The following is a 115,055-nucleotide window of genomic DNA, read 5'->3' as shown; positions in this document are numbered from 1 at the left end:
GCACGGCCGTCACCAGCACGCTGCCGGCGACAAGCAGCCCCAGCAACAGCAACAGGCCGTGTTCGGTGACGAACTGGCCCCAGCTGAGCATCACTTGCGACATCCACGGCAGGTTGCGCCCGGCGCCCTGGTAAACCTCGGCGAAACGGGGCACCACATAACTGATCAAAAAGGCGCTGACGCCGCCGCCTACGGCCAGCAAAATGGCGGGATAAATGGCGGCGCTGACGATTTTTGAGCGCACCGTGTCGATGCGCTGCTGGTAATCGATATAGCGCGACAGCGCGCGCGGCAAGTCGCTAGTACCCTCGGCCGCCTTGACGATGCCGATGTACAGCGGTGGAAACAATTCCGCCTGCTCGGCCAGCACGGCGGAGAAACGCTTGCCTTCGCGCAAGCCTTCCAGCAGGCGCGTGAGCACGCTGCGCGTGGCCGGCGACGCCTCCTTTTCCAGCAGCGCTTCCAGTGCCTCGACGATGCCCAGGCCCGCGTTCAAGAGCGCCAGCAATTCCTGGCTGAACAGCAGCAGGGGCAAGGCCCGCGCGCCCCGGCGCCCGGCGGCGCTAAATGGCGTGGTCCGCAGCGGCCGGATGGCGCTGACAAACAAGCCCCGCGCCTCGGCCTGGCGGCGCGCGTCGGCTTCGTCGCGGCCGTCGATCACGCAAGTCGACAAGGTTGCTACTGCCTGGTCCGTGGAGAGCGCGCGTACTTCAAACTGCATGATGGCGTGTCCGTATGAGGAAAAGTGGCGCTGGCGCTATTGCGAGCTGATGTCGGCGCTCTCGCCGCTGCCGCCCGGCTGGCCATCCTTGCCCATGGAGACGATGTCATACTCGCCCTTGCTGCCAGGTGCGCGGTATTGATAGGCGTGGCCCCACGGGTCGAGCGGCACGGCTTTTTTCAGGTACGGCCCATTCCAGCGGGTGCCGGCGGCCGGCGGCGCAACCAGCAGCGCGCCCAGGCCCTCTTCCGTGGTCGGGTAGCGCCCCACATCCAGGCGATAGGTGTCGAGCGACTTTTCAAACGCCTCGATCTGCGCCTTGGCCACCGTCACTTCCGACTTGCCCAGCTGCGCGAAATATTTGGGACCCACATAGGCGGCCAGCAAGCCGATGATGACGATGACGACCAGCAGTTCGAGCAATGTAAAACCACGCGCGCTGCGCGCTGCCGCCAAGTTCTGCCTGTATGCTGCATGCATCCGCTAACTCCCTATTGCCTACCTTCAATACATTGCGCCCGTATGCGCCGCTGATGGCGGCGCACAGGCGGCGCGCGCTTGCCTGATGCTGATCAGCCTACCATGCCGGTTATGGTTAATACAATCTTTTGTTTGTACTGCGAACAACAAATTCCAGGGGAAACCATCAAGCTTGGGCGAAACGATCATTTTGTGGCAGGCGTTCTTTTGCAAGCGCCGCCTGCCACGCGGCGTGGCGTACAATCGGCGCACGGGCGCTTGCCGCCGCCACGCACCGAAGGAACGTTCATGTCTGCATTCCGTCTGAGCCTTGCCATCCTGGCCGCTGCCAGCGTGCTGCCCGCCGCCGCGCAGGTGGCATCGGCGCGCCAGGCGTACATCGTGCAACTGGCCGCCATGCCATCGGCTGACGCGAAGCAGCGGGAGGCGCGGCAGCGCACCGTGCTGGCGTTGGTACCCGATGCCACCGTGCAATACCACTATACCGCCGCGCTGAACGGCTTTGCCGCCATGCTGACGGCAGCCGAAGTCAAGCGCCTGCTGGCAAGTCCCCTCGTTGCACGGGTATCGCCGGACACCGAAGACCATGTCAACGATACTGGCACGCGCAAACCCGCCGCGCCCGAGCCGCAGCGATAAGCCAGCGATAAGCACAAGCGCACAAGCAGCCTTGATTCCTTAGCTGGCCAGCAGGCGCAGCGCGATGCCGCGCGAGACGGCTTGCGTGCGGTTGCTCACGTCCAGCAATTTGTAGATGCGCTGCAAATGGCTTTTCACGGTCCCGCCGCTGATGCCGAGGATTTGCCCAACTTCCTGATTGCTTTTGCCAATACTGACCCAGCGCAACACTTCCAGTTCGCGCGCACTGGCCGCGCGCGTCGTACCGGCCGGGGCCGGAATGGCGCTGTCCAGCAGCGCCAGCCAGTGCAGGTGCAGATAGGGCAGCAGCAACTCCAGCAGATACGCCTGGCGCGCCGCGTCCGCCGCCGGCATGGCGAACAGGGCAAAAAAGCTGCCGCCGCTTGCCGTCGTGCTGCCATGCACCAATACTTCATCGATGACGGCCGCCTGCCCGCCGCCTGCATGCCAGGCCTGCGCCAGGCGCGCCACTTGCCCCCGGCGCGGGTCGCCGAGGGCCTGCAAGTCAGTCTCAACGAGTACCGCGCTGTGCCACGCTTCGCTGCGCAGCACGGCGCCATTACGACCCAGTTGCGCGCACACGAGGATGGCGTGCGGCAACAGCGCTTGCAACGGCCCCTGACTCCACAGGAAGAAGTCACTGCGCGCGGCGATGCCATGCGCGCCAACGATGGCATGCAGCAAGTACTCCTGCTCGCGTCCCGTCAGAAAAATCATGCGCAGACGGCGGCGCCGGCCGCCAGATAGCGGTAGCCGCTGCCGCGCACGGTTTCGATATGGTGGCCGCAGCCGCCCGGCTGCAAGGCGTGGCGCAAGCGCCCCACATGGGCGTCGACCGTGCGTTCGTCCAGATAGGTGGCGTGGCCCCAGACCTGGTCCAGCAGTTGCGCGCGGCTATGCACGCGGCCCGGATGGTCCATCAGGAAATGCAGCAGCTTGAATTCCACACGCCCCAGGGCGATCGGCACGGCGCCCGCAGTCACGCGCAAGGTGTGCGGATCGAGCCGCAGCGCCGCCATGACCACGGACGCGGCTGGCGGGCTACGCCGGCGCAGCAGGGCATGCACGCGGGCCAGCATTTCACGGGGACCGTAGGGTTTGCAAATATAGTCATCGGCGCCGCTTTCCAGCGCCAGCACTTTGTCCTGTTCGCTGTCGCGCACGCCAAGCATGATGATGGGCAAGTCGCACAGCAAGCTGTCGCAGCGCAATTGGCGCAACAGCGCCATGCCGGACTCCCCCGGCAAATCCCATTCCAGCAACAACAAGTCCGGCGCATCGGCAGCGATCAGCACCAGCGCGCTGCGCACCTCGCTGGCACAGCTGACGCGATGGCCGGCGCTCGTCAGGTTGTGCGCCATCAGCGCCTGCAAGGCGGGCGCATTTTCAAGCACGACAATATGGGCTGGCATCGATGCATCCTCCAAAAAAGTTGGCGCCCCTTAAAAACTAGACGGCTCGACAAGTTTTTTACTATGCATCAAGCTTAAAACGCTGACTAATACAATTTAGTTTCCTGATTTATAGCTATTTCAAATAAATAGACGAAAAAAGACTATGTCACTGTTAAGTGTGGGAAGACGCCGAATGTGGCCCTGAGCAAGCTTTCCGGCGAGAGGATCCGCCTGGCATCGAGTATCCAGCGCCAGCCCAGGTAGTTGGGTAGATAACGCGTGGCCACGCCGTGGAACGCGCTCAGCCATCCACGTAGACGGCGGTGATAAGCGCTTACATTCTGCACATGCACGGTGCCGCGCACGCGGATGCCTGCGCGTAAGTTCACCGCTGCGTGCAGGATGCCGGCTTCCCTGGCAAACACCGGATAGGCCGGATGGCCATCGGTCACCAGCAGAATATCGCGGTCGATCACGGGGGGCAGGCAGGCGTGCCGTTTCGCCTTGCTGAGCGGGCCCTTGCCGGTCACGAAATCGAGGGTTTGCCCGGTACGGTCGCGTACGACAAGGATGCATACCTGTTGATTGGAAATGCCACGCTGGCGGGCGCGGCCGCCACGGCGGCGCGCTGGCCGCGTCATGTGCCGCGAACCTTTCTGCGATTCCAGGACATACATTTCGTCGGCCTCGGCAATGCCATGCAGGCAGCGCGGCCGGTCGGTTTTTGCCAACGCGAGAAAGCGATGGCGCCAGCGAAAACTGGTGTTGCGATGACTATCGAGCAGTTGGGCGGCCTTGCGCACGGAGTAAGAATTGAGCAGGCAGTCGGCGTAGGCCAACCAACGTGTCTTGTAGCGCAAGTGCGCCAGCGGCGTGCCGGTCAAGGCATTGAAGGTTTTGCCGCAGGGTACGCAGCGATAGCGCTGCAAGCCATGCGCCTGGCCATGCCGGTGGACGTGATCGGATCGGCATACAGGACAACGTGACTGCGCCTGCGCCGCCTGTTCGATCAGGGCGGTGGCGGCATCCTGTACTGCACCGTTGTTGCGTAGCAAGTCGATGCCAGCGAGTCGCTGGCGGGACGACAGTTGCGTGCAGAGCTTGATGAATATCTGCCACTGGCTTGGACGCATGATGTGCTCCTGGGCGGTAAGGTCTGATCTTTAGACCTCGGCCGTCCAAGAACATTCCCACACTTACAGTGGACAGAGCCAAAAAAAACAGCGAACGCGCGTCCGCTGTGTCGCGACGGCTAAACGGCTGCTGACGCCACCGGCAAGGTCTGGCGACGACGCAGGGCAAAGCCGATCAGCGCCAGGCCGCCCGTCAGCATCATCCACTCCGACGTTTCCGGTACGGCCGAGACCGATGCGATGCCGGCGTAGCTGCTGCCGACGATCGAGGCGGGCAAGCCGCCATTGACCGGCGTCAGCTCGAACTGCAGCAGGTTGCCATTTACATTGCCCAGGTAGGACATCGTCGTGGCATCGAGCAAGCCCACGCCGAACGTGGTGCCCGCGTTGCCGGCCGTATTCAGGAAGTCGCCGCCAAAGACGATGTTGAAACCGAACGTACCGCCCAGCGTCACGTTATGGAACCAGTCGTTATAGGCGCCGCCATTGCCAAAACTCAAGGTGCCCGGCAAGCTGCCGCTGACCTCGCCGTCCTGCGATTCCAGCACGCCAAAGGCGCCCGTGAACTGGCTCAGGATGGCCGTCGCGCCCGGCGCGGGACTATTGCCGGCGATAAAAGCGAAGTCGAGGAAACCGGCGCCGGAAAACTGGCTGGTGTCGATTTCCACGTGGTAGCTGAGCGGGTCCGCCAGCGCCAGGCTGCTGCTGCCGGCAAGCAAGGCGGCCAGCACGGCGTGGCGCAGGGTGAGGTTGCGTTTCGTTGCAAACATGGTCTTATCCTTAGAAATTGCCGGCAAAAATGCTGGCCGAGTAGTTGATCGTCACTTTCGACGGATTGGTGAAGCTGACGGCGAACGAGGCCGTCGCGCCTGGCGCCAGGCTGGCCGCGTTGACGCTCACATACGCGGCGCCCGCATGGCTGCCCGTGGCGTTGGCCAGCGCCACGCCGGCCGGCAAGCCGCCAAACACCACCTGGAATGGGCCATTGATGGCGGATGCGCCCGTGTTGGTAAAGGCAAACGTGCCCGTGTATTTCTGCGTCACGCGGTTGAACGCCAGGCCCGAGCTGGCCGTCGAGACGGCGGCCGTGATGTCGCGGTAGGCGGGCTGCAAGTCCAGGCTGATGACGACCGGGTCGTGGTCCGAGGCGCGGTAGGGCAAGGCGTTGTACAGGTCTTGCGGCTTGGCCGGGTCGATGTTGTAGTCGATCACTTCCGGCTCGTCGGCATTCACATGCCACTCGGCCACGCCGGCCACTTGCGCACTCAGCGAGGCGCTGGCCAGTGCATGGTCGAGGTAGCCGCTCTGGCCGCCGAACACATACGAATACGGCATGCCCGACGGCCGCACGAAACGCTCGAGCTCGTTGACGAAGCCGGCACCCGTGATGACCTGGATCGGGTCTTCCGCGCCATACGAATTCAAGTCGCCGATGACCAGCACGTCGGCGTCGCCGGCGGCGGCGGCCACTTGCGGCACGAAGCTGCCCACCAGGCGCTGCGCCTGCTGCACGCGGGTGGCGTTCCAGCAACTCTGGCTATCGTTGTTGTCGGCGTCAGGCCCACTGCCGGATGGGCAACTGCCCTTCGATTTCAGGTGGTTGACGATCAGCGAGAATTTCTCGCCATTCGCCGCTTGAAACGTCTGCGCCATCGGCGGCCGGTTGTTGATGGCGTTGGCGTCCGCCAAGGCGCTCCCCACCAGGCCCAGCCTGGCTGGCTTGTAGATCATCGCCACGCGGATGGCGTCCGTACCCGTGGCGGCCGGTTTCGGCACCACGGCATAGCTGACGGCGCCGATGGCGGCATTGAGTTGCTCGACCAGGTAAGTGACGGCTGTCTCGCCATTGTTCTGAATTTCCATCAAGCCCACCACGTCCGCGTCGATGGCTTTCAGCTCGGCCACAATCTTGTCGCGCTGGCGGATGAATTCGGCCAGGTTGTCGGCCCCGCGGCAATTCGACTTGGTGGTCGATGCACCCAGGGTGCAGCCCTGCCCCGTCTCGCCAAAGACGTTATTGCCATTCGTAAAGGTCGTAAAGAAATTGAGCACGTTGGCGCTGGCCACTTTCACGTTACCAGCTGGCAATTCCGGCCCGGCCGTGCGGGGATTGTCGCGCGAGAACTGCGGCGCCTGCGTCGGCTGCAGCTTGTACGCCGCGCCGCCACCGCCGATGGCGCCAAAGTCCACCACGCCCGTCAGGTCGGCCACCGTGTCGCCGCTGCGCACGGTGCCATCCTGGCCAATGTACGGAATGGCCGGCGGCGCAACGAAGATGCCATCGTCGAGCACGATCAGGTTGTTCCCATTGGCCGCGATCAAGGCTTGCGCCTCGGCCGATCCGGCCCGATGGCGGTTGGTCGGCACTTCGCGCCGTCCCGCCGACAGGGTCAGCTCGCCGCGCGCGCCCAGGTAGGCGTTTTGCGACACGGTCAACGGTTGCGTGAAGCGCACCAGCATGCCTTCCACTGCGCCCAGGTTGTCATTCGGCAAGGTCACATTCGCCGGCACGATGCTGTGGCCCGCGCTTTGCGTGAGTATCGCCGTCACGTCCTTCAATTCCGTGTAGGAATTTTTTGCGCCCGTCGGCGTGTACTCGAAAACCGTGCCTGTCACGCGCACCAGTTCGCCCGGCTGCACGGTGTTCGCCGTGCTGCCCGTGTAGACGAAGATGCCGTCCGAGGTCGACGGGTCGCCATCGCCGGCGGCATCCTGGATGAAGAAGCCGGTGCCCACTTTCAGGGTCACCACGCCCTGTGTCGTCTGCACGGAATTGGCATAGGGGCTGCTCGCGCCCGGCCCCTGGATTTGCGGAATCGTGTGGCTGATGGCGGCCAGGCCTTGCACGGCGACATCGACCTGGCACGCCGCCGTCTGCTGCTGGTCGTTGCTGAAATTGACGACGACGGGGTAATTGCCCACTGGCACGCCTGCGGCCACCAGCAGGCTCACGCTGGCGCTCTCGCCGGCCACACCGGCGGCGCTGAAATTGGCCAGGCTGATGCCGGCCACGGCTGGCGACGTCAAGCTGGCCGCATTGACGACGCCGTCCACATCGGCGGCGCGCAGCACGGCATTGCCGCCATTGCCCACGGCCAGCGCCAAGCTGGCCGGGCAACTGGTCATAATCTGGTGCACGACAGGGCCGCCGCAGACGTGGCGTTCGGAAGCCGTATTGCGCGGCGTCACGCTGCCTGCGGTAAAGTCGGCGCTGTTATCGTCCGTGTCAATGCAGCCGCCATTCGCGCGCAATATCGACAAGGTGTTCGATGGTGCGGGTGCCACGGCGCCCTCAAAACCATTGGCAGTACCGAAGCCGACCAGATCGATGACGGCACCACCGGTCGGGCCGGCGCCCGTTTGCGCCGTCTTGCTATTGCTCAGCAACACCTTGCCCGCCGTTCCCGACATGGCCAGGCTGCCCGATGCATCCGGTGTCGGTAGCGCGGCGGTGCCGCCAGTGCCCTTGGCTTGCTGGACCAGTAAATACTGGCCAGCTTGCAGATCGATAGCCGGCAACGCCGTCACTGCCCAGGTAGTGCCCGCTGCGGAAGCATACTGCACGCTCCAGTTGTTCAGGTTCACGGGACTGGCGCCGCGGTTGAAAATTTCGATGAAGTCGTTGGTATACAGGGCGCCGTTATTCCCGCCGCCGCCATACACTTGGCTGATGACGACATCGGAAGCGGCCAGGGCAGGTACCGACAGGCTGGCCAGCACGGCCGCCATGACGGTCAGGCGCAGGGGCGTGCGCAAAGAGGAGAACGAGGTTTGCATGATGATCCCGGTCGGTAAAGAAATGGCGCCGGACCAGGATGACCGGCCGGCGCGCCACAATTAACAAAATTATTTCAGACTTGTTATTTGCATATTAAAGGCCGAGGATGACGACTTGATGACATTTGATTAAGCCGAATGGCGTAAATGTCTTGCAGCAGTGCGCTTGGTTGCTAGCTTATAAACAACAAAAAAATCATCCGATTTACTCAAGGGAAGCATTGATGGGAGAAATATGATATATTTCATGCAAATAAGTTTCAATCCTAATAAGAATTAATACTTTAAAGCTAAATGCAAGAGGATCGCAGGAGCAGGCCCCATCCACGCCAGCACCTTGAGTTGCCGATCTGACGATGCCCATAAAGGCGGCATCGCCGATTCCGGCAGAAATCCCATCTGGACGGCGTGCGCACGCGGGCCCGGATACACATTCAAAGAGATCAGCCATGCTAACAACCCTTACCCGACGCCCGACGAGCGCCCTGGTGCTTGCCACGGCACTAGCACTGTGCGGCGGAAATGCCCAGGCGCAAAGTGCGCAGCAACCGTCCACGACGGATGACAAGGGGTGCCAGGCAAATACATCTGGCGCGAATGGCAAGGCCAACGATGCCGACCTCGACGGTACCTACAGTGCCTGCAGCCTCGTCAATGGCTTCATTGGCTTCGGCGCACGCACCAATGACGGCACGAACCAGGCGCAGGAGTTTGGCACCGGCGAGTCCGATCAGGTACTGCGCAATCCGCAATTCGGCAAGCAGGACCATCGCATGGCGAACCTGCTGGCACAGCAGGGTGATGACAGCGCTGGCGCCGGCTCGCGTACCGGACGTTCCGGGGGCCAATACCGCTTCGGCGCACGTGATTTTGTTGCCGGGCAAGAGCAGCCACCGATTGACGATGCCGGTGGCTACCGCGGCGCGGCGCGCACCTACGCTGACGCGGGTAGCGCATATGCGCCACTGCTGTTTTCTTCCAGCAGCGAAACAGGTGCGCCTGACGGCCAAGCCGACGTGGGCGGTGGCGGCTCGGCTGGCGGCATCGACAGTGGCGGCAACACCATTGGTGGAGGCGGCGCCGTCGTGCCGCCCATCACTCCCGCCGTCCCGGAACCTGAAACCTGGGCCATGCTGCTGGCCGGCCTCGGCTTGCTGGCCTTTGCCGGACGCCGCAAGGCGGCCCGCACAGCATAAGAAAAAAGGCTCGCAAGAGCTTTTTTTCGTCTACCTAACCTGATCAGCGCTGATCAGCGCCGATATGTCGCATATGGCGCCGCCAGGGGATCACCGATAAACAATCCTTGCGCCGGCCACGCGACACTGCCCCAATAAGCTTCCAGCGCCGTCATGCCCGCCAGGTAGCGGCGCAGCAGGACGGTCGAATTGGGAAACTTTTGCCAGTAGTTGCAGGGCTCGCTGACGGTGCCATAACTGGCCGTCGCACCGGCTTCCAGCCAGCGCTGGCTGCTCATCTGCGCAGTCCCCTGCAGGTCCCCGCCAAACGAGGTCAGGTGGTCGGCCAGGGCGCCAGGCAGGAAGCGCAGGGTATCGAGCTTGGCAACCTTCGCCACGCCGGTCTGATACACCATGATGTCCTGCGCCCCTTCGAGAACGTCCGCCTTGAGGTTCTTGATCGTCAGCTTGCGCTGGCGCACGACCCCGGCCGGCGGAAAGAAGGCGGCACGGCTATTGCGCGCACCTTCGCTGGTGGTCAGATAATACGCACTGGCGGTCGGCACGGAAAAGCCGATGACCGTGCCGCGATCCACCACGGCCTTGGCTTCGTCCACAAAATCGACAGGCAAGAGCATCGACAAGCGCATGCCCATCTGGGTAAACGGTTGCTGCACATTGCTGTTGAAATAAGTGCTCGGCTTGCCTGGGCCGCAGGTCTTGCTGCATTGCGCGCCATCATAGCCCAGGGTATACGCGGAAGTAATGGCATTGCACTCGACCGCATAAGGGGCGCTCCACACCATCAGCACGGCCTGGATACCCGGCGTCAATTGCGCGTCGATGCGCTCCTTCAATTGCGCGAACTGATCTGCGCTGAGCTTGCGCGGACGGTTCGGGATATTCACGTGCACAACGTTCGCCACAGGGATGGCATGCGCCTGGCGGTAATACTCGCCCACTTCGATACTATTCGGCTCGGCATCGTTGATGACGATGGCCAGTTGCGACGGCTGCAATCGTGGCGCCGCTGGCGGCGCCTCGGCATGCGCGATGCCGGCGACCAGCGCCAGCGAAAAACAGAAAAAGTTACGCAATGGTGAATCTCGCCCGATGAGGTGGAATCGAAGCCGCCACGTGGCAGCCGCCAGCTGTGCCAGATGATTATAGCGCCATGCAATCGACAGGCGAAAAAAAGCTCTGTCCACGTCAAGCAGGGGAACTCCAGGTTTTTTCCCTGTGCCCCTGCTGTCTGACTGTGCATGTATCGAAAAAGTATGTTTCTTCATACGATTCCACCAAATGTGATGGCGGATGACGGCGTACCCACATAAACTTATCTTATCAAATCAGACATGGAAATAGCATAAATCAATTTTTTATGCTGCACTATTTTTAATTATTAATTTCCTTATGGCATCATTTCTCGATAGGTTAACAATGCTATTCGTTCAGTACAACAATATGGATAAGGTTATAATTATTAAAATAATACCAACCCGTTTTTAATGTACTGGGGCGCACATGTCAGCATGGATGGAGTTACAGGCAGATACCTATCGTCAATATGGCCGCAGCAGCGCGCTATTGACGCTTGCGGGCGTGATACGCAATCGCGCATTCCGAGTGGTGGCAACGGCCCGGCTGTGCCAGGCAGCGCGCAATGCCAAAGGTGCGGGGAAGTTGCTGCTGCCAGCATGCAAGCTACTACATCGATGCACTTCCTCGATGGCCGGCGTGGATTTCCCTTGGCAAACAAAAATTGGGGCCGGTTTTGCCCTGACGCATGGCTGGGGAATGGTCATGAGTCCTGCCGCAGTCATTGGCCGAAATGTGACATTATTTCATGGCGTAACGCTGGGGCGACGTGACCGCATTAGCGCAGATGGGCAGCGCATGACGGGCTACCCGACACTGGAAGATGAAGTATGGGTCGGTCCGCATGCGATCATAACGGGCGGCATCACTATCGGGCGCGGCAGCCGCATTGCGGGCGGCGCCGTCGTCAGCGAAAACATCCCCCCCTACTCCATCGTTGCAGGAAACCCTGGGAAAATCATCAAGAGCGACTGCATTCCCGACGTCATGCATCCGGCTCCGCTTGACGAGTAGTGCACCGCACAGCCCCAGGCGCACATCAGACACGCCGATACACATCCTCCAGGCGCACGATATCGTCCTCTCCCAGGTAACTGCCCGACTGCACCTCGATCAGGTGGAGCGGCAGCTTGCCCGGATTTTCCAGGCGATGCGTCATGCCGATGGGGATATAGGTCGATTCGTTCTCCGTTAGCAAGGTCACCTTGTCACCGCAAGTCACGCTGGCCGTGCCGCTGACCACCACCCAGTGTTCGGCGCGGTGGTGGTGCATTTGCAAGGACAACTTGCCGCCCGGATTGACGATGATGCGCTTGACCTGGAAGCGTTCGCCGATGTCGATGCCCTCATAACTGCCCCACGGGCGGTACACCTTGCGGTGCTGCTGGTGCTCGCTGCGGCCGGCCTGCTTCAAATGATCGACCACCTGCTTGACGCGCTGTACCTGGTCCTTGTGCGCGATCAGAATGGCGTCGTCCGTTTCCACCACCACCAGGTCTTGCACGCCGAGCACGGCGACCATGCGGCTTTCGGCGCGCACCAGGCAATTGCTCACGCCATCGAGGTACACGTCGCCGCGGACCACGTTGCCGCTGGCGTCGCCCGCCTGCACTTGCCACAGGGCCGACCAGGAGCCGACATCGCTCCAGCCGATGGCGGCCGGCAGCACCACCGCGTGCGCCGTCTGTTCCATGACGGCATAATCGATCGAGTCCGACGGACAGGCGGCGAAGGCTTTTTCTTCCAGGCGGCAGAAATCGAGGTCGCGGTAGCCGTCGCGCACGGCCGCCTCGCAAGCGGCCAGCATGGCTGGCTGGAAAGCACCCAGTTCGCCCAGATAGCGCTCGGCGCGGAACATGAACATGCCGCTGTTCCAGAAATAATTACCAGCAGCAAGGAAAGACTGCGCCGTGGCCAGGTCCGGCTTTTCCACGAAGCGCTCGACCTGGCAGCCCGCCCCGCCCTGCGCCACGGGCGCGCCGCTGCGGATATAGCCATAGCCCGTTTCCGGCGCCGTCGGCACGATGCCGAAGGTGGCCAGGGCGCCATTGCTGGCCAGCAGCGCCGCCTCGGCGATCGCCAAGTGGAACGCGGCGACATCGGTGATGACGTGGTCGGCCGGCAAAACCAGCATCAGTGCCTGCGGATCGATGGCCAGCAGGTAATGCGCCGCCACCGCCACGGCTGGCGCCGTATTGCGTCCCACCGGTTCGAGCAGGATACCCAGCGGCGCCAGGCCGATCTCGCGCAGTTGCTCGGCCACCATGAAGCGGTGCTCATTGCCGCACACCACCAGCGGCGGCATGATGTCGAAGTCGGCCAGCGCGCTATCACCGGCGCGGCGGTTGGGCAAGCAGTGCACGCGCAGCGCCGTCTCTTGCAGCATGGTCTTGTCCGTCACCAGCGGCAACAATTGCTTGGGCAACAGGGCGCGCGACAACGGCCACAAACGGGTGCCCGAACCGCCGGACAGGATGACTGGATAAATTTTCATGGTTTCACTTCGCAAACAGTTTATTGGGCAGCATACAGCGCCGCCGGCGCCTCCTTAGCGGCCGTCCTTGCTCAGCGTCACCGACGCGGCGGGCACGGCGCCGGGAAACAGGCGCGCATATGCGGCCAGCAGCTTCGGCGCCTCATATTCCCACTCCAGTTCATTGATCACGCGGTGGCGGCCAAACGCCCCCATCTGCTCGCGCAGGACCGGGTCATCGAGCAATTCGACGATCTTGCGTGCCATGTCGACGGGATCGTTTTTCAAGGCATACAAGGATGCCTGCTGCGCTGAAACCTTGCCCTCGGCCAGGTCAAACTGCACGATCGGCTTGCCCAGGGCCATGTACTCCATGATCTTGTTCATGGTCGACTTGTCGTTCATGTCGTTGGCCACATCGGGATTCACGCACACGTCGGCTGTATTGAGCATTTCCAGCAATTGCTGGTCAGGCACGCGGCCCGTGAAGGTGACGTAGTCGGCGATGCCCATGTCCTGCGCCATCTGCTGCATCTGTTCGAGCGACGTGCCGCCCCCCACCAGGCCGAACTGCACATCCTGGCGCCCCAGGGTCTGCACGATGTATTGCGCCGCCTGCAGCAGCAGGTCGATGCCTTCCTGCGCCCCCATCACGCCCACGTAGCCGACCAGGTAGGCGCGGCCCTTCTTGAGTTCCGGCACGGGCGGCAGCAAGCGCAAGCGGTCCAGCTTGGGACCGCTGCGCACCACGTACACGTCGTTCGGGTCCATGCCGCCCCGCTCGATGGCGATCTTCTTGTAGGACTCGTTGGTGGCGATCGACACGTCGGCGCTCTGGAACGACCAGCGCTCGAACAGCACCATCAGCTTGTAAAAGAAGTCGCGGCGGCCAAACTTGGCTTCATACAGCTCCGGGTTGATGTCGTGATGATCAAACAGGAAACGCTTGCCCATCGTCAACTTGAAGAAGCCGCCGATGAGGAACAGCAAATCGGGCGGATTGCAGGCGTGGATGACATCGAAGCCGCGCGCAAAATGCACTTTCCAGGCCAGGCGGAAGGTGTGGAACAGCGCCAGCGAGTATTCCACCAGGTAGCCCTTGGCCCCTTCCGCTTCCAGCGGCAGGTTGTAGCGGTAGATATGGATGCCGTCGATGGCTTCGTAACGCGACTCGTAACCCTTGCCCGTGGGACAGATGATCGACACTTCATAGCCGTTCGCATGCAAGGTAGTCGCTTCCTGCCACACGCGCCGGTCGAAGGGCGACGGCAGGTTTTCCACCAGGATCAGCACCCGCCGTGGCGCGCCTGCCACGTTCTTACCAGCAGATGCCGTCATATTGCTCTCCACTTTGTTCCTTGCTGATGCGCACCAGGTCGACGATGTGCTGGTGCGGCTTCAGGCTGCCTGGCACTGTCTTGAATTCGGCCGCGCCGTTGCCGATGACGATGGTGTCGGCAAAATCGAGCACGTCCTGCATGTTGTCCACCATCAGCTTGGAAATGTGCGGGATCATGTTCAGGATATAATCCTGGTTGGCGCCCGTCAAGGCCGCCAGATTGACGTTCTTGTCGTACAGCTTCAGCTCGTAGCCTTTGCCCAGCAGATACTCGATCACATCGACCAGCGGCGACTCGCGCAAATCATCCGTGCCGGCCTTGAACGAGAAGCCCAGGATGCCCACCTTGCGCGCCCCCTTGTCGGTAATCATCTTGATGCCCTTTTCCACCTGCCGCAGGTTCGACGGCAGGATGGAGTTGAGCAATGGCAAGTCCAGGTCCAGGGTGCGCGCCTTGTAGGTCAGCGCACGCACGTCTTTCGGCAGGCATGAGCCGCCGAAGGCGAAGCCTGGCTTCATGTAGTACGGCGACAGGTTCAGCTTGGTGTCCTGGCAGAAAATCTCCATCACCTTGTGGCCGTCGATGCCGACCGCCTTGCAGATATTGCCGATCTCGTTCGCAAACGCCACTTTCACGGCATGCCAGGTATTGTCCGTGTACTTGACCATCTCGGCCGTTTCGACATCGGTGCGCACCAGCGGCGCATCCATTTTTGCGTACAGCTGCACCAGCAGCGCGCCGGCCTTTTCATCGGATTCGCCGATGACGGTCTTGGGCGGATGGTAGTAATCGTGGACGGCCGTGCCTTCACGCAGAAATTCCGGGTTGTTGCACACGCCGAAATCGACGCCAGCGACCTTGCCCGACGCCGCTTCCAGGGTCGGGATCACCAGCGAACGCATGGAGCCTGGCAGCATGGTGCTGCGCGCCACGACAACGTGGAAAGTGTCCTTTTCGCGGATGGCGGCGCCGATTTCCTCGCATACCTTGCGCACGTGGCGCAGGTCCAGGTTGCCGTTCAGCTGCGACGGCGTGCCCACGCAGATCAGCGACATGTCCGAGCCGAAGACGGCGTCGCGCACGTCCGCCGTGGCGCGCAGATGGCCGCTTTTCACGGTGGCGGCGATCATTTCGCCGATATCTTTCTCGATGATGGGGGTGTTGCCCTGGTTGATCAGGTCCACCTTGGTCTTGTTCGGATCGACACCGATCACTTCATGTCCATCCGTTGCCAGGCAGCCTGCCGATACCGCACCCACGTAGCCGAGGCCAAAAATACTGATTTTCAAAATATTCTCCCTTAATAAATAGCCGGCGACGTCAACGCCATCAGCTCGATGTGCGTCACGATTTCAGTTGTCCCTTGCACCTTCACGCGCCAGACGGCGCTGGCAATCGGTGATTTCTCATCGAAACGGCGCGAGATCCACCCGCCAGGCGGCGTATCGCTGCCGACCATGATTTCCGGCGCGCCATGCGAACAGCACATGCGCAAGCCGGAGCGTTGTCCCTGTGCCTGCAATTGCCCATCGTCAACAGTCACCATACAGTGGTCGCCGAACTGCCAATGCACGGCAATTTCATGTACATTTATACATTGTAATATGTCTTTTACAACAATGCATTTATTATTAAGGTTGAACTCGATACGACGCCGGTGCAGCACGGGATCGGCCAGCCGGCGATAGCCGTCGTGCTCGCCTTCAAAAACTTGCACATCAGAATTCGTTTCATGAGCAATCATGCGCGCATTGGCTTTTTTCAGCCACATGAAATTGCCGCCGATTTCAGACTGGTCCACACCATCGACAGACACCGTGTTGTGCGCCGCCGTGCTGCGGAAGTAGTCGCGCCACTTTTTTTGCGTGTGGTAGGCGTAGGTGCCCGGATCGGTCAGCAACTCCTCGCCGCCGACGGAAAGAGTGAACGCCAGCGCATCGGCATGGCCGTGCGCGGCGATCGACAGGTAGCCGAGCGGTGCGCAGTCGACCACCAGACGCACCTCGTTCGACGTGCCGAAGCCACCGCCGAGCAGGTAGTATCCCCCCTCGGGAAAGGCCAGCACGGGCGCCTCCGGCACGCTGGCGTCGAGCGCCATCCACTGTTGCAAGCCCGCGACACCGAATAGCCAGCGGTTCTTGTCGTCGAAAGCGCCAGCCTTGCGCTTGAAGTCGGCGCGGCCAAACAGCACGGCGCAGCTGGCCAGCAGCGAGCGGTAGGGATTCCAGCCCGATTCGTGCGCCAGGCGCACCATCTGCGCATCATCGGCGTCGCCCGTCATCGGCACGTTGCCGCCCACATCCATCAGCGCGGCGATGAAGCCGGCCAGGCGCTCCAGGCGCGCCAAGTAGGCGGCAGAAAAGCCGGCGCCATTCGCGCGCCCGATCAAGTGACACAACAGCATCATGTCCATGACTTCATGCTGATAGTAGACGGCTTGCTCGCGGTTCACGCCATCGGGCGTATTTTGCTTCAGCGCCTCTTCTTCCAGCCCCTTGCGCGCCAACGCCTGCCACTGCTTGCTGATGGGCCAGCAGGGCCACACGGTACTGGCGACAAACAAGCCCATGTACTCACCGAACAAATGATTGTTGGCCGACGAATGACGGGAAAAATAACCGGCGATAAAGTGACCATGCTGGTAAATGGCGTCCAGCCACTGGCGCTGGAAGCGCTGGCCCGCTTCGCCCTGGAACAGCGGCGACGCCAGGCCGCCGAGCAATTCCCAGGCGCAAGCCCAATTCAGCAGGCGCAGCGCCAGTTCAAGCGAGCTGGTCCAGTGCACGCCCAGGGGATACGGGCATTGCTCAAACCAGGATTCCAGCAGCACGCGCGCGCCATCGGCGTAGCGCTGCTCGCCCGTCGCCTTCCAGGCCTGCGCCAGCGCCACCAATTCCAGGTGGCGGTTCGGCTCCCACAGATATTTGATGTCGCCAACCACTTTTTCGCTACGGTAATCGATCTGCTTGCCCAGCATCAAAGGCGCGACCGTGCCCGTCTTCGGGTCGCGGTTCCATTGCGGCGGGAAACCTAACGCCGCGCCGCGCAGGGCAAACACATTCCAGCGGCCCGCCAGTACGGCGTCGGCGGCGGCGCGCAAGGCGGCGATATCGGTATCGCAGCCATTACCAGCCAGAAACGGCTGGCCCATGCGTGCCAGTTGCGGCGCCGGCACGCTGCGCAGCAAGCCGATACCGAACTTGCTGGCTTTTTTCTGTAACAGCTGCTGCACGCGCCAGGCGATTTCTGGCGCGCCCATCAGTTTCAAGCGGTTGATTTTCCACGCTAAAGTTGTCATACAGCAGGCATTCCCAAGTCGGCATACATTTTTTCCAGCAGCGGCATGACCGCAGTGGTGGCAAACTGGCGTTCCACCTTGCGGCGCGCCGCCGCGCCCATTCTTTGCGCCAGCGCATCGTCAGACAACAGCTGTTCGATCCGCTGGGCGAGTCCCGCGACATCGCCGGGCGCAAGCAAATACCCTTCCACGCCATCCTCGATGGCTTCGGGAATGCCGCCGACGGACGTGGCGATCACCGGCACGCCGCAAGCCATCGCTTCCAGTATGCTCATCGGCAAGCCCTCGAAATACGAAGGCAGGACGTAGATGCGGCAACTATCGAGCAAACGCGTCTTTTGCTCGCCCTGTACCCAGCCCAGCAAGTCGACGTGGCGCGCCACGCCGAGCGCCTCGACTTGTTGCTGCACGGCAGCACGGTCGCCATCGCCGCCCAGCGCCAGGCGCAGCGATGGACAACGCTGCGCCAGCCCGGCACACGCCAGCAACAGATCATCGACGCCCTTGGCTTTACCTAATTTACCAAGAAACAAGACACTCCCCGCTGCGCGCGAGGCCCAGGCTGCGACACCGGCCGGCAGCGCCACCGGGTTGAAGATGGTCTCGACGTGCGGATTGCGGCTGATGCTGCTCACCCACGCCTGCCAGCCGCTCGACAGCACCAGCACGCGAGAAACATGATTGAAAATGTAGCGGATATAAGCTTGCCGCAAGGGGCCGCATTGCTGCCCATAAAAGACGGCAAAGCCGCCACCGTGCAAATGCAGGATGCTGGGAATCCGGCACAGGAAAGCGAGCAGGAAAAAGCCCGACTTGCGCCAGAAACTGGCATGCGATGCGACATGCACATGGATCAGGCCCACCTGGCCTGTCAGCAGCATGCCCAGAAAACGCGCATAGGCGCACAGCATGATGCGCAGCTTGGCAGCGGGGCCGCCATCGCAGTGCGTAGCCAGATAATGCACGCGATAGCGCTCGAACAGGCCCGTACTTTCATACACCCGCGCCACGGCGGCAATGCCGCCCATGGTGTTCAAGCTGGTGCCAACCATCAGAATTTTTTTCATCTCGACCCAGGTAATGTATGCATCGGCCACCAGCAAGCGGGGGCGCTGTCTAGGCGTTTACGGGCGCCTGCGTCTCGTTGACCACCCAACGGAATTTTCCCGCGGCCGTATTCGGCAAGGCGTCTTTCAGCACCACGTCCACATTCACGCCGGCATCGACCATGGTATGTATATTCTCAAGCAACTTGCGCTTGTCGGCATCGCAGAAGGCGGGGGCGGGCAGCAGGCGCACTTCCCAACGCGCGGCACCGACCTGCGCTACCTGCGACTTGAGGATGTGGTCGACGCCCTTGAAAGCAAACGTCAGCACCGACGGGCTGATCACGGCGCCACCGCTGCCGGTGATGCTGTCCTCGAACTTTCCCGTTACCGGTTCGATCATGGGAAATGGCCTGCCGCACGCGCAGCGGCCCGGTTTCCAGCGGCTGCGGTCGCTGAGCCGGTAACGCAGCAGCGGCATCGCCAGGTTATGGTAGGTGGTTCCCACCACGAAGCCTTCGCCAGCCGTCGCGGCGCCATGTTCATCGACGATTTCAACATGGGAATAATCGCTGTTCACATGCATATTGCCATGCTCGCATTCGGTGGCGAAGGCCACGCGCTCGGCCATGCCATACATATCCATGATGGTCACACCCAGCCGCTCGACTATCAGCGCCCGCTGGTGCGGATACAAGGGTTCGGATGCCGTAAACACATACGGGATGGCGAGGCGCCGGCCGCGCCGCTGCAACAAGCCGGCAAGGGTATAGGCCGTCGATGGATAGGCTTGCAACATGGCCGGCGCCGCCTGTTCCAGGCGGTCGATGATGGCGTCGGCATGCGCTTCGGTCAGATGGCGCGACGACAACAGCAACTGGCGGTTGTAGCGGTTCCAGAACCAGAACGGCGGCGTGCTCTGGTTAATGCCGGCAACCATGTCACCGCGCAAGGTGGCCCGCGTCATCCGTGGCGTGTAGCCGGACCAGCTCCAATGGCGCTGGATGAAGGCGTTTTCCATCAACACCGACTGCATGCTGCGAAAGATCGTCAACGGCGTGCCGGTGGTGCCACTGGTCTGGCCCACCGCCTGCCACGGCAATTTGCGCCCCTGCTGCGGATATAGCGCGGCACGCTGCGCAAGCAGGGTCGCCTTGTCGATCACGGGAAAGTGTTCGCGCAGCACCTGCGCCGCCTGGGCGGGCGTAAAACCGCTGGGCGCGGCCGCATAATACGGCAGCGTGCGGATCGCATGCTGCATACTGGCATGCAAGCGCAACTGCGCGTCATGCGCCAATTCATCCACGCTCATGCGCTCATGCGCCGCCAGGCGGTGCATCGCGCGCTGCAACAGAAAATTATCGCGCAACATCGCCCGCATGCCAAAACGCAATTCGTTCTTGATCGAAGACATCGTCACAGTGGCCCCCGCAACGGCACTTCCTGCAGGAAAGGGTGCCTGGCCATCAGAGCAGCAGGAAACGGTGAATTTCTTCACCTGGGCTGCCACTATGGGCCAGGCGGCGTTCTGCCTGCATGATGGCGTCGCTGAGTACCTGGCGGAAGGCGCCATCGGCAATGGCGCGAGCGAGCGTGGCGCGCATGGCCTCGACATCATCGTGCGGCACGAAGCCCGGGTAGTCGCTGCCAAGATAGGCTTCGATCGCCTCATGGCGCGTCGCCACAAGCGGTTTGCGATTGCGCAACACGCGCAACAGCACGCTTTGTCCGCACGCTTCGCCCTGACCTTTCAAGGGCATGGCTACCACGCGGCTGGCGGCCAGCAGACTCTCGAACTGGGCCTCCGGCAAATCCAGGTGCAGCGTCACGCGACTCTGCGCTGGCACGACGACATGATTGCGTTCCGTGGCCACGACTACCAGCGGCGCATCGACGCCCGCCATGGCCTGCAGCAGCAAGTCGTAGTCGCGGTTGGAATAGCCGCCGGCAAAAACGTAATCACCTTCAACCGCCGCGTCGGCGCCGCCAAAACCGTAGAGTTCCTGCCGCCACTGGTGGAGATGCACATCTTGCGGCGCCATGCCGACCGCCTGGATCAGATTATCGCCCTCGCCTTTCGAAAAGGCGATGAAACCCATGCCGGGAAAACGCAAGGCACGCCAGACCAGGTTGACACAGCGGCGCGCCCGCATGGAATGGACGAAACACGCCATCACCAGTACCTTGCGCGGACGCCATACCAGGCCGCAGCGTATCATCGCCAGGATCGGCAGCGCTTGCCAGCCTAGCAGCAGCACAACATCGTCCTTGCCCCACAGCTTGCGCACGCCCCACAGCTTGGGCGAGACCATGCCTACGAGGATCGACAGCTTGCCGCGAAACGATGAGCCGCGGACCCGCTCCGGTCCCACATTGCAGACCTGGGCGCCCTGTTGCTGTAGATAAGCAATAACGTCCTGATAACCACCAGCTTGGGAAAGGATAATTTGAATCATGAGAGAAACACTTTCAAAAAAACATTATCACATAGCATAACGACATCGTCCACCGTTTTGCTGGTGCACAGAATTACTACATATTATGAATTTTTGGCAATTGTTTCCTTGTAGGTAAACGACAAATGCTGCGCCAGCACGCGGTAACTGCGCGTCGCGTCGATGTAGGCCGGGCCACTGGCTGCGCGCAAGCGCGCTGCTGGCAAGTCAGCAAGAATGGCGCCCATTTGCGCGGCCATCGCATCGGCGTTGCTGAGACTCAGCCACCCCGCAGCGCTGGTGCACAGCACGTTTTCCTGATCCGGGCTATCGTTGCCGACGCTCGGCATGCCCAGCGCCAGGTATTCGAGCAGCTTGGTCGGCGAACTGTAGTCGAACAGCACACCGCGTGGCACATAAGACAGCGCCACATCGGCGCCACGCAACAGTGACAGTGCCTGCAACGATGGCAGCCAGCCTGTCACGTGCACGGCATCGGCAAGGCCCAGCCGGCAGGCATGGGCCAGCAGCGCTGGCACATCGGCGGCGGTCGGCGAAGCACCGATCAGCAACAGGCGCGCGGAAGGATGATTGCGGCGCAACACCTGCAGGGCCTCGAGCAGCATGCCCAGCTCACGCGAACGATCGAGCGTGCCCAGGTAGGCCAGCACGGGAACATCTTCCCAGCCAGCCAGGCGCCGTGGCGCGATCGCATCGGCGTGCAGGATTTCCATGTCGACTCCCATCGGCACGGCCGTCAGCTTTTCCGCCGGAATGCCACCTTCCACCATCAGGGCCTTCATGGCTTCGCTTTGCACGAAGACGTGGTTCGCCCCCTTGAGCACGACCTTGTACAGCAGGAAACGCTCGATCAATCCCTTGAGCAAAACAACATGGTAGCGGCGCCCGCCGCCTGCGGCAATTTCCGCGCGCGCACGCGCGATACGCCCCTCGCTCATCAGAAATGATACCCAGTATGCAAACGGAATGCCCTTGCAGCGCGCAAGCAACATGGAGAGCAAGCCGATCGACACCATGTCGCGCACCTGTATCAGGTGGCACTGGTCCTTGCGGGCAGTGCCAACGCGCCGCAGGCAGAGCTTGAAAAATGCCCATTCCTGGCGCATGCGGCTGGACTGCACGGCCGGCCGCGCCTGGCTCGCATAAGCGCCATCGGGCAATGCCCCCTCGCCGGCCTTGCCGACGATATCGCAGACCACGCCGTGGCGCGGCAGGTACTTCCCGAACAGGGTAGCAACATCGGCACGGAAAGTCGGCAAAGGCTCTGGCACCAATTGCAACAAACGAAAGACGCTGTGTGGTTTCAAAGTAAGACACCATGACAGGCCCGCAAAAAACGGGCGCACAAAAGAAAGAGCGATGGCTGAGAATCAGCCATCGCTCGCGAGGAGCACGCCCATGATAACCGTGGCTCCGTTTTATGTTAATAAAAATTAGTTATTTGGAATCACAATTGACTGTCCGTCAATCGTCAGCGTGCGTCCGGTAGTGCTCGGTGCACTGAGCTTGTAGGGCAAATTATTGCAGCCCACATCAAGCAGCACGAGGAACTCGCCGCTCGTTGCTGCAGGCTTGACGAAGGCGCCATGCGCTTCGAACTTGCCCGCCTTCGGCGGCGGCCCGCTGCGCGCCTGGTAGGTGACCGGCTCGCTGGAGATGGAGCGCGCGCACAATTTGCGATCCACGTTGAGGATGGAAACGGAGCCATCGGCTTGTGCCACGATAGGCGCGGCCGCGTGCAAATTCCATTCGAACTTGTGGGGCGCCGGCGCGGCCAGCAGGTCTTGCACCACCACCACGTTCTTCGACCGGAAATACCACACTTTGCGCAAAGCTTTGCTCAGCACGCTGCCATAGGCATTGAGCGCGTCGCCGGCCGTATAGTCGAGAGCGGGCGTGGTGGCGAAACTGAGAACCTTGCCATTGCGCCCCAGATTGACCGTATTGCCGTCAATCAGCTGACCGATGCCGCCATCGAAAGTAATGGCATTGTGCGCGCGAGTCTGGCGGTACCAGGAATGGAACAGCGGGGAGCCGTACCAATCCATATAGCCGCTGTCGATCAGCAGAGGGCGTCCGCCGCTGGACAGGAGCAGGCTGTTCTGGTCGCCGTGACTGTGATTGTAGGAACCAAACGGACTGGACTTGAAATACACGGAGGTGCGGGCGCGATCGCCCAGATCGCTATGCATGGCAACCCAGCCTATGCTCGGATACAGCGCGGCATTCGGCGGCGCGACCGATGTTGCTGCCCGCGTGTAAGGCAGCGGATAGGGAGCTTGCAGCAAGGTGAGGAAATCCTCGTCGCCAGCGATATTACGCGCATACCAGGCAGCAGTGGGGGTCGAGGAGCGCGATGCAAAAGCCTTCATGTAGCGGAAATCCGGCGTCAGCTCGCTTTCATCGCCAAAGGCGTGGGTCACCGCACCGGGCGGTACGAAATGGGCGAAGAATTGCAGGAAGCCGTTGGACCAGGGTTTGGCAAAGATGTTCACGCCCGTCGCCTCTAACAAGGGCTGCCATATCTGCAAAGCGAGATCAGCCGTGTATTGCCCATACGCAGTGCCATTCGCAAAACCGCCTTCCGGGCCGCTCCATGCATACACGGTGTTGACGTAGGAACGGAAGGAGAAGTCAAACCAGGTGCTGGCCTGAGGCAATTCACCCAGCGCCAGCGTTGAAATCAGCGCCAGAAAACCCAGGTTGGTGCCACCGTGCGAATCATACGGATACTGGTCCAGCCGGTTATTACTGCCACTCAGGTCATTGTAGATATCCGTGGTGCGCAAGTTGACCGTATTGAGCCAGGCGGCGCGGCGCGGCGCATCGATTTCGGCGGACAAGAAGTCGATTGCCTTGATCAGCGACAGCGCAATCACGCGCGTGCCCTGGTCCTGATTCACATAGCTGGTCGGGCCGGTGGCACTGAGACGGGAAAACTGATCGCCGCGCACGAATGCTTCTTTCAGGTAGCGCGCCTCGCCCGTCAGGCGGTACAGCAATGCCGCCGATTCCAGCTGGCGCCCCGTCGTATTGATGCGCGTGCGGATATTCGCGTTCTGCGCACTCAGCGCAGCCGTCGCCACGCCCGTGTTCACCAGCGGCCAGTCGCTGTCCTGCACGGCAGCCATGTTGCTTATCTTGTAGCTCACTTCATTGATCATGTTGGCCAGTGGCACGGCGCGCTCCGTGCGCATGGCCGCAGGCCATTGGGAGGCCTTGAGGAAACCCGGCGCCAGCATGCGCGGCCGCGCGTGTTTCTTGACGTTGTCGCTCACAACCTTGCTGTCTGGCAGGATAAACAAGGCAACGCTGCTATCGATGGTGAAAGTGCGCGGCGTCGACCATTCCGTCGTCGTGGCAGGGCGAACGCGCCAGGAGTAGTTGCCAGGAGCATACGCGGCAGTGGGCAAGAACCAGTTGCGCTCAGTCGTGTAGGTATACACCACTGCACCCTTCAAGCTCACTTCCAGCACATAGGAAGCAGGCCGGGTTTTATGCTGGGACCAGGAAAAACTGGGGGGATTCTGTGGCTGTCGCTGATTATCATTGGGCAGGGGTTTGATTGCCTCGATATCGGGTGCGATGACCCAGTCTGCGCGGCTGGCGCCGCTGACACTCAGGCTGGCAAGGATGAGCAAGCGAAGCAGCGTCGCTGTAGGAAACGTCATGAGAGTAGCTCCAAATAAGGAAAACCAAAAGCACACCACGTGGCACGCGGCACCATACCTGAATTATTGCAATGCAAAATCAGTCAAAAATGGGAAGCTGGAAGTGTCGCCTGGCACGCCCGATGCGCACGATGCAGTACATATTTTCCTGCATTGAAGCAACTATACAGGAAAGGGTATCAGCATCAAAAACAAAAAATCAAAAACTCGCCGAATTTGTTGTATAGCGATAGTACCAGTCATTTTTGAAGAAGTTGATAATATTATCGAAGAAGTTACATGAACTTAGGATAATATTATTATGATGAAATTGGTTCCAACAGGCGTGAAAATCGCGGCGAGATACGTGCCAGGGCTGGCAGCTCCGCACGCTTGAACAAGCCCACGAAACGCAGGGCCAGCACGTAGGCCCCCACGCACAGCAGCAGCGCAAGAACGATGATGAAATGGCCGCCAGGCAGCAGCAACACCAGGCGCGCCGCCAGTGCGGCGCCAGCGATGGCTGCGGCAAGGCGCAGCAAGACTGGCAAGCCGATACCAAAGCCTTTTTGCAGGCTCGGCTCCCGGTTCACCCAACGCAACCAGCCATAGATGATGAAATACGGCATGGTGCTGACCAGCACCAGCATGAGCGGGCTGCGCAAGTAGGCACACAAGCCGAGCAGACCCAGGAAGGGCAAGGAAAACCATATCCACAGCCGATTATGGTGGGAGATGCGGCCGATCGGATTCAAGCTGAGGAACAGCGATTCACCCAGGCTCATCCCTGCCAGCTGGATGAGGATCAATATAGCCAACAACATTTCGCCACCATAACGCCCGTGGGTCACCCAGTTAATCAGGGGCTCGCCGCAGCCGAGCAGGCTGGCAATGCCGAGGCCGATGATCACATAATTGAAACGCAACAGCAGCGACACGGCTGAGCGTATGCGCTCGATATCGTGGTGCTTGCTGTAATCGCTGGCCAGGGCCGGCTCAACAATGCCCTTGGCCAGGAAAATGGGCATGAACTGATAGGCACGGTCCGACAGGGTCTGGAAGAAGCCGAACGATGCCGTCACCAATGGCGTGGCCACCGCACCGACGATGAGCTTTAGCAGCGCGCCACGAAACGGCAGCCCCAGCATATATGCGGCCTGCGTTCCCAGGCTGTCGCGCCACAGGATGCGGAACGAAAAACCAAAACTGAGCGGCAAAGGGGGGGGCGCATGGCGCCGCAATTGCACGAATTCGCGCACCAGCACCAACAGCAAGGCCAGCGACAGCACGCATTCGGCACCGGCAAACACGTTGGCGACATCGACCACGCTAAGGTCATGGATGAATACCAGGCTTGTCAGACCGGCAAGGCGCACGCAGCCGGCCAGCATGAACAGCACGGCCTGGCGCTTCTGCAAGCCCAGGCTGTTACAAAAAATAAGCAAACTGTCATTACAGGCCGAGCTGAGCCCATAGGCAATATACTGCAAGGGAATCGAGGAGGACTGTTCAATGATTTGCTGGGGCAATACCAGCGATGAGAAGAAATACAGGCCCAGCAACAATAGCAGCATGAGCGACAGGCGCGCCGAGATCAAGCCCAGCATCAGCAGCAGCACTTCACGCCATTTGACGGCTTCGCGCAAGGGCGGCATGAAGCGATAGACCACACGGTCCATGCCGAACATCGTCACGTAGACCAGCACGGCGGTGCCGGCGACAAAGATCGTATAGGCCGCGTAGTCTTCCACGCCCAAGTTACGCACCAGCACGAACTGAGTCAGCAGCGAGGCAATAGCCCCCCAAACCTTTGCTAACGCGAACCATTTTGCTTGCGAAACCATACGGGAAGCAACGTATGGATTATTCCCCATGCGTGCTCCACTGCATCGCGGCCGCCGGGGTGGCCACTCGGCGGCGCCCACGCACAGGCGTGTCCGCGCCAGCTGGCGTAGCCGGCGCCACGGGCGCCGCGTGGCCATACCGGCAAATCTGGATCACGCTGCCCAGGCAAAACAGGTACAGCAGTTGCACGGTGGGTTCGTCCAGCATGGTGCGGTTATACACCAGCAAGGAGACATAAATCACCAACACCGCCACGCTGGCCTCGACGATCGCCATCTGCGCCGCACTCCCCTGCCCGCGCCGGATGTAGCGCCAGCCGAGGATGACTCCACCCAGCGCCATCAGGCTATACGCGGCCGCCCCCAGTATGCCCACATCCCATAGCAGTACTGCCACGGTGGTAGCATCCACGTTCAGTGGCGCGTAACGGCGGGCGATGACGCCGCTGCCGCCAATGGAACTACTGGACTTGCTCGCCCCCGGACCATAGCCCAGCAAGCGCTTCGGCAGGCTCGCCGTGGCATCCTTGGCCCACAAGGCCAGCGACGCGCCGCGGCTGATCTCTCCCGTCAGGTAATTGACACCATGGGTATCGAAAAAGTAGCCGCCGGCCGCATCGAACTTGCCTTCCAGGCTAGCGCTACGGCTCTGGCTCTGGCCCCAATACAGCGCGTTGTACACGAAGTAAATACTGCCAATCAGCGCCACTGCCAGGATGCCATAGGCCATGACGGAGAACAGGTTTTTCATGATCCGCTGGCGCAAGACGATGAACACGGCCAGCGGTAGCCAGATGAACGCCGCCTTCACCTCGCCCAGCAGGATGACGGCCAGGCCGATGGCAAATATCAGCAGCGCCAGCGGGCGCGACATCAGCCCCCGGTTCCAGCGCGCCAGCGCATACACGCTGACAGCCACGATGAACAACACCAGCATGGAACTCAGGCCGCCGCCCAGGGGGGTGCCGCCGAACGTCCCGACGACCGAGTCGAAACCATTGTCGCGTTTACTTGAGACAAAAAAATGCTGATACAGCACCACCGGCAGCTGCAATACGCCGATCCAGATCAGCGCCTGCCACAGTTTTTCCAAAGCCACCGGGCGCCAGGCAAACCAATAGAAGGCCAGGAGCACGCTAAACACCGGCAAGTTCGACTTCAATGCCGACATCAGCTGCCCCGTCGAGGGGCGGTTCAGGACGATCGACACCATGTAGCACAGCAGGTAGGCACAGAAAGGCAGCATGACCAGCCTCACCGACTTCCCTTCCTGCGTCGTGCGCCGTGACTGTTGACGGTTCTTGAGCACCAGATCCATGAAGGTGCGCATGCCGAACAGGCCAGCCATGCCGACGGCGATCCAGGTGGCCGAGCGCAGGCCAAAGAAATACAGCGCGGAACCCTGGATGACGAACGTCACCAGGAATAGCAGATGCAACAGGATATTTGCATTGACCAGGAAAAACGCCAGCATGGCAAAGACGGCACCGCTGACGATCACCAGCAGCACGGGCGAATCGAGGCCGGCAACGGCGCCAACCAGCAGGGCCAGGAACAGCAAGGGGATCAGCAACAGCAGCGAGAGGCGCGTGTTAGCGGCCTTGCGCCTGGCAAACGGCGCAGGAGCGGCGCCAGCCTTGGCGCGGCCAGCGAAAAATGGCATCTTCATGATTATTCTCTTTTACGCAGCAACTAGCCGCTGAACACGCCAACCAGTCTGGTGCGAGATGCCGGTGATAAACTACGCAACATTTCATTGACGAAGGCATCCTGCATTTGATAGGCGGCAGCCCGGTCGGTATCGATGCTGGACACGCGAACCAGCATGCCATCGGGCACAGTGCCGCTCAAACCATAGCGCAACTGCTGCAAGCGCTGTTCCATGCCGGGCTTGGTCGCCTTGTTGCCGATCGTAATCCAATAGCTGATCGGCTCATTGCGGCTGCCGTTGACGGCCATCAGGCGCTTGATCGGCAGGCTGCCATACGCGGTCTGCAGCCGCTCATTGCTTTCCTTGCTGATTTCAAAGCCCTGCGCGCCATAGCAAATCTCGGGCTTGTGCACGCCCATGTTGTCGCCCTGGTCACCGCCGTAGGCCAGCGACAGCATCACCCGCCGCCCATGGCTGTCGATATACGTGCGCGACAGCGTCTGGTTGTAAATCTTGTCCAGTTTTGCCTGCACCTCGGGATCGACCTGCAGCGGCGCGATCGACCGGTCGACCTGCCAATCGCCAAAACGCTCGGGTATCATCGTTTCCAGATTGAACTTCGCCTGCAGGTCGGCAATCTTGACAGTCGGCGTGACGGCCTTGGTCAGGACAGCCGAACCAGCCATCAAGACCCCCAGGATCAAACTCGTCAACAGTGGCTTTTTCATGCTTTTTCCTCTCTCGACACGGTGGAGCGCCGTTCACGGCGGCGGACGATCCACTGCAACAGGCTATCGGTCGCCAGGATCAGCGACAGCGCCGTCATGAACAGCACCATGCCGGCAAAGCCGTGCAGGAATCCCTGTCCGGCGGCATCGCCGAAGTGATAGGTGATGAGCGTCAGCACGATCACGCGTATGACGTTGGCAGTAAACGAAATCGGAATGATCAGCAAGGCCAACACGACATTGCGCAGCACGGCCGTATGCCGCACCACATTCAGATAAAACAGGCCCAACGCTTCGAGCGTCAGCAAGGTCTGCAGCCCTGCGCAGGCGTCGGCCACGAGCAACTGGTATTGCCCCACTTGCAAGATCACGCCCGTACGGGCAATCGGATAGCCGGCCCAAAACAATATGTGCTCGGTAACGTACGACACGGCCATCTTCATCGGCATGGTCAGCAGGCTGACCACCTGCCCAGGCAAGGGCACCATGAACAGCATGAAGAAGAACGGGAACCACACCTTGCCAAAGCCATGCCAGCCAAAATTGAGCAGCACGATGGCTATCAGCAGGATGATGAAGGAAGAAATCTCAAAGGCCAGCACCTGCTGGGAACGGCCCAGGATATACAGCAGCAGGCCGGCGGCGACAAAGACCCAGCCCCAGGCGCTCTTGACACGGATGCTGTCCTGGGTCATGCGCGGCCACTGGCGATACAGCAGCCACAGCGACAAGGCCAGGATGATCGGGCCATGCGCCTGCTCTTCCGTCGCCCAGATGCCATGCATCAAGCCGTAGAAGGTCGGCACGAACAGGATCGCCATGCCCAGCGCGATCGGCCACCACTCCTCCACTTTATGAAAAGCGGGGAATTTTTGCAGCGTCGCCGAATTCATGGTGCGGTCCATCAAAAGTCGACAAGCACGGAACCAACGACTTCGGCGCCCGCATGGGTGACCTGGTCGCACATGGTCATGATATCGTCCAGGTGAGTCTTGTTCTTGCGCACCACCAGCAAGACGCCACCCACCCGGCCGGCGATGGCCAGCGCATCGGCCGCCGTGGCAAAGGCTGCGGTATCGTACAGCACCACGTCATAGCGCGATTCGATCTGTGCATTCAGGCTGCCAAAGGAACTGCGGCTGAGCAACTCTTGCGGGTTCGGCGGCAAGGTGCCGGAGGACAGCACGGACAGGTCGACAAAGGAGTCGATCCTGGTGACCACGGACAGGTCGGCGCGCCCCGCCAGCACGTCGGACAGGCCCTGGCGGCCCTTCAAGTCGAAAATATCTTGCTGGTTGGGCTGGCGCAAATTGGCGTCGACCAGCAAGGTCTGTTCGCCCAGCTGTGAAAACACCACCGCCAGATTGGCAGCGAACAGGCTGGCGCCATCGCCGGAATCGACGGCGACAATGGCCAGGGCCTTGCGTCCGCGGGCGAACCAGCGCAGCATCAATTGACTACGCACGGCACGCAACGTTTCCACCTGCGGGCTGAACGGATCGAAGGCGGCCACCAGGCGCGGCGAAAAGTTGGACTCGCCCGGCTGCAGGTACGGATACTCGAATTGCTGCGCCAGCACCTGCTGGATATCGGCCTCGGTAATCAGCCCCAGGCGCAGAGCCGCCTCGCCAAAGCGGATACCCAGCTCCTTTTGCATGCGCAGCACGCGCTCGGCATTTTCTGCCGTAATCTTGCCTGACTCTAGCAGCAAGCCGCCGATGCTCGAATCGCCACGTTTCAGCGCGGCATCTGGCGGGATAGGGAGTGCGGGATGATTCATCGTCATATCCATAATAAGATTAATTCAACCGCAGGCGGCGGGGAAGAATGGCACGCAACAGGCGCGAACGTGATCGCGGGCGTTTCGTGGCATTCCAGGCGATCGAACCGAGGACCGGAATTTGCACCGCTTCGGACAAGTCACTTTCGGAACGCACGCGGCGGTCCAGCATTTCCGCCAACATTGCCAGGCCCAGTCCCAGCAGCACACCGAGGAAAACGGACAGGACCGTATTGAGCAGCACTTTCGGACCAGCTGGCTCGATCGGCGGCACGGCCGGATTCAACACGGCAATATCAGACTGGTCCGACTGCCCTTCGATCTTCGTCTGTGAGAAGCGCTGCGAGGCGACATCGAACGCGCGCTGCGCGCTTTCCACATCCTTGTTCAGCACATTCATCTCGTCGCGCGTGCGGTTCAATTCCAGCACTTTCGCTTTCTGGGCTGCCAGGGCCGACCTGATGGACCCCTCGCGCTGGGCAAAAATCTGCGCATTGCCGCCCACGCTACGCGATGCCACCTGCAGTTGCTCGCGCAAATCTGCGCGCAGCTTGTCCACTTCCGCCTTCGCGCTCTGGAATTGCGGGTGATTCGCGCTCAAACGCTGCGAGATTTCGGCAAATTTCGATTCCGCCGCCCCGAGGCCGATTTTCAGGTTTTGAATCAGGGGATTCGAAGCGACGTCCGGCGACTCGGCGCCGTTCACGCTTTGCGCCATGCGCTGGCGCGAAGACGCTTCCATCGATTGGCCCTGCGCCACCACCAATTGCGCCGACAGGTCGTTGAGGCGATTGGACTCCACGTCAAGCCGGTTGTCGATGCTGACGATGCCATTGTCCTGCTGGTATTTCGACAGGCGGCTCTGCGCAATCTCGACATTATCGCGCAGCAGCTTGGTCTGTTCGCTGAAATAGGCCGCAGCCTTCTTCATGGGCTCAACCTTCAGCTGCACATTGATCTTCTGATACTCATCGGCAAATGCATTCGCAACGGCCGCCACGAATTGCGGATCGGCGCCCTTGAAGCTGATGTCGACGACACTGCTTTCGCGCGACGGCACAATTTCCAGCTTCTTCAGCAGCAGGTCGGCCAGCCAGTCGCGGATCGTGCCACGGCCGTTGGCCGCTTCGCTAAACTGGGCCATCACGGCGGGGCTATCGGCGAGACGCAACTGATCGACGACGCGCAGCGCAACATTCTTGCTGCTGATGATATCGATCTGCGTGGCCATATATCCTGGCAACAGTTGCCCGGGCATCGTCAGCCCCGTCAGCGGATCGACGCCTTTGTAGTTCAAGACCAGAGAACTGGTGGCCTTATACGTTTTCGGCAAGATCAGGCTGACGATCAACGTGGTGGCCACCGTCAGCAGGAGCGTAATAAAGACGATCCTCTGGCGCGCTCTCAGGACAAGCAGGAATTGTGAAAAATTCATCTTTAAACTCTCATTCGATTAAATAGCCATACAACGTGACGTCAGCGCTGGCAAACAGGCGCTGCTTAAAACAGACTTTCCTGGACATACACCACATCGTCCACTTGCAGCAAATCGTCGTGCTTGGCGGTAATGACCTCGATCTTGCCATCGGCATCGCGGCGCTTGATGCGCATGGCCCGCTCCGTACCACGCGCCGTCAGGCCTCCGCCCACCGACAAGGCCTGCAATACAGTCATCGAGCGTTCGAGGCGGAAGGCGCCGGGACGCTGCACTTCACCATAGATATAGAAACGCGGTGCACGTTCGACATAAATGACGTCGTTGCCAGCCAAATCAAAGTCACGGTTCAAGTTTGCATCACGCACCATTGCGACGATGTCGATCTCTTCCTTGGTGGACTGGCCATTGCGCTTGCGAATCAGGTTCACCGTCTCGCTGCCATCGCCGGCGATGCCGCCGGCCATGGCCAGGATATCCATCACGCTACGCTTGCCTTCCAGCGGATAGCGTCCCGGCCGGTTTACCTGGCCCAGCACGGATACCTGCTGGCTCTGCAGCGAGGTCACGATGATGTTGACCTGCGCCTTGCGCAGAAAGCCGCCGCCTTCCAGCAAACCGCCGAGTTTCTTTTCCGCCGCAGAGACGGACAAGCCACCCATTGCCACATTGCCAACCAGTGGGAAAGTGATCTCTCCCGTCTCGCTGATGCGCGTCTCCAGTGCCAGGTCGGGACTGCCATACACGGAAATTTTCAGCACGTCGCCGGCGCCCAGCAGCACGTCGGCAGCACCGGCAAAGCCGGCGCTCATTGTCAGCAGGAGCGCCATGCACCACATCGAAAGTCGTTTCATGATTGGTTCATTTTCTAAATAAAGTACTCACTAAAAGCTGCGGCTTACTTCAAGCCTGCAACACCACGATCATTGGCCTCCGAGGAGCTCGACGCTGCCGGTGGATTCGCGGCCGGCGCCGGGGCACTGACTGGCGCCGGAGCATTCGCCGCTGCGGGCGCTGGCGCGCTGGCGGCAGCCTTGCCGCCCGCGTCCTTGTTCAGGTACTCGATCTTGGCGGTGGCGCGCAGTCGTTTCAGTTCAGCATCGGCGGCATCCTTGTTCTTTTTATTGAACAGGAATTGCTCGATCTGAGGTGCTGCCTGCGCCAGGCTGGTCGGATTGTCGCGAATGTCTGCCAGCGAAATGAGCAGCGTGCGGTCACCTTCGCGAATGATGAACAACTGCCCTTTCGGCATCGTCAGCAATTTCGCGGTCAGTTCCGGCGCCAGGTCGGCGCTGGTGCGCGACAGTTGCGTACGCGCATACTTGACCTTGTTGGCATCGAGCCATGCGGCCACATCTTCCAGCGATTTGGCGGCATCCATCGCGGCCTTGAGCTGATCATTCATGTCGGCGCTGGCGATCACCAGCTCGCGCATGTCAAACTGCTTGCGCTGGCTGAAGAATTGCGGATTCTTGTTGAAATAATCTTCCACTTCTACCTTCGTCGGCCGCACAATGGTGCCGATGCGCTTTTGCATATACGCTTGCGCAACAATCAGCGCCTTGGCGCGCTCGACGGCCTGCACCACTTTCGGATCACGGTCCGCTTTTTCCTTGACGGCTTCATTGAGCAGCAACTGGCGGTCAATCAGGGATTCCAGCAACTGCTTGCTGGCTATTTCCTGCTGAGCAGCTTGAACATTGGCGCGTTGCAATTCTTCATTCAGCTGTAACACGGTAATTTCCTCGCCATTCACACTGGCCAAGGCCTGGCCCGGCTTTTTCTCCTTGGCGCCACAGGCGGACAAGCCAGCCGCAGCCAGCAAGACCAAGGCCGCACACAGCAAACGTGAGGGAAGTACGGATTTGTGCGCAATCAAACGGGCGTTGTGCAAATGGTTCAAAATTACTCCTTCAGTTCAGGTAAGGAAATCGAGTGCTGCCAACTATATGCATAGAAACAACGTTCACGCATAAAACATTGCCAAAAAAACACAAACTTCCCGCGAGATCATGTGATCCGATCGCATAATTGTCAATATTATAAATAATATACACAATGCACATGAACATCTGGTAAATATTTGCTTAAAAATCTATTAAGAAGCTTTAAAAACAACTGTTTCCAAAGAAAATTTACCGTAGTGAACTATTGTTCATCTGTGCATAGTTTTAATAGAATAGCATTTTTTGTGCGTAACACGAATGATGCTTGCTTGCGTGCACGCTGCGGGGAGCGTGTTCAAACACAAGATCGGCGAGGATGGAGCCGTATCCTGCTGCGCGGCATGGAAAAGCTCAAAATGATGGCCCAGGCGAGACAGTGACCGCACCCGGCTGGCAGCCTGCAAAAGGCATGGCCCGGCAAAAGATGCGTCGCCAGATGCCGTCACACGATGTTGTCGCGCCTGTCTCATATCGTTCTTTGCATTGCCGCCTGGTGTGCCCGGTGCGGGCCACGGACCCGCACTTTGAATGCTGCTTCATTTTAACGCGTATTGATCTTGAGCAAAAGATATTCCCACACGCTGTTGCCTGGCAACTTCGTTCAATGGGCATTGTCCCGCTTGAGCACGACTTTCACCGTACGCAAGATAATCCACAGATCCAGCCATAGCGACCAGTTGCGCAGGTAATCGAGATCAAAATGAATGCGTGCCTCCATCTTGTCCAGGGTCTCCGTCTCACCGCGCAAGCCGTTGACTTGCGCCCATCCCGTGATGCCAGGCTTGACCTTGTGGCGCAGCATGTAGCCTTTGATCAGCTTGCGGTACTGTTCGTTGTGCGCCACCGCATGCGGACGCGGACCAACGATACTCATGCGCCCTTGCAGTACATTGATAAATTGCGGCAATTCGTCAAGCGAACTCTTGCGCAGAAAAGCACCGATGGGTGTCAGGCGCTGGTCACCCTTGGTTGCCTGGGTCACCGTGGCACCATCCTCGCTGACGCTCATCGAGCGGAATTTATAGACGATGATTTCCTCGCCATACAGGCCATAGCGGCGCTGACGGAAGATCACCGGCCCTTTCGAGGTCACCTTCACGGCAATGGCGACAAGCAGCATCACAGGCAGCAGCAGTATCTGGATCAGCAAGCCCAGCACGATATCGCTGCCCCGCTTGACCATGCTGTTAAAGCCCGTGAACGGCGATTCTCGGATGGCAATCACCGGCATGCCGCCCACATTGTCGAAGCGCGCCTGCATCAGATCGAAAATATAGATATCCGGCAAGAAGTACACGGACGCTGTCGTATCCTGCAATTCATCGAGCATCTTGCGAATGCGTGGCTGGGCCGAAATAGGCTGGCTGATGAATATCATCTTGATATTGTGCTCGCGCACATAGGCGGCAATGCCGGCCATCTTGCCCAGCATGGGCTCGCGCATCGTCCCTGGCCAGCGGTCATCGGTGCGGTCATCAAAAAATCCCCGCACGCTCATGAACAGATTCGGATTGCACTCCACGGTGGTGGCAAACTTGAGGCTGGCGTCATTGGCGCCGATGATGACGACGGAGCGCACTTCACTTTCGCGCCCGGGATCGGCCACCATGCGCCGCGCGGCGAGATGACTGAGCAACAGTAGGAACGGGGTCAGCACGAACCAGGCCATGACCAGGTCATGGTCATAATGAAAAGCCAATCCCGTTGCCGAACCCAAAAAAATGAGAATCAGTGCCGTGATGGCCCAACTGACGAAGATATCACGGGCATACGCCAGCATCCGGCCGCTGCGCCATGTGCGGTAAGGGTCGACATACTGAAACACGGGCGAGGAAATAAAAAAAGCCAATATCATCAGCACCAGCGAATAGCCGGTAAAGGGCGAACCCGACAGGATGCACAGCAAATACAGCGTTCCCATGATGATCAGGGGATCGAGTATGCGCTGGAAAAACGAAATCATGGGTATATCATTAACCGTCATGATGCTCTTCAAAACTGGGCGCTGGCATTGAAAGAAATACCATTGGCGTGATAGGTGCCGGTATTAACAAATGGCGCGCCCTTGCGCTCATCTCGAAAGGCGTTGACACCCAACTGGATATTGGGGCGCGGCGCATAGGTCAGGCCGATGGTCGTTGTGCGTGTCGTATCGCTCACGTCGCCTGGAAGGATGAGGCCACTTGCGGCGGAAAAGTCGCGTTTTTCGCGTCGCACCTGCGCATCCATCCTCACTTTGGCAGAGATATCCCAGGCAGCAGCCAGGCTGGCGCCATTGTTCAAGCTGCTGGAAATCAGTGAATTTTCCACCGCCGCAAATTCATGCCACAAACTCCCCGTAAAGCGCACCTTGCCGAGCGGTGCCCAATACACCACGATGCGGCCATTGGCACCACTGGCATCGCGCCCCGTAAATAGCTCGTTCTTGCGTTTCACCCAGCCGCCGAGTAATTGCACTTGCGTAACGCCACTGAAACGCCAATAGATATTAGCCTTGACCTCGTCCTGCTCATACCCCTGCTCAACGCCAAAGGCAGCCAGGTTTGCCCGGTTCGGATACGTCCCTTTTAAATGGCGTAACTGGATTCCTACCCGACTTTCGCTGGCGGGCAAGTAATCGAAGCCAAGCTCAAGCGCATCTTCCTGGCGATCGGAGATCTTCTGCGCGATGGAGTCATAGGTATATTTATCGCGCGAGAAGCCGCCGCGCACGCGCCAGCTTGGATGGAAGCGCCAGCCGCCATTCGCATACTCACGGCGAATCGTGCGCAGGTTACGGTCCGTGCTTTGCAAGTCGCTAAAAGGGGTCAACGTCTGCGAGTAACTGGCTCCCACGTGACCCTCAAGATGATTGGCAATATGCCACTCCAGGTCGGCCAGATAGTCCTTGCCCGTGTAATCGAGCTGGTCAAAATGGTTAAAAAAGACGCGCGACCACTTTAGCTGGCCCGTCAACAATTGCCGGCCTATCGGACGATTGATCAAAAAACCCGCTTGTACCTGGCGCGAGGTATCGGAACGCTCCCCATTAAAACCGGGCACATTCTCATCGAGTCGGAATAAATTATTATCATATGAGTACGATGTCGCAATAAATGGCGAGATCGTATCGCTGATTGCTGCCCAGGCAGGCAAGCTGCATGCCGCACCACCGACAAGCAGCAGCGAAGTGGGTAATATGCGCGCAAGGGCCGAGGCCAAACGGTTGCGCTGCATTCCTGGTTGCCCAACAGGGGCCTGACAGTGATACGGGGAAGTCAACATGAGCATTGTCTTTGAGAGAGCAAACAGTCGATAGGCAATATTACCAGTAAGTCCAGTGTCCACCGGAAATAATCCAGAGGCCCAGCACGCCATTTGTCACGCCATGCGCAAGAATGGGCGACCACAAGGACTGGCTGCGCATGTACAACAGGCTATAGGCGGCGCCGGCAACGATGCCGGCCAGCCACAAATTATGTTCAAAGCCGAACAACACCACGCTGATGATGAACGCCTTGGCACTGGCCAGGCGCGGGTTGAATTTCAGAAAGTCCGGGGCGTCGATCCAGCGCAGCAGGAAGGAGCGCCAGAACAGCTCTTCCATCACGGGCACCACCAGTGCTGCGCCAACAATGCGCAGCACCACCAGGCTCCACTCGATCTGGCCGCCATTGCGGGGATCGAAGCCGTCGGAACTGCCGATCATCATCCAGCCAGCGTTGAGATTAATCCACAACAGAAAAACAACAATCCCGACAACGAGCGCCACCACAATGGCGCGTGCGCCCAGCGGTGTCCAGACCAGTTCCGTGTAGCTGCGGCGCCAGTACAGCAACATGCCCAGCACGACGCCGATCTTGACGGCGTACAGCCAGCGCAAGTCCTGCGCGGAAAAACCCAGGCGGCCGAGCATGTCGGCGATGAAGATGAAGGAGAGATAGGCCAGGAATGGCACTACCCGGGGCAAGGCGGCGCGGTCAAACATACTGCCGCGCATCCAGGACCGGACCACGCGCCGGACGCCGTGGTCCGGTACGCGTGTTTTTCATAACAAACATGCATCCCCCGATGTAAAAAATATAATTATATAATTATATCAAGCTGAACAGTTGCCGTGGCAAGTAATCCTAACTTATTTACAACAGGAATGGGGAAAACGATCAACCGTTGGTGCGTGCCTCGATCTGTTCCCACTTTTCCAGCGCTTCCAGCAGGTCGCTCTCGATCTGGGCCACGCGCGCGTTCAGGCGCTTGCCTTCGGCCGGTGTCTTCTTGTAGAAGTCAGGGTGCGACAGTTCGGCCGCCAGGACGGATTGCTCGTCTTCCAGCTTGGCGATCAGTTTCGGCAATTCGTCGAGTTCGCGCTGTTCCTTGTAGCTGAGCTTTTTCTGCTTGGCGACGGGTGCCGCAGCCTCTGCCTTGACAGCGGGCTTGCTGGCCGGCGCGGTCGCCACCGGCAAGGTGCGCACGCGCTCCCAGTCCGTGTAGCCGCCGACGAATTCGCGCCACTTGCCTTCGCCTTCGGCAACGATGACTTGCGTGACGACGTTGTCGAGGAAGGTACGGTCATGGCTGACCAGGAAAACGGTGCCGGTGTATTCTTCCAGCAACTCTTCCAGCAGTTCCAAGGTATCGATATCCAAGTCATTGGTCGGCTCATCGAGCACCAGCACGTTGGCCGGCTTGGCGAACAAACGCGCCAGCAGCAAACGGTTGCGCTCGCCGCCGGACAGCGACTTGACGGGCGAACGGGCGCGTTCCGGGGCAAACAGGAAATCGTTCAGATACGTCATCACATGGCGGCGCTGGCCATTGATCTCGACCCAGTCGCTGCCCGGGGCGATGGTTTCCATCAAATTCGCTTCCTCGTTCAGCTGCGTGCGCATCTGGTCGAAATACGCCACTTGCAGCTTGGTGCCGAGGCGGATGGTGCCCGTGTCCGACTCTTCCTGGCCCAGGATCATCTTCAGCAAGGTCGTCTTGCCGGCGCCATTGGCGCCAATCAGGCCGACTTTGTCGCCGCGTAGGATGGTGGCGCTGAAATCCTTGACAATAACCTTGTCGCCATACACCTTCGAGACGTTTTCCAGATCCGCCACGATCTTGCCCGAGCGTTCGCCGGCCGAGACGTCCAGCTTGACCTGGCCCTGCTGGTCGCGGCGCGCATTGCGCGTCAGGCGCAGCGCTTCCAGGCGGCGCACGCGGCCTTCGTCGCGCACGCGGCGCGCCTTGACGCCCTTGCGTATCCACACTTCTTCCTGCGCCAGGAACTTGTCGAACTTGGCATTTTCCACATCTTCGATTTCCAGCTGCTCGGCCTTGCGTACCTGATATGCCGTGAAGTTGCCCGGATACGACAGCAAGCGGCCGCGGTCGAGTTCGATGATGCGCGTAGCAACGTTGTCGAGGAAGGAACGGTCATGGGTAATGAACAGCACGCTGCCCTTGAAGTCGCGCAGCAAGCCTTCGAGCCACAGGATGGAGCTGAAATCCAGATGGTTGGTCGGCTCATCGAGCAGCAGCACGTCCGGCGCCGAGACCAGCGCGCGCGCCAGCGCGACGCGCTTTTGCATCCCGCCCGACAGGGTTTTCATCAGCATGTCGCCCGTCAGGTTCAAACGGTCGAGCACGGTTTCCACCTTGTTCGGCAAGCTCCACGCGTCGGCCGCATCGAGTTTGACCTGGATGTCATGCATGCGTTCCAGCAATTCGTCGTCATTGCCCTGGCCAAACTGGCCCGTCAACTCATCGTATTGCTTCAGCCATGCCTGCGACTCGCCCATGCCGGAGGCGACCGCGTCGAACACGGACATTTCCGGTTCGAATTGCGGTTCCTGCTCCACATACGCGATCTTGATGCCTTGCTGCATGACCAGCAAACCGTCATCGAGCTTGAACTTGCCCGAAATGACCTTCAGCAAGGAGGATTTACCCGTGCCGTTGCGGCCGATCAGGCCTACACGTTCCGTGGTTTCCAGTGAAAATTCCGCGTGATCGAGCAGCGCGACGTGACCGAACGCAAGTTGCGCCGATGAAAGAGAAATGACAGCCATAATGAGTAAGAGTGCTCGGGCGCCGTCACCTGCACACCGCGTGGTGCGCAAAACAGCCGCCGATTAGATGAATGAAGCACGCATTGTACCGATAACTCGGACTTCAATCGCTATCGACCAGTAAATTGTGCCCGCATGAAGTCAGGCCGCCGACGCGCGCTGCGTGGGAATCTGGTGTCGCCAGCAGGAATCGAACCTGCATTTAAGTCTTAGGAGGACCTTGTACTATCCATTGTACGATGGCGACACGCGCTGCGGCATTATACAGGCAAGCGCTGGCCATTAACAGTCTGGCAGGCGGCCCTGCTCATGGCAGCTCAGACCAAGACGGCCGAACGCTTGCGCAGCTGCACCGCGGCCAGCATTCCCAGCCCGGCCAGTAGCAACGCATAAGTACCAGGTTCCGGCACGGCACTGATCGAAAATATTTGCATGGCGCCATAGGTAATGTCGGCTCCTTTCCAGATAGATCCATCCAGAAGGCTGTAGCCCTGTGCGGGCTGTCCATGATAATTATAAGAGTAGAGGAAGGAGGACCCTCCGTGCGTCAAATCGTGTGGCACATATAAGTCGTGACCCACGCCAAAGGTAGGTCCGACGTTGGCGTCGTTGAAAGTCTGATCCATGCCGATACCATCGCCGCTGAAATACTGCTTCAATTGCGGCAACATGAAGCCCGCCGTCAAATTGAACAGGAAGCCCGTGCGCTGGCTGTCATCCACGGTCACGTGCATGCCATCGGTGGAACTCCAGCTTTGCGGATTGTAGCCGCCGACCAGCCAGGTCTGACCTGATGCGTTGGTCGCCTCCATGACGGAAAAAGTGCGTCCCTTGCCATCGGACGCCTCGTGAAAATCCAGCGATGTATCGCCGGCCACCTTGGTATAAATATTGCTCAGCGCCAACCGACCTTCGCCCAGCCAGGTTTCCAGTTGCGCCTGATAGCCGGGAGAGAGTAGTGACGTACCGGAATCGGCCTGGGCACCCAGGCAAAAACACACGCCGGTCACCGCCAGCACCACACTTCTTGCTGCTCTGAAATTGTTTTGCATCCACTACCTCGACTATCAATATTTTAATCCAGCACATCTTAAGATTGTTAAATATAACATGATAGATACTATTTTTATATTTATTATTTAAATGCCAATGCACAATATTTCATGGCAGAAACTCAGGCAGGCAGCACCGCCGTCACCTCGATCTCTACCCTCGCCCTGTCCTCGATCAGTCCGGCCACCTGTACCGCCGTCATGGCCGGAAAATGCTTGCCGATGATGTCCCGGTAGGCCTCGCCGATGGCTCGATAGGCGGCCACATATTCCTTCTTGTCGAGCACATACCAGTTCATGCGCACGATATGTTCGGGCAAGGCGCCCGCCTCGGCCAGCACGGCGACAACATTTTGCAGCGCCTGGCGCACCTGGCCCGCGAAATCGTCCGTATGGAACTGGCCCTGCGCATCCCAGCCGATCATGCCGCTGACATACACCGTGCGCCCGCTGGCGGCAACGCCATTGGCATAGCCGCGCGGCCGGGCCCAGCCCGCCGGTTGCAACACTTGCATCTTGTTCTCCTGATTATTCATGCGTGGCCCGCCTCGCGCAGCAGTTCGCGCGCGATGATCAACTGCTGCACCTCGCTGGCGCCCTCGTAGATGCGCAGCGCGCGGATTTCGCGGTACAGGCGCTCGACCGGGTGCTCGCTGACCACGCCCAGGCCGCCAAACAGCTGCACCGCCGCATCGATCACCTGCTGCGCCGTCTCGGTGGCCGTCAGCTTGGCCATCGCCGCCTCCTTGGTCACCTTGCGGCCCTGGTCGCGCTGCCAGGCGGCGCGGTAGGTCAGCAAGGCGCAAGCGTCGATGCCGGTTGCCATCTGCGCCAGTTTGGCTTGCGTCAATTGAAAGTCCGCCAGGGTCTGGCCAAACATCTGGCGCGCCGTGGCGTGGCGCAGCGCTTCCTCGAAGGCGCGCCGCGCAAATCCCAGCGCGGCGGCCGCCACCGAGGTGCGAAAGACGTCCAGCGTGGCCATCGCCACCTTGAAACCCTGCCCCGCGGCACCCAGGCGCTGCGACACGGGCACGCGGCAATTGACAAAACGCAAGCGCGCCAGCGGATGCGGCGCGATGACGGCAATGCGTTCGGCGATTTCCAGTCCCGCATTATCGGCATCGACGATGAAGGCGCTGATGCCGCGCGCGCCCGGCGCCTCGCCCGTGCGCGCAAACACCACGTAAAAGTCGGCGATGCCGCCGTTCGAAATCCAGGTCTTTTCGCCATCGAGCACATACTCGTCGCCATCGATGCGCGCCGCGCACTGCATCGCCGCCACGTCGGAGCCGGCCTGCGGCTCGGACAGGGCAAACGCGGCGATCTGCCTGCCGCTGGCCACGTCTGGCAGGTAGCGCGCCTTGTTGTCCGCACTGCCGAACAAGCCGATGGCGCCCGCGCCCAGGCCCTGCATGGCAAAGGCGAAATCGGCCAGGCCATTGTGGCGCGCCAGGGTTTCGCGGATCAGGCAAATGGCGCGCGTGTCGATCTGCCCATCGGCGCCCGTGGCATGCGCCAGCCAGCCGCCCTGCCCCAGTTGCGCCACCAGCGCACGGCATGCGGCATCGACGTCGCTGCCATGGGTGCCGCTCAGGTGCTGCGAAGCCCATGCATCGAGCTCGCGCTCAAGTTCCCCATGGCGCGACTCGAAAAATGGCCAGTCCAGATAAGTGGTGTCGCGCATCTCAATTACCCTCGAAGTGCGGTGTCTGTTTCGCGACGAAAGCGTGATAGGCACGGTGGAAGTCGTTGCTGGCCATGCAGATGGCCTGCGCCTGGGCTTCCGCCTCGATGGCTTCATCGACGCCCATGTTCCACTCCTGCTGCAGCATTTTCTTCGTCATGCCGTGCGCGAAAGTGGGACCGCTGGCCAGGCCGGCGGCGAATAGCTGCGCCGCCTCTGCCAGCTCGTCCGGTTCCACCAGGCGGTTGAAAAAGCCCCAGCGTTCCGCTTCAAGACCGGCCATCGAGCGGCCCGTGTACAGCAGTTCGGCGGCGCGGCCCTGGCCGATCACGCGCGGCAGCAAGGCGCAGGCGCCCATGTCGCAGCCGGCCAGGCCGACGCGGGTAAACAAGAAGGCCGTCTTGCTGCGCGCCGTGCCGATGCGGATATCGGACGCCAGCGCCAGCATGGCGCCCGCACCGGCGCAAATGCCGTCGATGGCGGCAATGATGGGCTGCGGGCAGGCGCGCATGGCTTTCACGACGTCGCCCGTCATGCGCGTAAAGGCCAGCAGGCCGGGCATGTCGAGCCGGGTCAATGGGCCGATGATGTCGTGCACATCGCCGCCCGAGCAGAAATTGCCACCGCTGCCAGTAATCACCACGGCCTTGATGTCATCGGCATAGGCCAGCGCACGAAACAGCTCGCGCAGTTCGGCATACGAATCGAAGGTGAGCGGATTCTTGCGCTCGGGCCGGTGCAAGGTCAGTGTGGCGATGCCGGCATCGACGGCGAACAGAAAATGCCGCGCAGCATAGCTGGCCAGGCTGGCACGGTTGCCAGGCAGGTCTTGCGGCTGGCCGGGAAGATGGCGCATGGTGCTTCCTTTATCGGGTGATTACTTGTCTATCGTGTCACGATTGTGTCATTCAGTTGCTGCTTCATGTGTGACAGCAGCGCAATCAATTGTGACTTCTCGTCCGGCGTCACGCCTTGCAGCAGTTCCGCGATCCAGCCTTCGTGCACGCGCGCCATCTCGTCAAACGCGCGCCGCCCGGCTGGCGTCAGCTTGACGCTGTACGAGCGGCGGTCCTTCGGATCGACCACGCGCACCACCAGCTTTTCCTGCTCCAGCTGGTCGGTGATGCCAGTGATATTGCCGCCCGTGACCATCATGCGCCTGGATAGTTCGCCCATGCGCAAGCCGTCGGGAAAGCGTTCCAGCTGCGCCATCAGGTCGAAACGGGGCAAGGTGATGCCAAAGGTGGCGCGCAGGCGCGAGCGCACCTCGTTCTCGATTTTTACGGTACACGACAACATGCGCAGCCACAGTTTGAGCGACTGGTGATGGTCCTGCGTCAGCCGGCTGGCCAGGTCCAGCACCGGTTCATCCTGCGCGTTTGCGGGTTCTTTATCCATGAATTTCATTCATCTTCGGTCATTTACATTACTTCGCCGCCGGCGACAGCGATCGATTGTCCATTCATGGCAGACGCCGCGGGCAGGCATAGCCAGGCCACCGCATCGGCCACTTCTTGCGCCTGCACCAGGCGCTGCTGCGGGTTGGCGGCGGCCAGTTCGGCGCGCGCCGCCTCTTCGCTGCGGCCCGTCTTGCGCACGATGTTCTGCACCGCCTGCGCCACCATTTCCGTATCAGTGTAGCCGGGGCAGACGGCGTTGACGGTCACGCCACGCGGCGCCACTTCCAGCGCCAGCGCGCGCGTCAGGCCGATCACGCCATGCTTGGCGGCGACATAGGCGCTGACATAACGATAGCCTTTCAAGCCCGCCGTCGATGCCACGTTGACGATGCGCCCCCAGCGAGCTTCCAGCATGGCTGGCATGGCCGCCTGGCAGCAGTGGAACACGCCCGTCAGGTTCACGGCCAGCATCTGCTGCCAAATGGCCGTATCGGTCTTGCCGAACGGCGCCGCATGCGCCTGGCCCGCGTTATTGACCAGGATGTCGATGCGGCCGAAATGCGCCTGCGCCTGCGCGAAACCGGCCTGCACGGATGCTTCCACGCTCACATCGAGCACGCTGATGGCCACCCTGCCCGCATGGCCCATTTCTTCCAGCTGCAGCCGCGCCCTTGCGAGGCGCGCGCCATCGCGCCCGGCCAGCGTGACCCTGGCGCCGGCGCCCAGCAAGGCGCGCGCGCAGGCCAGGCCAATGCCGCTGCCGGCGCCCGTCACCAGCGCATGCTTGCCCGACAAGGCGCCCGCCAATTGTTCCTTGCTCATGTCATCCTTCCAGCAGCCGCGCGGCCACCTGTTGCGGGTTCAATCCCGTATTTGCCGCTGCCAGTTGCCGCTCGCGCTGCAGATTGCGTTCCAGCTGCAGTTTCGCAGGCCGGTACTGTTTCGGCCATGCTGCGCCAGCGCCGGCATAGCCGATGCGCGCCAATTCCGTCAAGGTCCACGCCGGGTTGGCCAGGTGCGGACGGCCTACGGCGCACAGGTCGGCGCGCCCGGCGGCGATGATGCTGTTGGCGTGATCGGCTTCAAAAATGGAACCAACGGCCATGCTGGCGATGCCCGCCTCGTTGCGCACGCGGTCGGCAAACGGCGCCTGGAACATGCGCCCATACACGGGCTGTTCGAGTTTGCTGACCTGGCCCGAGGAGCAGTCGATCAAGTCGGCGCCCGCCTGCTTGAACAGGCGTGCGATGACGACCGCGTCGTCCGGCGTGATGCCGCCTTCGACCCAGTCATGGGCCGAGATGCGCACGCTCATGGGTTTGTCCTGCGGCCAGGCCGCGCGCATGGCGCGAAACACGCGCAGCGGATAGCGGCAGCGGTTTTCCAGGCTGCCGCCATAATCGTCCGCGCGCCGGTTCGTCAGCGGCGAGATAAAACCCGACAGCAGATAGCCGTGCGCGCAATGCAGTTCGAGCCAGTCGAAGCCGGCGACGGCAGCAGCCAGGGTGGCGCGCACGAAGTCCTGCTCGATGCGTGCCAGATCGTTTTCCGTGGCCGCGCGCGCCACCTGCGACACGCCCGCCAGGTACTGCTGTCTTGATGCCGACAGCAGCGGCCAGTTGCCTTCCTTCAAAGGCAGGTCGATGCCGTCCCACATGGGGCGCGTCGAGCCTTTCGCGCCCGCGTGGCCCAGTTGCAGGGCAATCTTCGCGTCGCTGCTGGCATGCACGAAATCGACGATGCGCCGCCAGGCCTGCGTGTGCGCTTCGTTGTACATGCCGGGGCAGGCAGGCGTGATGCGCGCATCGGCCGAGACGCACGTCATCTCGGCAAACACCAGCCCAGCGCCACCCATGGCGCGCGCGCCCAGATGCATCAAATGATAGTCGCCGGCCACGCCATCGACGGCGCTGTACTGCGCCATCGGCGAGACGGCGATGCGGTTTTTCAGCAGCACACCGCGCAGCCTGAACGGCGTCAGCATGGGCGGCATGGCCTCTTCCGGCAGCGCCACGCCCGCTTGCGCGCAGGCGCGCCGCGCCAGCCATTGTTCATAGTCTGCCACATACGCGGGATCGCGCAGGCGCAGGTTTTCATGCGAGATGCGCTGGCTGCGCGTGAGCATGGAATAGGCAAACTGCGGCGCTTCCATGGCGCTGTAGCGCTCGACGTTTTCAAACCACTCCATGGAATTGCGCGCCGCGCTCTGGAGCTTCAGCACCTCGACGGCGCGCGCCTGCTGGTAGGCCAGCAGCGCCGCGCCCGTATCACCGTGCTGGCCAAAGCAGCGCGCCAGTTCGATCGCGTCTTCCAGCGCCAGCTTGGTGCCCGAGCCGATCGAGTAATGCGCCGTATGGGCCGCGTCGCCCATCAGCACCACCGGCACGCCATCCTGGTGATGCACCCATTGCCGGCAAACGATGCGGGGAAAGGTGATCCACTGCGCCGAACCGCGCAGGTAGGGCGCGTTGCTCATCAAGCCGTGGCCGTCCAGTTCCTGCGCGAACAGCGCTTCGCAAAAGGCGATGCCCTCTTCCTGGCTCATGGCGTCGAGACCTGCCGCGCGCCAGACGCTTTCCGGCGTTTCAACGATGAAGGTCGAGGTGTCGCCGTCATACTGATAGATATGCGCCTGGAACCAGCCATGCTGCGTCTGGCGAAAAGCAAACGTAAACGCCGCAAACTTCTTGCGCGTGCCCAGCCAGACGAAGCGGCAATGACGCGCATCGATGTCGGGCCGGTAACTGGCTGCATAGCGCGTGCGGATGCGGCTGTTCAAGCCGTCGCTGGCGATCACCAGGTCGGCGCCATACTGCTGCGCGATGGCCTGGTCGTCCTGCACTTCCGTCTCGAACACCAGTTGCACGCCGAGTTCCTCGCAGCGCTCTTGCAGGATGTTGAGCAGGCGCTTGCGGCCGATGCCGCAAAAGCCATGGCCACCCGAACGCACCGTCTCGCCCTTGAAGTGGATCTCGATATCGTCCCAGTGGTTGAACGCCTGCGCGATGGCGCGCGCCGTCGGTTCGTCCGCGCCAGCCAGGTTGCCCAGGGTCTGGTCGGAAAACACCACGCCCCAGCCAAACGTGTCATACGGGCGATTGCGCTCGATGACGGTAATGCGATGTTCGGGGTGCTGCTTTTTCATGAGCAGGCTGAAATACAGGCCGGCGGGGCCGCCGCCGATGCAGACGATATTCATGGCATGTCCGTGCGAAGTTTGAAGCGCTGCAGCTTGCCCGTTTCCGTGCGCGGCAGCGCAGGCAGGAAACGGATGGCGCGCGGATATTTGTAGGGAGCGATCTGCTGGCGCACAAAGTCCTGCAGTTCGGCCGCCAGCGCCTCGCTGGGCAGATAGCCGTCCTTCAGCACGACGTGCGCTGCGACAATCTGGCCACGCTCGGCGTCGGCGCATCCGACCACGCCGCACTCGGCCACGGCCGGGTGGCGCAGCAGCGCTTCCTCCACTTCCGGCCCGGCGATGTTGTAACCGGCCGAGACGATCATGTCGTCGCTGCGCGCACGGTAATAAAAATAACCGTCGCCATCCATCTCGAAAGTGTCGCCCGTCAAATTCCAGCCATGCTGCACATACTCGCGCTGGCGCGGGTCGGCCAGGTAGCGGCAGCCGGTGGGACCCTTGACGGCCAGACGGCCCGTCACGCCGGGCGGCTGCGGCACGCCAGCCGCGTCGACAATGCACGCCTGGTAGCCGGGAATGGCCTTGCCGATGGCGCCACGCCGGATGCCGTCGCCGGTGGCGGAAATGAAGATATGCAGCATTTCAGTGGCGCCGATGCCGTCCGTCATGGCCAGGCCCGTGGCCGCCAGCCAGGCATCGCGCGTGGCCAGCGGCAACGCTTCGCCGGCCGAGACGGACAGGCGCAGGCTGCGCAAGTCGTGCTGCGCTGCCAGCGGCGCCATCTGGCGGTAAAACGTGGGCGCCGTGAAGCAGATGGTGGCTTTGTAGACGCCGATGGCGCGCAGCAAGCCCTCGGGCGTGAGTTTTTCCAGCAACACGGCGCAAGCGCCAAAGCGCAAGGGAAACAGCAGCAAGCCGCCCAGGCCAAACGTGAACGCCAGCGGTGGCGTGCCGATAAAAATATCCTCGGCGCGCACCTGCAGGATGGAACGGGGAAAACAGTCGCAGATGGCCAGCAGGTCGCGCTGCACGTGCATGGTGCCCTTGGGTACGCCCGTCGTGCCCGAGGTAAAGCTGATCAGGCAGACATCGTCGGCCGCCGTATCGTGCGCAGGAAAGGACGCGGCATGGGCTGCCATGCGCTGCTCCAGTTCCGCGTCGTCAGCGCCAAAACACAGCATAGTCGGCAAACCGGGCAAGGCGTTGAGTTCCGCGCGCAAGCCCTGCGCGCACAGCACGGCGTTCACTTCAGCCTTGACCAGGATGGTGGACAGTTCGCGCGCGCGCAGCAGCGGCATGGTGGGTACGGCGATGCAGCCGGCTTTCAGCACGGCCAGCAGGCAAGCTGCCATCATCGGCGTATTGGCGCCGCGCAGCAGCACGCGGTTGCCGGGGATCAGCTGCAGGTCGCTGCGCAGCACATGGGCGATGCGGTCGACTTGCTGTGCCAGCTGGGCGTAGCTCCAGCGCTGGCCCTCGGCATGGATGGCAATGCGCTCGCCGCCCCCGCTGGCGACGGGGCCATCGAGCAGCACGGCGGCGCAATTGAGGCGCGCCGGATATTGCAGCTCGGGCAAGTCAAAGCACAGCTGCGGCCACGACGCGCGCGGCGGCAGGTGCGCGCGCGCAAAGTCATCCTGGGGCGATGCGGTGATAGGCGATGGGTCGCTGCTCATGCTCATCCTGACTGGTAGCGGGCGCCAGCACAGTGCCCGGAAGCAGATACTTTAAACCTAAAGTATTTTTCCAGCAAGCAGAAAACGGCAGACCCACAACACCGAACAAAACCGTAGCGAGCGAATGTGAGTTGTGGCAGAGAAGCGGAGCTGTGCGAATGCACAGTGAGCATCGGAGGCCGCAAATCGCGACGCGCAGTAGGTTTGGTTAGGTGTTCCTAGTATGTGCCGTCCTGCTGGCGCAGCAGAAACGCCTGTTGCGCCACGCTGCGCGCCAGCGCGGCCAGTGCCGCCTGCATCTGGCCACCGTCAAGCACCACTGCCTGTAGCAAGGCCAGCATTTTGGCCTCCGCCCCATGCAAGCCCAGCGTGCGGCAGCCCAGGTGCAGCCGTTCGAGCTGCTGGCGCGCCTGCACCGGTTCGCCACGCGCCAGCAAGGCTTCGACCTGTTCGCCTGCCGCGCCGACCTGGCCCTGGAAACCCGTCAGATAGGCCAGCAGGCGCTCGCCATCGATGCCCAGGCGCTGCGCCGTCGCCAGCGGCGCCTCGGCCGGCATGCGAGCCGCGTCGTAGCAGGCATCGATATGCTTGCGCACCTGCGCCGCCTGGAAGGGCTTCACGATGTAGCCGGCGGCGCCAGCCTGCACGGCGTCGCGCACCGTATCCTGGTCATTGGCCGACGACACCAGCACCAGCGGCATGGCGTCATGCGCGCTGTCGGAGCGGATCTTTTGCAGCAGCTCCATGCCCGACAGGCGCGGCATGCGCAAGTCGCAAAAGCACAGCGCCGGGCGCAAGCCACTTTCGAGCTGCTCCCACGCCGCCGCGCCATCCTCGGCTTCCACGATATCGTGCACGCCACAACTGTCGATCAGGTGCATCAATACCATGCGTGAAACGACGTCATCGTCAACCACCAGTACTTTCATTACTCTCTCCATTGGCGGCAGCGTCAGGGTGCCAGAGCGTATTCTACCCAGTTTCGCCGCACTTCCCGCTACCGGCATTGCCTGTTTTACATTTCCTTGTCCAAAGCGGCGATTTGCGCCAGCAGCACCCGCAAGTGCGGCAAATGCAAGCCTACTTGCTGCCAGCGTCCACCGTCCGCCGCTTCCTCCAGTTCCGTGCACAGCATGTGCAGTTCCGTCTCGTCGAGATACGCGGCGCTGCCCTTCAAGCCGTGCAGCAAGCGTCCGGCGCCATCCCTGTCCTGCGCGGCCAGGGCGGCATCGAGTTCACGCAGGCGTCCCTCCAGGTCGGCGGCGAAGGCGGCGCGGATGCGCCGTTGCAGTTCGCCGCCGCGGCTGGCCAGGGTTGGCAACGGCGGCGGCGGCATGGCGCTCACCGTTGGCGCGACGCCGAACAGCGCATCGAGTTCGGCCTGGCCGCGCGCCACGTTGCGCGGTGCGCTGGAGGGCATGCGCGGCAACATGAAACCGCGCTGCAGCTGGCGCTCGATGGCGCGTGCCAGCAAGCCATGCAGCGCCGCCTCGTCCACCGGCTTACTGAGGAAATCATCCATGCCAACGCCCAGGTAGCGGCTGCGGTCTTCTTCGCTGGCATTCGCCGTCAATGCCACGATCATCAGCTCCTGGTCGCGCACCGGCTGGTCCGTCCAGCCGCCCACGCGTATCAAACGCGTCGCCGTCGCGCCATCCATTTCCGGCATGCGCCCGTCCATCAGTATCAGGTCGTAGCGCGTATGCACGCAGGCCGCCACTGCCAGCACGCCATTGGCCACCACATCGACCCGGTGCCCCAGTTCTTCCAGCATGACGCGGATGATGATCTGGTTGGTTGGGAAGTCTTCCGCGCATAGCACGCGCAGCTGATGGCTGTGCGGCGCCAGCGCCACCTGCGGCACCAAGGGCGGCGCCACGCCATCGGCCAGCGGCAGGGTGAAAGTGAAGACGCTGCCCTGCCCCGGCGTGCTGGCCACCTCGATCTCGCCCTCCATCAGCTCGACCAGTTGGCGGCAGATGGCCAGGCCCAGCCCTGTGCCACCATAACGCCGCGTGGTACTCGCGTCGGCCTGCTCGAACTTCTGGAACAGGCGCGCCATCGCTTCGGTGCCGATGCCGATACCGCTGTCGCTGACGGTAAAGCGGATCAGGTTCATGTGGCGCCCACCGCTTCGCGCCACCTCGGCCACGCCCGCGCGCTCGACGCAGACGCTGACGCCGCCGCGCTGGGTGAACTTGAAGGCATTGCCAACCAGGTTGACCAGCACCTGGCGCAAGCGCGTCGGGTCGCCCACCACGAAGGGCGGCAAATCGGCGGCAAAATCGATGGTAAAACCGATGCTGCGCGCCGCCGCCTGCTCCTCGAACAGGCTGACCACGTTCTCGATCGCCGCACCGAGCGCAAAGTCGATGTTTTCAATACTCAACTTGCCCGCCTCGATCTTGGAAAAATCGAGCAAGTCATTGATGATCACCAGCAGCGACTGGGCATTGGCCTGGCCGCGCAAGATCTGCTCGCGCGTGGCACCGTGCAGCTGTTCGTCGCGCAAGGCAAAGCCCAGCATGCCGATTACGCCGGCCAGCGGCGTGCGCATCTCGTGGCTCATGTTGGCCAGGAATTCCGATTTCTGGCGCGTCGCATCCTCGGCCTTGCGCTTGGCCTGGCGCAGGCTTTCCTCATTTTTCTTCAGGCTGCTGTTGGCCTGCGCCAGCTTGTCCGACTGCGCCAGCACCTCGACTTCCTTGCTCTGCAACTCGGTGTTCTTCTGCGACACCTCGGCCGTGCGCTCGCTGACCAGCTTTTCCAGCTCGTTCTGCTGCTGCCGAAGCGTGCGTATGCGCTGGCGGTAAGCGCCATACACGGCGCCCAGCAGCAGCACCGCCATCAAGGTACGGAACCACCAGGTTTTCCAGAACGGCGGCAAGATCGTGATGGCCAGGGTGGCGCCGCTCTCGTTCCACACGCCGTCCTTGTTGGCCGCCTTGACGCGAAACACATAATCACCGGGATCGAGATTGGTGTAGGTGGCAAAGCGCCGGTTCGCATCCGTCATGACCCAATCCTGGTCGAAACCTTCGAGCCGGTAGGCAAACACATTGCGCTGGGGGGCGGCGAAATGCAGCGCCGCAAATTCCAGCGAAAAGACGCTTTCGCGGCTGCTCAGGAGCAGCTTGCGGGTGTGGTCAATCGCCGTCCTGAGCACCTGACCGAACTCGCCGCGGCCGATGGCCACCGGCTTGTTAAAAATCTGCAGCTCCGTGATGGATACCAGCGGCGGCACGCCGTTGTCGTGGATCTCTTGCGGCGCAAACGCCGTCATGCCGTTGAAGCCGCCGAAATACATGGTGCCATCCGACGCGCGCAGGGCCGCGCCATCGAAATACGAGCCTTCCACCGTGCCGTCGGCACTGTCGTAATTGCGAAACAAGCCGCTGCGCGTGTCGAGGCGCGTGATACCGCTGTTGGTGCTCAGCCACAGCTGCTCGTTGTCGTCGCCCAGGATGCTGGCGACGGCATCGTCGGCCATGCCATCCTTGCGCAGGTAGCGGCGAAAGCTGATCTCGCCCTTGGCATCGACATCCATGCGGTTCAGGCCATTGGCCGTGCCCACCCACAGCACGCCGCGCTTGTCCTCATGCAGGAAATGCACCTCGTCGTGGCTGAGGCTGTGCGGGTTTTGCGGGTCATGGCGGAAATGGCGGAAGTGGCCGCTGGCGCGGTCCAGCAAGTCCAGGCCATGAAACGAGCCTATCCACAGTTGCCCCTTACGGTCTTCCAGCACGGGACGCACCATGTTGTCGGACAAGCTGTTCGGGTCGGCCGGATCATGGCGGAAGGTGGTAAAACGGCGGCTGGCGGGGTCGAAGCGGTGCACGCCGCCGCGCGTCGACACCCACAGCATGCCGCTGCGGTCGCTCACGATATTGCGGATGGTATCGCTGTTCGGGTCACCGGCGGCAAAGCGCATGGTAAAGAAGCGCCCCAGGGCCGGATCGAAGCGGTGCAGGCCCGTCGAGCCACCCACCCACAGCACGCCGTCCGGCGCCTTGTACAGGCTCGTCACCTGCTCGTCGCGCGACATGCCGGGGGCGCTGCGCAAATCGAACAGCTGCGACGTGCCATCGCGCGTATCGTACAGCTTCAGGCCGCCCTTGGTGGCCAGCCACAGCTTGGCGTTGCCCGCATCGGCCACTGCGCGCACCTTCTTGTCGGCCAGCGCGCCCACGTCGCCTGGGGCGCGCGCCATGCGCGAAAAACCGCCGCTGCCCAGGTCGACCCGGCTCACGCCGCTGTACCAGGAACCGACCCAGAACGTGCCCGCGCGGTCGCGGTACAGCGACGACAGCTGGTTGTCGGCGACACTGAACTTGTCACCCGTCTGGTGGCGGTACTGCAGGAAGCTGTCGCTCCCGGGCAGCCAGCGGAACAGGCCATCGGCATTGCTGCCCAGCCAGACCGTGGCGTCGATATCCTGGTACAGGCTGGCCACGCGGATGGCGGAAAAGCCCTGCTTTTCATTCAGGCGCAGGCGCGTCTGCGGTGCCTCTCCGGCGCCACCCAAGCGCCAGCGCTCGGCGCCAGCCATGGTGCCGATCCACAGGTTCTGCTGGCGGTCGACCAGCAGCGACTGGATCACGTTGTATTTCGAGCCGGGCGCGGTGTCGATGGCGAAATGCTCGAAACGCTCGCTGCCCGGCGCCAGCATGTCCAGGCCCGTCACCGTGCCGATCCACAGGCGCTTTTGCGCGTCCAGCGCCAGGGCCTTGATCTCGTTGTCGCCCAGGCTGTGCGGGTTGCCCTCTTCATTGTGCCAGATGCGGAAAGTGCCCGTGACGGTGTCGAAATGCTGCAAGCCATCCGAGGTGGCGATCCAGAAGCCGCGCGCGCCATCGTCGAGGATGGCGTGGATACGCCGGTTGCCATTGCCGCGCTTGCTCTTTTCCGCCGGCACATAATGGATGAAGGTCTGGCTGGCTGCGTCGAAGCGGTCCAGGCCATTGTCGGTGCCCACCCACAGCTGGCCCTGGCTATCGACATGCAGCTCGCCGACCCAGTTGTCGGCCAGGCTGGTCTTGTCACCCTCGATATTCTTGTAGACCACCATGCGGTAGCCATCGAAACGGCTGAGGCCTGATTGGCTGCCGAACCACATATAGCCCTGCCGGTCCTGGGCGATGGCCAGTACCGATTCCTGCGCCAGGCCCTGCTCGACGCTGAGCTGGTCGAAACGCAGGGTGGGCGCTGGCGCCGCCCCGGCCCCGCTCCCCAGCAGCAGGCATAACAGCAACACCACATCGCAAGCACGTCGAAATACCAGCACAATCGTCCTGTCAAAAAAAACGCGAAAAATCCGGGAACACTCCCCCGGGGCCGTCTCAAGAACCAAAAAACGCCAGTACATCGTCCTTGCGGGCCTGCGTATCGCGCTGTCCAAGACGGATCAGCTCATTAGTATACGTCGATTCGAACAATAAATACGATGCCAGCGCCGCGCCGCGCGCTTCGGCCGCGCCGATGCCCGACAGCATGGTGCGTATGGGACGGGGCAAACTGCCGATATGCCGGCTGGCGATGCCGTCGAGCCGTTCGGACGGCGCAATGACCAGCAGCTCCACCGGCCGCAAAGCCGTCTTGCCCAGCAATTCGGGCGGCAGCATCGACAGGGTCAGGTTGATGCGGTTCAGGCGTTCGATATCCACGGCCAGGCCGTCGAGGAAGATCGACGACAGCGCGTGGCCGGCGATCTGCGCCAGGCTGGGATAGCGCGCCGACTCGCCCGCAACAGGCGCCGGCTCCGTCATGCGCCCCGCGCCCACCACCAGCACCTTGTTCGCGCCCAGGTGGATGGCAGGCGAGATGGGCGCCAGCTGGCGCATCGAGCCATCGCCGCAATATTCGCGCTGGCCGCCCACGTACAAGGGCACTGCGGGGAAGATGAAGGGGATGGCGGCCGAGGCAAGCAAATGTTCCACCCCGATCTGGTCCGGCAAGGCCAGGCGCTGCGTGCGCACCCACGGCGCGATGTCTTCCGCCGTCTGGTAAAACGTCATGTGGCGGCCGCCCGAATATGACGAGGCAGTGACGGCCAGCGCATGCAGCAGGCCGTCGGCCAGTGCAGCGTCCAGGCGCGGCAAGTCGAGCATGCGGTGCAAAAGACTCACCAGCGGCGTATTGTCGAGCAGGGAATTGGGCGGCGACGCATGCCACTGGCGCAGTAGCCAGCCAAACGACAGCAGGGAGAGCCAGCGCGCGCCCGAGCGGATCACGCCCAGCGAATCGGCGCGATAGACCTGCTCGACCTTGATGTGCTGCCACACGTCGAGCAGCTTTTGCACGCCCTCGCCGAAATTATCGGCACGGCAAGCCAGCGCCGTGGCGTTGATGGCACCGGCCGACGTGCCGCAGATGATGTCGAAGGGGTTGCGCGCCGGCGCCCAGCCCGCTTCCCTCAGAATCGCCGAAATCGCCTGCAGCACGCCCACCTGGTAGGCGGCACGGGCGCCTCCTCCCGTGAGTATCAAGCCGGTTTTATTTTCCATTCCCATGCCGGCAGATTAGCAGGGTCTTGATGCCTTGTGGAAAAGATTAGTCTCCTCTCACCATGCCTTCCCTTCTTGGATCTGCCCCGCCAAACCAGAAATCCTTGCCATGCGCATTCAGGCGCATGATGCCCTGCAAGCCGGAATTTTGCTCGATGACGCGCACTTCATGGCCCATGGCCCGCAGCGCCTCGACCTGGCTCGCTGGTGCGCGGTCCTTTTCCAGTTCCGTCGGGCCATTACGGCTGCCAAAATTGGGCAGGCTGATGGCCTGCTGCACGTTCAAGCCCCAGTCCATGGTGCCGACCAGCACCTTGGCGACATAGTTGATGATGGACGAGCCGCCCGGCGAGCCGGTGGCCAGCACCAGTTTCTGCGTGCCCTTTTCAAACACCAGCGTGGGCGACATGGCGCTGCGCGGGCGCTTGCCCGGCTGCACGCGGTTGGCGATGGGGCCATCTGCATCGCGCGAATCGAAGGAGAAATCGGTCAACTGGTTATTCAGCAGGAAGCCGTCGACCATCTGGCGCGCGCCGAAGGCGTCTTCCACGCTGGTGGTCATCGACAGGCCGCCGCCGAAGGCATCGACGGCCACCAGGTGCGAGGTCGACGGGCGCTGCAGCGCGTTGTCCATGCCCCACGCCACCTGCATGCCAGGCGGCGTACCGGGCAAGGCGCGGCCCATGGATTTGTCGCCGATCAGGGACGCGCGCTGCGCCAGATAGGTTTTATCGAGCATCGAGGCGATGCCGTTGCCGGGCAGCGGCACGAAGTCCGTATCGGCCACGTAGCGGTTGCGGTCCGCGTAAGCCAGGCGCCCCGCTTCCGTGAATAGATGGATGGCCTGCGCATCGAGCACGCCATCGACGGGCCGGTACGGGCCGATGTCCTTCACTTCCAGGATGCCCAGCATCTGCGCAATGGCGATGCCGCCCGACGACGGCGGTGGCATGCCGCACACGGTCCAGGCCTTGTAGTCGCTGCAGACCGGTACACGCACCTTGGCCTGGTAGCCGGCGATATCGACCGCCGTCAGCTTGCCCGGATTGGTCGGGTGCGCGGCCACTTTGGCGGCGATGTCGCGCGCGATGCGGCCCTGGTAAAAGGCGTCGGCGCCGCCACGGGCGATCTCGCGCAGGGTGCGCGCCAGTTGCGGGTTCTTCAGCACATGGCCGACGGGCCGTGCCTTGCCAGCCTTGTCATAGAAATAGGCGGCGGCGACAGGGTCGCGCTTCAAAGCCTGGTCCCAGGCCAGCAAGCCATTCAGGCGCTGGCTGACTGGAAAGCCGCCATGCGCCAGCTTGATGGCCGGGCCGAACAGGGTCGCCCACGGCAGCTTGCCATGTTCCTTGTGCGCCAGTTCGAGCATGCGCAGCACGCCCGGCGCACCCACGGAGCGCCCGCCCACCACGCCGGTGGCGCGCGAGACGGGCGTGCCGTCGGCATTTTGGAACAGGTGTTCGTCGGCAGCAGCGGGGGCCGTTTCACGCCCGTCGAACGCCTGCACGCGCTTGCCATCGGCGTATAACAGGAAGGCGCCGCCGCCGATGCCCGACGATTGCGGCTCGACCAGCGTCAGCACCAGTTGCGTGGCGATGGCCGCGTCGATGGCGCTGCCGCCCTGTTTCAGCATCTTGTAGCCGGCATCGGCCGCCAGCGGGTTGGCGGCGGCCACCATGAATTTCTGCGCCGTCCAGCCCGATTTTTCCGCATACGCGGTGGCGATTTCCGGCGGCATCGTAGGCACTTCGGCAAACACGGGGCTGGCGGCCAGCGCCCCCAGCAAGGTCAGGCTCAGCGCTAGCGGCTTCAATGTGATCATGGGTTCTCCGATAAAAAAAGGGCGCACAGCCAAGCAAGGCTGTACGCCGCATACGGGAGTATCCTACATCAAATGCCCGACTACGCGCTGCCCTGCCTACTTGGGTTGCATGCGGATCGCACCATCCAAACGGATAGTTTCGCCATTGAGCATGACGTTTTCCACGATGGCTTTCACCAGTTGCGCGTATTCGCCAGGCTTGCCCAGGCGCGATGGGAACGGCACCATCTTGCCCAGCGCATCCTGCACTTCGGCCGGCATGCCCAGCAGCATGGGCGTCTCAAAAATGCCGGGTGCCACCGTCATCACGCGGATGCCGTTGCGCGACAGGTCGCGCGCCATTGGCAGGGTCAATCCCACCACGGCCGCCTTTGACGAGGCGTAGGCGGCCTGGCCGATCTGGCCATCGTAGGCCGCCACGGATGCCGTGTTGATGATGATGCCGCGCTCGCCCTCGGGCGTCGCCTCTTGTTTGGCCATGGCGTCGGCTGCCAGGCGGCACATATTGAAGGTGCCCACCAGGTTGATGTTGACGACTTTCTGGAACAGCGCCAGCGGATGCGGGCCATCCTTGCCCACGGTCTTCACGGCCGGCGCCACGCCGGCGCAGTTGACCAGGCCACGCAAGGTGCCCAATTTCATCGCCGCCGCCACCACGGCCATGCCGTCTTCCTCGGATGTGACATCGCACTGCACGAACACGCCGTTCAGTTCGGTTGCCAGCGCCTGGCCCGCCTCGGCCTGCACGTCGGCCAGCACGACCTTGCCGCCCGCCGCCGTCAGCATGCGCGCCGTCGCCGCGCCCAGGCCCGAAGCGCCGCCCGTGATGATGAATACATTGTCTTGAATCTGCATGAAGTCTCCTGAATGGTGATGGCCGTGTGCCCGGCCCGGAATACGGATGTCGCATGATGCCACAGTTACGTTTACGTAAACGTAATGTCGGCGACAATTGTAGCCAATTTTGCAGGCATCCCGCGAAACGTGTACTTACCGGCTAGCGAAGCGCTAGAAACACTGCACAAAAGCGCCATTGCGATGGCAGATGCGCCCGTTGGCGTCGAGCGTGGCATTGCCCGCGCCGTTATAGCGCGCGCCTGACGCATCGCGGCAGCCGCCCGTATCGCATGCACCGATTGGCTGCGGCGCCCGGGGCATGGGCACTGCGGGACTGGGCGGCAAGGGGGGCATGGCCACCACGGGTGGCGCCGTGCGCTGCGCCGGCATGCGGCCGATCACCTGCGCCACCGAGCGGCGCGGTTGCACGGGTGGCGCCGACTGGCACGGCTCGACGGCCAGTTTGCTGCTGTCGTGCGGGTCGAGGCGGCAAACGGGCAGCGCTTCGGGCGCCGCCCTTGCCGCCTGGGCCGCCGCGCCAGCATGGGCGCCGGCCAACGCGGCAAGGGCAAAGGCCAGCGCCAGCGCGGCGCAAACCCGCTGAGGTACTACTGTCGTGGTGTCCATGCCGCCTCCCTGAGCGTGAATATACTCGTTTCATTATGTGCACACAGCGCGCCAGATACCAGCCTGCGTAACAATTTCTCACGCTTGCATACAAGGAAGACGCCACGCTTGCTGGCGGTAACGATGTTTTTATTTCTCGCTAGCACTTTCTTTCTTGCCAGTACGGCACTACAATAATAATGATTCTTATTCTCATTAATGGAATTCGAGCGTATCTTATTGCCTTCGTTTTGCACTTTATTTTGCAACTTATCCACTTCATACCCAAGCCACCCGGAAGGCAGCCAGGAAATAACAATTCCGGAAAACTCATCATGACCAAGCGCAGTCCCGCTCTACCCCACCCAGCCACCACCCCCTCCCGTTCGTCGCACCGAGCCGCCATGCTGCTGCCCTGCCTGCTTTCGCTGGCCGTCAGCAATGCCTGGGCTGAAGGCAATGCGGCCACCGAGCCCGGCATGAACACGGTGGTTGTCACCGCCTCGGGCACGGCCATCGACATCAAGGACGCGCCGGCCAGCATCAGCGTCATCACGCGCGAGGAAATCGAGCGCCAGCCCGTGTATGACCTGAACACCTTGCTGCGCCGCATTCCCGGCGTGACGGGCGGCACCAGCCCCGTAGGCGAGGAATCGAAGATCAAGCTGCGCGGCCTGCCCGACAAATACACCCTGATCCTGGTCGATGGCAAGCGCGTGGGCAGCTCGGCCGACACGGCCTACCGCCCCGACCTGGGACGCCAGGACTTGAACTGGATCTCGCCCGACATGATCGAGCGCATCGAAGTGGTGCGCGGCCCCATGTCCTCGCTGTACGGCTCGGACGCCATGGGCGGCGTGATCAACATCATCACGCGCAAGGTGCCGGGCAAGTGGAACGGCTCGGCCACAGCCAACTACACGCAGCCGCAGGACAGCGGCCGTGGCACGGCGCACCAGCTGGGCGTGAACCTGGCCGGCCCCCTGTCGGACACGCTGGGCATGCGCCTGGGCGTGGGCCAGACGCGGCAGAACGCCGATGAAAAAGTCATCGGCAAATCGGGCGGCATCGGAGGCGAGCGCAACCAGACTGTCTCGGGACAGCTGAACTGGGCACTGGGCAAGAAACAGAACCTGTCGCTGGACGCCAGCTACGGCAAGCAGCAATCGAGCGATTCAACCACCCTCGATGAAGAAGGCTACCCGCTGTTCGGCGCCTGGGGCGCGAGCAAGCTGGTGCGCAAGAGCGCCAGCCTCGGCTATGAAGGCCGCTGGGACTTCGGCAAGGCCACGCTCAACCTGTATCACAACGATTTCGATAACGAAGTCGTCGGCACGGTGGCCAAATCCAAGGACAGCACGCTCGACGCGAACCTGGAAAAAAGAGTCGGCTGGGGCGGCATCGAGCAAATGCTGGTGATGGGCGGCCAGTGGAAGCGCCAGGAACTGACGAACACGGACACCATCGGCACCGTGCCCACCGATTACCTGGGTAATCCGGTCAGCGGCGCGACCCTGTCGGGTACCACCTCGGCCCTGTTTGCGGAAGATCAATTGTTCCTGCGCGAGAACCTGACGGCCACGGCGGGCCTGCGCCTGGACCACCACAGCAAGTTCGGCAATCACACCAGCCCGCGCCTGTACCTGGTATACCACCCGGCCCCGGCCTGGACCATCAAGGGCGGCGTATCGCAAGGCTTCCGCGCGCCCAGCCTGAAGGAAAATTCGCCGGCGGCAGCCACGCAGTCAGGCGGACGCGGTTGCGGCAGCTTGAAACCGCTCGGCTACATCACGGGCGGCTGCTACATGGCCGGCAATGCGGACCTGAAGCCGGAAACGAGCACGGCTGGCGAGATCGGCGTGGCCTGGGAGCAAAATGGCTGGGACATGGGCCTGACCTGGTTCCACACGGATTTCAAGAACAAGATCGACTACGCGCCGCTGGGCTTTTTCCAGAAGCAATGGTGGACCAAGATGACGAATATCCAGAAAGCGCGCACCAGCGGCCTGGAAGCGACGGCCACCATTCCACTGACGAAAAACCTGAACTGGCGCAACAACGTCACCTACATGGCCGAGGCGAAAAACCTGACCACGGGTGCCAACCTGCTGTCGACGCCAAAGCTGTCGTGGTATTCGGCGCTGGGCTGGCAAGTCAACGACCAGCTGTTCGGCGAAGTGTCGGCCCAATACACGGGCAAGGAACTCGATGCCGGCCAGCTGGCCAACAAGGCCTACACCATCGTCGACGCGCTCGTGTCGTACAAGGTGACGCCTCAGTGGAGCGTGCGCGGCGGCGTGGAAAACCTGTTCAAGAAAGGCCCGCTGGCCGATGGACTGGTCGACTACTATGTGCCGGGCCGGCGCATGTTCGTCGGCCTGACCTCGCGCTTTTAAGTAGCAAGTAGCCAGGCAACAGGCAACGCTCCTGGCGCCGCTCAGCGCATGCCGACCGGCGCCAGGGCGTGCTGCAGTTTTTCACACTACTGCGCCGGCAGCACCTGCACGGGCGTGGCCGGCGCCAGGATAGGCGGCAGCGGCGCGTGGACGGGCACGGGTGCTGCCACGGCCAGCCAGCCCGTGGCCGGCAGCAGCGGCACCAGCAGCAAGGCCACGATGTTGATGATCTTGATCAGGGGATTGACGGCCGGGCCGGCCGTATCCTTGTACGGGTCGCCCACGGTGTCGCCCGTGACGGCTGCCTTGTGCGCGTCGGAACCCTTGCCGCCGAAATGCCCATCCTCGATGTATTTCTTGGCATTGTCCCAGGCGCCACCGCCCGTGGTCATGGAAATGGCCACGAACAGGCCCGTGACGATGGTCCCCATCAGCAAGCCACCGAGCGCCGCAGGCCCCAGCAGCATGCCGACGACGATGGGCACTACCACCGGCAGCAAGGACGGCACGATCATTTCGCGGATGGCCGACGCCGTCAGCATGTCGACCGCCTTGTCGTATTCAGGCTTGGCCGTGCCCTCCATGATGCCCTTGATGTCGCGGAACTGGCGCCGCACTTCCACCACCACGGCGCCCGCCGCGCGGCCCACCGCTTCCATCGCCATGGCGCCGAACAGATACGGTATCAGGCCGCCGATGAAGAGGCCGACGATGACCATCGGGTTCGACAGGTCAAACGTGATGTGCTTGCCCACCGATTCGAGCGCATGCGTGTAGTCGGCAAACAGCACCAGCGCGGCCAGTCCCGCCGAGCCGATGGCGTAGCCCTTGGTGACCGCCTTGGTGGTATTGCCAACGGCGTCGAGCGGATCGGTGATGGCGCGCACGGAGTCGGGCAAGCCCGACATCTCGGCGATGCCGCCCGCGTTGTCGGTGATGGGGCCATACGCGTCGAGCGCAACGATGATGCCAGCCATCGATAGCATCGCCGTGGCGGCAATGGCGATGCCATACAGGCCGGCCAGCTGGTACGACACCAGGATGGCAACGCAGACGGCCAGCACCGGATAGGCGGTGGACTTCATCGACACGCCCAGGCCGGCGATGATATTCGTGCCGTGGCCCGTCGTCGACGCTTCGGCGATATGGCGCACCGGCTTGAAGTCCGTGCCCGTGTAGTACTCGGTGATGTAGACCATCAGTCCCGTGAGGACGATGCCGACGACGGTGGCGCCCAGCATCTTGTAGCGCATGGCGTCATCGGGCCACAGCAGCCAGGTGACGACGGCAAAGCCGACCAAGGACAGCCCGGCCGCCCACCACAAACCAGTGTACAGGGCCGACATGATTTTCTTGCCGGGGGCCGTCTTGACCATCGAGCAGCCGACGATGGAAGCGAGGATGGAGACGGCGCCCAGCAGCAGCGGATAGATGATGGCCGTGCTGCTGGCTTCGGCCATCAGCAGTGCGCCCAGCAGCATGGTGGCGATCAGGGTCACCACATAGGTTTCGAACAGGTCGGCCGCCATGCCGGCGCAGTCGCCCACGTTGTCGCCCACGTTGTCGGCGATGACGGCCGGGTTGCGCGGATCATCCTCGGGGATGCCCGCCTCCACCTTGCCGACCAGGTCCGCGCCCACGTCGGCGCCCTTGGTGAAGATGCCGCCGCCAAGCCGGGCGAAGATGGAAATGAGCGAGGCGCCGAAGGCCAGGCCGATCAAAGGTTTGATCAAATCATGCTGGCTCAGGCCGGGCGCGCCCGTCGTCACCAGCAGCCAGTAAAACAGGGTGACGCCCAGGAGGCCCAGGCCGACCACCAGCATGCCGGTGATCGCCCCGCCCTTGAAGGCGACATTCAATGCCTGGTTGATGCCCAGGGTGGCCGCCTGCGCCGTGCGCACATTGGCCCGCACCGAGACATTCATGCCGATGAAGCCGCAGGCGCCCGACAGCACGGCGCCGATCAGGAAGCCCAGCGCCGTCTGCAGGCCCAGCAATATGTAGATGGCGATCAGCAGCACCACGCCAACGATGGCGATGGTGCGGTACTGGCGCGCCAGATAGGCGGCCGCGCCCTGCTGGATGGCCAGGGCGATTTCCTGCATGCGCGCGTTACCGGGATCCTGGCGCAGGATCCAGCTACGCGAGAGCAAACCATACACCACGGCGACCACGCCGCAGGCTACCGCAAACCAAAGACTGGCTGCCATATCGTCCCCTTCTGTTTTTATCCGACGTCATTGCCAACAGCTGCAGAGCGCACCGGGTAGGCACGCGCAGCCAGGAAAACACGACCTGCAAAAAACTTCTACTGCTAAATAGAAACTGCGAGAAACGGCGAGAAACGGCGAAAAATGACGAAAAACGGCGCTTATTTGACACGATACGGGCGGCGGCAGATGGAAAGCCGGCGTAAAAAAAGCGGACACTCAGGTCCGCTTCTTGAAACTGCTTATTCCGCCAGGGCGGCAAATGCGCTGTCGCGGATTTGCTCGACCGGACCGACGCCGGCAATGCGGCGGTATTTCGGTGCGCCTGGCAGGCCCGACTTGGCCCAGTCATTGTAGTAGCCGAGCAAGACCTTGGTCTGGTTGTGGTACACATCCAGGCGTTTCTTGACCGTTTCCGCTTTGTCGTCGTCGCGCTGGATCAACGGTTCGCCGGTGATGTCATCGACGCCTTCGACTTTGGGCGGGTTGAATTTGACGTGGTAGACGCGGCCCGAACCCGGGTGGCTGCGGCGGCCATCCATGCGCTCGATGATCGATTCGTCCGGCACATCGATTTCCAGCACATAGTCGACATTGATGCCGGCGTCTTTCATGGCATCGGCTTGCGCGATGGTGCGCGGAAAGCCGTCGAACAGGTAGCCATTGGCGCAATCGGCATCCTGCAGGCGGTTCTTGACCAGGCCGATCATGATGTCATCCGACACCAGGCCGCCCGCATCCATGACTTTTTTCGCTGCCAGGCCCAATTCGGTGCCTTCCTTGATCGCCGCGCGCAGCATGTCGCCCGTGGAGATTTGTGGAATGTTGTATTTTTCTTTGATGAAGTTAGCTTGGGTGCCCTTGCCGGCACCGGGTGCTCCTAAAAGTATCAGACGCATTGAAGTTCCTAAAAAACAGATTTTGGATGGTGGTATGTGTTATTTTTTTTAGATGGTGTTGCTATGGCTATCTTTCCCTACGAAACTTACCACAAAAAATCCCCTGAACGCCAGTTTGCTGTCGAATTGCTATGCCCTGATTGATCAAAGCCAGCAATTTGCGAAGCAGGCGTTTCAAAATGTGGTTTTTGCGGCAAGCGCACAAATTTTATTTGCACACCTGCCGTTTTGCGGATAGCGCCTACAGGGCGCGGTAGTGCGCTTGCACGCGTGCCAGGTCTTCCGGCGTATCCACGCCGGCAGCCGGAGCGCTATCGGTCACATGCACGGCGATGGCATAGCCGTGCCACAACACGCGCAACTGCTCCAGCGCCTCGATGGCTTCCAGCGGCGAGGCGGAGAGAGCAGGATACGTTTGCAAAAACGCATTGCTGTACGCATACAGGCCGATATGGCGCAGCGGCACGTAGCCTTGCGGCAAATTTTCACGGGACTGCGCAAAGCCGTCGCGGTGCCACGGGATGGTGGCGCGCGAAAAATACAGCGCACGGCCATGTTTATCCAGCACCACCTTGACCACGTTCGGGTTAAAGGCGTCGGCCATATCGTGCAGCCGATGCGCGCAGGTGGCCATCGGCACGTTGTCGCTGATCTGCGCGGCGCAGGCGGCCAGCAAGGCCGGATCGATCAGCGGTTCGTCGCCCTGCAGGTTGACGACGACTGCGTCAAGCGGCAAGTCGAGCGCGCGCGCCACTTCGGCGATGCGGTCCGTGCCCGACGGGTGGTCGGCACGCGTCATGCACACTTCCACGCCATGCGCGGCGCAGGCGGCGCGGATGTCTTCATGGTCGGTGGCGACGATGACGCGCGCCGCGCCCGATAGCGAGGCTTGCTCGGCCACGCGCACCACCATGGGTTTGCCGCCCAGGTCGGCCAGCGGCTTGCCCGGTAGGCGCGTCGAGGCCAGGCGGGCCGGGATGATGACGATGAACGGCATCGCCTATTCCACTGCGTCTTGCAAGGTGCGCGCCTCGTCCGCCCACATGATGGGGATGCCATCGCGGATCGGGTAAGCCAGGCGGTCGGCGCGGCAAATCAGTTCCTGCGCCTTCTTATCGTGTTCAAGCGGGCCCTTGCAAACAGGGCAGACCAGGATATCAAGCAGTCGAGCGTCCACGACATTTCTCCACAATTTGTTGGGCCAGCGCGCTATCGATGCGCGCACTGACCGGGACGACCCACAGTCTCGGGTCATCTTTGAGATGTTCAATTTGCGCACATTTTACTGCATCCTTCTCCGTGATCAAGATCACATCCGTGTCCAGTGCGGCAAATGGCTGGTCGAGGAAGTCGTGATGGTCGGGCAAGGGCAGCTCGTCAAAACGCAGTCCCGCGCCGCGCAGCATGCTGAAAAAACGCTGCGGATTGCCGATGCCGGCCGCCGCCACGATGCGCTGGCCGCTGGCCGCCAGGCTCGCCAAGGGCATGCTCTCGCTGCGGGCCAGCATGCGTTCGGCGACGCCACCGGCCAGCAGCATCTGCACCACGAGAGCACCTTGCGGCGCCACCTTGGCCACCAACTGCGGCGCCAGCGCGGGTGCATTGATCACCGTCACATCGCGCCGGCGGTGCGGCGATTCACGCAAGGGGCCGGCCGGCAGCAGCCAGCCATTGCCCACGCCACGGCCGTCGAACAGCACGATTTCCACGTCGCGCTGCAAGGCGTAATGCTGCAAGCCGTCGTCGGTGACCAGCACGTCGACCTCCGGGTGCGCCGCGAGCAGTGCCCGGCCGGCCGCCGCGCGGTCGCGCCCCACCATCACGGGGCAAGCGCCACGCTGGAAGATCAGCAGCGGCTCGTCGCCCACCTGCTGCGGCGTGGAGTCGCTGGTCACACAGCGCGGCAAGCGGTCGGCGCTGCCATGGCCGCGCGAAATCACGCCCGGGCGCATGCCCGCCTCGCGCAAGGCTTGCACCAGCCAGATGGTCAACGGCGTCTTGCCCGTGCCGCCGATAAAAATATTCCCGACGACGACGACGGGCACGGGCAGGCGTGCTGACGGCAGCAGGCCAGCGCGGTACAGGCCCCGGCGCACGGCACTCAAGGCGCCAAACAGCAAGGAGACGGGCCACAGGGCGCACGCCAGCGGGCCGCGCGTCAGCCAGGCGCGGGTAAGGGTCGATTCAAGCTTGGCGGGGGAAGATGTGGGCATGCTGTGTCGACTAAAAATTGGAAAACCCGAATCGACACCTGGGGTCGAATCCTGAGGGTTCGACCCCGGCACGTCGGTTTGGGTTTGAGGGTTGGCCTACTTGGCGCCAGCCTGCGCCGCGAACGTCAGCTTTTCATAGCCGGCCAGGCGCGCCGCTTCCATGACGTGGATCACCATCTGGTGCATGGCGAACTGGTCGGCGTTGACCACCACCACGGGCGTCTGCGCCGGCGCCTTGCCGCCATTGGCAGCTTTGGCCGCATCCTGCAAGGCGTCAGCCAGCCCGGCCACGTCGCGGAAAGAGACCGCTTCGCGGTTCACCGTATAGTTGCCCTTGGCATCGATGGTGACATCAATCTGCTGCGGCTTGTCCTTGGCCTGCTCGGCATCGGCCGTCGGCAAGGTGATCTGCAGCTCCGTGAATTTGCTGTAGGTGGTGCTGACCATCAGAAAGATCAGGATCACCAGCAGTACGTCGATGAAGGGGATCAGGTTGATTTCGGGGTCTTCACGCCCCTTGCCTTTGCGGAAGTTCATTTGCGGCCACTGTGGACGATGTCGACGAACTTGACCGCTTGTTGCTCCATGTCAATGACGAAACTGTCGACGAGGGCGCGGAAATGGCGGTAAAAGACCAGGGTCGGCATGGCGATGGCCAGGCCAAAACCCGTGTTGTACAGGGCTACCGAGATGCCATGCGCCAGCTGGGCCGGATTCGAGCCGCTGGCGTTTTGCGAACCGAAGATCTCGATCATGCCCACCACCGTGCCAAACAGGCCCATCAGCGGGGCCAGGGTGGCGATGGTGCCCAGTGTCGTCAGGTAGCGCTCCAGCATGTGCGCCACGCCGCTGCCCGCCTCTTCGATCGATTCCTTCATCACGTCGCGCGGCGCATCGACATTGCGCAGCGCGGCGGCCAGCACCACGCCCAGCGGCGAATTGCCTTCCAGCTTGGCCAGCGTGTCCGGCGTGATCTTGCCGCTGCGATACACCTGCACCACTTCATCGAACAGCTTGCGCGGCAAAATCTTGGCACGGCGCAAGTACAGCAAGCGTTCGATGACCAGGGCCAGGGCCACGATGGAAGCGATCAGTAACAGCCAGATGGGCCAGCCAGCGGCCTGGAAGATTGCGAGCAAAAGAAACTCCTGGTAAAAGGGAGGCAAAAGGATAGGCGATGTAGCGCCTGAACAACCTGCATTGTACCCAGCGCCGACAACGCCATGTGCACCGGTGACGCAATGGCGCAATGTAGCGCGTTGCCGCGCCCGCAGCAAGTGGCGCCCGCGCAGCAATGGCGGCGCGTCTTGTGCACACCCTGCCGGCGCAGCATAGTTTTGCACACTTTATGTGGATAAGATTGTGAGCAAGCATGAAGAGCTAAACCTAAGTCATTGATTTAGATGAATATTATCATTCTGCGTAAAATACAGGCATAGCAGATGATCTTCACTAGTCAATATCATAAAATCAAGAATATAAAAGTTCTGCACATTTACTGTGGACAAGATTGTGCGCAAGACCAAGGAATACGCACAAGCCATTGATTTTAAAGGATCTTATTTCAATGCACAAAAAAGTGGCAGAGGCAGTAACATCAAGAAAATGCAGGCGGCTAAAGTTCTGCACACAATCTGTGGACAAGATTGTGCGCAAGCGCGCGGTTAGACGCCAAGTACATTGATTTATATCGTTTTTATTGCCTTGCATAAAAATGTGGCACGGGTCGAAAAGCGGCGTTTTCCAGGCCTGGCTCGCCATGAAAAAGCGCATTTTCCACCGTCGCAGCAGTTCCACACATAAAGTGTGGATAAGATTGTGAGCAAGCTGATTAACTCCAAGCAAGACCGTTGATTTTAAAGGAGTTTTTTTCAATGCTGAAAAATAAGGCAGCTATACCACATGGCGCGGCGCTAAAAAACCCGGGCGCAAGGCGTAACAGCTTAGGCAGTTTTGCACATATTCTGTGGATAAGATTGTGAGCAAGGCGCACACTTTAGCGTTACTCCCTTGATTTATATGGTTATTTTTACGCTGCGTAAAAATCAGGCAAGCCGCGCAATCAGGCTGCCGATGGATAAATCCGGCCAGGCCAGGAAGTTCTGCACATTTTTTGTGGATAAGATTGTGCGCAAGGCCAGGCATGGCACACTAAGTCTTTGATATCCATATACTTTATCTTCATGCGAAAAAATTGTGCAGGGCATTTTTGCATGCCGGCCGGGCCTTCCACCTGCGACGTGGCAGCGGTAAAAGTTCCACACAATTTCTGTGGATAACTTTGTGCGTAACTACCATGCGCTTTACTGATGTGCTTGATATTAAAGGATTTTTCCCCAATGCACGCAAATCAGGCATAGCGAAATTCATCATGAAATCAAATACTTAGAAATAGAACTTGTTGTTTTGCGCGATATATGACATAAGCATGACCTCGCCGATAATATGTGGACAGTTCTTCCCTGCCCACGCTAGCCAAGCAAACAGATGATGACCGACAACCCGACTGACAGCGGCTTTGCCGCCCCACCCGTGCTGACCGTCAGCGCCCTGAATCAGGCCGTCGCGCGCCTGCTCGAGCGCTCGTTTCCCTTGACCTGGATCGCTGGCGAAATCTCCAACTTCACGCGCGCCGCCTCAGGCCACTGGTATTTCACGCTGAAGGATGATGGCGCCCAGGTGCGCGCCGTGATGTTTCGCGGCCGTGCCCAGTACGCCGGCTTCACGCCGCGCGAAGGCGACAAGGTCGAAGTGCGCGCGCTCGTCACCCTGTACGGCGCGCGCGGCGACTACCAGATCAATGTGGAAGCCATCCGCCGCGCCGGCGTGGGCGCCCTGTATGAAGCGTTCCAGCGCCTGAAGGAAAAGCTGGCAGCGCAAGGACTCTTCGACGCCGGGCGCAAGCGCGCCATTCCTATGTTCGCGCGCACGATCGGCATCGTCACCAGCGCGCAGGCGGCCGCCCTGCGCGACGTACTGATCGCCTTGCAGCGCCGCGCGCCGCACGTGGCCATCATCCTGTATCCCACGCCCGTGCAGGGCCAGCAGGCGCCGGAAAAGATCGCGCAGGCCATCCGCACGGCCTCGCAGCGGGCCGAGTGCGACGTACTGCTGGTGTGCCGTGGCGGTGGCAGCATCGAAGATTTATGGTCATTCAACGATGAAGCCGTCGCCCATGCGATTGCTGCATGCGCCATGCCGGTGATCAGCGGCGTGGGCCACGAGACGGACTTCACCATCGCCGACTTCGCGGCCGACTTGCGCGCGGCCACGCCGACGGCGGCGGCCGAACTGGCGGCCACGCCGCGCGCCGACTGGATGGCGTCCCTGCGCGCCGACGCCACCGACTTGCGCCGCGCCATGCGTTGGCGCCTCGATGATGCCGCGCAAACGCTGGACCGCCACAGCCGCCGCCTGCTCAATCCCAAGGCGCAGCTGCAGCAGCAGCGCCTGCAGCTGCTGGCCCTGTCGACGGCCATGACGCATGCGGCGCGCGCGCCCGTGAACCAGTCGCAATACGCGCTAGAGCGCCTGCGCAACCGCTGGGCGAACTTGCGGCCCGACGTCACGGCGCCGCGCGCGCGCCTGCTGGAAGCGCAGCGCCGCAGCGGCGCAGCCATGGCGCAGCTGGTCACGCAGCGCCGCCACAGCCTGGGCGGCCTGGCCGCGCAGCTGGAATTACTCAATCCGCAGCGTACCCTGGAACGGGGCTATGCGATCTTGCGCGATGAAAAAGGCGATATCGTGCGCTCGCCGGCGCAGCTGCAGGCGCGCCAGAACCTCAACGTGCGCCTGGCCGAAGGCAGTGCGCAGGTCGGCATCGCCAGCGTGCAGGCGACGCTGGAATAAGCGCTGGAATAGCCCAGGCAACGCAAAAAAGGCCGGGTATCGCTACCCGGCCCAACACCTGCCCTACTGAGTTGACTTCAACTTCCTTACCGCACTACACCATCAGAACTTCATCGACACGCGGGCACCAAACGTGCGCGGTGCGTTGTAGAAGGCGCCGTAGATCTGCTGCGTTGGCTGGCACGGCATGCCCACATCCGTACACAGCTCCGTCACGTCCAGCTTGACGGCCTTGTCGGTGGCGTTCTGCACGAACGCTTCCACCGTGTAAGCCTTGTTGGCCGACTGGAAGCGCAGGCTCAAGTCCAGCGTGGTGTAGGCTTCCTGGCGCTTGACGCCAGCATGGCCCGGCACGTCGCCGTTGAACGCCCCTGCACCCACATACGACATGGTTTCATAGTGCACGGAAGCGCGCGGCGTGACCTGGCCGCCGGCGACGGCAAAGTCATGCTCGTACTGCACCGTGGTGGAGAACTTCGGCGCGTGCTTCATGGTGCTGCCGCCCACATTCACCAGCGGCGCCGTCGAACCGCAAGACTGGCCATTGGCGCGCGCCGCATCGACGTCGCATGACATGAAATCGTCATACACGGCTTTCAGCCAGGTGGCGTTGCCGGTCAGGCGATCCACCGTCGTCGGCCGCCACACCCACTCCGCTTCCAGGCCCTTGACGGTGGCGCCGGCCGCATTGAAGTTGGCCAGCACGCTGTTGACCACCTGCGATTCGAGCTTATCCTTGTACTTCATCAGGAAGGCATCGAGGTTCAGGGTCAGTTCGCGGTTCAGCAAGTCCGATTTGAAACCGATTTCATAGCTGGTCAGTTTTTCCGGCTTGGTGGTGGCGCCGCCGTCGCCCATGGCCGGCGAATGGAAGCCCGTCGTCACGGAACCGAACAACAGGATGTCGGAGCGCAGCTTGTACTCGATGCGGCCCAGCCAGGTCGCCTGGCCATATTTCAGGTCCGCCGTATTGTCTCCCGGCGTATTGCCGCAAGTTGCTGCCGTGATCGCGCCGCCCGGGCCGATATTGTGCGTGTTGGCCAGGCCCGTGCCCGGCGTGACCAGCTGCGCCATCTGCTCGGGCGTGAGCACTGTGGTGCCCAGCGGCGTGTTCGCTGGCCAGTTCGGGCAGGCCCAGTTCTGGCCGCCGATGTCGAATTTATGGTCTTTCGTGTAGCGCGCGCCGGCCGTCAGCTTGAGCGTATCTGTGACTTGCTGGCTGACCTGGCCGAACACGGCTTTCGATTTCAACTGGCGGTCGCCCTGAATGAAGGACATCGATGACGCGTACTGGCCCACCGTCGGCTGGACGAAAATCACGGCGCCGTTGGCGATATCCTGCTGTACGGCCGCCTGTGAAATCTGGCTGCGGTCGATATCGAAGCGCACCTTGTTTTTTTCATTGAACAGGAACAGGCCGGCCACCCACTGGAATGGCGCATCATCGTCCGAACGCGCCTGCAGTTCGTGCGAATAGCTGTCGAACTGCGCCCAGTCGGTGCGATTTTCCGACTTGAAGCCGGGGAACAGGCCCGCATCGGCATCGTTGCTGTTCTGGCGCTTGTAGCGGCTCCAGCTGCCCAGGTAACTGAGGTCCAGCGACTCGGTCGGCTTGTAATTGAGCTTGCCCTTGTAGGTCAGGATGGACTGGTCGAGGGTGCCCGGCGTGTCGATCAGGGCCGAGCGCAACTTCTGGCCCGCAGCCGGTTCCGCCGCCAGGTAGACGTTGCCAGCGCCCTGATCGAGGAAGTAGTCGGCGATGAAGGTGCCGCGCAGCTGCGGCGTGATCTTCCACAACAGGGAGGCGCGCACGCCCATCTGGTCGCCGGCGCCATACTTGGCCGTGCCCGGCATCACGTTCGAGCCGCGGCGGAAGTCCACCGTGCCATCGTGGCTATCCTTGATGGCGGCGATGCGCAGCGCCATGTCGTCGGAAAACGGGATGTTGAGCATGCCCTGCGTCTGCAAATGGCGGTAGTCGCCCACAGTAATGCCGGCCGAGCCCATGAACTTGGAGGTATTCGGCGCGGCCGACACCAGGTTGACGGCGCCGGCCGTGGAATTGCGGCCATTCAGGGTGCCTTGCGGTCCGCGCGCCACCTCCACGTGGGACAAGTCATACATCAGCGCCGTGGCGCCCTGCGGCCGCGGCGAATATATGCCGTCGACATAGAAGGCGACGGCCGGGTCACCCAGCTCCGTGTGGTTGGCCGAACCCACGCCGCGCATGTAGACGTGCACGCCGCCCGAGTCGCCATGCTGCTCGACGACCAGGCTGGGCACCATGGTGGCCAGCGAAGCCAGATCCTTGACCTGGTTGTTTTGCAGGGTGTCCTGGTTGAAGGCGGTGACGGCCAGTGGCGTGTCCTGCACGAAGGTGTTGCGGCGCGTGGCCGTGACGACGATGCGGTCCATCTGTTCGGCCGCCGGTTTCGCTGCCTCGGTTGGCGTATCGGTTTGCTGCGCCAGGGCGGCACCGCTGCCCAGCAAAATGAACTGGGCGAATGTCGCGTGCGCCAGGCTGATGGCGATGGTGTTGCGTTTAAGCTGCTGCATTTTTGTCTCCTGTACCGCTGGTTGAATGATGATCACATAGCTCTTTGGCTATTGCTGCACTTTTTTTGGGTGTCAATCTGAGTTCATGTCGCCTCCGTGCGGGGTCTATGGGTAGCCACGGCGCGCCCGCCCGTGTCAAATAAAAAGGCATGGCCCGGTTCCGGCGCAAAGCCGATGGCGCTGCCCGGGGCCAGGGCGTGGCGCGTCTCGCCATGCAGCTTGATGGCCACCGCGTGCTCGCTGCCATCGATGCGGCCATCGAGCGTGGCGTGGATGATCTGCGCATCGCCCAGTTGCTCGATCAGGGTGACGCTGGCGCCATAGCCATCGCCAGCCGGCAGCAGGCGCAGGTGCTCGGGACGTATGCCGACCAGCATGTTCGCCTCGCCGCCGAGTTCGCTGGCCAGCGCAGGGACAGCGGCGCACGGCAGGAAATTCATGCGCAGCGCACCGATGAAGCCAGCCACGAACTGGCTGGCCGGATGGCGGTACAGTTCCAACGGCGCGCCCACCTGCTCCAGGTGGCCGCCATGGAAGACGGCGACCCGGTCGCCAAGGGTCATCGCCTCGACCTGGTCATGCGTCACATAAATCATGGTGGTGCCCAGCTCCTGGTGCAGCTTGGCCAGTTCGATGCGCGTCTGCACGCGCAGCGAGGCGTCGAGGTTCGACAGCGGCTCGTCGAACAGGAACACCTTGGGCTGGCGCACGATGGCGCGGCCAATCGCCACGCGCTGGCGCTCGCCGCCGGATAAAGCCTTGGGTTTACGCTCGAGCAGGTGCGTGATCTGCAGGATCTCGGCCACCTTGCCCACCGCAGCGCGCACCTCGGCCTCCGGCCTGCCGGCCATTTTCAAGGCAAAGCCCATGTTGTCGCGCGCCGTCATGTGCGGGTACAGGGCGTAGCTCTGGAAGACCATGGCGATGCCGCGCTCGGCCGGCGCCACGTCGTTGGCCAGCATGTCGCCGATGCGCAGCTGGCCCGCGCTGATGTCTTCCAGGCCGGCGATCATGCGCAGCAGGGTTGACTTGCCGCAGCCGGACGGCCCCACGAAGACCATGAATTCGCCGTCAATGATATCGAGGTCGAGGCCCTTGACGATTTCCGGGCCGTCGCCGTAAGTCTTGCGGATGCCGCGCAGCGAGATGGCGGCCATGTCAGTGCGCCCCGGCCAAGGCTGGCATTGACACGCCAGCATGCAGCGCACGCTGCGCCATGATGAAATCGCGGTACCACAGGGCGCTGTCCTTGAAGCTGCGCTGCTGCGTGGCGTAATCGACATACAGCATGCCGAAACGCTTGGCATAACCGGAATTCCACTCGAAGTTGTCCATCAGGCTCCAGTAGAAATAGCCGCGCACGTCGATGCCCTGGGCAATCACGGCGCGCAAGGCATCCAGGTGCAGCTGCACGTACTCGATGCGCGGCTGGTCGTGCACCTTGCCATCGACCAGTTTGTCGGCCACTGGCATGCCGTTTTCCGTGATGTAGATGGGCGGCAGCCGGTATTCGCGGTGCAGGCCCACCAGCAATTCCGTCAAGCCTTGCGGGTAGGTTTCCCAGCCCATGTCATTGAAGCCCAGCTTGCCTTCGGGTTTGCGCGGTGGCGTCTCGGCGCTCATGTAGGCGCGCGTGTAATAGTTCACGCCGAGGAAATCGATGGGCTGCTTGATATCTATGAAATCGTTTTCAAAGATGGCTAAAGTTGAAGCATCGACGTGTTTCAGCGCCAGCGCCGGGTAGCGGCCCTTGAAGATGGCATCCATATACCACTGCACCGAGCGCGCATATTCAAGTTCGGCCAGCTCCCTGTCCTGGGCGCTGTCGGTGGCCGGCGTGGCCACCCATTGATTGAGCACGATGCCCAGTTTCGCCGGCCGATTCACGGCGCGCATGGCTTGCATGGCCAGGCCGTGCGACAGCAGCAGATGGTGCGATACTTGCACGGCGGCAGCAGGGTCGGCCATGCCCGGCGCGAACTGGCCCGTGCCGTGGCCCAGTACGGCAGTGCACCATGGCTCGTTGTGGGTGGCGATGCTGGCTACGCGGTGGCCGAAGCGGCGCGCCACCTCGGCTGCATAGGCGGCAAAGTGGTAGCAGGTGGCGCGATTGAGCCAGCCGCCCTCGTCCTGCAAGGCTTGCGGCAAATCCCAGTGATACAGCGTCAGGTGCGCGTCCAGGCCCTTGGCCGCCAGTGCATCGAGCAGGCGTGAATAAAAAGCGAAGCCGGCTTCGTTCCAGGCGCCGGAACCCGTGGGCTGCACGCGCGACCAGGACATGGAAAAACGGTAGGCGTTGACGCCCAGTGCGGCGATCAGCTCCACGTCTTCGGCGTAGCGGTGGTAGTGGTCGCAGGCCACGTCGCCATTGCTGCCGTCGGTGACTTTGCCGTCGGTGTGGCTGAAGGTATCCCAGATGGACGGGCCACGGCCGTCGATGGCCGCTGCGCCCTCGATCTGGTAAGCGCTGGTAGCCACGCCCCAGGTGAAGGTGGCGGGAAAGTTGGTGTCGATATCGTCGTTATGCATGATCATGTCGTGTGAGTGAATTAAACAAATGAAAGGTCAGCCTTTGACGGCGCCCTGGGTCAATCCTTCGATCAGGCGCTTCGATGCAACAAAAAACATCAGCAACAGCGGCAGCACGGCAATCGCCGCCCCCGTCATCAGGGCGCCCCACTCCGTGTTGTTCGGTGCCTGCATGCTGCGCAGGGCTAGCGGGATCGTGTAGTTCTCGACCGAGCGCATGACCACCAGCGGCGTGATGAAATTGTTCCAGGAATTGATGAAGGTGATCAAGCCCAGCGTGCCCATGGCGGGGCCGATCAGCGGTAGCACGACGCGCCAGTAAATGGCAAATTCGCCGCAGCCGTCGATGCGCGCCGCCTCGATCAGGTCCTTCGGAATGGCCGTGCCGATGTACTGGCGCATCAGGAAAATGCCCAGTGCGCCGGCCGCTCCCGGCACATACAGGGCGCGCGGCTGGTCGAGCCAACCGAGGAAATCCATCAGCATGAACGTCGGGATCATGTTCATGAACGACGGGATGATCATCGACGCCATCACCAGGGTAAACAAGGGCCGCTTGAAGCGGAACTCGAACATGGCAAATGCATAGCCGCCCAGCGAGCAAAAGAACAGCGTCAAGGCGGTGGTCATCAGGGCCACATACAGGCTGATGCCGATATTGCGCCAGAACGGCAGGCGCTCCTGCAGCAGCTCCAGGTTATGCAGCAGGGCCGTGCCGAACCAGCGCGGCGGCGGCAAGCTGTAGATCTCGGCGCTGGTGTGCGTGGCGAAGACGAACATGAAGTAGAACGGCGCGACCATGATCAGGGCACCGATGGCCACCATGGCGTAGGCCGTCCAGCGGGGGGTATTCATCGGGCCTCCTTGCGCTCGTTGCGGCTGAAAATGCGGTTATTCACCCAGGTGGTGCTGGCGATGATCAGGAACAGCAGCCAGGAAATGGCCGACGCCGTGCCGAAGTCGCCGGAAGAAAACGCCGTCTTGTAGACGAAGATGGCCGTCGTCATCACCGACTGGCTCACGCCGCTGGACTCGGCCACCAGCACGAACGGTTCCTCGAACAGCTGCAAATTGCCCATGATGGTGAGCGTCACGGCCAGGTAAATCATGGGCTTCAGTTGCGGCAGGGTGATGTACCAGAATTGCTGGCGCTTGGAGGCGCCATCGATGGTGGCCGCCTCGTACAGGTCCTTGGGAATGACCTGCAGCGCGGACAAATACAGCACCAGGTTCCAGCCCAGATAGCGCCAGAAGATGACGAAGGCGACGGCTGGCTTGATGAACAGCGAGCTGCCCAGCCAGTCGATCGATTCGGCAGGGAATAATCCGCCCACTAGCGGCAAGCTGGCGCACCATTCGATCAGCACATTGATCTGGCCGTAGTCGCGCGAGAACAAGGTATTGAAGACCATGGCGATGGCCACGCTGGAAGTGATGAACGGTAAAAAGTAAATGCCGATCACCAGGTTGCGCGAGCGCTTGAAGCTGTTGTGGATGAATGCCGCCAGCGGAATGGCCACCAGATGCTGCGGCACGCCCGATGCCAGCGCCAGCCAGAGCGTATTGCCCAATGAGCGCAAAAACCACGGGTCGCTCAAGGCATACCTGTAATTATCCAGGCCCACCCACTGCATGGCTTCCACGCCGCTGGCCGCTTCCCACTGGTTGAACGACAGGTAGATGGAAAACAGCAGCGGGAACAGGCTGAAGACGGCGAATAAAATGAAGAAGGGGCTGATGAAAATATACGGCGCCCACTTTTTCATGTTGAAGCGTTTTCGTGCCGGCCGCGCCGAGGCGGGCGCGTCTTGCGCCAAGGACGCCGAGGGCGTGCTCATGGCCGGCTCCCGGTTTGATCTGGATGAAGAGTCATGCTGCTTCCTAGCGCCGCGCGCGGTGGGTGATCAGGGCCTTGGCGTCGGCCAGGGCCGTCTTGATATCCTTGTTTTGCGCCAGCACGCTTTCCAGTTCCATGTTGACGATGTCGCGCGCCACGGCGTCAAACTTGTCGACGCGGATGACGGGAATCTTCGCTGCCGTCTCGCGCGCCAGCAGGCGCGTCTTCTGGCCACCGAAATACGCTTGCGGCTCGTCCATCATCGGGTCCGCATAGGCGGCCTTGAGGGCCGGAAAAGCGCCGATTTCTTTCAAGGAGTGCAGCACGATGTCCTTGTTGACAGTCATGAACTTGATGAATTCCCAGGCTTGCACCTTGTTGGCCGCCTTTTTCGGGATGCCGTAGAACGATCCGCCGTAGGACGCCAGCGCGCCGGCCGGCAAGTTCGCCGCGCGCCACTGGCCTTTCGAATCCGGTGCCAGCCATTTGGCCAGGTGGCCGCTGAGCCAGGAACCCATCATCTGGCTGGCCACCTTGTCGCGTTTGAAGCCTTCGGCCCACTCGCCCGTCCAGGCTACCGTGCGCGCGTCGATGCCGGCCACCCTTGCCGCCTTGGCCAGTTCGAAGGCCTTGACGAAACGGGGCGAGTCGACCAGCACTTGCCCCTTGTCGCCAAAATAAATGCCTTCGCCATCCTTCAGGTTGGCGCGTATATAAATGTCGGCCAGGTCGCTGGCGCCAGCCAGCAGATAGGTGCCCGTGGCGGCCTTGAGTTTCTTGCCGGCGGCGATGTACGACTCCCACGATTGCGTCAGGTCGCTTTCCTTGATACCCGCCTTGTCCATCAAGTCCTTGCGGTAGAACAAGGTTCCTGGCCCCAGGTCGGCCGGCATGGCGCCCAGGGTGCCGCGCGAGCTGGTCGCCTGCACGAAGGTGAATGGCACGAACTGGGCGCGGTACTGCCCCGCCCCGTAAGGCGCCTGCAGCAAGTCCTCCATGCCCTTCGATTCGGCAAAGCTGCCGACATAGCGGAAGTCGATCGCCATCACGTCGGGCAGGCGCGCGCCGGCGGCCAGCGCCGTCGTCATCGAGTTGTGATGGTCGTCGATCTGCAGGCTGACCAGCTTGACCTTTACTTGCGGATACAGCTTTTCCCACAGGGGCAAGGCCGTCTTGACGGCGCGGTCCAGGTCGGGGAACGAAGCGATGGTAATGGTGGCGGGCGCCAGCACCGGCAGTGGCGGCGCCGGTGGAACGGCTGCGGCTGCAGGAGCTGTGGCGGCGGCGCTGGCCACACCCGCGGCCAGGGTCAGCGCGAACAGCAAGGACGCGGCAGGTAAGGCTGCGTCAGGAATGCTTGACTTCATTATTTCATCTCCGATTATTGAGCGTCTTCTATCTTGAAAACGTTTTCACAACATGTGTCTATTTAACACCGCAAAGAAAATGAAGTCAATCAAAAAAGTTGTCATTTTTATTGATGACGCCTGAGAATTAAGCATCGCGATGCGGCTTTCCTCCTATGAAAAACGGGGAAATATCACCGTTCAAAGGCTGTTGTTTTTCATGAAAACGTTTTCAAGCCTTCTCTGCCACTGATGTTCCCCTGACAGGCCTGGCCACCATGCGCCCGGCCTGCGCGCCTATTTATGGTAATCTTTCGTTGAAAAGGTTTTCACGACAGTGACAACCTCGCAGCGCCAGCCTTGCCGCCCGTGTTTTTAACCTGGAATTGCCTTGACCGCCAACGACCACGCTTCCTCCCCTTCCACCTTGCTCGACGTGGCCCGCCAGGCTGGCGTGTCGCCCAGCACCGTCTCGCGCATCCTGAACGGCACGGCCAAGGTTTCCGACGACAAGCGCGACGCCGTGCTGGCGGCCATTGCACAAATGAAATTCGCGCCCAACCAGATGGCGCAAGGCTTGAAAAAAGGCCGCTCGCTGACCATCGGCATCGTGGTCCAGGATATTTCCAGCCCCTTCTTCGATGAAAGCCTGCGCGGCGTGGACGATGGCTTGAAGGGCACGGGCTATGCGTCCGTCATCGTCAGCGGCCACTGGAATGCGCAAGAGGAAGCGGACCGCATCCGTTTACTGCTGGCGCGCAAGGTGGACGGCATCATTTTGCTGTCCGGGCGCATCTCGGACCAGAGCGTGCTGGATTTTTCGCAGCAGCGCCCCATCGTCTCGACGGGGCGCGCACTGGCGACCAAAAGCGCCATCGGCTTCAAACTGGACAACGAATACGGCGCCTACCTGGCCGTGCGCCACCTGGTCGAGCTGGGCCACCGCCGCATCGCCTTCGTTTCCGGGCCGGCCAACAACACGGATGCGGCCGAGCGCCTGACCGGCTACCAGCGCGCGCTGCGCGAAGCCGATATTGCCATCGACCCAAAATTGATGGTGGAAGGCGATTTCCACGAGGCAAGCGGCATGCTGGCCATGAACCATTTGTTTGATACGCATCAACAATTTAGCGCAGTCTTCGCCGCCAATGACCTGTCTGCCTATGGCGTGCGCCTGTGCCTGTACCGCAAGGGCATCCGCGTGCCTGACGATATCTCGCTGGTCGGCTTCGATGACTTGCCAGGCTCGTCCTACACGACGCCGCCCCTGACGACCATCCACCAGCCCCTGTACGACATCGGCCGCATCGCCACGGAGGCGCTGCTGGGCCTGATCAATGGCGAAGCGGTGCAGGCGACGCTTCCACCGCTGGAACTGATCGTGCGGGAAACCACGCGGCGTGTTCGTTGAGGGATGCCAGAAAGCATTTCCACCGGTTTCGCGCTGAACGAGAATCATTACGCCAAGGGGATCGCCAACGCATGGCGGAATCTGCAGCAATGGCGCATCCGCTTTACAATAGTGGCTCGTTCAGCAAGAATGCTTGATGCAAGCAACCAGGCTCAACCATCTGGCCCCAGGCCGGATGACTCCGAACACTCACCACAAAGGGACATCACATGGAACATACTCTGCCACCACTGCCGTATGAAATGGACGCTCTGGCGCCGCATATTTCGAAAGAAACCCTGGAATACCACTATGCCAAGCATCACCAGGCGTATGTCACCAACTTGAACAACCTGATCAAGGGCACCGAGTTCGAGAACCTGTCGCTGGAAGAGATCATCAAGAAATCGTCGGGCGGCATCTTCAACAATGCAGCCCAGGTATGGAACCACACGTTCTACTGGAACGGCATGAAGCCAGCCGGCGGCGGCGCACCTACCGGTGCCGTGGCTGACGCGATCAACGCTAAATGGTCGTCGTTCGACAAGTTCAAGGAAGAATTCACCAAATCGTGCGTGGGCAACTTCGGTTCGGGCTGGACCTGGCTGGTGCAAAAAGCCGACGGTTCCGTCGACATCGTCAACACATCGAACGCCGGTTGCCCATTGACCACCGGCGACAAGCCACTGCTGACCTGTGACGTATGGGAACATGCCTACTACATCGACTACCGCAACCTGCGCGCCAAGTACGTGGAAACGTTCTGGGGCCTGGTCAACTGGGAATTCGTTGCCAAGAACTTCGCGTAAGCGCGTTCCTGCCAACGTAAAATAAATGACGGCATGAAAATATGACATAAAAATAACATTTGTCATATTTTCCTAAAGGAAGTTTTTACCGCAAGGTAATCACTTCCTTTTTTGCGTGCGAGTGCATGATCGAGCCGGAGGCTTCGCGCAAATCGATGACCTGCAGCAATGCATGACCATCAAGTCCTGAAAGAGCGCACTAGCGTGCAAGGCTACTTTGCCGACGGAGAACTGACGATATTGTCGGAATTTACTAAACATTTACGTGTCGGACCGAGCAATTTACATCTTGCTTACGCATGCCCCGCTACACTTTCTCATTTGCAACAAATGCGTTCAGCCCTCCGGGCCGAAGCAAGTGCTGGGCATTTTTGTTACTGCTGCGTGCCGCCTGGCGCGCAGTGGCGGCGCGATGCCGCGCCAGAACCTCCCACGCCTTCCATGACCGCACCGCAGCGCACCAAGAATGAACACTTTTTCCAGCAATGGCTGATCCACGCCATGGTGCTATTCGCACTGGCCGGCTTCATTGGATTCACCCAGTACGAGGAATATCACCGGATTGATACCCAGGAACACGAACGGCTGACGATGCAGGCGGAAATCGTGGAGAAGAATTTAACGCCGCAATTGAATTTGACCAAGCAGGTGATCGACAGCGTCATCGATGAACTGGCGGCCTGGCAGGCGCAAGGAGACCATCTGCGGCAGGTGAATCACTCGCTCAAAGTGATCAACAATGCACTGATCGGTATTCGTCCCATCCTGGTCATTGGTCCTGACGGGCGCCTAGTGGCCGGCAGCGACGCAAGCATGAGCAGCGACAATTTTCACCAAAATGATTGCTTCCAGAAAGCCATGCGGCTCGCCGATCCGCAATTGCTGCACCTTAGCGCGCCGCCTGGCAACACCGCCGTTCCCGCCGCCATCACTCTGTGTCGCCGCATCAGCGGGTTTCAAGGCAGCTTTGGTGGCATCGTCATGGTCAGCCTGGCGCCGGCATACTTTTCCGACCTGCTCGATTCGGTTCGTTATGCCCGCGATGTAGTTAGCTCGATCTCACGCGAAGACGGCCAGTTGTACATGGTTTCGTCGCGCCAGAGCGGCGCCGGGACGCCTGGACCACTGACCGGCATGGCGCCCGGCACCGGCAAGAAACGCATGGTCGCCGAACGCCTCGTGCCATCGGGCGCGGCCACCTTCGGGACGACGCTGCGCATCGCCGTCAGCCGCGACACCGAGGTCTTGTTCGCGCCATGGCGCCACAGCCTGTATGTGCAAAGCGTGCTGTTCGGTTTGGTCGCCGTATTGAGCACACTTGGGCTACTGATCATCCAAAAGCGGCACCGGCTGCGACGCGTCGAGCGCAAGAAGACAGAGAAGCAAATACAGCAATTGGCCTTCTTCGATCAACTCACCAAGCTGCCAAACCGCATCTTGCTGCTGGATCGCCTGAAGCAGGCAATGAAGAGCAGCTTGCGCAGCGGCAACCATGGCGCGGTACTGTTCATCGATCTCGACAACTTCAAGACGCTCAACGACACGCTTGGGCACGACATGGGCGACCTGTTGCTCAATCAAGTCGCGCGGCGCCTGGTCCTGTGCGTGCGCGCGGGCGACACCGTGGCCCGCCTGGGCGGCGATGAGTTCGTCGTCATGCTGACGGACTTGCATATGAATGCGGAACATGCGGCGGCACAGGTCGATATCGTCGGCAACAAGATACGCAAGGAATTGAGCCAGACCTACCGGCTCAACCAGCTTACCCATCGCAGTACGTCAAGTATCGGCGCCACGCTATTCATGGGTAATCTGACGAGCATTGACGATCTGCTCAAGCAGGCGGACCTGGCCATGTACAAATCCAAGGCGGTGGGACGCAATGCCTTGCGCTTCTTCGATCCCGCCATGGAGGTGGCCATGCTCGAACGGGCCGCGCTGGAAACGGACTTACGCGACGCCGTTCCATGCCGCCAGCTGATACTCCATTACCAGCCCCAAATCGACCACACCGGACGCGTTACCGGAGTCGAAGCGCTGGTGCGCTGGCAACACCCGATACGCGGACTGGTGCCGCCGGGCGACTTCATTCCGCTGGCCGAAGAAATCGGCGTGATCCTGCCGCTGGGGCAATGGGTGCTTGAAACGGCCTGTACACAATTGCTCGCCTGGGCCGGACGCCCCGACATGCGCCACCTGAGCATCGCGGTCAACGTCAGCGTGCGCCAGTTCAACCAGGAAGATTTTGTCGATCAGGTGCTGTTCGCCCTGGCCAGCAGCGGTGCCGATCCGCGTCGTCTCAAGCTCGAGCTGACCGAGAGCCTGCTGGTGTCCGACGTCGACGGCGTGATCGCAAAAATGTCCTCGCTCAAAGCGCACGGCGTCGGTTTTTCGCTCGACGATTTTGGCACAGGCTATTCCTCGCTAGCCTATCTCAAGCGGCTGCCGCTGGATCAGTTAAAGATAGACAAGTCTTTTGTCCGCGACGTGATCCATGACCCTAGCGATGCATCGATCGCCAAAACCATCATCGCCCTGGCCCGCAGCCTGAACATTGCTGTCATCGCGGAAGGCGTCGAGACGCTGGCGCAGCGTGATTTCCTGGCGCGCTATGGTTGCCGCGCCTATCAGGGATATTTCTTCAGCCGGCCGTTGACACTGCCGGACCTGGAAGCATTTGTGCAGAGGCGCTGTGCGGCGACCGCTACTGCGCCGTCGTAGACGCGCAGCACGTTCCGTTTTATGTCCATGCAGAAAGCAGTTGCTGAGAAACTCGCTGCCCGCCTCGATGCCAACGGCAAGCAAACCTTGAAGGCGGGCCAGCTGGCGTGGATAGGCAAGCGCAACAAGAGCTGTTCAAAGCGCGAATCATCGGGCTTTTATGTCAACCTCGATTGCGCCAGCCAGACCACCATCGAACGCGCGCAATTGCTGCAAGAGCGCGTGCGCGAATACGTGAATGCCGGCTGCCAGAACAGCAAACTGTCAGCTGTCCATGCGCTGGCGCAAGCGGGAGGCGCCAGCTGAACCGTCCTTTGGCTGAGCGCCCCACGTCAAAGAGGCCGGCTCACACGGGCAGGCGCGCCGCCTTGAAGCGCCGCCACGCCTTGTGCATGTGGCTATCCGCGCCGGGCGACTGCGCGCGCGCCGCCAGGTAGCCACGCAGGTAGGCGGCGTGCAGCCGCAAGGCAGCCTGGCCACGCTGGCCATCGGCCAGTGCCTGCAGCAGCCGGTCGCCCACCTGCATGTCGTTGAGCTTGCCCAATTCATCCTGCAGCGCCGACAGGCGCGCCACATACGGCTTGACTGCGCGCGAAGGCAACAGCGAGGCAAGAAACTGCGTCGCATAGCGCGTCTTCTTGGCCGCGATACGCACCTGGTGGCGTTGCTGCGGCGTGGCATGCAGCAATCGCTTGCCGCGCTTCACCAGGCGGCGCTGATCCTTGCGCAAGCTTGTGCGGGCAAACGCGAGCACACCCGCGTCCAGCCGGCGCAACTGGCGCGCCGTAGCGTTGCCGCGCCAGTCCTGCGCCTGCAGCCAGCGCTGCAGACCCAGCATCGATGCCGTGTAGCGCGCCGAGCTGATGGCCTGGGCGGCGCGTGCGTGCGCGGCGCGCGCCTGCTTGCGTGCCGCCTGCGCCAGTGCTGCCGCCTCCTGCGCCGCGTCGCCATCGAGCTGCGCCAGCGTCTGGCCTGCCAGCACATCCCAGTCGCGCGCCTCGCCCAGTACGCCGCCCAGCCAATCGAGTTCGCTCTGCAATGCATCCGGCAGCGCCAGCAAGGGTTTGAACATGCCCAGCGCCGAGCGCAGCCGGCGCAGTCCTACGCGCATCTGGTGCAGGCTTTCCACGTCCTCGCCCGCCGCCACGCCATCCTGGTTGCCGCTGACCTGCGCCAGGCAATTGCTGCTGATGCTGAGGAAGGCTTGCTGCACCGTCATGCCCTCATCGAGCAGCACCGGCTGCGCCTTGACGGCGCGCAAGGGCTGCGACGCGGCCAGCCGGTAGCCGCGTTCGGCCTTGCTCATGTGGCCCAGTTGCAGCGGCACGTCCTGCAGCAAGGCCAGCGCCACGTCGAACAGGCTGGCCGCCTGCCCGTGCTTCAGCTCCAGTTCGATTTCACTGATGACTACGCTGCGCGCGTCCGGCCCGCTGCCGCTCTCGATCACGCCCTGGTCCAGCACGCATTCGATATGCTCGCCCTGCGGCGTCTGCAACTGCCACACCGTGCGTTCGATGCGCGTGGTAAACACGGGCTGCAAGCTGGCGCGGATGGCGTCCTGGCGCAGTAGCGCTCGCAGCGGCTGCCTGCGCCCGATGGCAGAGTCGAGCGCGTCGAGGTCGGGTTGCGGTCCGGCAACTTCGCCTTCCCATTCGTGACGGCTGTGCAGGCCGCCGCTAACACTGCCGCCTGCCTTCAGGGTTTGCACCCAGCGCCCGTCCACCTGGCGCACGCGCAAGCCCGCCTGGTGGCGGCATAATTGCAAGTCGGGCGTATCGACATAGATATCGTGCATCAGCAACAACTGCGGTTCGCCTGGCGCATAGTGCGCCAGCAGCGGGTGTGCGCGCAACCGGGGCGCGTCGCCTGGCGCCAGCAGCAATTTCAACTCGATTTCCATCACCGCTCCTTGTTCTTTGCTTAACTCTTGAATACCTATTGTAAAACGCAGCACGCGACGCCCGGTTTTGCGCCAGAATAAGCGCTTCATTCACTCAGGAGTTGCCATGACGTACTACGCCGCAGAGAATCGCTATGACACCATGCAATACCGCACCTGTGGGCGCAGCGGACTGAAACTGCCGCTGCTGTCCCTGGGACTGTGGCATAACTTTGGCGACAGCAACAGCCTCGCATCGCAGCGCGACATGCTGCGCACGGCCTTCGACCTGGGCATCACGCATTTCGACCTGGCCAACAATTACGGGCCGCCGTATGGCAGCGCGGAAAGCAATTTCGGCAAGCTGCTGCGCGACGATTTCCTGCCCTACCGCGATGAACTGATCATTTCCACCAAGGCGGGCTGGGACATGTGGCCCGGCCCGTATGGCCAGGGCGGCGGTTCGCGCAAATACGTGCTGGCCAGCCTCGATCAAAGCCTGCAGCGCCTGGGCCTCGATTACGTCGACATTTTTTATTCGCACCGCTACGACGCCGATACGCCGCTGGAAGAAACCATGGGCGCGCTGGCCACCGCCGTGCAGCAGGGCAAGGCGCTGTACGTGGGCCTGTCCTCGTATTCGCCACAAAAAACGGCCGAAGCTGCCGCCCTGCTGAAAGAGTGGAAAGTACCTTGCCTGATCCACCAGCCTTCCTACAATATGCTCAACCGCTGGATCGAGGAAGACGGCTTGCTCGACACCCTGCAAGAACAAGGCATGGGCTGCATCACCTTCACGGCGCTGGCGCAGGGGTTGCTCAGCGACAAGTACCTGAATGGCGTGCCGCAGAATGCACGCATCAACCGTCCCGGCGGCGGTTCGCTGCCGCAACAGCACCTGAGCGCGGAAAACCTGGCCCGCGTGCGCGCCCTGAATGAGATCGCCGCTCAGCGGGGCCAGACCCTGGCGCAGATGGCGCTGGCGTGGGTGCTGCGCGATGCGCGCGTTACCTCGACCCTGATTGGCGCCAGCAGCAGCGCGCAAATCCGCGAAAACGTGGCTGCCTTGCAGCAACTGACGTTCACCGCTGACGAACTGGCCGCCATCGACGTGCAGGCGCGCGAAGGCAATATCAACCTGTGGGCAGGCCCGTCGCGCGCCACGTAAGGCGCGCCGGCTCAGGTGGGCGACGGCAGCAGCGCGCATAGTTCGTGCGCCACCTGCAGGCGCCGCTCGGGCGTGGCCAGGGCCCCCACTTCGACCTGAACGGCACCGTCGCCGATGCGGATCAGCTGGTGCGGCCCTTGCGGTACCACGATGCGCGTGCGCCACGGCGTAAAACTGCTGCGACGGCACTGGCCTGCGCTGACTTTCTCGACCATCAGCACACCATCGCGCAGGGTAATATGCTCGTAATCGCCCGCGTGGCGCAAGTAATACAGCAAGGCGAGCGCCACCAGGCTCAGTTCGGCAAACGAAAAAACGGGGATATACCAGAAGCCGCGCAACGCAAAGGCGGCGGCAATCACGCTGGAAAACAGGCACAGCAAGCCATAGGCGCGCAGCAACTGGCGCGCGGTGAGGGTATTGTGGCGCGCAAACAGCCATTGCGGCTGTTCGCGCGAATCATCGCGTGGCATGGCGCCTCCCGCAACATCATCGCATCGGCCCTGGCGGACCAGGCTATCGTGTCTTGCCACCCGGCCCAAGCCGCACGGCCATCACGGCCGTTGGCAAACGCCAGCCTCAGCGGCCAAGATGCACGAGCGCGTGGCCCACGTGCTGCCACCAATGGTCGCGCGACTTGACCTGCTTCAGGCAAGACATATCGAGCTCCGTCGGAAACACGCGATCCTGGCATGCCCGGATTTGCAGGGCATAGCGCTGGTTTTCCGCCGCCGACAAGGCCACCATCAGCCAGAACGCCAGTGCCAGCAAGAGCACCAGCGAACTCCACGCAAGGTGATTGGTGGTACTTTTTTCACCCACGAACGCACGCGGCCGCGTCTCGCGGTACATCGACATCAAGCCTTTTTCTTTCTCTTCCGACATCTGCTTTTGCATCCTCGTGACATCCTATCCCGTGCCGGCCGGCTGGCCATGGCGCCACACGCGCCGCCTTGCCTTCATTTTACGCTGATGGCGCAGGAGAGGCGGTAATTCGCGGCGGCAATGCGCGGCAGGCAGCGTGGATCAGGGATGCGGCGCTGGCGCCTGCGCAGCGCCGGGTTTGGCATCGGCGTCCTCTGCCGACGGCTCGGGCACCATGCGCTCCACATGATCGACATCGATATCGCCGCCATCGGGCGCCGTGTTTTGCGGCTCCACGCCGGCGCGCTCGCCGGTGCCGGCCGCATCACTGTCGCTGTCGAGCGCTTCCGCATCCAGGCCGGGAACGCCCTGCATGTCGCTACCGCTGTCGGAACTGTCGCTGGGACCGAGCGCGCCCTTGCCGTGACCACGGCCGAGCACGCGGTCTGGGGTGACGGGTAAATTGTCCGGATCGAGTGAACTGCTGCTCATGGCTGACTCCCGTTAATAAAAAATCAGCTTACTCCCCTGGCCTGGCCAATGGCGCACGCCTGCACGCACATTTCCCCTTTGCAAATGCGGCATCGCACAAATATTTTCAGAAATTACTTCACAAATGTAATATTCATTGATATAGTTAATTCAAGTAAGCATCTTCTCATCCAGAAATTGCTTCATCGGCAGCACCGCGCCCGACCGCGCAGTACTGCCGAACCGACCGGTACGTGGCGAGCCGGCCCATCCACCCAGCCATCATGCACATATAGGAGTTTCATCATGCAAACCAAATCACTCGTCGCAGCATTGTTCGCCATCACCGCAGCTACCTCGGCTTTCGCGCAAAGCGCCGCACCAGCCGCCACCAGCGAGCAACTGACACGCGCCGACGTCACGGCCGAATACATCCGTGCCCGCAACGCCGGCGAAATCGCCACCAGCGAAGCCGACTATCCAAAGACCATCGCTACCGCGCCCAGCAACGTGACGCGCGAGCAAGTCGCGGCCGAATATATTCGTGCCCGCAACGCCGGCGAAGTCATCACCGGTGAAGCCGACTACCTGATAGCAACAATGCCGGTCAGCGCCAGCAACGTGACGCGCAAGCAAGTCATTGCCGAGCTCGCCGCCGCCCGCAAGGCTGGCCAGATCCCGCAAACGGAAGCCGACTTTGATGTTGCACAAATCAAATCGCACATGGTCCAATAAGAAACCAGTCAGCCGGTTTCAGTCAGTAACAACTCAGTTGCGGCGCAGCATTCGGGCCACTCCCGACGCGCACCGCGGCGAGCTGTGATTTCCCCTGCAACACCCCGACACCCCAACACCACTTTGTCCCGGAGTCCTTGCATGTCCCTGCACCGCCGCCTGCTTGCCGCCAGCCTGACCCTTGCCTTGAGCGCTTGCGCCGACATGGGCCATATCGCGCCGCAATCGGCCATGCTCGACGCCAATGCGCTGCAAGCCAGCAAGGCCATGGATGCTGCCGCCAGCGCCGCCATCGACTGGCCGCGCTCGCAATGGTGGCAAGACTTGCACGACCCGCAGTTGAACCGCCTGATGCAGCAGGCGCTGGCCGACAGCCCTACCTTGCGCGGCGCCAAGGCGCGCGTGCGCCAGGCCGAAGCGCTGGCCGGCGCGGCCGAAGATAGAACCGGCCCGCAAGCGGACGCGGCCGTCTCCATCAACCGCGAACTGTATTCACAGCACGGCAGCACGCCGGCGCCGCTGGCCGGCAATTACGCTTGGCGCAACCAGGCCACCATCACTGCCTCGTACGACCTCGACCTGTGGGGCCGCAACCGCGAAGCGCTCGCTGCCGCGCTGGGCGATGTGCAGATGGCCTCGGCCGAATCGCAGATGGCCCGCCTGGCCCTGGAAACGGCGCTGGTGCGCACCTACATCCAGCTGTCGTATGAATTCGCCTTGCAAGATGTCATCGAACGCAGCCTGGCGCAGCGCGCGCGCGTCCTCGACATCACGCGCCAGCGCAAGACCGCCGGCATCGGCACCGATATTGACGTAGCGCAAATTGAAACCACCCTGCCTGCCGGGCGGCGCCAGCTTGAGCAATCGGCCGAATCGCTGGCCCTGCTGCGCAACCAGCTGGCGGCCCTGTCGGGCAAAGGCCCGGCGGCCGGTGCGGCACTCACACGGCCCGTGCTGCGCCTGGACCAGCCGCTGGCCATCCCGCAAGCCTTGCCAGCCGACCTGATCGGGCGCCGTCCCGACATCGCCGCCCAGCGCTGGCGCGTGGAAGCGGCGGCGCGCCGCATCGACGCGGCCAAGGCCGAGTTTTACCCGAACGTCAACCTGGTGGCGTTTGCCGGCCTCCAGGCCTTTGGCTTCAGCCATTTTCTCGACGCCAATTCGCAGATCCGCGGCGCCTCGCCCGCGCTGAGCCTGCCCATCTTCGCCGGCGCCCGCCTGCGCGCCCAGCTGGGTAGCCAGACGGCCATCTATGACGGCGCCGTGGAGCAATACAACGCCACCGTCATCAACGCCATGTCGGACGTCGCCAATGCCGTCACAAAGGCCCAATCACTGCAAAAGCAGCACCAGTTGACAGTGCAGGCGCTGGCCACGGCGCAGCGCGCGCGCGACCTGGCAGAAAAAGCCTACCAGGCCGGCATGAGCGACGCCATCAACATGCTCAACACGCAAGTGGCGTTGCTGGCGGAAGAACAGCAGCAAGCGCAAAATGGCGCACGCGAACTCGATCTTTACGTTTCCTTGATGAATGCATTGGGAGGCGGCATCTAGGTCCGCAATGTTCGCGTTGCGCCAGCTCAACAAGATACAATCGGAGCCTCATTCACACATGAAGGACTATGACATGACCGCTTTTGACGCCACCTCCAAGCGGCTGCAACATATCCGCACGCGCATGCCAGAGTTCCCCATGGAACTGATGCGCCTGTTGCGCATGACGTACCACATTCAAAAAGGCATGAAGGACCTGACCAACGCCGCGCTGAAAAAGCACGACCTGGTCGATGCCAGCTACATGGTGCTGGCCGTGCTGTACGGCACGGACGACGAAGCCTCGAACGCCTGCACCCTGGGCATGGCTTCCCATGAAAAGCCGGCCAACCTGACGCGCGTGTGCAACGACCTGGAAACGCGGGGTCTGATCCTGCGCGGCACGCGCCCCGGCGACCGCCGCTCGGTGATGATTTCGCTGACCGACAAGGGCCGCACGCTGATCGAAACGGCGCTGCCGGACGTGTACCAGGAAACCGCGTCCCTGTACGAAGGTTTTACGCAAGAAGAACTGCAAGTGCTCGACAAGCTGTACGTGCGCCAGTTGCGCAACCTGAACAATCTCAACAACCAGAACTGATAGCCTATCGATGACGCCAGCCACAGCAACAACACCTACGCACGGCGCCCTGCCCCGGGCGGCCCACTGGCTGGCGCTGGCGCTGCAAGACTGGCGCAAGACGGAAGGCGAACGCTGGATCTACGTCGGCAAGAACCTGATCGCCGCCTTCTGCGCCCTGTGGCTGGCTTACCGCCTGGGCCTCGATTCGCCCAGCACGGCCATGACCACCACCGTCATCCTGGCCATGCCCAGCAGCGGCATGGTGCTGGAAAAAAGCTTTTACCGTTTATGCGGCACCCTGCTCGGATGCACCGCCGCGCTGACCCTGATCGGCCTGTTTCCACAGCAGCCGGTGCTGCTGTTTGCCGGCCTGGCCCTGTGGGTGGGTCTGTGCACCAGCGGCTCGGCGCTGCACCGCAACGCGCAATCGTATGTGTACGTGCTGGCTGGCTACACGGCCTGCATGATCGTGCTGCCCGCCATCGAGCAGCCGACACAAGTGTTTGCGCTGGCCGTCACGCGCGTGGCCGAAGTGGGCCTGGGCATCATCTGCTCGGCTGCCGTCTCCAGTGTGCTGCTGCCGCGCCACCAGGGCACGCAAGTGATGCGCACGGTGCAGGCTCGCTACGGAAAACTCCTCACCTTCTGCCAGGACGTGCTGCAGCAAAAGCTCACACCGGCGCAGGTGGAATTGACGCATTTGCAGTTTGCCGCCGACGTGGCGGCGCTGGAACTGGGCCGCTCGGCCGCCCTGTTTGAAGTGACCAGCGCGGTGGGCCACGCGCGCGCGCAAAACCGCAAGCTGCACGCCTTCAACGCCACCTTCATGACGGCGCTGACCACCTTCTACACCTTCCACCGCCTGTTCGACCGCCTGCAGCTCGACGGCAAAACACAAAGTATGCAGGTGATGCAAGCCTGCGCGCCCCTGTACGCCATCGTCGCCGAAGCGCTGCAGGCGACGCCGTCGCAAGGCTCGCTCGACACCATGCAGCAGCACCTGCAAGCGGCGCTGGCGCTGGCGCGCGCGGAGATTGATACGGCACAAGTCGCGCATGCCCAGCGCATCGATTTCGACACCGTCTGCGAGCTGCTGGAACGCTTTGCGCGCGACATGAGCCGCTTTCACGAAGTGTATTTCAGCCTGGCCCACGATACGCCCCTGGAGATCAGCACGCCGCAAGCGTATGCACCAAAGACGCCGCCCGCGCTGGTGATCGCCAGCGGCGTGCGCGCGGCCATCTGCCTGGGTCTGCTGGCCCTGGGCGCCTACTTCCTGGCTTGGCCCTACGCCAGCACGGCGATGCTGATGGCGGCCATCTTCACCGCGCTGGCCTCATCCGCGCCGCGCCCCATCGTGATGATACGCCAGGTTCTGACGGGCTTTTTGTTCGCCATGCCGCTGTCGCTGATCTGCCTGTATTTCGTGCTGGTGCACGGCGACGGTTTCCCCATGCTGATGCTCAGTTTTGCGCCGTTCCTGGCCATCGGCCTGTACCTGATGACCAATCCCGCCAAGCTCGGCGTGGGCCTGGGCATCTCGACCTTCGTCACGCAGATGGCGCCGACCAACGTAATGCATCTGGATGGCGCCGCCTTTTTGAACATGGGCATGGCGCTGATCGTCGGCCTGATGCTGGCCGCCGTGGTGTTTGCCGTGATCCTGCCCGAACACACCATGGGCCACAAGGACCATATCGGCCCGGCCCTGTGGCGCGAAGCGCTGCATGCGTGCACGGCGCCGGCCCGGCGAATCAAGCACCGCTTCGACAACCGCGTGCGCGATTTGCTCAGCCAGCTCAATGCAGCGGCGGGCCCGGCGCCGGGCGAGGCCACGCGCACCGTCGTGCGCCAGGCCTTGACCCTGCTGGAAATCGGCCACTCGGTGATCGAACTGCGCGAACTGATCGCCAGCGCCCGGCCAGGCGCCACGCCGCACGCGCTGCAGCAATGCGTGGACGGCATCGCCGCCTGGCTGCGCACGCGCGGCGATACGCAATTGCAGGCGGCGCTGGTCGCCACCTTGCAGGCGGGCACCGTGGTGCGCGCAGCCCAGGCTGAGGCCGATACGTCGCCCGAGCGCAGCGCGCGCCTGCAAACGGCGCTGACCGACCTGCACTCGATCTACACTTCATTACTCGACCATATGGCGCCTGGCGCCGGAGACCACCATGCCGCGTGAATTCGCCCTGTTCGGTATCTTGATACCTACCCTGCTGCCCCTGTTCATTCTCAGCATCGGCCTGCAAACCCTGCTCGACCGCGTGCTGGGCTGGCTGGGCGTATACCGCATGGTGTGGCATCCATCGCTGGCGCGCCTGTGCATCTTCATCGCCATCTTTGGCGCGCTGGCCCTGTCGCTGTATAAATAATTAAAAAACTGTTCATTCTGATCAAGGAAGGGCTGCCGACATGGTAACCAAACTGACCCGCTACGCAATCACCGTGCTGCTATTGGCCGCAGCGCTCTGGATAGGCAAGACCGTCTGGGACCGCTACATGGCATCGCCATGGACGCGCGACGGCCGCATCAAGGCCGATATCATCAACATCAGCGCCGACGTGGCCGGCACCGTCACGGACGTGCTGGTGCGCGACAACCAGGTGGTGCAAAAGGGCGACATCCTGTTCGTCGTCGACAAGGAACGCTATGTCAGCGCGCTGGCCCAGGCCGACGCCGTGCTGGCCGCGCAAAGGACGGAGCAGGGCCGCCGCAGCAAGGAAGCGCAGCGCCGCGCCGGCCTCGACGCCAGCATCATCTCCACGGAAAGCCGCGAAAGCGCCGCCTTTGCCGCCACCTCGGCCACCTCGCAAGTGCAGGCAGCGCAGGCAGTCCGCGCGCTGGCGCAGCTGAACCTGGAGCGCACCACCGTGCGTGCGCCCGTCAGCGGCTACGTGACGAACCTGAACGTGCACAAGGGCGACTTCGCCGCCGTCGGCGCGCCCAAGCTGGCCGTCATCGACAGCGCCTCGTACTACGTCGTCGGCTACTTCGAAGAGACCAAGCTGGGCATGCTGGCGCAGGACGACAAGGCAGAAATGAAGCTGATGAGCGGCGGCACCCTGCACGGCCACATCGAGAGCATCGCGCGCGGCATCACCGACCGCGACGCCACCACGGGCCGCGAACTGCTGGCCGACGTCAACCCCACCTTCAACTGGGTGCGCCTGGCACAGCGCGTCCCCGTGCGCATCCACATCGACCAGCAAAACAAGAACCAGGTGCTGGTGGCCGGCACCACCTGCACCGTGGTGGTGACACCCCATTCGGCGACGGTCAAGGCCACCCCAGCGGCGCCGGCCAAGGCGTAGAAATCTAGCGCCCGCCGGCCACGTCGAGGATGCTGCCCGTGACATACGTCGCGCCGGGCCCCAGCAGGTACAAGATGGCGTCCGCCACCTCTTCCGGCTGGCCGCCGCGCTGCATCGGCACGCCAGACTCCAGGCGCGCCACCCTTCCCGGCTCGCCGCCCGAGGCGTGGATCTCCGTGTAGATGATGCCGGGGCGCACGCCGTTGACGCGGATGCCTTCGCCCGCCACCTCTTTTGCCAGGCCGATGGTGAGCGTGTCGACGGCGCCTTTCGAGGCCGCATAGTCAATATACTCACCCGCCGAACCGATGCGCGCGGCCACCGACGAGACATTCACGATGCGCCCGCCCTGCCCTTTCGAGGCCGTCGACATGCGCCGCACGGCTTGCTGGCAGCACAGGAAATAGCTGATCACGTTGGTGCGCAGCACGCGCTCCATGCGCTGCATGGAAATGTCGACCAGCCGGCATTTCTGCTCCAGCACGCCGACATTATTGACCAGCGCCGTCAGCGTCCCCAGGCGCGCATCGACTTCAGCAAACAGGCGTTCCACATCGGCTTCGTCGCTGACGTCGGCCTGCACCGCGATGGCCTCGCCGCCGCTGGCCGTGATGCGTGCACACAGCGCCTCGGCCGCCTGCGCATCGCGCACATAGTTGATGCACACGGCATAGCCCTGGCGCGCCGCCAGCACGGCTGTCGCCGCACCGATGCCGCGACTGCTGCCCGTAATCAGAATGACTTCCTTCATTGCCTCTCCTCGGTGGTTGTAGCTGCATGATAACCGCAATTTGCAGGCGCAAAAAAACCCGCGCGTGGCGGGTTTGCGTCCATGCGGCACTCAATACTCAATTTCGGAAGTGCGTCATGGCATACGTCAGGTGCTGCCACCAGTGGTCGCGCGTCTGCACGCTGGCCAGGCACTTCGCATCGACCTCGGTCTTGAACGCGGGGTCCACGCAGGCCTTGCTGGCCAGCGCATTGCGCTGGTTTTCCACATTGACGACGGCAAGCGAAAGCCAGGCCACGAGGGCGACGGCCAGCACGCATAAAGTCCATGGCAGCTGTTTCATGACAATCTCCGCTTACTTCTTGGCTGGCGCGGGAGTGCGCTCTTTCAGGGTGCGCGCCACCAGTTCATCCATCACGCGCAGGGTCGCTGCCTGGGTCTGCGGCTCGGACTGGCCCGGACGCGACAGCTGCGCCGGCGACGTCACGAAGCGGCCATCGATGACGATGGTCGGCGCGCTGTCGATCTTGCTGGCGGTGATCAGCTGTTCATTGCGTTTGAGCTTGGTCTGCACGCCGAAGGAGTTGAACATTTCCAGGTATTTTGCCTTGTCGATGCCATTCTTCACCAGCAGGTCGAGGATGGCGTCATCGCGGTTCAGGCGGTTGCGCTCGACGTGGATGGCGCGGAAGATCTTGTCGTGGAACTGCTCCAGCTGGCCCATCGCCTCCAGCGTGATGTAGGCCTTCGCCTGCGGATCTTTCGGGCCGGAGAACGCCAGGTGGATGCGGCGGAAGGCGATCTTGTCGCCCTGCTTCTTGACCCAGTCGTGCATCAACGGATCGAGCGCATAGCAATGCGGGCAGGAATACATGAAATACTCCACCACTTCCACCTTCTTGCCCGTGTCCGTACGCACTGGCGTGGATAGCGTGGTAAAGCCGGTATCGGCCGCCATGGCGCCGCCGGTGGCAGCCACCAGGGTGACGGCGGCGAGCAGGGGACGCAAGAAACGCAGAAAACGCATGATAATCCTTCATGATAAATAGTCGAGAACGAGGCGAGATTACCACTTTTTGCGCCGTCCATCGGGCCCCGGATAGAAAAAAGGCGCGTTTCCTTGCGCCAGACGTCGCCGATTAAGCCCCAATTAAGCTCCACCTCAGCGCCGCCGCGCGAATGCATCAGAAATGGTAGCGCGCCGAGACGCGCAGCTGGCGCGCGTCCTTCTGGTAAATGCTGGAACGGCAGCCCGGCGCATCGCCGTAGTGGCGGCGGTTGGCCAGGTTGCTGCCGGCCAGTTCCAGTTCCCAGGCGCCCAGCTTGCGCACGTAGCGCCCGTCCAGTGTGGCAAACGCGGGCACTTGCGCCAGGCAGCTATTGTCAAAATCCGGGCCATAGCGCAGGGCGCGCAGCCACTGCACGCCGGCATCAACACTGGCGCCGCCCGGCGCCGTCCAGTACAGGTGCACGGTGGCCAGGGTTTTCGGCACCAGCGCGATATCCGGACCGTGGTAGGCGTAATCGTCATAGCGCGCATGCACCTGCCGCACTTGCGCGTCGAGGCGCCACGCAGGCGCGATGGCCACGCTGGCCTCGATGGCGATGCCGTCGCGCCGCGACGGATCCAGGTTGCCGGCGAAGCCCAGCTGGCCCAGGCTCTGGTCGAAGACGATCTGGTTGCTCAGGCGTTCGCTGAAGACGCGCACGGAGGCGCTGCGGGCGCTATCGCCGTAGGTGGCGCCGAGCTCCGTTTCGCGCCGCACCTGCCCTGCCAGCGGACGGTAACCGGCGCTGGTATAGCCATCGTCATCGATACGGTAGCTGCGCGTGGTGCTGACGTACACGCTCAGCTGCGGGCGCAGCAGCACGCTGGCCTGCACATTCCAGGCGTTCTGGTTTTCCCAATCACTGCCACCGGGCGGCATGTCGGCCGGATCGAGCTCGATCTGTTCATGCCGCAGCCCCAGCAGCAGGCGCGGCGCCAGCCAGCCGCCAAAGGCCAGTTCTTCGCGCAGCAGCAGCGCGCGTGAAAACTGGCGCCGCTGCCCGTCACCATCGCGCCGCAGTATGCCGCCGCCCGAGCGCCGCTCCCACTGCATCAGGTCCAGGCCCACTTCCGTATCCGTGCCCACGCCGCCCACCTTGCCGTAATGGCGCACGCGGGGCGACAGTTGCAGGCGGCCGCTGCGGTAGGACGACTCGGCGCTGCCTGCCGCGCCCGCATACTGGGCCGCAGCGTGTTTTTCCCGCTGCGACAGTTCCACGCCCAATTCAAAATTACCCACATAGCGCTGCACGAAGGCGCTGGCACGCTGCACTTCATAGCGGTACAGGTCTTCCGGGCGCGCCGCCAGCAGGGCCAGGTAGGGCGCCTCTGGCGCCGGGTAGCGCGTATCTTGCCTCATCTGCTCGACAGTGAAGCCGAAGCGGCCCTGGCGCAGTTTCCACTCCGCGCCGCCGTTGACGCCGCGCCGCTGGAACACGCTGCCATCGCGGTAATTGCCATTGCGCTGCTCATCCATCGCCGCGTCGAGCACCATGCTGCCCTGGCCATACGACAGGGCGCCGCGCACGCTGCGCTGGCCGCCCTGCGCCAGTTCGGTGGACAGGTCGCCATGCCTGATGCCGTCGGCAACGGCCGCCGCGCTGCCGCCCACATCAGCGCCTTCCTGCGCGCACGCCGGCATGGCCAGGGCGCACAGCAGCATGGTGCGCGTGGCAACAGTCAGGACGAGGGGAACAGGCATCATGGCGGCTGGCTTGAGTGCGATGGCGCGACGCGGGAGCGTGGCGTTAAAGGCGGGGATGGCAAAAGCGAATCATTATACGCACGCGGCGCCGTGCGGCAAACGCCAGCGCCGGCGCCGTCAGCTTTCCAGGCGCGCTTCCTCGGCAAGGAAATCGATGAAGGTGCGCACTTTCGACGACAGGTAGCGCCGGCTGGTGTAGACGGCATACACGCTGCCGCCGGCCAGCTGGTAGCCATCGAACAGGCGCACCAGCCGCCCCGCCGCCAAGTCGCCATCCGTCTGCCACGACGGCAGCAGGGCGACGCCCATGCCATCGAGCGCAGCGGCGTGCAGCAGGCTTTCGTTATTGCATTGCAGCACGGGGGCGAACTTCACCGTGTCGCGCCCCTGCGACCCGTCGAAGGTCAATTCGTTGCCGTTTGACAACAATGAGTAGCTGATCATGGCGTGCTGCGCCAGCGCCTGCGGCACCAAAGGGTGACCCGCGCGCGCCAGGTAGGCCGGTGCGGCCACCAGATGAAAGGCGATGCTGCCGATGGGCCGCGCGATCAGACTGGGCGATGGCGCCTGGCTCACGCGCAAGGCCAGGTCAAACCCTTCTTCCACCAGGTTGACCACGCGTCCGCTCAAGTCGATATCGAAAGTAACTTCCGGGTAGCGTTCGCGGTAGGCGGCCAGGGTGCGCGTAAAGATGGCGTTGGCGAACCAGACGGGCGCGCTCAGGCGCAGCATGCCGCGCGGCACCACCGTCGTGCGGCCTACGGTCGCTTCCACCTCGTCGAGATTGTCGAGCATCTCGCGGCACTGTTCGAAATACACCTTACCGATTTCCGTCAGGCTCAGGTGGCGGCTGCTGCGGTTCAGCAGGCGCGCGCCCAGGTGGCGCTCCAGGTGCATCACGTGCTTGCTGACCATGGCCGGAGACAGGTCCAGACGCTCGCTAGCGCGCACAAAACTCTCCAGTTCCACCACGGCGCGAAACACGCGCATGCTGCGCAAGGTATCCATGGCATCCAATCATCAACAAAATGGAAATGATATATCAATAATACCGATCTTGATCAACTCACCGCACATGACTATCATGATTCCATCATCAGCCATTCCTATCCGGAGCCGCCATGCAAGAGCACACCTTTCCCACCTATTTTCTGTCGCACGGCGGCGGTCCTTGGCCGTTCATGAAAGAGCAGTTCGGCGACCGCTACGACGTGCTCGAAGCGTCGCTGCAGGATATCCCGCGCCAGGTCGGCACGCGGCCAACGGCCGTGCTGGTGGTCACGGCGCACTGGGAAGGGCCGCAGTTCCTCGTCTCGGCCAGCCCGCAGCCGGGCATGATCTACGACTACTCGGGCTTTCCGCCGCACACGTATCAGATTCAGTACCCGGCACCCGGTGCGCCAGCGCTGGCGGCGCAGGTCAAGCAGCTGCTCGACGCAGCCGGCCATCCGGCCCGCCTGGACCATGAGCGGGGCTTTGACCACGGCACCTTCAGCGCCCTGTTCCCCATCTACCCGCAGGCGGACGTGCCGCTGGTGCAACTGTCGCTCAAACACGGCTACGATCCGCTGACGCACGTCGAGGTGGGCCGCGCACTGGCCGGCTTGCGCCGGCAAGGCGTGCTGATCATCGGCAGCGGCCTCAGCTACCATAACCTGCGCCAGTTCGGCCAGGCGGGCGCCGTCGCCTCGCACCAGTTCGACGCCTGGCTGCGCCAGGCGATGGCCTTGCCACCGCAGCAGCGCCTGGAACAATTGCTGGCCTGGGACCAGGCACCGGGCGCGCGCCAGGCCCATCCGCAGGAAGACCATCTGCTGCCGCTGATGGTGGCGCTGGGCGCCGCCGAGCAGGAAACGGCGCAGGTGGTGTACCATGAGGAAGATTTCTTTGGAGCACTGGCCGTCACCAGCTTTAGATTCGGCGAAGCTGCAGCAGCATAAAAAAAGCGCCGCGACAGGGTGAACTGTCGCGGCGCTTTTTTCAGGAGCAATGTCTGGATTTACGTGCCGCGCTTGCCCCGCGCCGCATTCTTTGCCTTCTCGGCGGCAATCGCCGCCGCCTTGGCGGCTTTTTCCGCCATCTCGGCAGCGTGCTGCGCCAGCAGGGCCGCGCGCGTGTCCGGCGTTTCCAGCGAGATACGCCCCAGGATGCCACTGCGGTAATCGAGCAGCAGGGTGTGCGAAGCCTTCTCGAAATCGTAGTCGCCGCCCTTGATACGGTAACCGCGCTTGGCGGCGATGCCCTCGACCACGCCGATGGCGTCGACTTCATCGACCTTGGTGCCGTAACGGGCCGCCAGCAAGCCTGGATAGCGCTTGAGCAATTCCTCGGCCAGGAAGACGGCCACTTCTTCTTCGATCAGCGCGTTCGAGCCGATGGCGTGGCTGGCCGCCAGCATCAGACCATCGCTGGGGATGGCGATCTTCGGCCACAGCATGCCGGGCGTGTCGACCAGGATGGTGTTCTTATCCAGATACAACTTTTGCTGCATTTTTGTCACGGCCGGCTCATCGCCCACCTTGGCCACGCGTTTTTTCAGCAGCGCATTCATCAGGGTCGACTTGCCCACGTTGGGGATGCCCATGATCATGATGCGCAGCGGCTTCGTCGGTACGCCACGGTGCGGTGCCAGCGACCTGGCCAGCTCCGGGATGCGCGCCACGTCGCCCGGCTTCTTGGTCGTCATCGCGTACGCGGTCACGCCTTCCTGGGCATTGAAATACGCCACCCAGGCGGCTGTCGCGGCCGGATCGGCCAGGTCGATCTTGTTGAGGATTTTCAGGCAGGGGCGCTGGCGGAACAGGCGCAGCTCGTCCACCATGGGATTGCAGCTGGCTGCCGGCAGGCGCGCATCCACCACTTCAATCACCAGATCGGTGTTCTCCATGGTCTCGGCCGCTTTCTTGCGGGCCGCGTTCATGTGTCCTGGGTACCATTGTATCGCCATGCTCTTGCTTTCAGATCGTTCAGTCAATCCGCTATTTTACGTGGTTGCCGCCACAGCGTCCCGTTTTCTGCCGCTAACGCCTGCCGTGCGACGCGAACGAGACAATTGGTGATAATTTGGCAGTTACCTGAATGATAATATTCATCCCCCACGCACTTAAGCTGTCACGTTTCCCATGTCCTTTTCCCACCTGTTCCTCTTCGCCACTCTCGCCGCCTGCCTGCTCCCGGCCCACGCCTTGGCCCAGCCGGCAGCGCCTGGCGACACGGCGCACCAGGAAATGCAGCAGATTGTCGATGTGCAAAGTACGCGCGACCCCGACCTGCGCCCCTACCGCACCATGCTCAAGGGCGTCGACGCGTATGCCGACCACCAGCGCCTGGCACCCAACGCGCCGCTGCGCTTCATGCTCATTCCCGCCACGCCCACCGGCAAGCTCGATGGCGTAACCTTGCACCTGTCGGCCGACAACCTGTCGATTCCCATCCCGCTGGCCGCCAACGGCAGCTTCACCCTGGCGCGCGACAAGGCGGCCTACGATGCCAATGCCGACCTGGTCAGCAACAAGAAACGCGACACCGTGCGCTGGCGAGCCGACATCCATACGCCCGGCCTGCCGGCCAATGTGCGCCGCCTGGGCGACCTGCGCCTGGAATGCGAAATCCGCTGGGCCGTGGAGCAGGACGAGTTGTCCTTTGTCCGGCGCAACCTGTTTCGCATGGCCGGTGGGCCCTGCCACTCCTCGCTGATCCACGTGCCGTTTCCCGTGCTGCGCAAGCTGCTGGCCGTGCAGGCGCGCTCGGGCGAGCGCACGATGGACATCCGCGTCACGCAAGACCTGCAGCGCTACGTGCCGCCCCTGCATGACCAGAGCTGGGACGACGATACCCTGCTGACCTTGACCTACGCCGGCGACAGCAGCATCGCCACGGCAGTCCCAATTCTGGCAGCCGCCTGCCCTTGTTTTAATTAAACTTTACAGCTCCGCCAGCGCCTTGACATGCGCCGCCACGCTGCGGCCCAGGGAGGACAGGTTGTAGCCCCCTTCCAGGCAGCTGACGATGCGGCCCTTGCCGTACTGGCTGGCGACCGCCATCATCTGCTGCGTCATCCAGCTGTAGTCGGCCTCGACCAGGCCCATGCCACCGACATCATCTTCGCGGTGGGCATCGAAACCGGCGGAGATAAAAATCATCTGCGGCTGGTGGCGGTGCAGCGCGGGCAGCCAGTGGTCGAGCACCAGCTGGCGCACGGCGTCGCCTTTCGAGCGCGCCGGCACGGGCACGTTGACGCGCGTGTCCGTGTAGGATTCCACATCGCTGTACGGGTAAAACGGATGCTGGAAGAAACTGACCATCAGGATGCGCGGGTCGTTCGCCACCGATTCGGCCGTGCCATTGCCATGATGTACATCAAAGTCGACGATGGCGACGCGCTCCAGCCCGCGCACGTCGAGCGCATGCTTGGCGGCAATGGCGACATTGTTGAACAGGCAGAAACCCATCGGTTCGCTCGGCCGCGCATGGTGGCCGGGTGGACGGATAGCGCAAAAGGCGTTGCTGATCTCGCCATCGATGACGGCGTCGGTGGCCGCTACGGCCGAACCGGCGGCGGCCAGCGCCGCATTGTAGCTGTGCGCATTGAGCAGGGTATCGCCGTCGAGCGGGTAATAATCACCGGCCGGCGGCACATTGTCGCGCACCAGGCCGATGGCCGTGGCGCTGTGGTTGCGCTCGATATCGGACAATTGCGCGCGCACGCCGTCGCGGTGCTCGACCAGGTCGCTGATGTGCGCGAGGATCAGTTGATCATTGATGGCCTGCAAGCGGGCAGGCGATTCGGGGTGCCAATCGCCCATTTCGTGGCGCTGGCAATCGGGGTGGGTGTAAATGGCTGTGCTCATGCGCTGTACTGGTTACCTCTGTCTCTGTCCACACTCTGTCCATACTGGGAACGCATACCGGGAACACTGCATGGTATTGCTGCCTGCCTGGCGCGTTCTCGCATAAAATCATTGGCTGGTCTGTGCCGCCCTTGCTGCAACACTAATCTACCACGCGCGCGGCACTGGCGGGCGGCGTGCTTTGACCTGGCCAAAGCGATTGTAAATTAAATAGCCCGAGGCGCACGCCGCCATCGCTGGCTTTCTGGCAATCTTTGCCGCGATGAAGTATGGTAATGCCAGCCCAGACGAACAACTCCGCGCGCGGCGCAGCTTGCGCCGCCTGCTAACCCAATGCCGATGAGACGCTCCTTGCTACCGATCAAATACCCCGCCCTGTCATTGCTGCTCTCCCTTCCCCTGTGCCTGGCAAGCGTGCAGGCCGCCGAAAACCAGCACATTTCGGCGGCCGATCGCGCCCGTGCCGTGCGTGCAGCCAAGGCCCAGCCCGTCAAAAAGGCCGCCACCAAAGTGGCGGCGAAGAAAGCGCCCGCGAAATTCGACTTCGAAGGCGAGTTTGTCGACTATGCCAACTGGAAAGAAGTGCGTGCCTTTCTCGACGAGATGTCCGCCAAGCATGGCTTTGACCGTGCCGGGCTCGACACATTGATCGGCAAGGTGCGCTACGTGGAGTCGACGGTGCAACTGATGAAACCGGCGCCACCGGGCAAGCCGAAGAATTGGCAAGCCTACAGCGCCCGCTTCATCGAACCGGTGCGCATCAATGCGGGCGTGAAATTCTGGGATGAGAACGCCGAAGCACTGGCACGCGCGGAACGCGAATATGGCGTGCCGGCCGAGATCATCGTCGGCATCATCGGCGTGGAAACCGTGTACGGGCGCAACACGGGACGCTTCCGCGTACTCGACGCGCTGACGACCCTGGCGTTTTCCTATCCGGAAAGCCCGACCCGCGCCGCGCGCATGGCGTTCTTCAAGGGCGAACTGGAAAGCGCTCTGCTGTTCGCGCGCAAGGATGGCATCGATCCGCTGACCTTGCTCGGCTCGTATGCGGGCGCCATCGGCCTGCCCCAGTTCATGCCCAGCAGCATCATGAACTATGCGGTGGACTTCGATGGCGATAGCCACATCGACCTGCGCAATTCCACGACCGACGCCATCGGCAGCGTGGCGCATTTTCTGGTCGAGCACGGCTGGCGGCGCGATGATCCGGCCATCAGCGTGTATCCGGTGACGGTGTCGGCCAACCACGCCTGGGAAAAATTCATCGGCCAGGGCTTGCAGGCCAAATACCAGCTCGAAGAGCTACAGGCGGCCGGCGTCAGCGTCGTCGTGGCGCCACCACCAAATATGCTGTTTGGCTTGATCGACCTGCAAAATGGGTCAGAAGCAACCGAGTATAGCTTGGCAAGCAACAACTTCTTTGCTATAACTCAGTACAATAGAAGTTATTTTTATGCCATGTCAGTCATCGACTTGGGCAAGGCCATCAGTCAAGTGCGCGCACGCTAACTGAAGTCAGGGTAAAGTAGGAATATTACTTGTAAGAAAGCGTAAGCGATGTTGAAGCGGCCCGCAAACCGGTCTATGGTGGAGTCGATAACATCGTGCCAGCCTCGCTCGCCAGCCTGTTGTGCGGCACGGGATACAGTGTGGTCTTATACTTAACTTTTGTCAAAGTACAATTTTTGTTCTATCATGGAGCATAATAAAGAATAAATAGGTGTTGCAACAAGACAACGCTGATTCTGTACAAAGCAAGATTACAGGCCTTTCCAGCCTGAAATTAAATCCTGTTGTACAATTGTGTATATATTATGAAAAACTGTACCCCGGATCGTACCGTGTGTGAATTTGTTCCTTTTAGTAAAGAATGAACATGAACGCAGCAAGAGCGAGCTCCGAGTGTTTTTACTTTGCAGTGCAACTACAGAAGGAACAATAACATCATGACAAACCAAGTCGGCATTGATATGAACAGCGATTCGGACTCCGACGATCTGCTTCAGTACAATCCAAACAGATTGCTCGATACCCTGATCGAAAACCTGCGTCTGAAAAACGATGCAGCCCTGTCCCGCGCGCTGGAAGTGGCGCCACCGGTCATCAGCAAAATCCGCCATCACCGCCTGCCAGTAGGCGCATCGCTGTTGATCCGCATGCACGAAGTGAGCGACCTGAGCATCCGTGACCTGCGTTACCTGATGGGTGACCGTCGCAACAAATTCCGCATCAGCGACAAGCAATTCAAGCCAAAAGAAGGCGAAACGACACAAGGCTGATCCTGCCAATGTTGCAGGTTTTCCCTCCCCGCCATGGGGAGGGGGTATTTCCCGTACTTCTCAGGCCGTTCTGGCCGACCCGAATTTCCATTTTAAATTGAACAATCAGGCAGGAAAAACACCTGTCGACAGGTAACGGTCGCCGCGGTCGCACACGACAAACACGATCGTCGCGTTTTCCACCGTCTGCGAGATGCGCAGCGCGATTTCGCAGGCGCCGGCAGCCGAGATGCCGCAGAACAAGCCCTCTTCCGCAGCCAGGCTGCGCGCCATGCGCTCGGCCACGCCCTGGCTCACATACTCGACTTGGTCGACGCGGCTCTTGTCGTAGATTTTCGGCAAGTAGGCTTCCGGCCATTTGCGGATGCCGGGAATCTGCGAACCTTCCTCGGGTTGCGCGCCGATGATCTGGATGGCGCGATTTTGCTCTTTCAAATAGCGCGACACGCCCATGATGGTGCCCGTCGTGCCCATGGCACTGACGAAGTGCGTGACTTGTCCATTAGTATCGCGCCAGATTTCCGGACCCGTGCTTTCATAGTGGGCGCGTGAATTGTCTTCGTTGGCGAACTGGTCGAGGATGATGCCACGGCCATCTTTCTGCATCTGCTCGGCCAAGTCGCGCGCATATTCCATGCCACCCGTCTTCGGCGTCAGCAAGATATCGGCGCCGTAGGCGGCCATGCTCTGGCGGCGCTCCACGCTGAGGTTGTCCGGCATCAAGAGCAGCATCTTGTAGCCGCGCAAGGCGGCGGCCATGGCCAGCGCGATGCCCGTATTGCCGCTGGTCGCTTCGATCAGGGTGTCGCCCGGCTTGATGACGCCGCGCTCTTCAGCGCGCTTGAGCATGGACATCGCGGCGCGGTCTTTCACGGAGCCGGCCGGGTTGTTGCCCTCCAGCTTGCCGAGGATGACATTGTTGCGTGCAATCGCATCGGCGCCCGGCAAGCGCGTCAGCTGCACCAGCGGGGTATTGCCTATCGTATCTTCCAGTGTCTTGTAAGCCATCGTGTCTGTTTGAGTGATTTCAACAAAGACCCATTCTAATATGAGATGCCTTCAGGCGTATGGCTAAAGCTGCGCCTCCGGCAGCGCCCTGGCGCGCACGACGCCCCTCTGCCAAGCCGCATGGCAGCTGGCTTGCTACCCTGCAAGGGCGTGCGCATGCGGTTTTTTCACGCCTCGCGCGCGCATGCGCTAGACTCGTGATTTTAGTTATTTTAGTAATTTGCTTATTCAATCAATGGATTAGCCATGGCCAACGCCCCTCCAGAATTCATCCCCGAAAGCACTACCGACGACGCCGTGCAAGTACCGGCCATGGACCTGGCCAACCGCCGGCACCCGATCTGGCCCGTTTTCAGCGCGGCCGAACTGCGCCGCCTGGAGCGCATCGGCCACCACGCCCATCATGCGGATGGCGCCAGCATGTTTCAGGCGGGCAGCAGCGACTTCGGTATGCTGGTGATTCTGTCCGGCAAGGTCGCCATCAGCCGCCATGAAGGCCTGGGCAAGACTTCGCCACTCAGCGAACTGGCGCGCCTGCCGGCCGGCGCCTGATTAACGCAAGGGCGTCGGGTAAGTTGCCACGCTGACATTGCCATCCTTGTCGATGGCCTGGACACCGAAGAAATAGTTGTCTTTCGACAATTTCAACCTGGCCTGCGTGACATTGCCCACCTCCAGCGCGCCCTGCCACTGGTCAGCCGTGGTGGCGCGCCAGACGATGCGGTAGCCGGCCAGGTCCGGCTCCAGGTTTGGCTGCCACTGCAGCGTGGTGGCGTTTTCCAGCTTGGCCGTTCGCACCTGCACGCCGCCGGGCGCGGCCGGCGCCAGGGCCAGCGTAGCCAGCGCCGCCGCATTCACGCGCGCCACTTTGGCCACGTAGTCGTAGTCGACGAATTGCGGCAAGTCGCCATATTGCACACCGTTTTCCACGCGCACATCCTGGTGCTGATGGGAAAAATCCTCATTCGGCTCCGTGAAGCGCAGCGCCGCATAGCCCTGCGCCAGGAACGGCATGTGGTCGCCGCCGCGCAGGTAGCGGTCGGCGCGCTGGATCACGTTGACTTTAAAACCCGGCACATAGCGCTCGCCCACCTGCTTGACATGGCGTGCCAGCTGGCGCGAAATCGAATCGTTTTCGCCGCCCGTCGCCACCAAGGCGCGCACGCCGTCGCTCATTTCCTTCACCGCCGGTATGCCCTCGGCAAACAGGCGCACCTGGCCGCCATCGACCGTGCCGTCGTCGGCGCGCGAACTGCCGATGATGTCGTTGTTGAGCATGCCGGCAATGTTAAGTTTTTTCAGCTTGGCCTGTTGCGCCCAGTGGCCGGAACCGAGCAAGCCCTGCTCCTCGGCCGCCACCGCCATGAAGACCAGGGTGGCATCGAACTGGTGGCGCGCCATCACGCACGCCATCTCGATCACGGCCGCCGTGCCCGATGCATCGTCGTTGGCGCCGGGCGCGTCGCCCTGCGCATCCATCACATCGGTGGCGCGCGAGTCGTAATGGCCACTGACGACATAGATGCGTTCGGCCGATTGCGGATCGCTGCCCGCCAGGGTCGCCACCACATTGACGATTTCCGTCGGCCGCGAAATGCGTTTCGACACGGGCGCCACGTGGCTGTCGAACGCCACTTGCAGGCGCCCGCCGGCCTGCGCGCCGCAGCGCTCCAGCTCGGCCTTGATCCAGCGTCTGGCTGCGCCTATGCCCTGCGTATCGGACACGGTATCGGACATGGTGTGGCGCGTCTGGAAGCCGACCAGCTTGCGCACATGCGCCTCGATGCGCTGTGGCGAAATATCGGCCACGATGTCGGCCACGACGCGGTTGATCTGCGGCTGCGCCTGCTCGCTGGCCGGCGCCGCCGCCACACCCGCCGACAGCATGGCTGCCGTCACCCCCGTCAAAATCCGTAACATGCAGCCGTCTCCTGATGATTGATAGGCGGCCATTCTCGCATTTTTGACGGCAGACAAGGAGGTTCCTGGATGAAAATCATGCATTGTAGAAACTGCTACAATCGGCGCTCACCTCCCGCATCTCTGAAAGACACCCGCATGCGCCAGACCACCCTCCTTCCCGCACGCCGCAGCACGCGGGCGTCCCGCTGACGGTGCGCCGCATGCTCGTCAAGCTGCTGCAGTTCGCCAGCCTGTTCGCCCTGCTCAGCATTGCCGCCCTGTACAGCTACGGCCGCTTCGCCGAGCGTTCGCAGGGGGCACACGGGCAGGCCTTGCCAGTGGCGGCCGACGCCACCCTGCTCGACCGCGTGCTGGCGCCGCAACTGGCGCAACGCCCGCTGCAGAGCGGCACGGCCTTGATCGACGACAACCTCGAAGCGTTTGCCCTGCGCGCCCTGAGCGCGCGCGAAGCGGGCCGCAGCATCGACTTGCAGTACTATATCTGGCACAACGATGTCACGGGGCGCCTGCTGGTGCGCGAACTGCTGCGCGCGGCCGAGCGTGGCGTGCGCGTGCGCGTGATGCTCGACGACATCAACGCACGGGGCCAGGATGCCGCCATCCTGGCGCTCGACAGCCATCCGCTGATCGAGGTGCGCATCTTCAACCCCAGCCGCAACCGCGACGGCGTCTGGCGCCGCGCCGTGGAAATGGCCTTGCGCGCAGTGAGCCTGAACCGGCGCATGCACAACAAGGCCTGGATTGTCGATGGCAGGGTCGCCATCGTCGGCGGGCGCAATATCGGCGATGAATATTTCGATGCCGCCGAGCAAGTCAATTTCCAGGATGCCGATCTGCTGCTGGTAGGCCCCGCCGTACAGCAGGCCAGCGATATCTTCGACCGCTTCTGGAATAGCCGCGCCGTCATTCCCATCAGCGCCCTGCATGCCGGCAAGAACGCCGGTGCGCCTGAACTGCAGGCGGTACGCGCCCGTCTTGATGCACTCGCCGGCGAAGTGGCCGCCTCGTCGTATTTGCAGCAGCTGACCGATACGCAGCAGTTGCAGGCGCACCTGGACGGGCGTTTGCGCCTGCACTGGAGCGCACAGGTGCAGGTGATGTCGGACCCGCCGGAAAAAGCCGCGCCCGTGGCCAGCCTGCAGCGCAGCGAGCACTGGCTCATGCACAGTTTGCTGCCCCTGTTGGCCGGGGCGCGCGAGGAAGCGCTGCTGACCTCGCCGTACTTCGTACCCGGCGCAGCGCTAAGCGCGATCCTGGGAGAAAAAGTCGCCGCCGGCGTCAAGGTCAAGGTGCTGACCAACTCGCTGGCCGCCACCGATGTAGCCCTCGTGCATGCGGGCTATGCGCGCTACCGCGAGGTGCTGCTGGGCGGCGGCGTCGATCTGTATGAATTGAAGACCCTGCACCGCAAGCGCATCAGCCTGATGGGGTCGAGCCGCGCCAGCCTGCACACCAAGGCCGTGGTGGCCGATGGCCAGCGCGGCTTTGTCGGCTCCTTCAACCTCGACCCCCGTTCGGCGCAGCTGAATACGGAAATGGGCGTATTGTTTACCGATGCCGCGCTGGCGGCCGACATGCGCGCCCTGTTCCTGCGCTCGACGTCGAGCGACACCAGCTACCGCCTGTTCCTGCAAGACGGCGCGCTGCGCTGGTCAGACGCCACCGAAGAGCCCGCCAAGGTATGGTCGCACGACCCGGAAGCGAGTTTCTGGCGCCGCACGCTGGTCTCCCTGATGCGCTGGCTGCCGATCGAGTCGCAACTGTAGGCCCCCCATTCGGCTGACGCCGAACCGCAGGCAAGTTGCCGCTCCCGGCAATAAAAAAACCCCGCGCGGCCGGTACCACGCGGGGTTTTCTTGCCATGCTGCGCGGCACCACCACGCAGCACGCGTCACAACAATACGCTTACTTTTTCTCGGCTTCGGCCTTCTTCGCGTCGGCAGCAGCAGCCAGTTTCGCTTCCTTCTTCGCGGCAGCGGCAGCAGCTTTCGCTTCTTTCTTGGCAGTAGCAGCTTCCTTCTTCGTCTCGGCAGCCGTTTTTACGCCCGCAGCGCCATCAGCGGCGGCCGCTGGTGCCGCAGTGGCCTTGGCGGCGGCCTCTTTTTTGGCGGCAGCGGCAGCGGCCTTGGCTTCTTTCTTGGCGGCAGCAGCTTCTTTCTTCGTTTCAGCGGCTGTCTTGGCTGGCGCCGCAGCGGTGCCGGTCGCAGCAGCTGGCTTCGGTGCGGCGTCTTGCGCTGCAACTTCCTTCACAGCAGCTTTTGCCGCTGCCGGCTTGGCGACGGCAGCCGCTGGCGCGCCGGACTTGGCCTGGCCATTCACTTGCAAGCCCGCTTCCGACAGTTTCACGGAGCTTTTCGGACCGATGCCCTTCACCCGGCTTTCAAAATCGGCCCAATCCTTGAAGGCGCCGCCCTTGGCACGCTCATCGACGATGGCTTTCGAGGTGACGGGGCCGATGCCCTTGACGCTGTCGAGTGCCGCCTGGTCCGCCTTGTTGACATCGACCTGGGCAAACGCAAAGCCCATCGTCGCGATCAGGGTGACGATAGCGAGCAGTATTTTTTTGAACATGGGTATCTCTCCGTGATGTGGTTTCAAGATGACTCGAACGCAAGGAGGAACAGCGCCTTAACGGCTTTAACGGCTGGGGCGTGATATGGTTGACAAGACGGGGGCACGGCAGGAGGGGAAAGCCTGCGCCAGATCAAACGATGCGGCGCAGGCAGGACAGCATTATTACGGGAACAACTCTTCGCGGGTGACGGTGGCCGTGCCCAGCTTGCCAACGACGATGCCGCCGGCCCGGTTGGCCGTCCGCACGGCGTCGCTCAGGTTCATGCCGGCGCCCAGCATGGCCGCCATGGTGGCGATCACCGTGTCGCCGGCACCGGAGACGTCAAATACTTCGCGCGCATCGGTCGGCATGTGCAGTACCTCATCGGCCGTATACAAGCTCATGCCCTCTTCCGAACGGGTCAGCAGCAACGCTTCCAGGCCCAGTTGCGCACGCATCTGCTGCGCGCGCTCAGTGAGCTGCTCTTCCGTGCTCCAGTTGCCGATCACGCGGCGCAGTTCCGATTTGTTCGGAGTGAGCACTGACGCTCCCGCATAGCGGCTGAAATCATCGCCTTTCGGGTCGACCATGACGATCTTGCCGGCCGCTCTCGCGGTCTTGATCATCTCGGCCACATTCACCAGGCTACCCTTGGCATAGTCAGACAAGACCACCACGTCATAATTGGGCAAGAGAGCGTTAAACTGCGCCAGCTTGTCGCGCAGCACCGTATCGCTGGGCGCATCCTCGAAATCGATGCGCAGCATTTGCTGCTGGCGGCCGATCACGCGCAGCTTGATGATGGTGGAAATGGCCGCATCGCGCTGCAAATAGCTGTGGATGCCGCCGCCTTCGAGCAGGCGCTCGACCTGGCTGCCGGCCTCGTCGTCGCCGACCACGCCCAGCAAGCTCGTCTTCGCTCCCAGCGCGGCCGCATTGCGCGCCACGTTGGCCGCGCCGCCGAGGCGCTCTTCGCGCTTCTCGATGCGCACGATGGGCACCGGCGCTTCCGGCGAGATACGGCTGACGTCGCCAAACCAGTAGCGGTCCAGCATCACATCACCCACCACCAGCAGGCGTACCTGGGCCAGCGCGGCTGGCACCGTCAAGTCGCGGGCGCTCATGCGCGTGTCAGGACCGAGCGACCGATCCCGTGGTATTCGATGCCAGCGTCGGCCATGATGGCTGGCTCGAACAGGTTGCGCCCGTCAAAGATCACGGCCTGCTTCAGGCGTGCCTTGATCTGCGCGAAATCAGGACTGCGGAAGGCTTTCCATTCAGTCACGATGGCCAGCGCATCGGCGTCCAGCAGCGCATCTTGCGGGCTGTCGGCAAAGCGCACCTTTGCCAGCTGTTCCGGCGTCAGGTCCAGTTGCAGCACGCGGCGGGCCTCGGGCATGGCGACAGGGTCGTAGACGGCTACCGTGGCGCCACGTTCCAGTATATCGCGCAGCAGCACGCGGGCCGACGCTTCGCGCATGTCGTCCGTATTGGGCTTGAAGGCCAGGCCCCAGACGGCAAAATGGCGCCCCGTCAAATCCTCGCCGAAGCGTTTCACCACTTTCCCGCCCAGTATGTGCTTCTGCTTGTCGTTGACCGCTTCGACGGCACGCAAAATCAGCAATTCCTGGCCATAGCCACGCGCCGTGCGTTCCAGCGCCTGCACATCTTTCGGGAAGCACGAGCCGCCATAGCCGCAGCCCGCGTACAGGAAGCTGTGGCCGATGCGCGGGTCCGAGCCGATGCCGTGGCGCACGGCATCGATATCGACACCCACCTTATCGGCCAGGTTGGCCAGTTCATTCATGAAGGAAATACGCGTCGCCAGCATGGCGTTCGCCGCATATTTGGTGAACTCGGCCGACCGCACATCCATCCAGTAGGTGCGCTCGTGGTTGCGGTTGAACGGTGCATACAGGCTTTTCAGCAATTCGCGCGCGCTCTCGCCGTCAAGCGTGGCATCGACGCCGATAACGATACGGTCCGGGCGCATGAAGTCTTCGACGGCCGCGCCTTCCTTGAGAAATTCCGGGTTCGACGCCACCGAGAACGTGGTGGCCACGCCGCGCGCGTCGAGCTCGCCCTGGATCGCAGCGCGCACTTTTTCAGCCGTGCCGACGGGCACCGTCGACTTGTCGACGATGACCTTGAAGTCGGTCATGTACTTGCCGATGCCGCGCGCGGCGGCCAGCACGTATTGCAGGTCAGCCGAGCCATCTTCATCGGGCGGCGTGCCGACGGCGATGAATTGCATCACGCCATGCGCGGCGGCCGCTTCGACATCGGTGGAGAAGGTCAGGCGGCCGGCGGCGCGGTTGCGCGCCACGACGTCTTCCAGGCCCGGCTCATGGATGGGGATGCCGCCGCTGTTGAGCAAGGCCACCTTTTGTACGTCGAGGTCGAGGCAAAAGACGTCATTGCCCAGTTCCGCCAGGCAGGCGCCGGTCACGAGGCCAACATAGCCGGTGCCGATAATGGTGATTTTCATGGTTGTGCCGTATTTGTAAAATGCAGATGTTACATACAAGTACACGCCACGTTGCGCGGGGCAAGGTGGCGTGTACGATTAATTCATCACGTTGAGTTCTTCGGTACGCCGTGGCGGATAGGTTTCCCACTTGTTGCAGCCCGGGCAGTGCCAGTAGAACTGGCGCGCCTTGAAGCCGCAGTGGCTGCACTGGTAGCGGGCCAGCTTTTGCGTATAGCCGTGCACCAGGTTCTTCACCATCGACAGCTCGGACCAGATGGCTGCCGGGGCATCCATCATGCGCGCCTCCAGCAGTTTATCCAGGCCCAGCAAGGTGGGCGTGCGGCGCAGTTCCGCGCTGACCAGCTGTTTCGCCGCTTCCACGCCGTCGAGCTCGATGACGGCCTTGAAGACGACTTCGATCAAGTCGATCGACGAAGCTTCTTCCAAGTAGGAGCGCAGCAAATTGACGCCTTCCTGCGCACGGCCCATTTTCGTGTAGCCATCCATCAGGCGCTGGGCCACCAGGGCCACGTGCGGCACGCTTTGCTGCTCGACACGGCGCCAGGTGGTCAGTGCGCCTTCCACGTCGCCATTCGCCAGCAGCACGTCGCCGGTGAGGATGGTGGCGCGCACGCTCTTGCGGTCTGTCTGCAGGGCTTTCTCCAGCAGCGGCATGGCTTCATCCGGCTTCAGGTGCACCAGGGCGTCATGCGCCAGCTCGCAATAGAACTGGGCGATTTCCTTCTGGCGCGCACCGGCGCCCGATTCCTGCAAGCCCAAGGCCGCTTCGATGGCGCGCGGCCATTCCTTTTCGCGCTGGTAAATTTCCAGCAGCGCGCGGCGCGCCTGGGCCGCATATTGCGTGTCGATCAAGCTATTGAAGGTTTCTTCGGCACGGTCCAGCAAACCTGCCTTCAGGTAATCCATGCCCAGCTCGTAGGCGGCATGGCCCTGCTGTTCCAGCGGCAGGTCAGGACGCGCCAGCAAGTTCTGGTGCACGCGGATGGCGCGCTCCGTCTCGCCACGGCGGCGGAACAGATTGCCCAGCGCAAAGTGCATGTCGACCGATTCCGGGTCCAGCTTAACCACTTCGATGAAGGCATCGATGGCCTTGTCGTGCTGCTCATTGAGCAGGAAATTCAAGCCCTTGAAGTAATTGCGCGGCAGGCTGCGCGATTCCGACACCAGTTGATGAATATCAACACGCGCGGCAATCCAGCCCAGTGCGAAAAACACAGGGATACCCAAGAGCCACCAGAATTCAAAGTCCATGCGATTGTTTTTATTCGAGTAAGAGAGATAGGAGCGATGGCGCTGCTTACTGCGCGCTCACGCTGTCCGGTTGTGGCTGGACATTGCTCGCCACGCCCACGGTCTGCAGTGCGGCAATGGTGGTCTTTTGCTTGTTCGCTTCGCGCCGGTGACGGAACACGGTCGGCGTCAGGGCCAGTACGCCCAGGCTGGCGCCGGCGACAAAAAAGCCCAGCAGCATCAGGACCAGGGGGCCGCGAATTTCATAATTGAGGAAAACATGCAGGTCGACAACCTGCGCGTTCTTCAGCGCAAAACTGAAAAACACGACGAAAAGAACACAGCCAACGATGGTGGAGATGATTTTCATCGATAGGTCCAGAGAGAACAAAAAAAATGCCAGTGCCACATGGCACAAACGTAGAGCGCTGATCAAACCGTAGCGAGCGGCAGTGATTTGTGGCTAAGAAGCGCAACCGTACTGAAGTACGGTGAGCATCGCCGGCCGCAAAGCGCGACGCGCAGTAGGTTTGATCAGTGCTCTACAGCATATTAACAAAAAAAAGCGGCATCCAAGGACGCCGCTCTTTGTGTCGCCTTCCAGCAGACGATTAATCCTCGATGATCGGTTGTCCGACCATCGCGTCCACCCGCTCGCGCAACTGTTTGCCCGGTTTGAAGTGGGGTACCCGTTTTTCAGGAACCATCACCTTGTCGCCGGATTTCGGGTTGCGACCGATGCGCGGGGGCCTGCTGTTCAGGGCAAAACTGCCAAAACCGCGGATCTCGATACGTTGACCAGTCGCCAGGGCGTTGGTCATCGCATCGAGAATGGTCTTGACGGCATACTCCGCATCTTTCGCCACCAGCTGAGAATAACGCTCAGCGAGGCGGTTGATCAGCTCGGACTTTGTCATCTGCCAGAGTCCGCAGTCTTAGTTCTTGTTATCGAACTTAGCTTTCAACAAGGCGCCCAGGCTGGTGGTGCCCGAAGCTGCGTTGTTGTCGGTAGCTGCCATCTTCTGCATTGCTTCCTGGGTTTCAACGTTGTCTTTCGCTTTGATCGACAGTTGGATACCACGGGCTTTGCGGTCGATGTTCAGTACCATCGCTTCA

General features: G+C 62.0%; 99 protein-coding genes and 1 tRNA gene (2 of these 100 only partly in view). 22 read left to right on the top strand and 78 right to left on the bottom strand.

Annotated features, from left to right (window positions below; genetic code table 11):
* Both ACQ4W6_RS15940 and gspG read right to left on the bottom strand, forming a co-directional pair.
* Positions 1-721: the 5' portion of a type II secretion system F family protein gene (locus ACQ4W6_RS15940; RefSeq protein WP_436568150.1), read on the bottom strand. The gene continues 485 nt to the left of window position 1, outside the view; 721 of the gene's 1,206 nt are visible here — the first part of the coding sequence; its start codon is at positions 719-721; the stop codon falls past the left edge of the window.
* Positions 722-757: 36 nt separating this feature from the next.
* On the bottom strand, positions 758-1,201 hold the full coding sequence (gene gspG / locus ACQ4W6_RS15935) for a type II secretion system major pseudopilin GspG (RefSeq protein ID WP_436568149.1): 444 nt from the start codon (positions 1,199-1,201) through the stop codon (positions 758-760).
* 288 nt (positions 1,202-1,489) lie between these two features.
* Here gspG and ACQ4W6_RS15930 point away from each other — a divergent pair, with 288 nt between their 5' ends.
* Positions 1,490-1,840, top strand: a complete 351-nt coding sequence (locus ACQ4W6_RS15930; RefSeq protein ID WP_436568148.1) for a protease inhibitor I9 family protein — start codon at positions 1,490-1,492, stop codon at positions 1,838-1,840.
* Positions 1,841-1,879: 39 nt separating this feature from the next.
* Here the strand turns inward: ACQ4W6_RS15930 and ACQ4W6_RS15925 are convergent, their stop codons facing one another.
* From ACQ4W6_RS15925 to ACQ4W6_RS15900, 6 genes are all read right to left on the bottom strand, one after another.
* Positions 1,880-2,557, bottom strand: a complete 678-nt coding sequence (locus tag ACQ4W6_RS15925) for a LuxR C-terminal-related transcriptional regulator (protein ID WP_436568147.1) — start codon at positions 2,555-2,557, stop codon at positions 1,880-1,882.
* Positions 2,554-3,252: a winged helix-turn-helix domain-containing protein gene (locus ACQ4W6_RS15920; RefSeq protein ID WP_436568146.1), complete on the bottom strand. Its 699-nt coding sequence runs from the start codon at positions 3,250-3,252 to the stop codon at positions 2,554-2,556. The genes ACQ4W6_RS15925 and ACQ4W6_RS15920 overlap by 4 nt, the downstream gene beginning before the upstream one ends.
* Before the next feature lie 143 nt (positions 3,253-3,395).
* Positions 3,396-4,367, bottom strand: coding sequence for an IS1595 family transposase (locus ACQ4W6_RS15915; RefSeq protein WP_436568145.1), 972 nt, complete (start codon positions 4,365-4,367; stop codon positions 3,396-3,398).
* A gap of 119 nt (positions 4,368-4,486) precedes the next feature.
* Positions 4,487-5,137, bottom strand: coding sequence for an NF038129 family PEP-CTERM protein (locus ACQ4W6_RS15910; RefSeq protein WP_436568144.1), 651 nt, complete (start codon positions 5,135-5,137; stop codon positions 4,487-4,489).
* A gap of 10 nt (positions 5,138-5,147) precedes the next feature.
* Positions 5,148-8,144 (bottom strand): ExeM/NucH family extracellular endonuclease, encoded by a 2,997-nt coding sequence (locus ACQ4W6_RS15905; protein WP_436568143.1) that lies wholly within the window; start codon positions 8,142-8,144, stop codon positions 5,148-5,150.
* Between the two features lie 205 nt (positions 8,145-8,349).
* Positions 8,350-8,595 carry a hypothetical protein gene (locus ACQ4W6_RS15900; RefSeq protein ID WP_436568142.1) on the bottom strand — a complete coding sequence of 82 codons (246 nt, stop codon included), beginning with the start codon at positions 8,593-8,595 and terminating at the stop codon, positions 8,350-8,352.
* On the opposite strand from ACQ4W6_RS15900, the gene ACQ4W6_RS15895 reads away from it, so the two are divergent.
* Complete coding sequence (locus tag ACQ4W6_RS15895) at positions 8,594-9,340, top strand: PEP-CTERM sorting domain-containing protein (RefSeq protein WP_436568141.1); 747 nt, start codon at positions 8,594-8,596, stop codon at positions 9,338-9,340. The two genes, ACQ4W6_RS15900 and ACQ4W6_RS15895, sit on opposite strands and share 2 nt — an antisense overlap.
* Positions 9,341-9,393: 53 nt before the next feature.
* Here the strand turns inward: ACQ4W6_RS15895 and ACQ4W6_RS15890 are convergent, their stop codons facing one another.
* On the bottom strand, positions 9,394-10,416 hold the full coding sequence (locus ACQ4W6_RS15890; protein WP_436568140.1) for a TIGR03790 family protein: 1,023 nt from the start codon (positions 10,414-10,416) through the stop codon (positions 9,394-9,396).
* A gap of 427 nt (positions 10,417-10,843) precedes the next feature.
* Between ACQ4W6_RS15890 and ACQ4W6_RS15885 the strand changes: the two genes are divergently transcribed.
* Positions 10,844-11,431, top strand: a complete 588-nt coding sequence (locus ACQ4W6_RS15885; protein WP_436568139.1) for a serine acetyltransferase — start codon at positions 10,844-10,846, stop codon at positions 11,429-11,431.
* Between the two features lie 25 nt (positions 11,432-11,456).
* Here the strand turns inward: ACQ4W6_RS15885 and ACQ4W6_RS15880 are convergent, their stop codons facing one another.
* The 36 genes from ACQ4W6_RS15880 to ACQ4W6_RS15705 form a co-directional block, all read right to left on the bottom strand.
* On the bottom strand, positions 11,457-12,911 hold the full coding sequence (locus ACQ4W6_RS15880) for a mannose-1-phosphate guanylyltransferase/mannose-6-phosphate isomerase (RefSeq protein WP_436568138.1): 1,455 nt from the start codon (positions 12,909-12,911) through the stop codon (positions 11,457-11,459).
* Positions 12,912-12,965: 54 nt separating this feature from the next.
* A complete protein-coding gene (locus ACQ4W6_RS15875) occupies positions 12,966-14,228 on the bottom strand; it encodes a glycosyltransferase family 4 protein (protein ID WP_436568137.1) in 1,263 nt (420 codons plus the stop codon).
* Positions 14,209-15,519 (bottom strand): nucleotide sugar dehydrogenase, encoded by a 1,311-nt coding sequence (locus ACQ4W6_RS15870; RefSeq protein WP_436568136.1) that lies wholly within the window; start codon positions 15,517-15,519, stop codon positions 14,209-14,211. Before ACQ4W6_RS15870 ends, ACQ4W6_RS15875 begins: the two co-directional genes overlap by 20 nt.
* 11 nt (positions 15,520-15,530) lie before the next feature.
* A complete protein-coding gene (locus ACQ4W6_RS15865) occupies positions 15,531-17,528 on the bottom strand; it encodes a heparinase II/III family protein (protein WP_436568135.1) in 1,998 nt (665 codons plus the stop codon).
* Positions 17,525-18,595, bottom strand: a complete 1,071-nt coding sequence (locus ACQ4W6_RS15860) for a glycosyltransferase family 4 protein (protein ID WP_436568134.1) — start codon at positions 18,593-18,595, stop codon at positions 17,525-17,527. Before ACQ4W6_RS15860 ends, ACQ4W6_RS15865 begins: the two co-directional genes overlap by 4 nt.
* Positions 18,596-18,644: 49 nt before the next feature.
* Positions 18,645-19,988: a phenylacetate--CoA ligase family protein gene (locus ACQ4W6_RS15855; protein WP_495542724.1), complete on the bottom strand. Its 1,344-nt coding sequence runs from the start codon at positions 19,986-19,988 to the stop codon at positions 18,645-18,647.
* 52 nt (positions 19,989-20,040) lie between these two features.
* Entirely contained in the window at positions 20,041-21,030 is a 990-nt protein-coding gene (locus tag ACQ4W6_RS15850) for a glycosyltransferase family protein (protein ID WP_436568132.1), read from the bottom strand.
* Positions 21,031-21,113: 83 nt separating this feature from the next.
* Positions 21,114-22,337, bottom strand: a complete 1,224-nt coding sequence (locus ACQ4W6_RS15845) for a glycosyltransferase (protein ID WP_436568131.1) — start codon at positions 22,335-22,337, stop codon at positions 21,114-21,116.
* A gap of 126 nt (positions 22,338-22,463) precedes the next feature.
* Complete coding sequence (locus ACQ4W6_RS15840) at positions 22,464-24,701, bottom strand: heparinase II/III domain-containing protein (RefSeq protein WP_436568130.1); 2,238 nt, start codon at positions 24,699-24,701, stop codon at positions 22,464-22,466.
* Between the two features lie 299 nt (positions 24,702-25,000).
* Entirely contained in the window at positions 25,001-26,452 is a 1,452-nt protein-coding gene (locus ACQ4W6_RS15835) for a hypothetical protein (RefSeq protein WP_436568129.1), read from the bottom strand.
* 91 nt (positions 26,453-26,543) lie between these two features.
* Positions 26,544-28,193 carry a hypothetical protein gene (locus tag ACQ4W6_RS15830; protein WP_436568128.1) on the bottom strand — a complete coding sequence of 550 codons (1,650 nt, stop codon included), beginning with the start codon at positions 28,191-28,193 and terminating at the stop codon, positions 26,544-26,546.
* A gap of 23 nt (positions 28,194-28,216) precedes the next feature.
* A complete protein-coding gene (gene epsI, locus ACQ4W6_RS15825; protein WP_436568127.1) occupies positions 28,217-28,903 on the bottom strand; it encodes an exosortase-associated protein EpsI, B-type in 687 nt (228 codons plus the stop codon).
* Entirely contained in the window at positions 28,900-29,796 is an 897-nt protein-coding gene (gene xrtB, locus ACQ4W6_RS15820; RefSeq protein WP_436568126.1) for an exosortase B, read from the bottom strand. The genes epsI and xrtB overlap by 4 nt, the downstream gene beginning before the upstream one ends.
* 11 nt (positions 29,797-29,807) lie before the next feature.
* A complete protein-coding gene (gene epsG / locus ACQ4W6_RS15815) occupies positions 29,808-30,683 on the bottom strand; it encodes a chain length determinant protein tyrosine kinase EpsG (protein WP_436568125.1) in 876 nt (291 codons plus the stop codon).
* Positions 30,684-30,702: 19 nt separating this feature from the next.
* Positions 30,703-32,118: a chain length determinant protein EpsF gene (gene epsF, locus ACQ4W6_RS15810; RefSeq protein ID WP_436568124.1), complete on the bottom strand. Its 1,416-nt coding sequence runs from the start codon at positions 32,116-32,118 to the stop codon at positions 30,703-30,705.
* Between the two features lie 65 nt (positions 32,119-32,183).
* Positions 32,184-32,972 carry a polysaccharide export protein EpsE gene (epsE, locus tag ACQ4W6_RS15805; protein ID WP_436568123.1) on the bottom strand — a complete coding sequence of 263 codons (789 nt, stop codon included), beginning with the start codon at positions 32,970-32,972 and terminating at the stop codon, positions 32,184-32,186.
* Between the two features lie 44 nt (positions 32,973-33,016).
* Positions 33,017-34,024 carry an EpsD family peptidyl-prolyl cis-trans isomerase gene (locus ACQ4W6_RS15800; protein ID WP_436568195.1) on the bottom strand — a complete coding sequence of 336 codons (1,008 nt, stop codon included), beginning with the start codon at positions 34,022-34,024 and terminating at the stop codon, positions 33,017-33,019.
* 641 nt (positions 34,025-34,665) lie between these two features.
* Positions 34,666-36,048, bottom strand: coding sequence for an undecaprenyl-phosphate glucose phosphotransferase (locus ACQ4W6_RS15795; protein ID WP_436568122.1), 1,383 nt, complete (start codon positions 36,046-36,048; stop codon positions 34,666-34,668).
* A gap of 8 nt (positions 36,049-36,056) precedes the next feature.
* Positions 36,057-37,280, bottom strand: coding sequence for an XrtB/PEP-CTERM-associated polysaccharide biosynthesis outer membrane protein EpsL (epsL, locus tag ACQ4W6_RS15790; protein ID WP_436568121.1), 1,224 nt, complete (start codon positions 37,278-37,280; stop codon positions 36,057-36,059).
* Positions 37,281-37,368: 88 nt separating this feature from the next.
* Positions 37,369-38,031: a CAAX prenyl protease-related protein gene (locus ACQ4W6_RS15785; protein WP_436568120.1), complete on the bottom strand. Its 663-nt coding sequence runs from the start codon at positions 38,029-38,031 to the stop codon at positions 37,369-37,371.
* A 175-nt stretch (positions 38,032-38,206) separates the two neighbouring features.
* Complete coding sequence (locus tag ACQ4W6_RS15780) at positions 38,207-40,099, bottom strand: ATP-binding cassette domain-containing protein (RefSeq protein WP_436568119.1); 1,893 nt, start codon at positions 40,097-40,099, stop codon at positions 38,207-38,209.
* Positions 40,100-40,271: 172 nt separating this feature from the next.
* Positions 40,272-40,346, bottom strand: a tRNA-Arg gene (locus ACQ4W6_RS15775).
* A gap of 70 nt (positions 40,347-40,416) precedes the next feature.
* Positions 40,417-41,151, bottom strand: coding sequence for a PEP_CTERM-anchored TLD domain-containing protein (locus tag ACQ4W6_RS15770; protein ID WP_436568118.1), 735 nt, complete (start codon positions 41,149-41,151; stop codon positions 40,417-40,419).
* 122 nt (positions 41,152-41,273) lie between these two features.
* A complete protein-coding gene (locus ACQ4W6_RS15765; protein ID WP_436568117.1) occupies positions 41,274-41,666 on the bottom strand; it encodes a RidA family protein in 393 nt (130 codons plus the stop codon).
* Positions 41,667-41,683: 17 nt separating this feature from the next.
* A complete protein-coding gene (locus ACQ4W6_RS15760) occupies positions 41,684-42,835 on the bottom strand; it encodes an acyl-CoA dehydrogenase family protein (protein ID WP_436568116.1) in 1,152 nt (383 codons plus the stop codon).
* 1 nt (position 42,836) lies between these two features.
* Positions 42,837-43,691 carry an enoyl-CoA hydratase family protein gene (locus ACQ4W6_RS15755; protein WP_436568115.1) on the bottom strand — a complete coding sequence of 285 codons (855 nt, stop codon included), beginning with the start codon at positions 43,689-43,691 and terminating at the stop codon, positions 42,837-42,839.
* A 29-nt stretch (positions 43,692-43,720) separates the two neighbouring features.
* Positions 43,721-44,233: a MarR family winged helix-turn-helix transcriptional regulator gene (locus tag ACQ4W6_RS15750; protein ID WP_436568114.1), complete on the bottom strand. Its 513-nt coding sequence runs from the start codon at positions 44,231-44,233 to the stop codon at positions 43,721-43,723.
* 23 nt (positions 44,234-44,256) lie between these two features.
* The gene (locus ACQ4W6_RS15745) at positions 44,257-45,057 is read right to left on the bottom strand and encodes an SDR family NAD(P)-dependent oxidoreductase (protein ID WP_436568113.1); all 801 of its coding nucleotides are present in this window, start codon (positions 45,055-45,057) and stop codon (positions 44,257-44,259) included.
* Between the two features lies 1 nt (position 45,058).
* Complete coding sequence (locus tag ACQ4W6_RS15740) at positions 45,059-47,434, bottom strand: bifunctional salicylyl-CoA 5-hydroxylase/oxidoreductase (RefSeq protein ID WP_436568112.1); 2,376 nt, start codon at positions 47,432-47,434, stop codon at positions 45,059-45,061.
* Positions 47,431-49,050: an AMP-binding protein gene (locus ACQ4W6_RS15735; protein WP_436568111.1), complete on the bottom strand. Its 1,620-nt coding sequence runs from the start codon at positions 49,048-49,050 to the stop codon at positions 47,431-47,433. The genes ACQ4W6_RS15740 and ACQ4W6_RS15735 overlap by 4 nt, the downstream gene beginning before the upstream one ends.
* A gap of 218 nt (positions 49,051-49,268) precedes the next feature.
* Positions 49,269-49,979 (bottom strand): response regulator, encoded by a 711-nt coding sequence (locus ACQ4W6_RS15730; RefSeq protein WP_436568110.1) that lies wholly within the window; start codon positions 49,977-49,979, stop codon positions 49,269-49,271.
* A gap of 86 nt (positions 49,980-50,065) precedes the next feature.
* Positions 50,066-54,334: a hybrid sensor histidine kinase/response regulator gene (locus ACQ4W6_RS15725; RefSeq protein ID WP_436568109.1), complete on the bottom strand. Its 4,269-nt coding sequence runs from the start codon at positions 54,332-54,334 to the stop codon at positions 50,066-50,068.
* A gap of 55 nt (positions 54,335-54,389) precedes the next feature.
* Positions 54,390-55,559 carry a patatin-like phospholipase family protein gene (locus tag ACQ4W6_RS15720; RefSeq protein WP_436568108.1) on the bottom strand — a complete coding sequence of 390 codons (1,170 nt, stop codon included), beginning with the start codon at positions 55,557-55,559 and terminating at the stop codon, positions 54,390-54,392.
* A 40-nt stretch (positions 55,560-55,599) separates the two neighbouring features.
* Positions 55,600-57,375 carry a gamma-glutamyltransferase gene (gene ggt / locus ACQ4W6_RS15715; protein WP_436568107.1) on the bottom strand — a complete coding sequence of 592 codons (1,776 nt, stop codon included), beginning with the start codon at positions 57,373-57,375 and terminating at the stop codon, positions 55,600-55,602.
* Between the two features lie 96 nt (positions 57,376-57,471).
* Positions 57,472-58,230 (bottom strand): 3-hydroxyacyl-CoA dehydrogenase, encoded by a 759-nt coding sequence (locus ACQ4W6_RS15710; RefSeq protein WP_436568106.1) that lies wholly within the window; start codon positions 58,228-58,230, stop codon positions 57,472-57,474.
* A 153-nt stretch (positions 58,231-58,383) separates the two neighbouring features.
* Positions 58,384-58,839 (bottom strand): hypothetical protein, encoded by a 456-nt coding sequence (locus tag ACQ4W6_RS15705; RefSeq protein WP_436568105.1) that lies wholly within the window; start codon positions 58,837-58,839, stop codon positions 58,384-58,386.
* 314 nt (positions 58,840-59,153) lie between these two features.
* On the opposite strand from ACQ4W6_RS15705, the gene ACQ4W6_RS15700 reads away from it, so the two are divergent.
* Positions 59,154-61,214, top strand: coding sequence for a TonB-dependent receptor domain-containing protein (locus tag ACQ4W6_RS15700; RefSeq protein ID WP_436568104.1), 2,061 nt, complete (start codon positions 59,154-59,156; stop codon positions 61,212-61,214).
* 86 nt (positions 61,215-61,300) lie between these two features.
* Here the strand turns inward: ACQ4W6_RS15700 and ACQ4W6_RS15695 are convergent, their stop codons facing one another.
* The 7 genes from ACQ4W6_RS15695 to ACQ4W6_RS15665 all read right to left on the bottom strand — a co-directional run bounded on the left by ACQ4W6_RS15695 (position 61,301) and on the right by ACQ4W6_RS15665 (position 67,675).
* A complete protein-coding gene (locus ACQ4W6_RS15695) occupies positions 61,301-63,424 on the bottom strand; it encodes a sodium-translocating pyrophosphatase (protein WP_436568103.1) in 2,124 nt (707 codons plus the stop codon).
* A 242-nt stretch (positions 63,425-63,666) separates the two neighbouring features.
* A complete protein-coding gene (adk, locus tag ACQ4W6_RS15690; protein WP_436568102.1) occupies positions 63,667-64,323 on the bottom strand; it encodes an adenylate kinase in 657 nt (218 codons plus the stop codon).
* A gap of 241 nt (positions 64,324-64,564) precedes the next feature.
* Positions 64,565-65,320 carry a 3-deoxy-manno-octulosonate cytidylyltransferase gene (gene kdsB, locus ACQ4W6_RS15685; RefSeq protein WP_436568101.1) on the bottom strand — a complete coding sequence of 252 codons (756 nt, stop codon included), beginning with the start codon at positions 65,318-65,320 and terminating at the stop codon, positions 64,565-64,567.
* Positions 65,321-65,323: 3 nt separating this feature from the next.
* Positions 65,324-65,500 (bottom strand): Trm112 family protein, encoded by a 177-nt coding sequence (locus ACQ4W6_RS15680; RefSeq protein ID WP_010395789.1) that lies wholly within the window; start codon positions 65,498-65,500, stop codon positions 65,324-65,326.
* On the bottom strand, positions 65,481-66,536 hold the full coding sequence (gene lpxK, locus ACQ4W6_RS15675; protein ID WP_436568100.1) for a tetraacyldisaccharide 4'-kinase: 1,056 nt from the start codon (positions 66,534-66,536) through the stop codon (positions 65,481-65,483). The genes ACQ4W6_RS15680 and lpxK overlap by 20 nt, the downstream gene beginning before the upstream one ends.
* Positions 66,537-66,632: 96 nt before the next feature.
* Positions 66,633-67,073 (bottom strand): ExbD/TolR family protein, encoded by a 441-nt coding sequence (locus tag ACQ4W6_RS15670; RefSeq protein WP_436568099.1) that lies wholly within the window; start codon positions 67,071-67,073, stop codon positions 66,633-66,635.
* Entirely contained in the window at positions 67,070-67,675 is a 606-nt protein-coding gene (locus ACQ4W6_RS15665) for a MotA/TolQ/ExbB proton channel family protein (protein WP_436568098.1), read from the bottom strand. The genes ACQ4W6_RS15670 and ACQ4W6_RS15665 overlap by 4 nt, the downstream gene beginning before the upstream one ends.
* A 1,348-nt stretch (positions 67,676-69,023) precedes the next feature.
* On the opposite strand from ACQ4W6_RS15665, the gene xseA reads away from it, so the two are divergent.
* Positions 69,024-70,385 carry an exodeoxyribonuclease VII large subunit gene (xseA, locus tag ACQ4W6_RS15660; protein ID WP_436568097.1) on the top strand — a complete coding sequence of 454 codons (1,362 nt, stop codon included), beginning with the start codon at positions 69,024-69,026 and terminating at the stop codon, positions 70,383-70,385.
* A gap of 102 nt (positions 70,386-70,487) precedes the next feature.
* Here xseA and ACQ4W6_RS15655 read toward each other — a convergent pair whose 3' ends face one another.
* The 6 genes from ACQ4W6_RS15655 to ACQ4W6_RS15630 all read right to left on the bottom strand — a co-directional run bounded on the left by ACQ4W6_RS15655 (position 70,488) and on the right by ACQ4W6_RS15630 (position 78,674).
* Positions 70,488-72,941, bottom strand: coding sequence for a TonB-dependent receptor (locus tag ACQ4W6_RS15655; RefSeq protein WP_436568096.1), 2,454 nt, complete (start codon positions 72,939-72,941; stop codon positions 70,488-70,490).
* An 83-nt stretch (positions 72,942-73,024) separates the two neighbouring features.
* Positions 73,025-74,098, bottom strand: a complete 1,074-nt coding sequence (locus ACQ4W6_RS15650) for an ABC transporter ATP-binding protein (RefSeq protein WP_436568095.1) — start codon at positions 74,096-74,098, stop codon at positions 73,025-73,027.
* A gap of 1 nt (position 74,099) precedes the next feature.
* Complete coding sequence (locus ACQ4W6_RS15645; protein ID WP_436568094.1) at positions 74,100-75,470, bottom strand: GH1 family beta-glucosidase; 1,371 nt, start codon at positions 75,468-75,470, stop codon at positions 74,100-74,102.
* A 36-nt stretch (positions 75,471-75,506) separates the two neighbouring features.
* Complete coding sequence (locus tag ACQ4W6_RS15640; protein WP_436568093.1) at positions 75,507-76,325, bottom strand: carbohydrate ABC transporter permease; 819 nt, start codon at positions 76,323-76,325, stop codon at positions 75,507-75,509.
* On the bottom strand, positions 76,322-77,308 hold the full coding sequence (locus ACQ4W6_RS15635) for a carbohydrate ABC transporter permease (protein ID WP_436568092.1): 987 nt from the start codon (positions 77,306-77,308) through the stop codon (positions 76,322-76,324). The genes ACQ4W6_RS15640 and ACQ4W6_RS15635 overlap by 4 nt, the downstream gene beginning before the upstream one ends.
* Positions 77,309-77,351: 43 nt before the next feature.
* Positions 77,352-78,674 carry an extracellular solute-binding protein gene (locus tag ACQ4W6_RS15630; RefSeq protein ID WP_436568091.1) on the bottom strand — a complete coding sequence of 441 codons (1,323 nt, stop codon included), beginning with the start codon at positions 78,672-78,674 and terminating at the stop codon, positions 77,352-77,354.
* A gap of 370 nt (positions 78,675-79,044) precedes the next feature.
* Between ACQ4W6_RS15630 and ACQ4W6_RS15625 the strand changes: the two genes are divergently transcribed.
* From ACQ4W6_RS15625 to ACQ4W6_RS15610, 4 genes are all read left to right on the top strand, one after another.
* A complete protein-coding gene (locus ACQ4W6_RS15625; protein WP_436568090.1) occupies positions 79,045-80,064 on the top strand; it encodes a LacI family DNA-binding transcriptional regulator in 1,020 nt (339 codons plus the stop codon).
* 209 nt (positions 80,065-80,273) lie between these two features.
* On the top strand, positions 80,274-80,852 hold the full coding sequence (gene sodB / locus ACQ4W6_RS15620; RefSeq protein WP_071078930.1) for a superoxide dismutase [Fe]: 579 nt from the start codon (positions 80,274-80,276) through the stop codon (positions 80,850-80,852).
* Between the two features lie 204 nt (positions 80,853-81,056).
* Entirely contained in the window at positions 81,057-83,573 is a 2,517-nt protein-coding gene (locus tag ACQ4W6_RS15615; protein ID WP_436568089.1) for a putative bifunctional diguanylate cyclase/phosphodiesterase, read from the top strand.
* Between the two features lie 21 nt (positions 83,574-83,594).
* Complete coding sequence (locus ACQ4W6_RS15610) at positions 83,595-83,879, top strand: lysozyme inhibitor LprI family protein (protein ID WP_436568088.1); 285 nt, start codon at positions 83,595-83,597, stop codon at positions 83,877-83,879.
* A gap of 40 nt (positions 83,880-83,919) precedes the next feature.
* Here ACQ4W6_RS15610 and ACQ4W6_RS15605 read toward each other — a convergent pair whose 3' ends face one another.
* Positions 83,920-85,473, bottom strand: coding sequence for a CYTH and CHAD domain-containing protein (locus ACQ4W6_RS15605; RefSeq protein WP_436568087.1), 1,554 nt, complete (start codon positions 85,471-85,473; stop codon positions 83,920-83,922).
* Between the two features lie 106 nt (positions 85,474-85,579).
* Here ACQ4W6_RS15605 and mgrA point away from each other — a divergent pair, with 106 nt between their 5' ends.
* On the top strand, positions 85,580-86,620 hold the full coding sequence (gene mgrA / locus ACQ4W6_RS15600; protein WP_436568086.1) for an L-glyceraldehyde 3-phosphate reductase: 1,041 nt from the start codon (positions 85,580-85,582) through the stop codon (positions 86,618-86,620).
* An 11-nt stretch (positions 86,621-86,631) separates the two neighbouring features.
* Here the strand turns inward: mgrA and ACQ4W6_RS15595 are convergent, their stop codons facing one another.
* The 3 genes from ACQ4W6_RS15595 to ACQ4W6_RS15585 all read right to left on the bottom strand — a co-directional run bounded on the left by ACQ4W6_RS15595 (position 86,632) and on the right by ACQ4W6_RS15585 (position 87,976).
* Positions 86,632-87,093: a DUF2244 domain-containing protein gene (locus ACQ4W6_RS15595; RefSeq protein ID WP_436568085.1), complete on the bottom strand. Its 462-nt coding sequence runs from the start codon at positions 87,091-87,093 to the stop codon at positions 86,632-86,634.
* Between the two features lie 106 nt (positions 87,094-87,199).
* A complete protein-coding gene (locus tag ACQ4W6_RS15590; protein ID WP_436568084.1) occupies positions 87,200-87,517 on the bottom strand; it encodes a hypothetical protein in 318 nt (105 codons plus the stop codon).
* A 129-nt stretch (positions 87,518-87,646) separates the two neighbouring features.
* A complete protein-coding gene (locus ACQ4W6_RS15585) occupies positions 87,647-87,976 on the bottom strand; it encodes a hypothetical protein (protein ID WP_436568083.1) in 330 nt (109 codons plus the stop codon).
* Positions 87,977-88,261: 285 nt separating this feature from the next.
* Between ACQ4W6_RS15585 and ACQ4W6_RS15580 the strand changes: the two genes are divergently transcribed.
* From ACQ4W6_RS15580 to ACQ4W6_RS15555, 6 genes are all read left to right on the top strand, one after another.
* Positions 88,262-88,690 (top strand): DUF4148 domain-containing protein, encoded by a 429-nt coding sequence (locus ACQ4W6_RS15580; RefSeq protein WP_436568082.1) that lies wholly within the window; start codon positions 88,262-88,264, stop codon positions 88,688-88,690.
* Between the two features lie 141 nt (positions 88,691-88,831).
* Positions 88,832-90,244 (top strand): efflux transporter outer membrane subunit, encoded by a 1,413-nt coding sequence (locus ACQ4W6_RS15575; protein ID WP_436568081.1) that lies wholly within the window; start codon positions 88,832-88,834, stop codon positions 90,242-90,244.
* Between the two features lie 73 nt (positions 90,245-90,317).
* The gene (locus ACQ4W6_RS15570) at positions 90,318-90,824 is read left to right on the top strand and encodes a MarR family winged helix-turn-helix transcriptional regulator (protein WP_436568080.1); all 507 of its coding nucleotides are present in this window, start codon (positions 90,318-90,320) and stop codon (positions 90,822-90,824) included.
* 10 nt (positions 90,825-90,834) lie between these two features.
* The gene (locus ACQ4W6_RS15565; protein WP_436568079.1) at positions 90,835-92,988 is read left to right on the top strand and encodes an FUSC family protein; all 2,154 of its coding nucleotides are present in this window, start codon (positions 90,835-90,837) and stop codon (positions 92,986-92,988) included.
* Positions 92,978-93,178 carry a DUF1656 domain-containing protein gene (locus tag ACQ4W6_RS15560; RefSeq protein ID WP_070224633.1) on the top strand — a complete coding sequence of 67 codons (201 nt, stop codon included), beginning with the start codon at positions 92,978-92,980 and terminating at the stop codon, positions 93,176-93,178. Before ACQ4W6_RS15565 ends, ACQ4W6_RS15560 begins: the two co-directional genes overlap by 11 nt.
* A 40-nt stretch (positions 93,179-93,218) precedes the next feature.
* Positions 93,219-94,118, top strand: coding sequence for an HlyD family secretion protein (locus ACQ4W6_RS15555; protein ID WP_436568078.1), 900 nt, complete (start codon positions 93,219-93,221; stop codon positions 94,116-94,118).
* Between the two features lie 4 nt (positions 94,119-94,122).
* Here ACQ4W6_RS15555 and ACQ4W6_RS15550 read toward each other — a convergent pair whose 3' ends face one another.
* The 5 genes from ACQ4W6_RS15550 to ACQ4W6_RS15530 form a co-directional block, all read right to left on the bottom strand.
* Positions 94,123-94,869, bottom strand: a complete 747-nt coding sequence (locus ACQ4W6_RS15550; RefSeq protein WP_436568077.1) for an SDR family oxidoreductase — start codon at positions 94,867-94,869, stop codon at positions 94,123-94,125.
* A gap of 97 nt (positions 94,870-94,966) precedes the next feature.
* Positions 94,967-95,191: a hypothetical protein gene (locus ACQ4W6_RS15545; protein WP_436568076.1), complete on the bottom strand. Its 225-nt coding sequence runs from the start codon at positions 95,189-95,191 to the stop codon at positions 94,967-94,969.
* Positions 95,192-95,203: 12 nt separating this feature from the next.
* Positions 95,204-95,875, bottom strand: a complete 672-nt coding sequence (locus ACQ4W6_RS15540) for a thiol:disulfide interchange protein DsbA/DsbL (protein ID WP_436568075.1) — start codon at positions 95,873-95,875, stop codon at positions 95,204-95,206.
* Positions 95,876-96,032: 157 nt separating this feature from the next.
* A complete protein-coding gene (locus ACQ4W6_RS15535) occupies positions 96,033-97,601 on the bottom strand; it encodes a TonB-dependent receptor domain-containing protein (protein ID WP_436568074.1) in 1,569 nt (522 codons plus the stop codon).
* A 117-nt stretch (positions 97,602-97,718) separates the two neighbouring features.
* Positions 97,719-98,609 (bottom strand): LysR family transcriptional regulator, encoded by an 891-nt coding sequence (locus ACQ4W6_RS15530; protein ID WP_436568073.1) that lies wholly within the window; start codon positions 98,607-98,609, stop codon positions 97,719-97,721.
* A 113-nt stretch (positions 98,610-98,722) separates the two neighbouring features.
* Here ACQ4W6_RS15530 and ACQ4W6_RS15525 point away from each other — a divergent pair, with 113 nt between their 5' ends.
* The gene (locus ACQ4W6_RS15525; protein WP_436568072.1) at positions 98,723-99,541 is read left to right on the top strand and encodes a DODA-type extradiol aromatic ring-opening family dioxygenase; all 819 of its coding nucleotides are present in this window, start codon (positions 98,723-98,725) and stop codon (positions 99,539-99,541) included.
* Positions 99,542-99,600: 59 nt separating this feature from the next.
* Here the strand turns inward: ACQ4W6_RS15525 and ylqF are convergent, their stop codons facing one another.
* On the bottom strand, positions 99,601-100,548 hold the full coding sequence (gene ylqF, locus ACQ4W6_RS15520) for a ribosome biogenesis GTPase YlqF (RefSeq protein ID WP_436568071.1): 948 nt from the start codon (positions 100,546-100,548) through the stop codon (positions 99,601-99,603).
* Between the two features lie 175 nt (positions 100,549-100,723).
* Between ylqF and ACQ4W6_RS15515 the strand changes: the two genes are divergently transcribed.
* Positions 100,724-101,521: a hypothetical protein gene (locus ACQ4W6_RS15515; RefSeq protein WP_436568070.1), complete on the top strand. Its 798-nt coding sequence runs from the start codon at positions 100,724-100,726 to the stop codon at positions 101,519-101,521.
* A gap of 3 nt (positions 101,522-101,524) precedes the next feature.
* Here the strand turns inward: ACQ4W6_RS15515 and ACQ4W6_RS15510 are convergent, their stop codons facing one another.
* Positions 101,525-102,451, bottom strand: coding sequence for a histone deacetylase family protein (locus ACQ4W6_RS15510; RefSeq protein ID WP_436568069.1), 927 nt, complete (start codon positions 102,449-102,451; stop codon positions 101,525-101,527).
* Positions 102,452-102,784: 333 nt separating this feature from the next.
* Here ACQ4W6_RS15510 and mltB point away from each other — a divergent pair, with 333 nt between their 5' ends.
* Together mltB and ACQ4W6_RS15500 are read left to right on the top strand one after the other, a co-directional pair.
* Entirely contained in the window at positions 102,785-103,963 is a 1,179-nt protein-coding gene (gene mltB / locus ACQ4W6_RS15505; protein WP_436568068.1) for a lytic murein transglycosylase B, read from the top strand.
* 437 nt (positions 103,964-104,400) lie between these two features.
* On the top strand, positions 104,401-104,733 hold the full coding sequence (locus ACQ4W6_RS15500) for a hypothetical protein (RefSeq protein WP_436568067.1): 333 nt from the start codon (positions 104,401-104,403) through the stop codon (positions 104,731-104,733).
* A 105-nt stretch (positions 104,734-104,838) separates the two neighbouring features.
* Here ACQ4W6_RS15500 and cysM read toward each other — a convergent pair whose 3' ends face one another.
* On the bottom strand, positions 104,839-105,741 hold the full coding sequence (gene cysM, locus ACQ4W6_RS15495) for a cysteine synthase CysM (RefSeq protein WP_436568066.1): 903 nt from the start codon (positions 105,739-105,741) through the stop codon (positions 104,839-104,841).
* Positions 105,742-105,987: 246 nt separating this feature from the next.
* On the opposite strand from cysM, the gene ACQ4W6_RS15490 reads away from it, so the two are divergent.
* Positions 105,988-106,293 carry a cyclic nucleotide-binding domain-containing protein gene (locus tag ACQ4W6_RS15490; RefSeq protein WP_436568065.1) on the top strand — a complete coding sequence of 102 codons (306 nt, stop codon included), beginning with the start codon at positions 105,988-105,990 and terminating at the stop codon, positions 106,291-106,293.
* Here the strand turns inward: ACQ4W6_RS15490 and ACQ4W6_RS15485 are convergent, their stop codons facing one another.
* A complete protein-coding gene (locus tag ACQ4W6_RS15485) occupies positions 106,294-107,661 on the bottom strand; it encodes a M20/M25/M40 family metallo-hydrolase (protein ID WP_436568064.1) in 1,368 nt (455 codons plus the stop codon).
* Between the two features lie 203 nt (positions 107,662-107,864).
* On the opposite strand from ACQ4W6_RS15485, the gene ACQ4W6_RS15480 reads away from it, so the two are divergent.
* Positions 107,865-109,430, top strand: a complete 1,566-nt coding sequence (locus tag ACQ4W6_RS15480; RefSeq protein ID WP_436568063.1) for a phospholipase D family protein — start codon at positions 107,865-107,867, stop codon at positions 109,428-109,430.
* Between the two features lie 139 nt (positions 109,431-109,569).
* On the opposite strand, the gene ACQ4W6_RS15475 is transcribed toward ACQ4W6_RS15480, so the two are convergent.
* From ACQ4W6_RS15475 to rpsA, 7 genes are all read right to left on the bottom strand, one after another.
* Entirely contained in the window at positions 109,570-110,235 is a 666-nt protein-coding gene (locus tag ACQ4W6_RS15475) for a ComEA family DNA-binding protein (RefSeq protein WP_436568062.1), read from the bottom strand.
* Between the two features lie 165 nt (positions 110,236-110,400).
* Entirely contained in the window at positions 110,401-111,342 is a 942-nt protein-coding gene (rfaE1, locus tag ACQ4W6_RS15470; RefSeq protein ID WP_436568061.1) for a D-glycero-beta-D-manno-heptose-7-phosphate kinase, read from the bottom strand.
* Positions 111,339-112,706 carry a UDP-glucose dehydrogenase family protein gene (locus ACQ4W6_RS15465; RefSeq protein ID WP_436568060.1) on the bottom strand — a complete coding sequence of 456 codons (1,368 nt, stop codon included), beginning with the start codon at positions 112,704-112,706 and terminating at the stop codon, positions 111,339-111,341. The genes rfaE1 and ACQ4W6_RS15465 overlap by 4 nt, the downstream gene beginning before the upstream one ends.
* 78 nt (positions 112,707-112,784) lie before the next feature.
* A complete protein-coding gene (lapB, locus tag ACQ4W6_RS15460) occupies positions 112,785-113,960 on the bottom strand; it encodes a lipopolysaccharide assembly protein LapB (RefSeq protein WP_436568059.1) in 1,176 nt (391 codons plus the stop codon).
* Positions 113,961-114,006: 46 nt separating this feature from the next.
* A complete protein-coding gene (locus ACQ4W6_RS15455; protein ID WP_436568058.1) occupies positions 114,007-114,309 on the bottom strand; it encodes a LapA family protein in 303 nt (100 codons plus the stop codon).
* Between the two features lie 241 nt (positions 114,310-114,550).
* Positions 114,551-114,856 carry an integration host factor subunit beta gene (locus ACQ4W6_RS15450; protein ID WP_008446215.1) on the bottom strand — a complete coding sequence of 102 codons (306 nt, stop codon included), beginning with the start codon at positions 114,854-114,856 and terminating at the stop codon, positions 114,551-114,553.
* A gap of 18 nt (positions 114,857-114,874) precedes the next feature.
* Positions 114,875-115,055: the final stretch of a 30S ribosomal protein S1 gene (rpsA, locus tag ACQ4W6_RS15445; protein ID WP_071650172.1), read on the bottom strand. Its footprint extends 1,532 nt past the window's final position; the window shows 181 of its 1,713 coding nt (coding positions 1,533-1,713); the start codon falls outside the window, past its right edge; it ends in the stop codon at positions 114,875-114,877.

The organism is Janthinobacterium woesei (assembly GCF_051380875.1).
Lineage (GTDB): Bacteria > Pseudomonadota > Gammaproteobacteria > Burkholderiales > Burkholderiaceae_D > Janthinobacterium.
This window is presented reverse-complemented; position numbering and strand designations above follow the sequence as displayed.

What these genes read in the sequence shown, in the direction of transcription:
- ACQ4W6_RS15735 (WP_436568111.1), bottom strand. Translation starts at nt 49,050, where the DNA reads ATGAGCAGCGACCCATCGCCTATCACCGCATCGCCCCAGGATGACTTT.
- kdsB (WP_436568101.1), bottom strand. Translation starts at nt 65,320, where the DNA reads ATGCCGTTCATCGTCATCATCCCGGCCCGCCTGGCCTCGACGCGCCTA.
- ACQ4W6_RS15850 (WP_436568132.1), bottom strand. Translation starts at nt 21,030, where the DNA reads ATGATTCAAATTATCCTTTCCCAAGCTGGTGGTTATCAGGACGTTATT.
- ACQ4W6_RS15580 (WP_436568082.1), top strand. Translation starts at nt 88,262, where the DNA reads ATGCAAACCAAATCACTCGTCGCAGCATTGTTCGCCATCACCGCAGCT.
- ACQ4W6_RS15860 (WP_436568134.1), bottom strand. Translation starts at nt 18,595, where the DNA reads ATGAAAAAAATTCTGATGGTTGGCACCAGCTTGAACACCATGGGCGGC.
- ACQ4W6_RS15745 (WP_436568113.1), bottom strand. Translation starts at nt 45,057, where the DNA reads ATGAGCAAGGAACAATTGGCGGGCGCCTTGTCGGGCAAGCATGCGCTG.
- ACQ4W6_RS15930 (WP_436568148.1), top strand. Translation starts at nt 1,490, where the DNA reads ATGTCTGCATTCCGTCTGAGCCTTGCCATCCTGGCCGCTGCCAGCGTG.
- ACQ4W6_RS15740 (WP_436568112.1), bottom strand. Translation starts at nt 47,434, where the DNA reads ATGAATATCGTCTGCATCGGCGGCGGCCCCGCCGGCCTGTATTTCAGC.
- epsL (WP_436568121.1), bottom strand. Translation starts at nt 37,280, where the DNA reads ATGCAGCGCAACCGTTTGGCCTCGGCCCTTGCGCGCATATTACCCACT.
- ACQ4W6_RS15525 (WP_436568072.1), top strand. Translation starts at nt 98,723, where the DNA reads ATGCAAGAGCACACCTTTCCCACCTATTTTCTGTCGCACGGCGGCGGT.
- ACQ4W6_RS15785 (WP_436568120.1), bottom strand. Translation starts at nt 38,031, where the DNA reads ATGTTTGACCGCGCCGCCTTGCCCCGGGTAGTGCCATTCCTGGCCTAT.
- ACQ4W6_RS15900 (WP_436568142.1), bottom strand. Translation starts at nt 8,595, where the DNA reads ATGGCTGATCTCTTTGAATGTGTATCCGGGCCCGCGTGCGCACGCCGT.
- lpxK (WP_436568100.1), bottom strand. Translation starts at nt 66,536, where the DNA reads ATGCCCACATCTTCCCCCGCCAAGCTTGAATCGACCCTTACCCGCGCC.
- ACQ4W6_RS15830 (WP_436568128.1), bottom strand. Translation starts at nt 28,193, where the DNA reads ATGAAGATGCCATTTTTCGCTGGCCGCGCCAAGGCTGGCGCCGCTCCT.
- epsF (WP_436568124.1), bottom strand. Translation starts at nt 32,118, where the DNA reads ATGAATTTTTCACAATTCCTGCTTGTCCTGAGAGCGCGCCAGAGGATC.
- ACQ4W6_RS15630 (WP_436568091.1), bottom strand. Translation starts at nt 78,674, where the DNA reads ATGAAGTCAAGCATTCCTGACGCAGCCTTACCTGCCGCGTCCTTGCTG.
- ACQ4W6_RS15670 (WP_436568099.1), bottom strand. Translation starts at nt 67,073, where the DNA reads ATGAACTTCCGCAAAGGCAAGGGGCGTGAAGACCCCGAAATCAACCTG.
- ACQ4W6_RS15535 (WP_436568074.1), bottom strand. Translation starts at nt 97,601, where the DNA reads ATGATGCCTGTTCCCCTCGTCCTGACTGTTGCCACGCGCACCATGCTG.
- ACQ4W6_RS15530 (WP_436568073.1), bottom strand. Translation starts at nt 98,609, where the DNA reads ATGGATACCTTGCGCAGCATGCGCGTGTTTCGCGCCGTGGTGGAACTG.
- adk (WP_436568102.1), bottom strand. Translation starts at nt 64,323, where the DNA reads ATGCGTCTGATACTTTTAGGAGCACCCGGTGCCGGCAAGGGCACCCAA.
- ACQ4W6_RS15510 (WP_436568069.1), bottom strand. Translation starts at nt 102,451, where the DNA reads ATGAGCACAGCCATTTACACCCACCCCGATTGCCAGCGCCACGAAATG.
- ACQ4W6_RS15550 (WP_436568077.1), bottom strand. Translation starts at nt 94,869, where the DNA reads ATGAAGGAAGTCATTCTGATTACGGGCAGCAGTCGCGGCATCGGTGCG.
- ACQ4W6_RS15565 (WP_436568079.1), top strand. Translation starts at nt 90,835, where the DNA reads ATGACGCCAGCCACAGCAACAACACCTACGCACGGCGCCCTGCCCCGG.
- epsI (WP_436568127.1), bottom strand. Translation starts at nt 28,903, where the DNA reads ATGAAAAAGCCACTGTTGACGAGTTTGATCCTGGGGGTCTTGATGGCT.
- ACQ4W6_RS15475 (WP_436568062.1), bottom strand. Translation starts at nt 110,235, where the DNA reads ATGTTCAAAAAAATACTGCTCGCTATCGTCACCCTGATCGCGACGATG.
- ACQ4W6_RS15840 (WP_436568130.1), bottom strand. Translation starts at nt 24,701, where the DNA reads ATGACGTTTCCTACAGCGACGCTGCTTCGCTTGCTCATCCTTGCCAGC.
- ACQ4W6_RS15855 (WP_495542724.1), bottom strand. Translation starts at nt 19,988, where the DNA reads ATGTCTTCGATCAAGAACGAATTGCGTTTTGGCATGCGGGCGATGTTG.
- ACQ4W6_RS15710 (WP_436568106.1), bottom strand. Translation starts at nt 58,230, where the DNA reads ATGCAGATTCAAGACAATGTATTCATCATCACGGGCGGCGCTTCGGGC.
- ACQ4W6_RS15480 (WP_436568063.1), top strand. Translation starts at nt 107,865, where the DNA reads ATGCTCGTCAAGCTGCTGCAGTTCGCCAGCCTGTTCGCCCTGCTCAGC.
- ACQ4W6_RS15540 (WP_436568075.1), bottom strand. Translation starts at nt 95,875, where the DNA reads ATGCGTTTTCTGCGTTTCTTGCGTCCCCTGCTCGCCGCCGTCACCCTG.
- ACQ4W6_RS15555 (WP_436568078.1), top strand. Translation starts at nt 93,219, where the DNA reads ATGGTAACCAAACTGACCCGCTACGCAATCACCGTGCTGCTATTGGCC.
- cysM (WP_436568066.1), bottom strand. Translation starts at nt 105,741, where the DNA reads ATGGCTTACAAGACACTGGAAGATACGATAGGCAATACCCCGCTGGTG.
- ACQ4W6_RS15750 (WP_436568114.1), bottom strand. Translation starts at nt 44,233, where the DNA reads ATGGATAAAGAACCCGCAAACGCGCAGGATGAACCGGTGCTGGACCTG.
- ACQ4W6_RS15655 (WP_436568096.1), bottom strand. Translation starts at nt 72,941, where the DNA reads ATGCAGCAGCTTAAACGCAACACCATCGCCATCAGCCTGGCGCACGCG.
- xseA (WP_436568097.1), top strand. Translation starts at nt 69,024, where the DNA reads ATGATGACCGACAACCCGACTGACAGCGGCTTTGCCGCCCCACCCGTG.
- ACQ4W6_RS15570 (WP_436568080.1), top strand. Translation starts at nt 90,318, where the DNA reads ATGACCGCTTTTGACGCCACCTCCAAGCGGCTGCAACATATCCGCACG.
- ACQ4W6_RS15895 (WP_436568141.1), top strand. Translation starts at nt 8,594, where the DNA reads ATGCTAACAACCCTTACCCGACGCCCGACGAGCGCCCTGGTGCTTGCC.
- ACQ4W6_RS15635 (WP_436568092.1), bottom strand. Translation starts at nt 77,308, where the DNA reads ATGAGCACGCCCTCGGCGTCCTTGGCGCAAGACGCGCCCGCCTCGGCG.
- mgrA (WP_436568086.1), top strand. Translation starts at nt 85,580, where the DNA reads ATGACGTACTACGCCGCAGAGAATCGCTATGACACCATGCAATACCGC.
- epsE (WP_436568123.1), bottom strand. Translation starts at nt 32,972, where the DNA reads ATGAAACGACTTTCGATGTGGTGCATGGCGCTCCTGCTGACAATGAGC.
- ACQ4W6_RS15770 (WP_436568118.1), bottom strand. Translation starts at nt 41,151, where the DNA reads ATGCAAAACAATTTCAGAGCAGCAAGAAGTGTGGTGCTGGCGGTGACC.
- ggt (WP_436568107.1), bottom strand. Translation starts at nt 57,375, where the DNA reads ATGATCACATTGAAGCCGCTAGCGCTGAGCCTGACCTTGCTGGGGGCG.
- ACQ4W6_RS15905 (WP_436568143.1), bottom strand. Translation starts at nt 8,144, where the DNA reads ATGCAAACCTCGTTCTCCTCTTTGCGCACGCCCCTGCGCCTGACCGTC.
- ACQ4W6_RS15925 (WP_436568147.1), bottom strand. Translation starts at nt 2,557, where the DNA reads ATGATTTTTCTGACGGGACGCGAGCAGGAGTACTTGCTGCATGCCATC.
- ACQ4W6_RS15695 (WP_436568103.1), bottom strand. Translation starts at nt 63,424, where the DNA reads ATGGCAGCCAGTCTTTGGTTTGCGGTAGCCTGCGGCGTGGTCGCCGTG.
- sodB (WP_071078930.1), top strand. Translation starts at nt 80,274, where the DNA reads ATGGAACATACTCTGCCACCACTGCCGTATGAAATGGACGCTCTGGCG.
- ylqF (WP_436568071.1), bottom strand. Translation starts at nt 100,548, where the DNA reads ATGGCGATACAATGGTACCCAGGACACATGAACGCGGCCCGCAAGAAA.
- ACQ4W6_RS15610 (WP_436568088.1), top strand. Translation starts at nt 83,595, where the DNA reads ATGTCCATGCAGAAAGCAGTTGCTGAGAAACTCGCTGCCCGCCTCGAT.
- xrtB (WP_436568126.1), bottom strand. Translation starts at nt 29,796, where the DNA reads ATGAATTCGGCGACGCTGCAAAAATTCCCCGCTTTTCATAAAGTGGAG.
- ACQ4W6_RS15920 (WP_436568146.1), bottom strand. Translation starts at nt 3,252, where the DNA reads ATGCCAGCCCATATTGTCGTGCTTGAAAATGCGCCCGCCTTGCAGGCG.
- rfaE1 (WP_436568061.1), bottom strand. Translation starts at nt 111,342, where the DNA reads ATGAGCGCCCGCGACTTGACGGTGCCAGCCGCGCTGGCCCAGGTACGC.
- ACQ4W6_RS15875 (WP_436568137.1), bottom strand. Translation starts at nt 14,228, where the DNA reads ATGACGGCATCTGCTGGTAAGAACGTGGCAGGCGCGCCACGGCGGGTG.
- ACQ4W6_RS15910 (WP_436568144.1), bottom strand. Translation starts at nt 5,137, where the DNA reads ATGTTTGCAACGAAACGCAACCTCACCCTGCGCCACGCCGTGCTGGCC.
- gspG (WP_436568149.1), bottom strand. Translation starts at nt 1,201, where the DNA reads ATGCATGCAGCATACAGGCAGAACTTGGCGGCAGCGCGCAGCGCGCGT.
- ACQ4W6_RS15465 (WP_436568060.1), bottom strand. Translation starts at nt 112,706, where the DNA reads ATGAAAATCACCATTATCGGCACCGGCTATGTTGGCCTCGTGACCGGC.
- ACQ4W6_RS15455 (WP_436568058.1), bottom strand. Translation starts at nt 114,309, where the DNA reads ATGAAAATCATCTCCACCATCGTTGGCTGTGTTCTTTTCGTCGTGTTT.
- ACQ4W6_RS15545 (WP_436568076.1), bottom strand. Translation starts at nt 95,191, where the DNA reads ATGAAACAGCTGCCATGGACTTTATGCGTGCTGGCCGTCGCCCTCGTG.
- ACQ4W6_RS15575 (WP_436568081.1), top strand. Translation starts at nt 88,832, where the DNA reads ATGTCCCTGCACCGCCGCCTGCTTGCCGCCAGCCTGACCCTTGCCTTG.
- ACQ4W6_RS15760 (WP_436568116.1), bottom strand. Translation starts at nt 42,835, where the DNA reads ATGCGCGACACCACTTATCTGGACTGGCCATTTTTCGAGTCGCGCCAT.
- epsG (WP_436568125.1), bottom strand. Translation starts at nt 30,683, where the DNA reads ATGAATCATCCCGCACTCCCTATCCCGCCAGATGCCGCGCTGAAACGT.
- ACQ4W6_RS15560 (WP_070224633.1), top strand. Translation starts at nt 92,978, where the DNA reads ATGCCGCGTGAATTCGCCCTGTTCGGTATCTTGATACCTACCCTGCTG.
- ACQ4W6_RS15780 (WP_436568119.1), bottom strand. Translation starts at nt 40,099, where the DNA reads ATGGCTGTCATTTCTCTTTCATCGGCGCAACTTGCGTTCGGTCACGTC.
- ACQ4W6_RS15880 (WP_436568138.1), bottom strand. Translation starts at nt 12,911, where the DNA reads ATGAAAATTTATCCAGTCATCCTGTCCGGCGGTTCGGGCACCCGTTTG.
- ACQ4W6_RS15450 (WP_008446215.1), bottom strand. Translation starts at nt 114,856, where the DNA reads ATGACAAAGTCCGAGCTGATCAACCGCCTCGCTGAGCGTTATTCTCAG.
- mltB (WP_436568068.1), top strand. Translation starts at nt 102,785, where the DNA reads ATGCCGATGAGACGCTCCTTGCTACCGATCAAATACCCCGCCCTGTCA.
- ACQ4W6_RS15500 (WP_436568067.1), top strand. Translation starts at nt 104,401, where the DNA reads ATGACAAACCAAGTCGGCATTGATATGAACAGCGATTCGGACTCCGAC.
- ACQ4W6_RS15885 (WP_436568139.1), top strand. Translation starts at nt 10,844, where the DNA reads ATGTCAGCATGGATGGAGTTACAGGCAGATACCTATCGTCAATATGGC.
- ACQ4W6_RS15590 (WP_436568084.1), bottom strand. Translation starts at nt 87,517, where the DNA reads ATGCAAAAGCAGATGTCGGAAGAGAAAGAAAAAGGCTTGATGTCGATG.
- ACQ4W6_RS15705 (WP_436568105.1), bottom strand. Translation starts at nt 58,839, where the DNA reads ATGGACACCACGACAGTAGTACCTCAGCGGGTTTGCGCCGCGCTGGCG.
- ACQ4W6_RS15490 (WP_436568065.1), top strand. Translation starts at nt 105,988, where the DNA reads ATGGCCAACGCCCCTCCAGAATTCATCCCCGAAAGCACTACCGACGAC.
- ACQ4W6_RS15720 (WP_436568108.1), bottom strand. Translation starts at nt 55,559, where the DNA reads ATGGGAATGGAAAATAAAACCGGCTTGATACTCACGGGAGGAGGCGCC.
- ACQ4W6_RS15865 (WP_436568135.1), bottom strand. Translation starts at nt 17,528, where the DNA reads ATGACAACTTTAGCGTGGAAAATCAACCGCTTGAAACTGATGGGCGCG.
- ACQ4W6_RS15650 (WP_436568095.1), bottom strand. Translation starts at nt 74,098, where the DNA reads ATGGCCGCCATCTCGCTGCGCGGCATCCGCAAGACTTACGGCGACGGC.
- ACQ4W6_RS15645 (WP_436568094.1), bottom strand. Translation starts at nt 75,470, where the DNA reads ATGCATAACGACGATATCGACACCAACTTTCCCGCCACCTTCACCTGG.
- ACQ4W6_RS15640 (WP_436568093.1), bottom strand. Translation starts at nt 76,325, where the DNA reads ATGAATACCCCCCGCTGGACGGCCTACGCCATGGTGGCCATCGGTGCC.
- lapB (WP_436568059.1), bottom strand. Translation starts at nt 113,960, where the DNA reads ATGGACTTTGAATTCTGGTGGCTCTTGGGTATCCCTGTGTTTTTCGCA.
- ACQ4W6_RS15605 (WP_436568087.1), bottom strand. Translation starts at nt 85,473, where the DNA reads ATGGAAATCGAGTTGAAATTGCTGCTGGCGCCAGGCGACGCGCCCCGG.
- ACQ4W6_RS15585 (WP_436568083.1), bottom strand. Translation starts at nt 87,976, where the DNA reads ATGAGCAGCAGTTCACTCGATCCGGACAATTTACCCGTCACCCCAGAC.
- ACQ4W6_RS15795 (WP_436568122.1), bottom strand. Translation starts at nt 36,048, where the DNA reads ATGACGGTTAATGATATACCCATGATTTCGTTTTTCCAGCGCATACTC.
- ACQ4W6_RS15755 (WP_436568115.1), bottom strand. Translation starts at nt 43,691, where the DNA reads ATGCGCCATCTTCCCGGCCAGCCGCAAGACCTGCCTGGCAACCGTGCC.
- ACQ4W6_RS15700 (WP_436568104.1), top strand. Translation starts at nt 59,154, where the DNA reads ATGACCAAGCGCAGTCCCGCTCTACCCCACCCAGCCACCACCCCCTCC.
- ACQ4W6_RS15915 (WP_436568145.1), bottom strand. Translation starts at nt 4,367, where the DNA reads ATGCGTCCAAGCCAGTGGCAGATATTCATCAAGCTCTGCACGCAACTG.
- ACQ4W6_RS15595 (WP_436568085.1), bottom strand. Translation starts at nt 87,093, where the DNA reads ATGCCACGCGATGATTCGCGCGAACAGCCGCAATGGCTGTTTGCGCGC.
- ACQ4W6_RS15515 (WP_436568070.1), top strand. Translation starts at nt 100,724, where the DNA reads ATGTCCTTTTCCCACCTGTTCCTCTTCGCCACTCTCGCCGCCTGCCTG.
- ACQ4W6_RS15485 (WP_436568064.1), bottom strand. Translation starts at nt 107,661, where the DNA reads ATGTTACGGATTTTGACGGGGGTGACGGCAGCCATGCTGTCGGCGGGT.
- ACQ4W6_RS15765 (WP_436568117.1), bottom strand. Translation starts at nt 41,666, where the DNA reads ATGCAAGTGTTGCAACCGGCGGGCTGGGCCCGGCCGCGCGGCTATGCC.
- ACQ4W6_RS15730 (WP_436568110.1), bottom strand. Translation starts at nt 49,979, where the DNA reads ATGAAAGTACTGGTGGTTGACGATGACGTCGTTTCACGCATGGTATTG.